General features: G+C 47.1%; 101 protein-coding genes and 1 other RNA gene (1 of these 102 only partly in view). 62 read left to right on the plus strand and 40 right to left on the minus strand.

Annotation, left to right across the window (positions count from 1 at the left end):
- The 3 genes from megL to ffs form a co-directional block, all read left to right on the plus strand.
- Positions 1-336, plus strand: partial view of a methionine gamma-lyase gene (gene megL / locus L2713_RS13655; protein ID WP_248968260.1) — the end only. It extends 858 nt beyond the left edge of the window; 336 of the gene's 1,194 nt are visible here — the last part of the coding sequence; its start codon lies beyond the left edge, outside the window; it ends in the stop codon at positions 334-336.
- 231 nt (positions 337-567) lie between these two features.
- Positions 568-933: a ComEA family DNA-binding protein gene (locus tag L2713_RS13660; protein ID WP_248968261.1), complete on the plus strand. Its 366-nt coding sequence runs from the start codon at positions 568-570 to the stop codon at positions 931-933.
- Positions 934-1,158: 225 nt separating this feature from the next.
- Positions 1,159-1,256, plus strand: an RNA gene (gene ffs, locus L2713_RS13665) — signal recognition particle sRNA small type.
- Between the two features lie 150 nt (positions 1,257-1,406).
- On the opposite strand, the gene L2713_RS13670 is transcribed toward ffs, so the two are convergent.
- From L2713_RS13670 to dinG, 6 genes are read right to left on the minus strand one after another with little or no spacing between them, the layout of a single operon-like run.
- On the minus strand, positions 1,407-1,694 hold the full coding sequence (locus L2713_RS13670) for a late competence development ComFB family protein (protein ID WP_011623229.1): 288 nt from the start codon (positions 1,692-1,694) through the stop codon (positions 1,407-1,409).
- Positions 1,695-1,727: 33 nt separating this feature from the next.
- Positions 1,728-2,630, minus strand: coding sequence for a histone deacetylase family protein (locus L2713_RS13675; RefSeq protein WP_248968262.1), 903 nt, complete (start codon positions 2,628-2,630; stop codon positions 1,728-1,730).
- Positions 2,631-2,635: 5 nt separating this feature from the next.
- A complete protein-coding gene (locus tag L2713_RS13680) occupies positions 2,636-3,328 on the minus strand; it encodes a DUF2057 domain-containing protein (RefSeq protein ID WP_089067509.1) in 693 nt (230 codons plus the stop codon).
- 9 nt (positions 3,329-3,337) lie between these two features.
- Positions 3,338-4,006, minus strand: a complete 669-nt coding sequence (locus tag L2713_RS13685; RefSeq protein ID WP_176370290.1) for a primosomal replication protein — start codon at positions 4,004-4,006, stop codon at positions 3,338-3,340.
- Complete coding sequence (locus L2713_RS13690; RefSeq protein WP_248968263.1) at positions 3,997-4,770, minus strand: sulfite exporter TauE/SafE family protein; 774 nt, start codon at positions 4,768-4,770, stop codon at positions 3,997-3,999. Before L2713_RS13690 ends, L2713_RS13685 begins: the two co-directional genes overlap by 10 nt.
- A gap of 9 nt (positions 4,771-4,779) precedes the next feature.
- Positions 4,780-6,852 (minus strand): ATP-dependent DNA helicase DinG, encoded by a 2,073-nt coding sequence (gene dinG, locus L2713_RS13695; RefSeq protein WP_248968264.1) that lies wholly within the window; start codon positions 6,850-6,852, stop codon positions 4,780-4,782.
- Positions 6,853-6,992: 140 nt separating this feature from the next.
- On the opposite strand from dinG, the gene L2713_RS13700 reads away from it, so the two are divergent.
- The 10 genes from L2713_RS13700 (at position 6,993) to L2713_RS13745 (ending at position 22,714) form a co-directional block, all read left to right on the plus strand.
- Positions 6,993-9,425: a DNA polymerase II gene (locus L2713_RS13700; RefSeq protein WP_248968322.1), complete on the plus strand. Its 2,433-nt coding sequence runs from the start codon at positions 6,993-6,995 to the stop codon at positions 9,423-9,425.
- Positions 9,426-9,645: 220 nt separating this feature from the next.
- Positions 9,646-10,854: a porin gene (locus tag L2713_RS13705; RefSeq protein WP_248968265.1), complete on the plus strand. Its 1,209-nt coding sequence runs from the start codon at positions 9,646-9,648 to the stop codon at positions 10,852-10,854.
- Between the two features lie 339 nt (positions 10,855-11,193).
- Positions 11,194-13,830, plus strand: coding sequence for a TonB-dependent receptor (locus L2713_RS13710; protein WP_248968266.1), 2,637 nt, complete (start codon positions 11,194-11,196; stop codon positions 13,828-13,830).
- 484 nt (positions 13,831-14,314) lie between these two features.
- Entirely contained in the window at positions 14,315-17,131 is a 2,817-nt protein-coding gene (locus L2713_RS13715; RefSeq protein WP_248968267.1) for a TonB-dependent receptor domain-containing protein, read from the plus strand.
- 625 nt (positions 17,132-17,756) lie between these two features.
- Positions 17,757-18,539: a DUF3450 domain-containing protein gene (locus L2713_RS13720; protein ID WP_011717519.1), complete on the plus strand. Its 783-nt coding sequence runs from the start codon at positions 17,757-17,759 to the stop codon at positions 18,537-18,539.
- Positions 18,539-19,894: a MotA/TolQ/ExbB proton channel family protein gene (locus L2713_RS13725; RefSeq protein WP_109285632.1), complete on the plus strand. Its 1,356-nt coding sequence runs from the start codon at positions 18,539-18,541 to the stop codon at positions 19,892-19,894. The genes L2713_RS13720 and L2713_RS13725 overlap by 1 nt, the downstream gene beginning before the upstream one ends.
- Complete coding sequence (locus L2713_RS13730; RefSeq protein ID WP_011623216.1) at positions 19,894-20,421, plus strand: MotA/TolQ/ExbB proton channel family protein; 528 nt, start codon at positions 19,894-19,896, stop codon at positions 20,419-20,421. Before L2713_RS13725 ends, L2713_RS13730 begins: the two co-directional genes overlap by 1 nt.
- A 13-nt stretch (positions 20,422-20,434) precedes the next feature.
- On the plus strand, positions 20,435-20,839 hold the full coding sequence (locus L2713_RS13735) for an ExbD/TolR family protein (RefSeq protein ID WP_011623215.1): 405 nt from the start codon (positions 20,435-20,437) through the stop codon (positions 20,837-20,839).
- Position 20,840: 1 nt separating this feature from the next.
- Positions 20,841-21,464 (plus strand): energy transducer TonB, encoded by a 624-nt coding sequence (locus tag L2713_RS13740; RefSeq protein ID WP_109285633.1) that lies wholly within the window; start codon positions 20,841-20,843, stop codon positions 21,462-21,464.
- A gap of 2 nt (positions 21,465-21,466) precedes the next feature.
- Positions 21,467-22,714 (plus strand): tetratricopeptide repeat protein, encoded by a 1,248-nt coding sequence (locus tag L2713_RS13745; RefSeq protein WP_086902580.1) that lies wholly within the window; start codon positions 21,467-21,469, stop codon positions 22,712-22,714.
- Between the two features lie 51 nt (positions 22,715-22,765).
- Here the strand turns inward: L2713_RS13745 and L2713_RS13750 are convergent, their stop codons facing one another.
- Positions 22,766-23,275, minus strand: a complete 510-nt coding sequence (locus L2713_RS13750) for a diguanylate cyclase domain-containing protein (protein ID WP_086902581.1) — start codon at positions 23,273-23,275, stop codon at positions 22,766-22,768.
- Between the two features lie 80 nt (positions 23,276-23,355).
- On the opposite strand from L2713_RS13750, the gene L2713_RS13755 reads away from it, so the two are divergent.
- From L2713_RS13755 to L2713_RS13775, 5 genes are all read left to right on the plus strand, one after another.
- A complete protein-coding gene (locus tag L2713_RS13755; protein WP_248968268.1) occupies positions 23,356-25,185 on the plus strand; it encodes a DUF885 domain-containing protein in 1,830 nt (609 codons plus the stop codon).
- Positions 25,186-25,365: 180 nt separating this feature from the next.
- The gene (locus tag L2713_RS13760; RefSeq protein ID WP_011623210.1) at positions 25,366-25,644 is read left to right on the plus strand and encodes a peptidylprolyl isomerase; all 279 of its coding nucleotides are present in this window, start codon (positions 25,366-25,368) and stop codon (positions 25,642-25,644) included.
- Positions 25,645-25,717: 73 nt separating this feature from the next.
- Positions 25,718-26,254: a GNAT family N-acetyltransferase gene (locus L2713_RS13765; RefSeq protein ID WP_248968269.1), complete on the plus strand. Its 537-nt coding sequence runs from the start codon at positions 25,718-25,720 to the stop codon at positions 26,252-26,254.
- Positions 26,255-26,324: 70 nt separating this feature from the next.
- On the plus strand, positions 26,325-26,555 hold the full coding sequence (locus L2713_RS13770; RefSeq protein ID WP_011623208.1) for an RNA-binding S4 domain-containing protein: 231 nt from the start codon (positions 26,325-26,327) through the stop codon (positions 26,553-26,555).
- Positions 26,556-26,577: 22 nt separating this feature from the next.
- The gene (locus L2713_RS13775; protein WP_011623207.1) at positions 26,578-26,964 is read left to right on the plus strand and encodes a ribonuclease E inhibitor RraB; all 387 of its coding nucleotides are present in this window, start codon (positions 26,578-26,580) and stop codon (positions 26,962-26,964) included.
- Between the two features lie 53 nt (positions 26,965-27,017).
- Here L2713_RS13775 and L2713_RS13780 read toward each other — a convergent pair whose 3' ends face one another.
- Complete coding sequence (locus L2713_RS13780) at positions 27,018-27,926, minus strand: LysR family transcriptional regulator (RefSeq protein ID WP_248968270.1); 909 nt, start codon at positions 27,924-27,926, stop codon at positions 27,018-27,020.
- Between the two features lie 141 nt (positions 27,927-28,067).
- On the opposite strand from L2713_RS13780, the gene L2713_RS13785 reads away from it, so the two are divergent.
- From L2713_RS13785 to L2713_RS13800, 4 genes are all read left to right on the plus strand, one after another.
- Entirely contained in the window at positions 28,068-28,838 is a 771-nt protein-coding gene (locus L2713_RS13785; protein WP_023267800.1) for a TSUP family transporter, read from the plus strand.
- A 278-nt stretch (positions 28,839-29,116) separates the two neighbouring features.
- The gene (locus L2713_RS13790) at positions 29,117-30,319 is read left to right on the plus strand and encodes an exonuclease SbcCD subunit D (protein ID WP_248968271.1); all 1,203 of its coding nucleotides are present in this window, start codon (positions 29,117-29,119) and stop codon (positions 30,317-30,319) included.
- The gene (locus tag L2713_RS13795) at positions 30,316-33,372 is read left to right on the plus strand and encodes an SbcC/MukB-like Walker B domain-containing protein (RefSeq protein ID WP_248968272.1); all 3,057 of its coding nucleotides are present in this window, start codon (positions 30,316-30,318) and stop codon (positions 33,370-33,372) included. Before L2713_RS13790 ends, L2713_RS13795 begins: the two co-directional genes overlap by 4 nt.
- 266 nt (positions 33,373-33,638) lie before the next feature.
- On the plus strand, positions 33,639-34,934 hold the full coding sequence (locus L2713_RS13800; RefSeq protein WP_086902587.1) for a peptidoglycan DD-metalloendopeptidase family protein: 1,296 nt from the start codon (positions 33,639-33,641) through the stop codon (positions 34,932-34,934).
- Between the two features lie 322 nt (positions 34,935-35,256).
- Here the strand turns inward: L2713_RS13800 and L2713_RS13805 are convergent, their stop codons facing one another.
- From L2713_RS13805 to L2713_RS13820, 4 genes are all read right to left on the minus strand, one after another.
- Positions 35,257-35,715, minus strand: a complete 459-nt coding sequence (locus L2713_RS13805; protein WP_248968273.1) for a hypothetical protein — start codon at positions 35,713-35,715, stop codon at positions 35,257-35,259.
- A gap of 126 nt (positions 35,716-35,841) precedes the next feature.
- Positions 35,842-36,351 carry a M48 metallopeptidase family protein gene (locus tag L2713_RS13810; RefSeq protein WP_248968274.1) on the minus strand — a complete coding sequence of 170 codons (510 nt, stop codon included), beginning with the start codon at positions 36,349-36,351 and terminating at the stop codon, positions 35,842-35,844.
- 57 nt (positions 36,352-36,408) lie between these two features.
- Complete coding sequence (locus tag L2713_RS13815) at positions 36,409-36,846, minus strand: DUF3010 family protein (protein WP_248968275.1); 438 nt, start codon at positions 36,844-36,846, stop codon at positions 36,409-36,411.
- 98 nt (positions 36,847-36,944) lie between these two features.
- Complete coding sequence (locus tag L2713_RS13820; protein ID WP_248968276.1) at positions 36,945-38,294, minus strand: DEAD/DEAH box helicase; 1,350 nt, start codon at positions 38,292-38,294, stop codon at positions 36,945-36,947.
- Between the two features lie 322 nt (positions 38,295-38,616).
- Here L2713_RS13820 and rssA point away from each other — a divergent pair, with 322 nt between their 5' ends.
- The 7 genes from rssA (at position 38,617) to L2713_RS13855 (ending at position 45,732) form a co-directional block, all read left to right on the plus strand.
- Positions 38,617-39,564, plus strand: coding sequence for a patatin-like phospholipase RssA (gene rssA, locus L2713_RS13825; RefSeq protein WP_248968277.1), 948 nt, complete (start codon positions 38,617-38,619; stop codon positions 39,562-39,564).
- A 109-nt stretch (positions 39,565-39,673) separates the two neighbouring features.
- The gene (locus L2713_RS13830; RefSeq protein WP_248968278.1) at positions 39,674-40,369 is read left to right on the plus strand and encodes a hypothetical protein; all 696 of its coding nucleotides are present in this window, start codon (positions 39,674-39,676) and stop codon (positions 40,367-40,369) included.
- A 337-nt stretch (positions 40,370-40,706) separates the two neighbouring features.
- Complete coding sequence (nrdD, locus tag L2713_RS13835) at positions 40,707-42,824, plus strand: anaerobic ribonucleoside-triphosphate reductase (protein ID WP_086902592.1); 2,118 nt, start codon at positions 40,707-40,709, stop codon at positions 42,822-42,824.
- 105 nt (positions 42,825-42,929) lie between these two features.
- The gene (nrdG, locus tag L2713_RS13840) at positions 42,930-43,391 is read left to right on the plus strand and encodes an anaerobic ribonucleoside-triphosphate reductase-activating protein (RefSeq protein WP_248968279.1); all 462 of its coding nucleotides are present in this window, start codon (positions 42,930-42,932) and stop codon (positions 43,389-43,391) included.
- Positions 43,392-43,516: 125 nt separating this feature from the next.
- On the plus strand, positions 43,517-43,873 hold the full coding sequence (locus L2713_RS13845) for a YibL family ribosome-associated protein (RefSeq protein WP_011623193.1): 357 nt from the start codon (positions 43,517-43,519) through the stop codon (positions 43,871-43,873).
- A gap of 263 nt (positions 43,874-44,136) precedes the next feature.
- A complete protein-coding gene (gene ribA, locus L2713_RS13850; RefSeq protein ID WP_023267813.1) occupies positions 44,137-44,748 on the plus strand; it encodes a GTP cyclohydrolase II in 612 nt (203 codons plus the stop codon).
- A gap of 207 nt (positions 44,749-44,955) precedes the next feature.
- The gene (locus L2713_RS13855; RefSeq protein WP_380823385.1) at positions 44,956-45,732 is read left to right on the plus strand and encodes a hypothetical protein; all 777 of its coding nucleotides are present in this window, start codon (positions 44,956-44,958) and stop codon (positions 45,730-45,732) included.
- A gap of 65 nt (positions 45,733-45,797) precedes the next feature.
- Here L2713_RS13855 and L2713_RS13860 read toward each other — a convergent pair whose 3' ends face one another.
- The gene (locus tag L2713_RS13860) at positions 45,798-46,256 is read right to left on the minus strand and encodes a hypothetical protein (protein ID WP_248968281.1); all 459 of its coding nucleotides are present in this window, start codon (positions 46,254-46,256) and stop codon (positions 45,798-45,800) included.
- A 485-nt stretch (positions 46,257-46,741) separates the two neighbouring features.
- Here L2713_RS13860 and L2713_RS13865 point away from each other — a divergent pair, with 485 nt between their 5' ends.
- On the plus strand, positions 46,742-47,785 hold the full coding sequence (locus L2713_RS13865) for a PQQ-dependent sugar dehydrogenase (RefSeq protein WP_380823387.1): 1,044 nt from the start codon (positions 46,742-46,744) through the stop codon (positions 47,783-47,785).
- Between the two features lie 131 nt (positions 47,786-47,916).
- Here the strand turns inward: L2713_RS13865 and L2713_RS13870 are convergent, their stop codons facing one another.
- The 4 genes from L2713_RS13870 to L2713_RS13885 form a co-directional block, all read right to left on the minus strand.
- Positions 47,917-48,267, minus strand: coding sequence for a VF530 family protein (locus L2713_RS13870; RefSeq protein WP_248968283.1), 351 nt, complete (start codon positions 48,265-48,267; stop codon positions 47,917-47,919).
- Positions 48,268-48,404: 137 nt separating this feature from the next.
- Positions 48,405-49,853: a carbon starvation CstA family protein gene (locus L2713_RS13875; protein ID WP_248968284.1), complete on the minus strand. Its 1,449-nt coding sequence runs from the start codon at positions 49,851-49,853 to the stop codon at positions 48,405-48,407.
- Positions 49,854-50,048: 195 nt separating this feature from the next.
- Positions 50,049-50,759: a two-component system response regulator BtsR gene (gene btsR / locus L2713_RS13880; protein WP_248968285.1), complete on the minus strand. Its 711-nt coding sequence runs from the start codon at positions 50,757-50,759 to the stop codon at positions 50,049-50,051.
- The gene (locus L2713_RS13885; protein ID WP_248968286.1) at positions 50,756-52,438 is read right to left on the minus strand and encodes a sensor histidine kinase; all 1,683 of its coding nucleotides are present in this window, start codon (positions 52,436-52,438) and stop codon (positions 50,756-50,758) included. Before L2713_RS13885 ends, btsR begins: the two co-directional genes overlap by 4 nt.
- A 128-nt stretch (positions 52,439-52,566) precedes the next feature.
- Between L2713_RS13885 and L2713_RS13890 the strand changes: the two genes are divergently transcribed.
- Complete coding sequence (locus L2713_RS13890; RefSeq protein ID WP_248968287.1) at positions 52,567-52,818, plus strand: YecH family metal-binding protein; 252 nt, start codon at positions 52,567-52,569, stop codon at positions 52,816-52,818.
- A 284-nt stretch (positions 52,819-53,102) separates the two neighbouring features.
- On the opposite strand, the gene L2713_RS13895 is transcribed toward L2713_RS13890, so the two are convergent.
- The 6 genes from L2713_RS13895 to L2713_RS13920 all read right to left on the minus strand — a co-directional run bounded on the left by L2713_RS13895 (position 53,103) and on the right by L2713_RS13920 (position 57,275).
- The gene (locus L2713_RS13895) at positions 53,103-53,444 is read right to left on the minus strand and encodes a replication protein RepA (protein WP_109285646.1); all 342 of its coding nucleotides are present in this window, start codon (positions 53,442-53,444) and stop codon (positions 53,103-53,105) included.
- Positions 53,431-54,099, minus strand: coding sequence for an AAA family ATPase (locus tag L2713_RS13900; protein WP_086902600.1), 669 nt, complete (start codon positions 54,097-54,099; stop codon positions 53,431-53,433). Before L2713_RS13900 ends, L2713_RS13895 begins: the two co-directional genes overlap by 14 nt.
- Positions 54,100-54,176: 77 nt before the next feature.
- A complete protein-coding gene (locus L2713_RS13905; protein ID WP_248968288.1) occupies positions 54,177-54,479 on the minus strand; it encodes a PilZ domain-containing protein in 303 nt (100 codons plus the stop codon).
- Between the two features lie 151 nt (positions 54,480-54,630).
- Positions 54,631-55,035, minus strand: coding sequence for a phosphate-starvation-inducible protein PsiE (locus L2713_RS13910; RefSeq protein WP_011623180.1), 405 nt, complete (start codon positions 55,033-55,035; stop codon positions 54,631-54,633).
- 148 nt (positions 55,036-55,183) lie between these two features.
- Positions 55,184-56,356, minus strand: coding sequence for an NnrS family protein (locus L2713_RS13915; RefSeq protein ID WP_248968289.1), 1,173 nt, complete (start codon positions 56,354-56,356; stop codon positions 55,184-55,186).
- Between the two features lie 409 nt (positions 56,357-56,765).
- A complete protein-coding gene (locus L2713_RS13920; protein ID WP_089067530.1) occupies positions 56,766-57,275 on the minus strand; it encodes a DUF2062 domain-containing protein in 510 nt (169 codons plus the stop codon).
- Positions 57,276-57,307: 32 nt separating this feature from the next.
- Between L2713_RS13920 and L2713_RS13925 the strand changes: the two genes are divergently transcribed.
- From L2713_RS13925 to L2713_RS13940, 4 genes are read left to right on the plus strand one after another with little or no spacing between them, the layout of a single operon-like run.
- Complete coding sequence (locus L2713_RS13925) at positions 57,308-59,629, plus strand: DNA internalization-related competence protein ComEC/Rec2 (RefSeq protein WP_248968290.1); 2,322 nt, start codon at positions 57,308-57,310, stop codon at positions 59,627-59,629.
- Positions 59,630-59,661: 32 nt separating this feature from the next.
- Complete coding sequence (msbA, locus tag L2713_RS13930) at positions 59,662-61,464, plus strand: lipid A export permease/ATP-binding protein MsbA (protein WP_248968291.1); 1,803 nt, start codon at positions 59,662-59,664, stop codon at positions 61,462-61,464.
- A complete protein-coding gene (gene lpxK / locus L2713_RS13935) occupies positions 61,465-62,472 on the plus strand; it encodes a tetraacyldisaccharide 4'-kinase (protein WP_248968292.1) in 1,008 nt (335 codons plus the stop codon).
- A complete protein-coding gene (locus L2713_RS13940) occupies positions 62,462-62,641 on the plus strand; it encodes a Trm112 family protein (RefSeq protein ID WP_011623174.1) in 180 nt (59 codons plus the stop codon). The genes lpxK and L2713_RS13940 overlap by 11 nt, the downstream gene beginning before the upstream one ends.
- A 105-nt stretch (positions 62,642-62,746) precedes the next feature.
- On the opposite strand, the gene L2713_RS13945 is transcribed toward L2713_RS13940, so the two are convergent.
- Positions 62,747-63,211: a single stranded DNA-binding domain-containing protein gene (locus tag L2713_RS13945; protein ID WP_089067534.1), complete on the minus strand. Its 465-nt coding sequence runs from the start codon at positions 63,209-63,211 to the stop codon at positions 62,747-62,749.
- 163 nt (positions 63,212-63,374) lie between these two features.
- Between L2713_RS13945 and L2713_RS13950 the strand changes: the two genes are divergently transcribed.
- Complete coding sequence (locus tag L2713_RS13950) at positions 63,375-64,064, plus strand: energy-coupling factor ABC transporter permease (RefSeq protein WP_248968293.1); 690 nt, start codon at positions 63,375-63,377, stop codon at positions 64,062-64,064.
- Positions 64,065-64,123: 59 nt separating this feature from the next.
- On the opposite strand, the gene L2713_RS13955 is transcribed toward L2713_RS13950, so the two are convergent.
- From L2713_RS13955 to L2713_RS13965, 3 genes are all read right to left on the minus strand, one after another.
- Entirely contained in the window at positions 64,124-64,480 is a 357-nt protein-coding gene (locus L2713_RS13955) for a glutaredoxin family protein (protein WP_248968294.1), read from the minus strand.
- A 233-nt stretch (positions 64,481-64,713) separates the two neighbouring features.
- Entirely contained in the window at positions 64,714-67,932 is a 3,219-nt protein-coding gene (locus tag L2713_RS13960) for a DUF748 domain-containing protein (protein WP_248968295.1), read from the minus strand.
- A gap of 267 nt (positions 67,933-68,199) precedes the next feature.
- Positions 68,200-68,580, minus strand: coding sequence for a VOC family protein (locus L2713_RS13965; protein WP_086902608.1), 381 nt, complete (start codon positions 68,578-68,580; stop codon positions 68,200-68,202).
- Positions 68,581-68,932: 352 nt separating this feature from the next.
- Between L2713_RS13965 and L2713_RS13970 the strand changes: the two genes are divergently transcribed.
- From L2713_RS13970 to L2713_RS13980, 3 genes are all read left to right on the plus strand, one after another.
- Positions 68,933-69,637, plus strand: coding sequence for a DUF445 domain-containing protein (locus L2713_RS13970; protein WP_248968296.1), 705 nt, complete (start codon positions 68,933-68,935; stop codon positions 69,635-69,637).
- Between the two features lie 75 nt (positions 69,638-69,712).
- Positions 69,713-70,060, plus strand: coding sequence for a VOC family protein (locus L2713_RS13975; RefSeq protein WP_248968297.1), 348 nt, complete (start codon positions 69,713-69,715; stop codon positions 70,058-70,060).
- Positions 70,041-70,247: a DUF1289 domain-containing protein gene (locus L2713_RS13980; RefSeq protein ID WP_089067539.1), complete on the plus strand. Its 207-nt coding sequence runs from the start codon at positions 70,041-70,043 to the stop codon at positions 70,245-70,247. The genes L2713_RS13975 and L2713_RS13980 overlap by 20 nt, the downstream gene beginning before the upstream one ends.
- A 98-nt stretch (positions 70,248-70,345) precedes the next feature.
- Here the strand turns inward: L2713_RS13980 and cdd are convergent, their stop codons facing one another.
- Both cdd and sbcB read right to left on the minus strand, forming a co-directional pair.
- Positions 70,346-71,236, minus strand: a complete 891-nt coding sequence (gene cdd, locus L2713_RS13985) for a cytidine deaminase (protein WP_086902612.1) — start codon at positions 71,234-71,236, stop codon at positions 70,346-70,348.
- Between the two features lie 212 nt (positions 71,237-71,448).
- Positions 71,449-72,861: an exodeoxyribonuclease I gene (sbcB, locus tag L2713_RS13990; protein ID WP_248968298.1), complete on the minus strand. Its 1,413-nt coding sequence runs from the start codon at positions 72,859-72,861 to the stop codon at positions 71,449-71,451.
- Positions 72,862-73,036: 175 nt separating this feature from the next.
- On the opposite strand from sbcB, the gene L2713_RS13995 reads away from it, so the two are divergent.
- The 3 genes from L2713_RS13995 to L2713_RS14005 all read left to right on the plus strand — a co-directional run bounded on the left by L2713_RS13995 (position 73,037) and on the right by L2713_RS14005 (position 75,208).
- The gene (locus L2713_RS13995; protein ID WP_248968299.1) at positions 73,037-73,843 is read left to right on the plus strand and encodes a hypothetical protein; all 807 of its coding nucleotides are present in this window, start codon (positions 73,037-73,039) and stop codon (positions 73,841-73,843) included.
- Between the two features lie 33 nt (positions 73,844-73,876).
- Positions 73,877-74,692, plus strand: coding sequence for a 23S rRNA (guanine(745)-N(1))-methyltransferase (gene rlmA, locus L2713_RS14000; protein ID WP_248968300.1), 816 nt, complete (start codon positions 73,877-73,879; stop codon positions 74,690-74,692).
- Between the two features lie 306 nt (positions 74,693-74,998).
- Entirely contained in the window at positions 74,999-75,208 is a 210-nt protein-coding gene (locus tag L2713_RS14005; protein WP_011072720.1) for a cold-shock protein, read from the plus strand.
- A 381-nt stretch (positions 75,209-75,589) separates the two neighbouring features.
- Here L2713_RS14005 and L2713_RS14010 read toward each other — a convergent pair whose 3' ends face one another.
- Together L2713_RS14010 and rne are read right to left on the minus strand one after the other, a co-directional pair.
- Positions 75,590-77,149 (minus strand): SulP family inorganic anion transporter, encoded by a 1,560-nt coding sequence (locus tag L2713_RS14010; protein WP_248968301.1) that lies wholly within the window; start codon positions 77,147-77,149, stop codon positions 75,590-75,592.
- Positions 77,150-77,294: 145 nt separating this feature from the next.
- Positions 77,295-80,576, minus strand: coding sequence for a ribonuclease E (gene rne, locus L2713_RS14015; protein ID WP_248968302.1), 3,282 nt, complete (start codon positions 80,574-80,576; stop codon positions 77,295-77,297).
- Positions 80,577-81,171: 595 nt separating this feature from the next.
- On the opposite strand from rne, the gene rluC reads away from it, so the two are divergent.
- Together rluC and L2713_RS14025 are read left to right on the plus strand one after the other, a co-directional pair.
- Positions 81,172-82,131 (plus strand): 23S rRNA pseudouridine(955/2504/2580) synthase RluC, encoded by a 960-nt coding sequence (gene rluC, locus L2713_RS14020; protein ID WP_086902634.1) that lies wholly within the window; start codon positions 81,172-81,174, stop codon positions 82,129-82,131.
- An 81-nt stretch (positions 82,132-82,212) separates the two neighbouring features.
- A complete protein-coding gene (locus tag L2713_RS14025; RefSeq protein ID WP_248968303.1) occupies positions 82,213-82,959 on the plus strand; it encodes an HAD-IA family hydrolase in 747 nt (248 codons plus the stop codon).
- Between the two features lie 162 nt (positions 82,960-83,121).
- On the opposite strand, the gene L2713_RS14030 is transcribed toward L2713_RS14025, so the two are convergent.
- Positions 83,122-83,709 (minus strand): Maf family protein, encoded by a 588-nt coding sequence (locus L2713_RS14030; RefSeq protein ID WP_248968304.1) that lies wholly within the window; start codon positions 83,707-83,709, stop codon positions 83,122-83,124.
- Between the two features lie 286 nt (positions 83,710-83,995).
- Here L2713_RS14030 and yceD point away from each other — a divergent pair, with 286 nt between their 5' ends.
- From yceD to L2713_RS14085, 11 genes are all read left to right on the plus strand, one after another.
- Positions 83,996-84,520: a 23S rRNA accumulation protein YceD gene (gene yceD / locus L2713_RS14035; protein WP_011623156.1), complete on the plus strand. Its 525-nt coding sequence runs from the start codon at positions 83,996-83,998 to the stop codon at positions 84,518-84,520.
- A gap of 17 nt (positions 84,521-84,537) precedes the next feature.
- The gene (gene rpmF / locus L2713_RS14040) at positions 84,538-84,708 is read left to right on the plus strand and encodes a 50S ribosomal protein L32 (RefSeq protein WP_011072715.1); all 171 of its coding nucleotides are present in this window, start codon (positions 84,538-84,540) and stop codon (positions 84,706-84,708) included.
- A 15-nt stretch (positions 84,709-84,723) separates the two neighbouring features.
- Positions 84,724-85,752 (plus strand): phosphate acyltransferase PlsX, encoded by a 1,029-nt coding sequence (gene plsX, locus L2713_RS14045; RefSeq protein ID WP_248968305.1) that lies wholly within the window; start codon positions 84,724-84,726, stop codon positions 85,750-85,752.
- A gap of 9 nt (positions 85,753-85,761) precedes the next feature.
- A complete protein-coding gene (locus L2713_RS14050) occupies positions 85,762-86,721 on the plus strand; it encodes a beta-ketoacyl-ACP synthase III (RefSeq protein ID WP_011626536.1) in 960 nt (319 codons plus the stop codon).
- Positions 86,722-86,825: 104 nt separating this feature from the next.
- Positions 86,826-87,752, plus strand: coding sequence for an ACP S-malonyltransferase (fabD, locus tag L2713_RS14055; RefSeq protein ID WP_248968306.1), 927 nt, complete (start codon positions 86,826-86,828; stop codon positions 87,750-87,752).
- A gap of 9 nt (positions 87,753-87,761) precedes the next feature.
- Positions 87,762-88,508 carry a 3-oxoacyl-ACP reductase FabG gene (gene fabG / locus L2713_RS14060; RefSeq protein ID WP_011623152.1) on the plus strand — a complete coding sequence of 249 codons (747 nt, stop codon included), beginning with the start codon at positions 87,762-87,764 and terminating at the stop codon, positions 88,506-88,508.
- A gap of 163 nt (positions 88,509-88,671) precedes the next feature.
- The gene (gene acpP, locus L2713_RS14065) at positions 88,672-88,905 is read left to right on the plus strand and encodes an acyl carrier protein (RefSeq protein WP_006081231.1); all 234 of its coding nucleotides are present in this window, start codon (positions 88,672-88,674) and stop codon (positions 88,903-88,905) included.
- 207 nt (positions 88,906-89,112) lie between these two features.
- A complete protein-coding gene (gene fabF, locus L2713_RS14070; RefSeq protein WP_248968307.1) occupies positions 89,113-90,351 on the plus strand; it encodes a beta-ketoacyl-ACP synthase II in 1,239 nt (412 codons plus the stop codon).
- Positions 90,352-90,528: 177 nt separating this feature from the next.
- A complete protein-coding gene (locus L2713_RS14075) occupies positions 90,529-90,897 on the plus strand; it encodes a hypothetical protein (RefSeq protein ID WP_248968308.1) in 369 nt (122 codons plus the stop codon).
- Between the two features lie 116 nt (positions 90,898-91,013).
- Positions 91,014-91,493 (plus strand): acyl-CoA thioesterase, encoded by a 480-nt coding sequence (locus L2713_RS14080; RefSeq protein ID WP_011623149.1) that lies wholly within the window; start codon positions 91,014-91,016, stop codon positions 91,491-91,493.
- A 343-nt stretch (positions 91,494-91,836) separates the two neighbouring features.
- On the plus strand, positions 91,837-92,712 hold the full coding sequence (locus L2713_RS14085; protein ID WP_248968309.1) for an NAD(P)-dependent oxidoreductase: 876 nt from the start codon (positions 91,837-91,839) through the stop codon (positions 92,710-92,712).
- Between the two features lie 93 nt (positions 92,713-92,805).
- On the opposite strand, the gene L2713_RS14090 is transcribed toward L2713_RS14085, so the two are convergent.
- Entirely contained in the window at positions 92,806-93,654 is an 849-nt protein-coding gene (locus L2713_RS14090) for a D-hexose-6-phosphate mutarotase (RefSeq protein WP_248968310.1), read from the minus strand.
- Between the two features lie 227 nt (positions 93,655-93,881).
- Between L2713_RS14090 and L2713_RS14095 the strand changes: the two genes are divergently transcribed.
- The 3 genes from L2713_RS14095 to L2713_RS14105 all read left to right on the plus strand — a co-directional run bounded on the left by L2713_RS14095 (position 93,882) and on the right by L2713_RS14105 (position 99,530).
- A complete protein-coding gene (locus L2713_RS14095; RefSeq protein ID WP_248968311.1) occupies positions 93,882-95,672 on the plus strand; it encodes an acyl-CoA dehydrogenase C-terminal domain-containing protein in 1,791 nt (596 codons plus the stop codon).
- A 260-nt stretch (positions 95,673-95,932) separates the two neighbouring features.
- Positions 95,933-98,161 (plus strand): TonB-dependent siderophore receptor, encoded by a 2,229-nt coding sequence (locus L2713_RS14100; protein WP_248968312.1) that lies wholly within the window; start codon positions 95,933-95,935, stop codon positions 98,159-98,161.
- Between the two features lie 361 nt (positions 98,162-98,522).
- Positions 98,523-99,530 carry a patatin-like phospholipase family protein gene (locus tag L2713_RS14105; RefSeq protein WP_248968313.1) on the plus strand — a complete coding sequence of 336 codons (1,008 nt, stop codon included), beginning with the start codon at positions 98,523-98,525 and terminating at the stop codon, positions 99,528-99,530.
- A gap of 155 nt (positions 99,531-99,685) precedes the next feature.
- On the opposite strand, the gene asnB is transcribed toward L2713_RS14105, so the two are convergent.
- The 5 genes from asnB to purM all read right to left on the minus strand — a co-directional run bounded on the left by asnB (position 99,686) and on the right by purM (position 106,258).
- Positions 99,686-101,350, minus strand: coding sequence for an asparagine synthase B (asnB, locus tag L2713_RS14110; RefSeq protein WP_248968314.1), 1,665 nt, complete (start codon positions 101,348-101,350; stop codon positions 99,686-99,688).
- Positions 101,351-101,818: 468 nt separating this feature from the next.
- Positions 101,819-103,492, minus strand: a complete 1,674-nt coding sequence (locus tag L2713_RS14115; RefSeq protein ID WP_248968315.1) for a M28 family metallopeptidase — start codon at positions 103,490-103,492, stop codon at positions 101,819-101,821.
- Positions 103,493-103,689: 197 nt separating this feature from the next.
- Positions 103,690-104,436 (minus strand): HAD-IIA family hydrolase, encoded by a 747-nt coding sequence (locus L2713_RS14120; RefSeq protein WP_011626525.1) that lies wholly within the window; start codon positions 104,434-104,436, stop codon positions 103,690-103,692.
- Between the two features lie 140 nt (positions 104,437-104,576).
- On the minus strand, positions 104,577-105,221 hold the full coding sequence (gene purN / locus L2713_RS14125; protein WP_011623140.1) for a phosphoribosylglycinamide formyltransferase: 645 nt from the start codon (positions 105,219-105,221) through the stop codon (positions 104,577-104,579).
- Positions 105,221-106,258 (minus strand): phosphoribosylformylglycinamidine cyclo-ligase, encoded by a 1,038-nt coding sequence (purM, locus tag L2713_RS14130; RefSeq protein WP_011623139.1) that lies wholly within the window; start codon positions 106,256-106,258, stop codon positions 105,221-105,223. Before purM ends, purN begins: the two co-directional genes overlap by 1 nt.
- Before the next feature lie 327 nt (positions 106,259-106,585).
- On the opposite strand from purM, the gene upp reads away from it, so the two are divergent.
- Positions 106,586-107,212 carry a uracil phosphoribosyltransferase gene (upp, locus tag L2713_RS14135; RefSeq protein ID WP_011072698.1) on the plus strand — a complete coding sequence of 209 codons (627 nt, stop codon included), beginning with the start codon at positions 106,586-106,588 and terminating at the stop codon, positions 107,210-107,212.
- 217 nt (positions 107,213-107,429) lie between these two features.
- Positions 107,430-108,095 carry an RDD family protein gene (locus L2713_RS14140; RefSeq protein WP_248968316.1) on the plus strand — a complete coding sequence of 222 codons (666 nt, stop codon included), beginning with the start codon at positions 107,430-107,432 and terminating at the stop codon, positions 108,093-108,095.
- Positions 108,096-108,168: 73 nt separating this feature from the next.
- On the opposite strand, the gene L2713_RS14145 is transcribed toward L2713_RS14140, so the two are convergent.
- Positions 108,169-109,488: a Na+/H+ antiporter family protein gene (locus L2713_RS14145; RefSeq protein WP_248968317.1), complete on the minus strand. Its 1,320-nt coding sequence runs from the start codon at positions 109,486-109,488 to the stop codon at positions 108,169-108,171.
- 370 nt (positions 109,489-109,858) lie between these two features.
- Between L2713_RS14145 and L2713_RS14150 the strand changes: the two genes are divergently transcribed.
- A complete protein-coding gene (locus L2713_RS14150) occupies positions 109,859-110,464 on the plus strand; it encodes a peroxiredoxin (protein WP_011623136.1) in 606 nt (201 codons plus the stop codon).
- An 83-nt stretch (positions 110,465-110,547) separates the two neighbouring features.
- On the opposite strand, the gene rnt is transcribed toward L2713_RS14150, so the two are convergent.
- On the minus strand, positions 110,548-111,216 hold the full coding sequence (gene rnt / locus L2713_RS14155) for a ribonuclease T (protein ID WP_248968318.1): 669 nt from the start codon (positions 111,214-111,216) through the stop codon (positions 110,548-110,550).
- 142 nt (positions 111,217-111,358) lie between these two features.
- Here rnt and motY point away from each other — a divergent pair, with 142 nt between their 5' ends.
- On the plus strand, positions 111,359-112,231 hold the full coding sequence (gene motY / locus L2713_RS14160) for a flagellar protein MotY (protein ID WP_248968319.1): 873 nt from the start codon (positions 111,359-111,361) through the stop codon (positions 112,229-112,231).
- Positions 112,232-112,511: the final 280 nt, after the last annotated feature.

Here is a 112,511-nt window from a genome sequence, read left to right on the forward strand (position 1 = left end):
CGGGTGTATTATCCCGGGCTTAAATCCCATTCAGGGCATCGATTTATCGGTGGACAGATGGCGCGGGCTGGTGGCGTGATTGCCTTTGAGTTAGCCGCCTCTCTTGAACAAGCCATGGCTTTTGTGGGTTACCTTAAGCTGTTTTCAATCGCCGTGAGTCTGGGGGATGCGGAATCCCTTATTCAGCACCCTGCTTCCATGACCCATTCGCCCTACACGCCAGAGGCGCGCCAGGCCGCGGGGATAAGTGATAATTTACTGCGGATCTCAATCGGTTTAGAGGATTGTGACGATATCATCGAGGATTTAAACCAAGCCTTGACCATGCTGGCATAAGGCTCTACGAGGTTTAGTAAAAGGATGCCCTTATGGCATCCTTTTTGTTTTATAGCACGACGTATTGTGTGCCACATCACCAACAATACTACCGGCAAAGATTGGGGTTATGTTAGCGATTCGCAATATTTGTATTGAGCCGTTTGGAAATTCATAAAAGCTTCGTCTATGTTTGATTGACGGCCACGGAAGTAGGACGAAAGGCCGAATTTCAAGGAGAGAGGAAGCATTATGAAAGTAACACACCGTTTACCCGCAATGATGAGCGCCATTGTCTTTTCAGCCCTGTTTGCACTACCTGCGATGGCGGCCGATCCCGTTAAAGAAGCCAGTAAAGTACAAACTCAAGCTAAGACCGATGCTAAAAGTATGGCAATGGATGCTAAGCAAGCCATGCCTGATTCGGCTCAGGTGAATATCAATACCGCCTCGTCTGAGCAGTTACAAATGCTCAAGGGCATTGGGGCGGCCAAGGCGCAGGCCATCATAGACTATCGAACGCAGAATGGTAAATTTAAGGCCATTGATGAGTTGGCCAATGTCTCAGGCATTGGTGCTAAGCTGATTGAGCAAAATCGCCATATGATTAAGCTCTAGGGATAAGGCGCATCCTGACTCTTGGTGCTGGAGCCCTTATAAGAAAAAGCCTGCATTAGCAGGCTTTTATCATTTTTACTTGGCTAGTTTGCCTATAGATTGTCCAGTTAAACCGGATATTTGCCAAACGGACGGATTAGCACTTGATCCCATAGGAGCCATGGGGGATAATCCGCGTCGTTCAGTGATCATCCACCAAGTGATACACTCGAAGTTATGGTGACCCTAGGGTCCCCCCGCAATGATAACTTGTGAACTCGGCCAGGCCCGGAAGGGAGCAACCGCAGCAAGCGACTCGTGTGCCGGGGTGTCGGCTCTAGGGGAACCTCCAATTATCACCATCATTTTCCAATCTTCTTTATCTTTAACTCAGCTATTAGCAATAACTGCTCTACTTAGCATTTAGCAACACAGCTAAATTTACTCGAAAAAGCCTATCGAAAATCGATGTAGCTATGCCAATTTCGCATGACTTAGCTGTCGGCTTCTTCCTGCTGCATTCTTTTTTGTAGATTCTGTTTAAGAAAGGCGCGTGATTTCTCTAATGCGGCTTGGATTTCTCGTTTGAGCTCTTGCAACTCGTTGTAATCTTCGAAGAAATAGGTGTCAACTAGGTGACGAATATAGCGCACGGGCAGTTGATTGAGGGTCACACAGCAGAGATCGGCTAAATAATCCTCCGGCAATTCATCCATCAGGCCTTCATCGGATAACATTTCCATTAAGAGAACTTCGTAATAGTTACGGATTTCGAGTTGCATCGCTGTGCTCCATGGTGATTTTTATTGAGTTTGCTACCACAAATGGTTGGCTGCAATAAAAAGTTGGCTATGTCTTTGGCTTAATTGTAGTTCGTCTCGGCTGTAGCCGCCGCCAATTACCGCCGCAACAGGAATATTTGCTGCTTTTGCCATAGATAACACGGTTAAATCACGTTGATACAATCCCTGCTTGCTGATCTTTAGGTGCCCTAAGTCATCATCTTGATGAATATCGACACCAGCGTCATACAGGATGAGATCTGGTTGATGGAGTCGAATCAACAACTCAAGAGTCTGTTCGATGGTTTCCTGATAAGCGCGGTCATCTGCACCTTTCGTCAGTTCAATATCATAGTGTGACTGCTGTTTACGGCTGGGGAAATTCTCTTTGCAGTGGATGGAGCAACTGATAATGCCTTGATGCCTGTGGCTGAGGGTAGCGGTGCCATCACCTTGATGCACGTCACAGTCAAAAATCAGTACCTTATGTAATTGCTGCTCGGCCATTAGTTTACGGGCGGCGATAATCAAGTCGTTGAAAATACAGTAGCCGCTGCCAAAGTCATAGTGTGCATGGTGATAACCGCCCGTTAAGTGAAGGGCGATACCCGTTTGCAAGGCTAAATGCGCGGTCAAACTCGTCCCCGATACCGAGTGCAAAGTGCGCTCGACTAAGGCTTCACTCCATGGAAAGCCGATGCGTCTTAAGGCCGTACTGGCTAAGCTGCCTTGGATAAATTGTTCGACATAATCTTGCTGATGCACCTGCATTACATCTTCTGCCGTCATCGGCGAGGGAGTATGGAATTGAGCCGGTACAGCCAGTTGATTATCGAGCAGATACTGATAAAGGCGTGCGTATTTGGTCGTGGGAAAGCGGTGGTGGGAGGGTAACGCCAGCTTGGAGTAGCTGGCGTGATAAACCAATGGGATCATCTTGATTAGAGCTGTGAAATAGCCCAGCTCATAAACTCTTTACGTGTTTTCTCATCGGCTTGTAACCACCAGTATTGCAACATCTGTTGTGGGTTCGCGCCCGCCGCTTTAGAAGTATCAACCGGAGCGGTTAATGAGGTGGCGTTCACAGCTGCCTGGGCCGAAGTAGGGGCTGGCGTGGCAACAACCGCCGCGGTGCCTGCTGCGCCCGTTGCAGCGGCGGCAGTACCTGACACATCTACCGCTTGGTTACCGCTAAAGAGACGAGAGACAAAGCTCTCTTCTTCAATGTCGGTGTTTGTCACTTTGTAATTCACCTGACCTTTGTCAGAGCGGGTTAATACGACCTGAGGATTTTGAGCGAAGGTTTTAGGCTTTTTAACGACCTTGCCCTCAGCGGCTTGCAAATAATATTGATGATCGCCGTCCACTTCTAAGGTCACGATAAAAGGGGATGACTTAACGAAGGTTTGGCTGTCACTGAAATCGTCTTCAACCATTTCATGGTAACGGATCGCGATTTTGTGAGTGCCGGGCGCCAACTCTAAGCTGCTTTTATGGTTGAATACGCTGGACTCGACTTTTTTGCCGTCGAGGGCAAGGTATTCGAAGGACATAGGGATATTCAGATCTGCGGCAAAGGCTGAGGCAGAGCCGAGTAGCACTAGCAGGCTGCTGATTGGCAAAAGTGATTTCATTGTTGCTCCTTAACGATTATGACTCTGATGCGGACGTTCGAATGCTTGAATGCGATCTTCGATATAACTGATGGCTTGCCTGCATTTACCCAAACGACGATGCATCAAAAGGATGTCATTTTGCAAACGGATTTTGTCAGCACTATGACAGTTTTCAAGTTTTGATTCCATTTCTGCAATTTTTTGTTCAAATTTCTTAGCCCAATTCAGATGCTTATTCAATTCGGCATAGATTTCGTGGCTATTTTGTAACACATTGCTGGCAATCCAAGCAAACCCACTGGCTTGGTGCGATTGGGTCTGTTGTTGGGCAAAACGCGCACGTTTACTGGCACGTTGTTGATTTTTAGACTTTATATCGATTGAGGTCGTCAGTAGCGCCCGTTTAACCGCGGTAAAACGGTCTTGAATACGTTCACAGCTTAAGGCGATGGTTTGCGGCGCGAGTTTTAGAGCGATTTGCTTTTCTAACTGACCGATACTATTACGAATTTGTTCAATGCAAGGCATCAGCTGGGCGCCATTTTGAATAAACAGCGACTGATTAAAGCGCTCAATATCCTGCAGAAGTTTACGCTGGCTCGGCGCAAGATGACTGTCGTGTTGCAGTACTTCTTGCTCAAGCGTTGTGAGCTGATTTTTCAACGTGCTGATTAGCTGCGAAGTGTTCAAAACCATGCGCTCCACGCCAGATTAGCGGCAATTGATAGGACAATTAATATAAACAAAGGTCGAATAAAAGGCATACCAAATTTTATCGCGCAGCGGGCGCCGATAAAGGAGCCGAGCATCATACATAGCCCCATCCATAGGCCGATTTGCCAATGGACTTGCCCAAGAAAGCCAAAGATCGCTAGCGCCGTCAAGTTACTGGTAAAGGTCATGGCTCTGGCAAGCGCGCAGCTATGCAACAGCGGTAATTTGTACAAAGCGCCTGAACTTACAGTCCAAAAAGCGCCAATGCCAGGGCCGGCAAAACCATCATAACCACCCAGCAGGAGCCCTTGCAGACTTTGTTTGAGTTTAGATTGAGCTTTTGTTGGTGCCTGACAATCGGTATCCGAGATGGCATTTGGGCTCAGCAAGCTGTATATCGCGATGCCAATAATGAGCAGTGGTAAGGCTTTTTCAAGCCACTGTGCATTTAACAAGTACACCAACACACTGCCGAGTACTGCACCAATAAAGGTGGCGATAAACGCCATATACCAAAAACTGGGTTTGAGCAGATGTTGGCGATAATAGGTCCAAGCCGCCATGGAGGAGCCAAAACTGGCGGCAAATTTATTGGTACCCAAGGCGGTGTGGGGCGGGATCCCGAGGGTGAGCAGGGCAGGAATGGAGAGCAGGCCTCCACCACCGACTACGGCATCGATAAAACCTGCAATTAAGCCAATGACAGCCAACAGGGCCCAGTTACTGGGTTCGAGTAACAACTCCAAATCTTAATCCTACTCAATGACTCGTCTAAAGGGGGGCAGAGCGTCTAGCAAGGATTTGCCGTAACGTTTGGTCACTAATCGTCTATCAAGGATAGTGACTCGGCCATAATCCTGCTCTTTACGCAGTAATCTACCACAACTTTGGATAAGCTTTCGCGATGCATCTGGAATGGTGAGTTGCAGAAACGGATTTCCGCCCTTTATTTTCACATACTCGGCATGGGCTTGCTCAACGGGTGACGTCGGCACCGCAAAGGGCAGCTTAGTGACGATGAGGTTGGTGAGGTAATCTCCGGGTAAGTCGAGACCTTCAGAAAAACTGCCTGTGCCGAACAAAATACTCGGCTCACCTTTGTCACACTTGGCTTTGTGGGTCTCAAGCAATTGCTGGCGCGGGGCATTACCTTGAATAAGGATTTCCTGCGTGAGTTTGCCCTCGAGCAATTCGGCCACTTTCTCCATTTGCCAGTAAGATGCAAACAACACTAAAGTGGCCATTTCGCCTTCAATCAGCTCCAAAATCTGTTCGGCAAGCTCTGCGGTATAGGCATCGTCCGTCGGCTCGGTTTTCATCTTAGGTAAGTAGAGCGTGGCGTTATTCGGATAATCGAAGGGGGATTGCAGGGCGAGATAACGACTGCCGTCCTTTACCGATAATCCCACTTGATGGGCGAAATGGTCGAAGTTATTCAGCGCCCTCAGGGTTGCGCTGCACAGTACGACGCCAGCCGCCTTTTGCCACAGCATAGATTCGAGCATAAAACCGACTTCAATCGGCGAGGCGCTAAACAAGTAATCGACCTGTTTGCCCGTGAGCAATTCAATCCAGCGGGCGAGGGGCGCGCCTTTAGTGGAATCTTCCTTTGCCATCATTTTCCAGAGCTTTTGCAGGTTTTCGAGTCGCTGCAACATAAAGCCCATTTCGGCCTGTAGCGCTTCCGCTTGGTGCTTAGGAATGTCGCCATCTTTGATCGCCTCGGCCAGCAATAACTGCATCTTGTTAAATTGCTTGAGGGCAAGATTGGAGGTGGCCGCGAGATTCTCGGCGGGGATTTTCAGTGCATCGGGCAATTTGCCGTGTTCGAACCGATAGCGGCTCTCAGGATTAGCAAACTGCTTGGTCTGGGTATCACAGAAGTGGGCGACTTGATTGAGCTGAGCGATTAAGTCTCCGATATGATCCTGCATCGCCTGCGCTGGGGCGATGATATTGTTGCTCTTTATCTGATTTTGTAATTTGGCGCTGGTCTTACCGACTTTTTCTAGCCAGTCGGCGGCGCCTCTAAGCGTTGCCTGTGCGCTAGAAAAGTCCCGTGCGACAATTGGTAAGTGGTGAGCTTCGTCAATGACGTAAAAAACGTCTTCGGGATCGGGCAAAATCACCCCGCCGCCCAGCTCTAAGTCGGCGAACAGCAAACTATGGTTGGCGATCAGTACATCCCAAGTATCCACATCCTCGCGGGCCTTGTGAAACGGGCAATTACGATGGCTGGCGAGTTGCCGATGACAACTGTGTTTATCGCAGGCGATTTGTTGCCAGAGATGGTCCGGTATCGGTGTCGATAGCGTATCGATTTCACCGTTCCAGCGGCCTTCATTAAAGTCGCTGAGCAGCTCCTGCAACATGGCAATTTGGCTGTTATCTGGCTTTGTTTGCCACATGGCCATTTGGGTACTGTTATCATCGCCGATCAGCATGGCAAGCTTGGACAAACAGACATAACGCTGGCGCCCTTTGACCAGACCAAAGCGAAAGTTTAGCCCTGATTGTTCGAGAAAAAACGGTAAGTCTTTGTGCAGCAACTGCTCCTGCAGCGCCACGGTTGCCGTAGCAATACAGACCTTTTTCTTACTCGCAAGTGCAAGCGGAATCGTGCCCAAAATATAAGACAATGATTTACCAATCCCCGTACCCGCTTCGACTACTATGATGCGTCTATCTTTGTCATAGTCGCCAGCAAGAGTCTTAGAGATTTCTGCTACCATAAAATTTTGCTCGCGGCGTGGCCTAAAATTAGGCAAAGCGGCGGCAATCTCTTTATAGATAGCGCGGATCTGGTTTTTTACGTTGTCAGGTAACATGCGGCACTACTTTATCGAATTAATGCTGTACATAATAACAGTGATTGCATAGCCTAAGAAACTTTTCTGCCATTTTATGGCAATTTTATTCTGTGTCCCGAGAATCAATAAGCAGCGAGAGCCTTAGAGTGAAACCGCAGTTGAATCCCCCCGAGAGTCTGACGCCTGAAACGGCTGCGCCTGTGAGTGTACAGGGACGCGTCCTCACGCGCCATGCTATTACGCGCGGTGCAACGCTTGTGCTGCAGTATTATCTCGCCACCGTTTCAGGCCCTGTGCTGGTGGAGTTACCTGGCTCTGAGTACATTTGTTTTTGTCATCAAAGCGATATGGCTGCATTGCAGTTACAAACACCGGGGCAGGCACTGCGCTGTGTACCGCTTGCACTTAAAAGCTTTAAAAGACAATCCGTGGCGGCGATTTATGCCAAGTCGAGCAGTGTGTTTCGTCATTTACAGCGGATAGCGACGGATGCTGGCATTCCCTTATTTGAGGCGGATATCCGTCCAGAGCAGCGTTTTTTAATCGAACGTTTTGTGGCGCTCGATGTGGCATTTTTAGGGCATTTTGTCAGCAACGCTGGCATAGATGAACAATTGCCCATTTTTAGCGCTATACGCGCGAAAGCTGTTGCACCGCAGCCGGAAATAAAATTGCGTTCAATTTCCCTCGATTTTGAATGCAGTTTTGAAGGATTACTCTATTCCGTGGCTCTTTATGGACACGATGCGCAATCTCAGCCCTATGAAAAAGTCATTATGGTGGGGGAGCCGCAGCCTGATGCTGCAATCTACATCGAATGGGTGAGCGATGAGGCGGCGCTTATCCATCGTCTCATCGCTTGGTTTACTGAGTTTGATCCCGATGTGATCATTGGTTGGTCTGTGGTGACCTTTGATTTGGCCTTGTTATATCGGCGTGCGTTGCTGCACCGGATCCCGCTGCGTATCGGCCGCGGTGGCGCGCTTCTCGAGTGGAAGGTGGAGAATAAATTTCGGCCTGAAACCTTAAGTTTGCCTGGGCGAGTGGTGCTCGATGGTATCGATTGGTTAAAGGCGGCCTTTTATCAATTCGAGCGCTTCTCTTTGGAGTTTGTCGCCCAAACGCTACTCGGTGAAGGCAAAGCGATTCATGATGTAGAAAATCGAGCGCAAGAGATTGATGCGCTATTTGCCGAAAATAAACAAGGGCTTGCACATTATAATCTGACCGATAGTCGCTTAGTGTGGGATATTTTTGAACATACTCAATTGTGGGATTTTGCCCTCGCTCGCGCCGAATTAACGGGGTTAGAACTGGGGCGTGTAGGTGCCTCGGTCGCCGCATTCAACCATTTGTATCTACCGCATTTACATAGGGCAGGCTTCGTCGCGCCCGCACAGCCTGCTAGCCAAGGGATAGAAAGCCCTGGTGGTTATGTAATGGATTCTGTCCCGGGTTTTTATCAACATATTTTAGTGTTTGACTTTAAAAGCCTTTACCCATCGATTATCCGGACTTTTTTAATTGATCCTAAGGGCTTGATTGAAGGCTTGGATGATGAGGAGGGATCGGCATTAGATGAGTCTGAAACCGTTGCCGGTTTTTTGGGCGCGCGGTTTAACCGACATCAACCGATCCTGCCAAAACTTATCCAAAATCTCTCAGAACAACGCGAAAAAGCCAAGCGGGAGGCGAATGCGCCTTTATCGCAAGCGATTAAAATCATTATGAATTCGCTCTATGGGGTTTTAGGCTCCCAAGGCTGCGTGTTCCATGATGCGAAACTGGCAAGCTCCATCACCATGCGCGGTCATCAAATCATGAAGCAAACTCGCGCGTGGATTGAGGACATGGGCTACCAAGTCATTTATGGAGATACCGACTCCACCTTCGTTTATTTAGGCCCAGAGCCAGATCTCAGTGATATTAATGCCTTAGGTAAGCAGATTGCCGCGCGAATGAATCAGCAATGGCAAAGTAAAATTGCGCAGGAGTTTCAGCTAGAAAGTTTTCTCGAACTACAGTTTGAGCGCCACTACGAGCAGTTTTTTATGCCGACTCTGCGGGGCTCGGAGGAGGGCAGTAAGAAGCGTTATGTCGGTGCTTGGCGCAATCGAAATGGCGCGCTGGAAATCACTTTTAAGGGGATGGAGCAGGTTCGCAGTGATTGGAGCCCCTTGGCGCGTAAGGTGCAGGCTGAACTCTATGAGCGCATGTTTAACCAAAGGGATATTAGTGGCTATTTAACGGATGTGATTGCTGAGCTGCTGGCAGGTAAACGCGATGATGAGCTGGTATTTAGCAAACGCATGCGCCGTAATTTAGATGAATACACGGCCAAATCTTCTCCCCATGTGAAAGTCGCGCGCCAGCTTTGTGAATTAACAGGAAAGGCATCCTTTGGCAAGCGAGGGGCACAGATTGATTATGTGATTACTGTAAACGGTCCTGAACCGGTTTCGCATAGATCGTCTACAATTGATTATCAATACTACATAGATAAGCAAATTGGCCCTATTGCAGAGCCTGTCTTTTCAATAATGAAATTAAATTACACGAACATTGCCTCTAAACAGTTGCTGTTAATTTAGTGTTGCCATTGTGTGTTTTGTGTTTTATTTGCGGGTCTTTGTAGTGTTTTAACCTGTTTTATAGAGGTTAAACACGCTGTTTTTGTGATGTTTCTCTACATAATCTTTAGGTTTCGCTTGGAGAGTGGAATGAAAATTTGCTACTCTCACCGGGAAATTGTAAGGAAATATAACAACGGAATGACGTTGATAAAACATAAACGAAAAGGTTAAGCACCAAATGAACAAAACGTTAGTAGCAACTGCGCTAGCAGCACTCTTTCTCGCGCCAACAGTATCAGCAATCGAAATCTACAAAGACGATAAAAATGCGGTAGAAATCGGTGGCTTTATTGATGTGCGCGTAATCAATACCCAAGGTGAAACTGAAGTTGTTAATGGTGCTTCTCGAATTAATTTTGGTTTCAGCCGTGAGTTAACCAATGGTTGGAACGCATTTGCCAAGTTGGAATGGGGCGTGAACCCTGTTGGCAGCAGCGACATTGTCTATAACAACCGTTTCGAATCGGTGCAGGACGAGTTCTTCTACAACCGTCTAGGCTACGCAGGCATCAGCCACGATGAATACGGCACTATCACTATTGGTAAACAATGGGGTGCTTGGTATGACGTGGTATACAACACAAACTACGGTTTTGTGTGGGATGGTAACTCTGCAGGTGTTTACACCTTCAACAAAGACGACGGCGCGGTAAACGGCGTTGGTCGGGGTGATAAAGTTGTTCAATACCGTAACAGTTTTGGTGATGTGAGCTTCGCGGTTCAGGCGCAATTAAAAAACAGCAGTTTCTATACCTGTGATATCGAAAACATTACTGAGAGTGCCTGTGAAGCGGAATGGAACGCTGGTAAGAAAGAAGCGCAGCAAGTTACCTACGATTACACCTATGGTGCGTCTTTGACTTACAAAGCCACCGATAAACTCAGCTTAATGGCAGGCATGAACCGTGGTGAGTTTGATGTGGCCTATGGTACAGGTGAACAAAAAACCGCTGTTGATTTAATCTACGGTGTGGGCGCGACCTGGGGCGACTTCGACAAGAATGGCTTATATGCTGCCGCCAACGTTCACAAAGAAGAGAACCATGATACCGACAACATCGGCCGTTTGATTAAAGATGCCTACGGTGTTGAAACCTTAGTTTCTTACAAGTTTGATAACGGTTTACGTCCATTTGTTTCTTATAACATTCTGGATGCCGGTAAAGACTATGTTATTCAACCAAACTTTAACGCCGATCCGAACGATGTGTTCAAACGTCAGTTTGTAGTTGTTGGTTTACACTTTGTTTGGGATCCAAACACGGTTCTGTATGTTGAAGCACGTAAAGACTACAGCGACTTCACCAGCGCCGACAAAGCACAAGAAGCAAGAATGTCATTATCAGAAGATGACGGCATCGCCATTGGTATCCGCTATACGCTTTAAGCTTCAGCTGTATATCTAAAAAATAGATAACGAAAAGTTAACAAAAACGCCAGTCAGCAATGACTGGCGTTTTTTGTTTTAATTATTCAAGTTTATCTCAGACTGTGAGTTCTCCAATAGCTTATGCATTCCACAAGAGTGTAGTTAAGGTAAATCTTAATTGTTTAATTATTGAGCTTAATGTTTTTTGTTGGTTTGTTTTGTGTTGATTTAATGTTAACCGTATGGTTCTATTGAGTCCGCTGAGTACTCCGTAATTGTTCGAAGTGCTCCTGTATGAAGCTGCTCATAAGACCAGCACATAAATAATAAGAAACAATATGTATCGGGAGATAGACAATGCATAAGAATAACTTACTGGCCAAATCAGTGCGCTTAGCACTAATTGGTGGGATGACTGCTACGGTATTAAATGCACCTTTCACTTTTGCCGCAGAGGAAGATGGAGCAAAAGTTGAACGTATTGCAGTAACTGGCTCGCGTATTAAACGTGCCGATATGGAAACTGCTAGCCCTGTGAGCGTAATTGATGCCTCGGCAATCATTTCATCTGGCGCAATTTCAGTGGATGAAGTTTTACAAAAAATGACATCAGCGGGTGGTGCAATGACCAACGCTGGTATCAATAACGGTTCGGGCGGTAATACTCGTATTAACTTAAGGGGTTTAGGTACTAACCGTACTTTAGTGCTTGTTAACGGTCGCCGTATGATTGCATCAGGTACGGGAGCAGCTTCAAGTGTGGACCTTAACACTATTCCTGTTTCGATGATTCAACGCGTTGAAGTCCTTAAAGATGGGGCTTCCGCTATCTATGGTACTGATGCTATCGCTGGCGTGGTAAACGTTATTCTTAAGAGAGACTTTGAGGGCTTTGAAGTCAACGTTCAAACAGGGATCTCTGCAGAAGGTGATGCGGACGAAACAACGATCGATATGACATTGGGAAATACCTTTGATAAAGGTAACCTTGTTTTCGGTGCTCAATATACCAAGCGTGGTGAAGCTAGCCAAGCTGACCGCGGATTCTCTGATTGTCCTGTAACTGAAACTAAACCGGATGCAAATGGAAAGATTAGCCTGTATTGCGGTGGTAGTGGTTATTCTCAAGGCGGTCATATTTGGGGCGATACGGCCAGTTTAAGTGGCCTTGGCGGTACTTACCATGAATATGTCACTGCAAATGATGCTTATAATTACGCAAAAGACAGTTATTTATTCACACCAATGGATCGCCTAAATTTAACTGTTGCTGGTACTTATGAGCTGACTGAAAACACTCGCTTCTTTACCGAAGCTATGTACTCCAAGCGTTGGTCTAACCAACAAATGGCACCTCAGCCAATTTGGAATAATGATGCTTGGGTTTACGACCCTATTTCAGCCGGTGGCTGGATGACCGATGACTTACTACCTTGGATTAAACCTGGTGAAGAGTTAGCTTATGGTCGCAGAATGGTAGAATCTGGTACCCGTGACTTTAATCAAGTTGTTGATACTGTTCGTATCGTTGTTGGTGTTGAAGGTGAGTTCGAAAACGGCTGGAGCTGGGATGCATCATACAACAAGGGTCGCAACGATTCTGTCGATACTCTAGCAAACTTACATAACTTAGGCTCAATAAACGCTGCTGTTTTGGAAGGTAAATTTGATCCATTCCTCCAATCTTCATGGCAGGGTGAGAGCATTGCTCCATATATCTACACTGAAGTTAACAGTGGTGGTAGTGAGTTGGATATCGTTGCAGCAACTTTGTCGGGCGATATTGTTGAATTGCCTGCAGGTATGATGGGATTTGCTGCTGGTTATGAAAATCGTAAAGAGGCTGCAAAGTTCACTCCTGACTCTTTGACGGCACAAGGACTCGCGAATGATCCTCGTGTAGAACCAACAAGTGGAGATTTCAGCGTAAATGAAGTTTATGCGGAATTAGCCATTCCATTACTGAGTAACATTCCTTTAGTGCAGCAATTAGATCTTAGTGCCGCAATGCGTTACTTTGATTACAGCACATTTGGTGATGATACCACATGGAAGCTGGGCTTAACTTGGCGTGTATACGATGACTTAATGTTACGTGGTGGTTTATCTACTGCATTCCGAGCACCAACTGTCGATGAATTATATGGCGGTAAGTCTCCGTCATTTGAACAAATTGTTCATCCTGCAACTGAGCAAGACCAAGCTGAAGTAACTGTGGGCGGTAACCCATTACTCACACCAGAAGAAGCTGATATTACTACAGTAGGTTTAGTTTACTCTCCAAGCTTCGTAGAAGGGCTGTCGATGACAGTTGACTACTACGATATTGAGATTTCAAACACTATTACTTCCGTTGATAACAACTACATTGCGAACCAATGTTTGGATGCAACGGGCAATCTTATCAATACAGGCACAGCACTGTGCCAATCTTCAAATATCCAAATCGATAACAGTGGTCGTATCAAGTTCGATAACGGATTACAGAACATTGGTGCTACCAACACTTCTGGTTACGATATCAACGTTGCCTACGCATTTGATGCTTTAGGACTTGATTGGAAAGTGGGTTGGGATACTTCAATTCTAACTAATTACGAAGAGTTCGATCCTGATGGTGTAGCTGTAGATTACCGTGGCTATATTACGGGTGGTGCTGGAGCATATGCGAAACTTAAGAGTAATATCAATCTCACCGCGACAGCCGATGACTGGAGCTTCACTTACGAAGCTCGTTATATTGATGGCATGGACTCATTCGCGTGTATTGGTAAAGAGTCTAAGTGTTATGCTCCATCAGTAGGTAGTGTTGTTTACCATGACCTATCAGGTTCATATGATTTAACGAATAATATTCGTTTATCAGGTGGTATTAACAACCTCTTTGATAAAGAACCTCCTTACTATACTGGTAACAATGATTCGAATACTGACCCTTACACTTATGATGTGTTAGGCCGTTACTTCTTTGTTCGTGCAAGTATGAAGTTCTAAGCGTTAGCCTGACGAAGACCCCAAGTTTACTTGGGGTCTTATTATTCATGATGTTGCAACAATTAGTACCATAATCCAGTTAGATGTCTTATTTTAGGTTGTTTTTTATACAGGCTTTTTATTCCATATCTTTCCGCAAAGGTATTACTTAGACTGTATGTGTAGATATTTTTACTTGCGTAACCTTATGATTTTTTTTTGCGTTTAAAGTCTTGCCTCTTCACTTCCTCCCCCTTGCTTTGAAATTTACTTAACTCAGTCTGGTTAATCAGAATTCTATTGTCCAAAGTGTTTCATTGTTGGTCTTGTTTGTTAATAAAGATGGCAAAATGATTTATTTGTGTTGATAAAGTGCTTTCGTTGTGATTTTATTGTGCATCATTCGATGTTGTATTTACCGACATCATCGATGTATTACACACTACCCGCGTCAAAAAGCAGAGGTAGAAAAATAAGAACACATCTGTGTCAAGGGAGATAGACAATGTATACGAATAGTAAAATAGCTAATTCAATACGTATCGCACTGGTCAGTGGTGCTGCTTTAACTGTACTAGCCGCACCAACAACATTTGCTGCTGATGAAGACGGCGCTAAAGTTGAACGTATTGAAGTAACAGGGTCTCGTATCAAACGGACAGATATGGAAACAACAGTGCCCATTACTGTCTTATCAAGAGAGGATATTGCGCAAACGGGTGCGATTAACGTAGCGGATATCTTAAACTCATCGCCTGTAACTATCGCGGGTTCTGACCAATCAAACAGTGCATTCTCAACCTCTACTGTAGGTTTGAACACAACGTCTTTACGTAATCTTGGTGACTCAAGAACGTTGGTTCTTGTAAATGGTCGTCGATTTGTATCTGGTGTTGATCCTTCAAGTGGTTATGCTGTCGACTTGAACGCAATTCCAACATCAATGATTGAACGAATTGAAATCTTGAAGAGCGCATCTTCAGCTGTATACGGTTCAGATGCTGTTGCAGGTGTTGTGAACATTATTACTCGTAAGGATTTTGAAGGCGTTGAATTAAACGCTCAAACAGGTATTTCTGGAGAAAGTGATCGTAAAACCAAAACGATCAGTTTAACGTCTGGTAAGACTTGGTCTGGTGGTAACGCTTGGATTTCGTTAGGTTATGACGACGACGAAGGTATTAAAGCTACCGATCGTGATTTTTCCAAGCAAGACTTAGCTGTATTTTTGGATGACGATGGTAACGAATATGCAGGACCATTAAACTCATCATATCCTCCACAAGGGCGTATTGGTAAGTACAATGGTGATGGTACACCTTATTCTGGCGCAACAGGAAGCTTTAACCGTGCATCATACCGTCAGTTGGTCACTCCGTTAGAGCGTAAGTATGCTGCCGCAGGCTTGAATATGGAGCTTGCTGACAACGTATCTATGTTCACTGAAGTGAACTGGAATACGACTAAAACAAAAGATTCAACGATTGAGCCAACTCCTTTGGATGTTGTTAACGATGTGTGGTTGAAGAATCGCAATGGTAAAGGAGGAATGGATATCAATTCTCCTTTAATTCCTGATGCACTTCGTAATGCTCTGATTGCCGATGGCATTACAAACTTAAATCAAACCTCATTTGTTCGTCGTCTCGTTGAATTTGGTCCACGTTCAACTGACTTAGAGCGTGATACTGTTCGTATCGCAACTGGTATCGACTGGGCTATCAATGATACGTGGGCATCACAAACGTACCTAACTTGGGGTCGTACAGACCAGCTGCAGGATAACGGTGGCCAAGTGAATAAAGAGCGTGCTGCTCTGGCATTAGATGTCATTAAAGATGCCAATGGCAACTTGGTTTGTGCTAATGAGTTAGCTCGCCTACAAGGTTGTGTTCCATTAGACTTATTTGGTGCCGGCACTGTTTCTGATGAAGCGGTAAAATATGTCGAGTCTCCAGCTAAAGCGACTGGTCAAGCAGAACAGTTTGTATTGGGTAGCAACATAACAGGTGCTTTACCTGTTGCCCTCCCTGGCGGTGACATCGGTGTAGCAATGGGAGTTGAATATCGCGAGGAGCGCGGTGTTTATAGCCCTGGTGACTTAGCTCAAACTGGTGCTTCAAGTACTAACCAGTCGGATCCAACTGATGGTAAGTTATACTCAAAAGACGTTTATGTTGAGGCCATTTTACCTGTATTGGAAGATTTAGAATTCGATCTGGCGGCTCGTTTTGCTGATCACTCTGTAACAGGTGGTGATTGGACATGGAACGCTGGTTTAGAGTATACGCCATTTGACTCATTCAAAGTGAGAGCTTCTGCGGCAACAGCAATTCGTACTCCTAACATCTCTGATTTGTATGGTGGCCGAGGCGAGACATTCTCAACCGTAGCAGATCCTTGTGACGGTATTGATGCAGCTACTACAGGAAACGCAGCAGCTAACTGCCGTTCTATTCAGTCTATTAGTGATAGGATTGCTGCAGATGGTGCATTTAACTTGACTCAAGCAGAACGCCAAGGCACTGGTGGTACCCAAGGTGGTAATCCAGACGTTAAAGCTGAAACAGCTGATACATGGAGTGCTGGTATCATTTGGCAAATCGTTGACGATCTAGCATTTACTCTAGATTATTATGATATTTCTGTGAAAGATGCTATTTCGACTACAAGCCGTACAACCGTGCTAAACCGTTGTTTTGACGTTGACCCTAGCAACTTCTCTCAAAACTGTAATGGGGCAGCAATACGTGACCAAAATGGTGCATTGATTGAAGTTCACTCTGGTACTTCGAACGAAAACAACATTGATACATCAGGTATTGATGCTGAGTTTAACTATACAACAGATATTGGCCCAGGTAGTTTCAAAGCGCAATTAGTTTGGAACTATACAAATGAGTACGTAGTAACAGGTATTCTTTCTGGCGAATCAATTGATTATGTTGGTGAAGTTCTTTACCCAGAGCACAGAGCTAACTTGAACTTATCATATGCACTGAATGAGATGAGTTTTGCATGGCGCATGCGTTACTGGGATTCAGTTGTTGACTCTATTGATGGAAGTAACGGCAACTTTACTGATGGTGCGGCTCTGACTACGTTCAATAAGATTGATGCGGTTCTTTATCATGATCTGAACGCAAGCTACACATTCTCTAATGGATGGGAGGCTATGGTTGGTGTTCGAAACCTATTTGATAAGCAACCTCCGTTGTTACCACAGGGTTCTAACTCTGGTGCAACAGGTATCAATACTGCTTCTGAAGCATATGATGTAACTGGACGTTATTTCTATGCAGGTTTAACTGCTAAGTTTTAATTAGATCCTAAGTAAAAACCGGAGCAATAGCTCCGGTTTTTTTATATCTGAAGTTATTAGGATATTTTGCGTATCCTTAAATCTGAGTTTACCTCAAGGTTCCAAGTTTGTTTTGACAGTCATAGGGGCGGTTGTCTCTGTTTTTTAAAGTATTTGACTACTTTTAGGGACTCTCTATAAAAAACAGTAAATTTACAGTTGCTCTAATTTCGCTGGGTTAATCTATGAAACAGATAGCAGTTTGATGTAATTAACTCTAGATAATTGTAATCATGGTTATTTTCTCATATTAGAACTGATGCTCAGAAGCTACTTTAAGGTTCTTAAATTCAGATGCCTGCCCCATTAGTTGCTTTTTTGTTTAAAAAAACACCTTTCGTAAAAAAATTCATAACTAAGACTTCTTTACACTAGTTTTTACGTGTCCCGAATGTTGACACAGGTCAACATTTTGTGAAATGATGCCAGCGGGTCTATGCCTGTAAAGGCATAGGAAAGGGAAGAAAAAACTAAGAATCACAAGAGAAAGATAGACTTACGGTAAGCATTTACTAAAGTAGATCTTACTTAAAGTGATGTTGCTGTTAAGTTAACTTTTTTATTCACTTCAAATTGGTTGGGAACTATGTCCAAGGTAAGCAATAGAACAAAAATCGCTACTGCACTTGTTGGCGTGCTGGCATTAGCGAGCAGCAACTTAGTAGTTGCAGATCCTCTTACCGACGTGCAAAAAGCGGATAGTATGATCCATGCTGATGCTGCTGCGTCGCAAAAGAATGTTGATAAGTATTTCGATCAAGCACAAGACATGCTTTTTGAGTATGGTTCTGTGGCTGATGAGCGTGAGTCACTGAAGTCCTATAACGATTACGTTGCCAGCTTAGTTGCTGACCAACAAAAAACGATGGACGCGATTCAAACTGACATTAACGGCGTAGATAAACTGCGTCAGGGCGTTGTGCCTTTAATGTTTAAAATGGTTGAGTCTTTAGAACAGTTCGTTCAATTAGATCTGCCATTTAACTCTGAAGTTCGCGCTAACCGCGTTAAAGAGTTAAAAACACTGTTAAACACTGCTGAAGTGACTTTAGCAGAAAAATACCGTTTGATTCTGGATGCGTACAGCATCGAGCGTGAATACGGTAGTGCTGTTGCAGTTAACCAAGGTAAATTGACCTTAGACGGTAAAGAAGTGTTAGTAGACTTCTTTAACTTAGGTCGCGTAGCTCTTTATGCTCAGAGCTTAGATCAAAAGACTGGCTGGATGTACAACCCAGAATCTAAGGGTTGGGATAAGTTAGATGACAGCTATTTGCGTGAACTGACAAAAGGTATCCGCATTGCCCGTAAACAAGGCGCTCTAGATCTATTCGCGTTACCAATTCCTGCTGCGGAGACTGCACAATAATGAAGAAGTTAATTACTACAGCTGTATTAGCTGCAAGTTTTTCTTTAACTGCTGGTATGGTTAGCGCTGCTGATGCGCCTAAGACCATCGATCAATTATTGCAGCAAGTTAAAGTTGATCGCGCTGCTGAAGGCAAAGTTAACAGCAAACGTGAACAAGAGTTCCAAGCTGAGCGTGGCGATAAAGCGGCTCTGTTAAAGCGTGAAAAAGATGCTTTAGCGGCTGAGAAGCAACGCGGTAAAGACTTAAACCAAGCTTTCTTAGATAACGAGCGTAAAATTGCTCAGTTAGAAGAAGACCTGAAAACTGCTCAAGGTGACTTGGGTGAGATGTTCGGTGTGGTTAAAGGTGAAGCGGGCGATTTCGCTGGTAAGTTAGCGAGCTCAAACGTAAGTGCTCAATACCCAAATCGCGATAAATTCATTGCTGATTTAGGTGCTCGTAAGCAATTACCAAAAATCGAAGAGTTAGAGCAATTCTGGCAAGAACAATTATTCGAAATGGCACAATCTGGTAAGGTTGTTAAATTCGAAGGTTCTGTAACGGGTATCGACGGTAGCGTTAAAAACACCACGATTCACCGTATCGGTACTTACAACTTAACTGCTGATGGTAAGTATGTTGTTTACAATCCAGAATTAGGTTTAATTCAAGAGTTATCACAACAGCCAGAAGGCTACCAAGTTAGTGCAGTAGGTAAGTGGGAACAAACCACTTCAGGTACTGCGCCATTCTACATCGACCCAGCTCGTGGCGTGCTGTTAAACATCTTCACTAACAAAGCAAGCTTTGAAGATCGTTTAGAAGCGGGTGGTACTATCGGTTACATCATTATCGCTCTGTTAGCATTAGGTCTGTTGATCTCTATCGAACGTTTAGTGACTATGACTATCATTGGCGCTCGTGTTAACAGCCAACGTAAGAACATTGATAAGCCAGGTAACAACGCATTAGGTCGTATCCTGAAAGTGTATCAAGAAAACAAAGACGTTGACGTTGAAACATTAGAGCTGAAACTTGACGAAGCGATTCTGAAAGAAACGCCAGCGTTAGAGTCTCGCATTTCAATCATCAAAGTTCTGGCCGCTATCGCACCTATGATGGGTCTGTTAGGTACAGTAACTGGTATGATTGCAACCTTCCAAAGTATCCAATTGTTCGGTACTGGCGATCCAAAACTGATGGCTGGCGGTATTTCTATGGCGCTGATCACTACAGTTCAAGGTCTGGTTGCGGCTCTGCCTCTGATGTTAATGCACGCAGTTGTTGTTGCTCGTAGCAAGTCAATCGTGCAAGTTCTTGAAGAGCAAAGTGCTGGTATCATCGCAGCGCACGCTGAGAAGAGGGCTGACTAATGATGATCTACCTGATGGACATATGGGATTCCGTCAGGGGCTTCATGGCCTCCGGAGGCGACGTCCTCTGGTTAGTAGCGTTTGTGCTGTTCTTAATGTGGGTATTGATGCTTGAGCGTTACTGGTATCTTAATTGGATATCACCAAAGCAACATAAAGCAATCATAGCTGCATGGGATGCAAGAGAGGAAACCACCTCTTGGTATGCACACCGTATCCGTGAAGCTTGGCTGTCCCAAGCGAAGCAAGATTTGAATGCACGTATGCTGGTCATTAAAACCTTAGTAGCGATTTGTCCTATGATAGGTTTGTTAGGTACTGTTACCGGTATGATTTCAGTGTTCGATGTGATGGCAGTTCAGGGGACGAGTAATGCTCGTTTAATGGCGGCTGGTATTTCAATGGCAACAATGCCCACTATGGCGGGGATGGTTGCAGCATTATCGGGAGTATTCTTCAGTACTCGCCTTGATGCCAAAATGAAAATCAGCTTAGAAAAGCTAAAAGACAGCATGCCGCACCACTAGAGAGAGATTGAACATGGCACGTAAAAAGCATTCCAGTGTAGACGAGGAAGCGCAAATTGATATGACACCGATGCTCGACATCGTGTTCATCATGCTGATCTTCTTCATTGTAACAACGTCATTCGTGAAACCATCTGGTTTGGACTATAACAAACCAAAAGCTTCACAAGCGACTTCTAAGCCTTCGGCGAACATCTTTATCGGCGTCAGCAAAACTGGCGTGATCATGATGGAAAACCGTCAGGTTGATATCGAGCGTGTAACTGCAAACGTTGAGCGTATGCTAGCTGAAGCGCCTGAAGCAGCTGTGCTGATCCAGGCCGACAAAGATACGCAACACGGCTTAGTTGTTAAAGTTCTAGACCAAGTCAAAGCGGCTGGTATAGATAAGATTTCGGTATCTGCGGGGAACGATTAATATGCTAAGAGCACTAGTATCAATCATTATTGGTGCTGCTGTGACTTTTGGTCTGTTCGCTTTTATGGCGTTCTTGGTCGGTGGTGGGGCGCAACGCGCTGAAACATCGGCCGAGACCCCTGTAATTGAAATCACCATGGATAGACAGGATGCAAAAGCACAGAATAAGCCAAGGGTAGTGCCTAAGCCGCCACCACCACCAGAGCAACCACAAAAGCCTGATACTACGCCACCAGACACTTCATCAAATATTGATACGTCTATGGCGTTCAATATGGGTGGTGTTGAAGCTGGTGGTCACAGTGCCGGTGGTTTCAAATTGGGTAACATGATGACACGTGACGGTGATGCAACACCTATCGTCCGTATCGAACCACAATATCCAATTGCAGCGGCGCGTGACGGTAAAGAAGGTTGGGTGCAGTTACGCTTTACGATTAACGAATTAGGTGGTGTAGATGACGTTGAAGTTATCCAAGCCGAACCTAAACGTTTATTCGACAAAGAAGCAATTCGTGCACTGAAGAAGTGGAAGTACAAGCCAAAGATTGTTGACGGCAAGCCACTAAAACAACCAGGCATGACAGTACAACTAGACTTCACTTTAGATAAAGGAGGCAAATAACAATGCGTAATGCTAATAAAATCGCAGTTGCGTTATTACTGTCTCTTTGTGGTGGCGCCTTATCTGTTTCTTCAGCCGTTGCGGCTGAGAAATGTGAAATCGATAAGCGCCAATCTAAAGCGGTAGGTGAAAGTGCTGCGAAGAAGGTTCAGAAATCCTTTGAAGCTTACACCAATGGCCAGCTTGATGAAGCGATTGCCGTATTGTTGGAAGCCAACCCAAAGAACGATTTCGATAAAGCGTATGTTGCGCGTATGCTCGGTAACTTCTATGCAGAAAAAGGCAAGATGGATACTGCGATCAAGTACCTAAAACAAGCCGTTGAGGCGGATATTTTAGGTGGAACAGATCACGCGGCGACACTGCGCCTCTATGCCGACTTATTGCTACAAGAGAAGAAGTTTAAGGAAGCGATTCCTTACTATTACAAGTGGATGGACTTCACTTGTAAGGCTGACTCTCAAATGTATCGTCGTATCGGTATTGCTTACACAGAACTGAAACAGTGGGACAAAGTGATTGAAGTGGCTGATAAAGGTCTTTCACTCGCCGAAGCTCCTGATAAAGGTCTGTATCAGATGAAACTGACGTCTTACTTCAACCAGAAGAAGTATAAAAAAGCCGTTGGTGTGTTAGAAGTCATGGTGCCGTTATTCCCGGATGATGGCAGATTATGGGTTCAGTTAGCACAGTTTTATCTGATGGTAGAAGACTATGATAAGTCGCTAGCGACTTATGATTTGGCTTACCGTAATGGTTTCTTGGATACTGGAGCAAACATCACTCGTTTAGCTCAGCTGATGGCACAGAAAGGTGCGCCATATCAAGCAGCTAAAGTATTCCAAAAGAACATGAAGTCGGGCCTCATCACTGAAGATGCTAAATCTTACGAGATTTTGGCTGGTTTCTACCAAAACGCGAAAGAGTTCAAAGAAGCTGCTGAGTTTTATGGAAAAGCGGCTGCTATCAATAACGATGGCAAGCTGTACCTGAAACAAGGCCGTTTACTGAGCTTGAATGAGAAATACTCTGAAGCGATTCCAGTGCTTGAGAAAGCCATCTCTTTAGGTATCGAACATCCAGGTGAAGCAAACTTCGAATTGGCGTTAGCCCATTTAAGTTTGAAACAGTACAAGTCAGCTTATAACCGCGCTGTATTAGCCGCGAAGGATAAGAAGACTGAGAAGAGTGCAAACAGCTATATCGCTTATATCAAAGAAAAAGCGCGTATGCACAACGTTGAACTGTAATTCACTGTATTCGCAATGCAGATCTAAAAAGCCCCGTAAGGGGCTTTTTCTTTATTGCAGCTTGATAAGCACTTGGGATTGTTGCTGATTCCGTTCAAGCTCAAGTGATAGCTTTGAGACATTATTAAATAAGGATTCGATACGCTTTTCTTGGGTAGGTAAGCACAGGCAAGCGGCAAGTTTATAATCGATTTTCAGTTTGTGATTTTTACCAAATTCTTGATTAAATTCTTGAATATGTTGTTCGATACGCTTTAACACCACCTCAGTACCTTCCTCATCAATATTGAAAAGTCCTAACGCAAAATGATTGTGATCTAACCTTGCAATCAAATCTGTCGCCCGTAGCAGTGCTTCTTGTACCTGTTTAGTAAAGAATTCGAGTAAATGGGGTTGTTTGACGGTTTCATGAATGTGAGGGCACAGATACAATAACGCCAAGCTTTGCTGCTCACGTATGTGCCTGTGCCACTCTCGGTTGAATACTTCCATGAAATAGGTTTGGTTATAGACCCCTGTTTCAGGATCCCTAAAACCTGAGTTACGAAATGAGTAGATCATAGATGAATCCCGTAAGCAGACTTTGAACTAAGTATAGGAAGAGTTTGGCTATCACGGACCCAAAAGGAGAAATATAAAAGATGAAATTAAGTTTATTGGCGGGAACGATAGCGTTAGTGTTTGCTTTGCAAGGTTGCTCAAAGCCGGAAACAACGGCAGCGGTACAAGAAGGCTCAACTCAAGCCGCTCCGGCGCAAACTGAAACTCAAACCGCTGAGTCTAAATACGTCGCCTTAGTCGATGCCTATTTTAAAGATTACTTAAAGTTAGAGCCGATTTACGCCACTTTTGTGGGTGTTAATGACTACAACGCGCAGTTCGGCGGCGACTTAACCGAGGAATATCTTAAGGCGCGTCATGATCTGAATACCCGTTATTTAGCGCAAGTGAGGGCGATTGACCTTGAGCAATTGCCTGCCGATTTACAACTCAGTTACGCGCTGTTTGTTTATGACCGCGAAATGGCCCTAGTGGACGAAACCTTCCCATCACGCTTTATGCCGATCAGCCAGTTCTACAGTACTGTGATCACTATGGTGCAATTGGGTAGTGGTGAGAGTGCACAGCCTTTTAATACAGTGCAGGATTATCGCAACTGGGAGCAGCGTGTTAACGGCTTTATTGATTGGATCCAATTGGCCGAGAATCGTATGAATGAAGGTATTGCGAGTAAGGTGGTGTTACCGCGCGTGTTAGTTGAGCGGATTATTCCACAGCTTGATGCCATGCTTACCACGGATGCCAGCCAAAGCATTTTCTATTCACCGATTAATCACTTCCCAGACGGGTTTTCGGATCAAGATAAAGCGGAGCTAACAGCAAGTTATCAAGCGATGATTAATGAGCGTTTAGTGCCTGCATTAACGGGACTGCGTGATTACTTCAAGCAGACTTACTTACCTAAGTCCCGCGCGACGGACGGTTGGTCTGGTCTACCAAACGGTAAAGCTTGGTATCAGCATTTAGCCAATTCTCATACCACCACAACCATGCCAGTGGATGAAATTCACCAAATTGGTCTCAATGAGGTCGCACGCATTCTTTCTGAGATGGACAAAGTCCGTGAGCAAGTGGGTTTTAAAGGTGACTTAAAAGCCTTTTTTGCCTCTTTATCGTCTGAGCCACAATACTTCTATGGCGATCGCCAAGGCTTAATCGATGGTTATATGGTGTTGAAAGATAAGATTAACCAAGTATTGCCACAGTATTTTAATGTAATGCCAAAGGCCGACTATGTGGTTAAACCGGTTGAAAGCTTTAGAGAGCAATCGGCTGCGGGCGCGTCCTATGAATCACCAGCTGTGGATGGGAGCCGTCCAGGGGTGTTTTATATCAACACCTATAACCTAAAAGCACAGCCGAAATGGGGTATGACGACGTTGTCATTACATGAGGCCGCGCCTGGCCACCATTTCCAAATCGCCATTAAGCAAGAGCTAACAGGCGTTCCTGAGTTCCAACGTTTCAGTGGCTATACCGCCTTCGAAGAGGGCTGGGCGTTGTATGCTGAATACTTAGGCATCGAAATGGGGCTCTTTAGCGACCCTTATCAATACTTTGGTAAGCTTTCAGACGAAATGCTGCGTGCGATGCGTTTGGTGGTAGATACGGGATTACATGCCAAAGGTTGGAGCCGCGAACAAGCGATTCAATATATGAAGGATAATTCGCCCATGGCCGAGTCGGATATTATTGCCGAGGTTGAACGTTACATGGCGATTCCGGGTCAAGCACTCTCCTACAAAGTGGGCCAGCTAAAAATCCTAGCCCTACGTGAGCGTGCTGAAAAAGCCCTGGGTGATAAGTTTGACCTTAAGGCTTTCCATGATCAGATCCTCACCTCTGGCTCGTTACCTATGGCGGTGATGGAGCAGAAAATTGATCGCTGGATAGCGGCGACTAAGGCTTAACACTGAGTCAATTCTGCTGCGCCGTTATCGATAACAAAATTAATGACGGCGCGGTTTAAGACTTTTTAATTAAACAGAATGTTTTTATACTCAACATTCACATCCCGTTTAGATGTCATAAAAACGGGAACCATATGATATTTGGGGCAAATGTCTCAGGATTATTCAGGGAGTTTTATCATGGTTCAGGCTACAGCAAGACATTTGTTAGTGAGCAGCGAAGAGCAGTGCCAAGCACTTAAACAACAGATCCTCGACGGTGCCGATTTTGCGCAAATCGCCCGCGCCCATTCTTCATGTCCATCGGGTGCACAAGGTGGTGAATTAGGTTCATTCGGCCCAGGCATGATGGTGCGTGAGTTTGATGAAGTGGTATTTAGTGCGCCATTAAACGTGGTTCAAGGTCCTGTTAAAACCCAGTTTGGATATCACTTACTCGAAGTCACTAGCCGCGGTTAATCGTCTTCTTGCCGAGACAATGGCAGCGTTTGGCTGCCATTTTTTTAGTTCGTCCATCCATTGGGGAGCCGCTATGCTTGAACTCTATACCGATAGACTAAGACTTCGCAGTTTACAAGAGCAGGATTTGCCACATTTCTTGGCATTACATCAAGATCCTAACATCAATCGCTATGTGCGCATTCCCGAAGCTCCCGAAGTGATCCGGCAAAAGTTTGAGCAGCGCTCAGTCACCTGGGACTATGCCTCTGGCGATTGGCTTACGCTGACGATCGAAACTCTGGATACCGGTGAGTTTATCGGGTTAACCGGCTTTCATTGCCAAAGTGTGGAGGAGCAACGTGCCGAGGTCGGATATTTACTGGCGCACGCAGGGCAAGGTAAAGGCTATGCCACTGAGAGTTTACAGGCGGTTGTCGATTGGGCTTGTTTAAGTCTGTCAGTCCATAAATTGGTTGGGTACTGCGCTAAAGATAATATCGGCTCAGCTCGGGTGATGGAGAAATGTGGCTTTCAACTGGAGGGCATATTTCGGCAGCATTTTAAGATAGGCGATGAGTGGCTAGATGAATCCGCCTATGGGCTGCTCGCCGATGAAAGGCAAAGATAAGTTAAATTATCTGCATCCCATGGGACATGCTGCTATAATGCCGCAGGTTTATTTTTTGAGGCGTGTTTAAGTGGCGCAAATTAATCAGTTAGCTTTGTATCCTGGCGAAGATTTTATTGAATTGTACAAAGTGTTAAAGGTACAAGGCATGTCTAATGCCGGCGGCGAAGCCAAGCATGTTATTGATGAAGGTTTAGTTACCGTCAATGGCGAAGTGGAAACTCGCAAACGTAAAAAAGTCGTTGCGGGTGACATAGTTAGCTTTAATGGTGAATCGGTTCAAATCATTGCGGCTGAATAAGCCTGAAACTGTGGAGTAGGATATGCAATTTCCAGACGACGATAATGGCAAAATGCTGGCTGCGATGGCCGAAGCCGGAATTGACCTCACTAAAGCCCTCGATGTTGATTTCTTTTTAGTTTTCGATGATCAGCGCGATGCTGAAACTGCACTCGAAGAGTTAGCTAACTCCGATTTAGAAGGCGAAGTTGAGCTGAACCTTAACGATGAGCTCGGTAAGTGGGAAATCATCGTATGCATCAACATGGTGCCAGACTACGATGACTTGGTTGAGCAAGAGACCATTCTCAATGATTTTGCGGCCGAGTTTGGCGGCATGACTGATGGATGGGGCGTAATGCAACATCAAGAAGGTGATGATGAGTTTATGGATGACGACCATGTTCACGATGAACATTGCCATCACTAAGCCTATCGCCGGATAAGCGTAAAAAAACCACCGCTCAGGTGGTTTTTTGCTATCTAGGCTTTGTCGATATCTGACGATTGCCGATAGGGGGCAAATAACTCGAGCATCCAATCGATAAAGGCTTGCACCTTTAGCGGTAAGCTAGGGGATTTGGGCGTGAGTAAGTAATAAGCGTATGGGCTGGTAAAAGGTGCTTGAAACGGGATCACTAAGCTGCCATTGGCCAATTGATCTTCGATAAAAAAACGTGGGATCAGTGCTGCGCCCATGCCACTGGCTGCGGCTTGACTCAACATATAAAAATGCTCGACGCCAAAGGTTTGTGCCTGCGTGAGTACCAGTCCCACTTTATCCGCCCAATATTCCCAAAGCTCTGGCCGTGTGGTGTGTTTCAGCAGCGTAACCTGATTGATGTCTTCGATGCTTTTGAGTTTAGGCGCGAGTGACGGCGCGCACACTAAGCACAAGTCTTCATCCATCAGTTTGATGTAGTTAACCCCTTTGGGGAGTTGAGTGCTGCTGCGGATGGCGATGTCGTAACGGCCTTGGCTGAAATCGACGGCAAAGTCACCAATCGAAAGATCCACATACAAATGCGGATGCCGAGATTTAAATTGCTCCATCCGGGGGATTAACCAGTTGATGGTTAAACTGGGTAACACATTGATCGCTAAAGTTTGTGGCCGCGAGCCTTGACTACGTAAATCGGCGGTGGCACTGGATAAGGTTTGAAGAGCCGCTTGCACATGGGGCAAGTAGCGCTTGGCTTCGTCCGTGAGTGCGACTTTTTTATGCAGGCGCACAAAGAGAGCAAAACCTAAGAATTCTTCTAATACACGGATTTGTTTACTGATGGCGCCGTGGGTGACATGCAGTTCTTTACTCGCAAGTGTCATGCTTTGCAAGCGGGCGGCAGACTCGAAAGCCCGTAATGCATTGAGGGGCGGCAAGGAAGTAAACATAGGCGTATCCGAATCGAGTAAATGAGAAGGGTATTTAGTGTGAGCTTTGCTCACGCTAGCGCGACAATAACTCCTTTGCGTTTATAAGGCAAACGCAGTCTAATGCGAAGCCTTAGCTCCTATTACTCAATTATAACAATCATGGAATTTGAACTGACTCTACAAATTGCGGCATTACTCTTTGGCGTGGCTATGGTGGCGGGGTTTATCGACTCTATCGCCGGCGGCGGGGGATTGCTGACTATCCCTGCGTTAATGTGGGCGGGTTTACCGCCGGCGGTAGCGCTCGGGACCAACAAATTACAGGCCTGCGGTGGCAGTTTTTTTGCGAGCTTGTACTTTGTGCGTAAGGGATTAGTTGATTTGAAGGCCGTTAAACTGTCCCTTATCTGTGCTTTTGCGGGCGCTGCCTTAGGCACTATTTTGGTACAGTTAGTCGATGCCAAAGTACTGGAGTTAGTCTTACCCTTTTTAATCCTCGCGATTGGTTGTTATTTCTTGTTTTCGAAAAAGATTTCGGAAGATGACCGCCATCAAGTGTTAACGCCTACCGCCTTTGCCTTTACCGCCGCGCTCGGTGTGGGTTTGTATGATGGCTTTTTTGGTCCTGGCACAGGGAGTTTCTTCGCGCTGGCCTTTGTGACCTTGGCCGGTTTTGGTCTGGCAAAGGCGACGGCACACGCCAAGGTGTTAAACTTCTCGACCAATATCGCTTCGCTTATCTTCTTTACCTTAGGTGGCAAAGTGATTTGGGTGCTTGGTTTAGTGATGCTTGCCGGGCAGGCAATCGGCGCCACCTTAGGTTCGCGCTTAGTCGTGACCAAGGGCACTAAGATCATTAAGCCTTTAGTGGTGACTATGTCCTTGGCCATGAGCGTGAAGCTGTTAGCCAGCCAATATCACCTGTTTTGATATAGCCTCTATTATATTTAACTCTCCCTAGTAAGGCCGATTGTCTATTTGTGCTGCATAGTCCATGAGCACAGTTTTCGGCCTTAATGCTGCAAATCTCTTCACTCCCTTGGTATTCGCTATACTCCGCGGTCATGTTTAGGATAACCTAGCATTTTTAAAGCGTTTTTAGGGGCATTTGGCTGTGTTATTGCCTAGCGGCACCTGAGACTTCACACGTTAAATGGTATGCGCCCACGCGATAGAATCGGCTTAGTATCCATTAAGGTTTAGCAACGATGAGATTTATCCATACCTCGGACTGGCACATTGGTCGCCAGTTACATAATCAATCACTCTTAGAAGACCAAGCCTATGTGCTTGATCAAATCGTGACATTGGCTGAGCAGCACACTGTCGATGCGGTGATTATTGCCGGGGATATTTACGATAGGTCGATTCCTCCGGCCAGCGCCGTGGCTTTGCTCGATGAGGTGCTTAATCGCCTCATCACCGAGTTAGGATTACAAGTGCTGATGATTGCCGGTAACCACGACGGGCACGAACGTTTAGGCTTTGCGGCTAAACAAATGGCGGCAAGTGGCTTACACATTATTGGGCCGCTTCAGGCTGATTTAACGCCGATCCGCTTAAGCAGCCCAAGTGGCGATGCTTACTTTTATCCGCTGCCTTACGCCGAACCAGCAACCGTGCGCCAAGTATTTGAGGCGGATGCTAAGGGGCTCAGCGTATCCAGCCATGAAGAGGCGATGTCGCTACTGCTAGAGCAAGTCCGCAGCCACGATAGCCAAGGGTTACCTAAAGTCGTTGTTAGTCATTGCTTTTTAGATGGTGGCAGTGAGTCCGAGTCCGAGCGGCCATTGAGTATTGGCGGCGCCGATAAAATTTCCCCACGGCTTTTTAGTGAGTTTGACTATGTCGCCCTCGGCCACTTACACGGTCCGCAATATAAAGGCCGTGAACATGTACGTTATTCTGGCTCGATTTTGAAATACTCCTTTAGCGAACAGCATCAACATAAGTCTGTCACCTTAGTCGACATCGCCGCGCACACTCCGGCGCAGATCCAACTCTTGCCATTAACCGCGCTGCGCGATGTGCGGATTATCGAAGGAGAATTGGCGCATTTATTAGATCTTGGGAAGACCGATGCCAAGCGTGAGGATTACCTGATGGTCAGACTCCTTGATAAACACGCCATTTTAGATGCCATGGGCAAATTGCGCAGTGTCTATCCCAATGTGCTGCATCTAGAACGTACTGGATTAATGGCGGGCGAACAGGCCGTCGCACTCAATCGCGACCATATCAAAAAAGGCGAAATGGCCATGTTCCGTGATTTTTTTAGTCAGGTTTCTGGCGAGGAGTTGAGTGATGCGCAGCAAGCGGTCATGGATGAGATTTTAACTAAGCTTCACGGGGATGAAGGCGATAGCGGTGGATCTACTCGCGTTGCAGCAAAAGGGGAGCAATCCGCATGAAGCCACTCTCGCTGTCAATGTCGGCCTTTGGCCCTTTCGCCTCGACTCAAACTATTGATTTTACCGAACTGGGGAATAACCCTTTATTCCTGATCAACGGGCCAACAGGCGCGGGCAAAACCACGCTGCTCGACGGAATTTGTTTTGCGCTTTACGGCAAAACCACGGGTAACGAACGCGAAGGTAGCCAGATGCGCTGCGATATGGCCGATGATAGCGTACTGACTGAGGTAACCTTTCATTTTCAATTAGGTAGTACGGGTTATCGTATTCGCCGCGTCCCCGAGCAGGAAAGATTAAAGAAAAGCGGTGATGGCTCAACGGTACAAAAGAGTGAGGCACAGCTGTATAAGATTGCCCAAGATGGCAGTGAAACCCTTATCGTCGCCAGTAAAGTGTCAGACGCCACGGCCGAAATTGAGGCATTAACCGGCTTAGATGTGGAGCAGTTCCGCCAAGTGATGGTGCTGCCGCAGGGGAAGTTTCGCGAATTGCTGATGGCCGACTCTAAGGCGCGTGAGCAGATTTTTAGCCAATTATTCCAAACCCATATCTATAAGCGCATCGAAGATACTCTAAAGGCTAAGGCGGCGGATATTCGCGCCTTAGTGAAAGAGCAGCGCGCTCGCCGTGACGGTATTTTGCAAACGGCAGCACTCACATCCGATGTTGAGCTTGTTGCTGAGTTTAGTCGCATTGAACCCGAATTCGCGGCGGCGACGGCAGCAAAGGAGCAAAGTGTTGCGGCGCATTTAGCGGTATTAAAACAGCGTGATAGTGCGCAGCAACTCTTTGCTGAATTTACTCGCTTACAGGAATTGCAGGCTGAGGCGCTTAGCCTTAATGAACAGCAAGCGCATATTGCAACCCAAACGACACGGCTTGAGGTGGCCAAGCAAGCGCTGCGGGTAAAACCCTTATTAGATAATGCCTTGTCGCGGGAGCAAGAAGCGAGTGTTGCAGCATTCCAGCGCGATAGTGCGCAGTCGACGCTCGATGCCGCCAAGCTCGCCCTCGCTCATGCTGAAACTGCGGCGCAGGAAATTATTCCCCTCGAACATAAGCTGCGCGACCTTGAGCAACAACACAGTCATCTCAGTGCGTTAGTGCCGCAGCTGGCAGAGTTTACCAGTCTTGAACAAGCTTTAGCGCAGGCAAAAGAGATACTGCAACACACTAAGTTGCAGGGACAGGAGAGTAAAAATGCGCTTGCAGCTTTAGTTGAGCAGCGCAGCCATTGTGAGAATCAACTGCCAGCCTTGCAACAACAAAGTGAGCAGCAACTTGCCACTGCGCAGGCGTTACAGCAGCACCGTCATATGCTCGAGCAGTTCAAGCAGTGGCAGCAGATCTGTGCCAAAGTTGCGCACACTCAAGGGATTCTTGAGCAGGTCGGCTCACAAGGAAAAGCACTAAATACCCAATATCAAACTGCCTCAACGGCTTACAAGTCTTTGCAACTGAAGTGGTTTCAAGGTCAGGCTGCTATTTTAGCTAGAGAGTTAAAACCCCATGAGCCATGCCCGGTTTGTGGCAGTTCGGCCCATCCGCATCCCGCGGTGAGTCATGAGGATTTACCAACGGATCTACAATTGCAGGCGGCGCAGGATGCCGAGGCCTTGGCGCTCGATAATCTCAATAAAGCGCGGGCAGAATATCGTGGGCTGCAAAAGCAATTAGAAACACAGCAACAGCAGGCGAATGAGCTGGCAACAGCTCTTGGCGATAAGGTTGAGTTGTCGCTCGAATCCCATAGCCAAACCTTAGAAAGACTCATGCAGCAAGCAAAGCAAGCGGATTCTGCGGCGCAGGCGCTGCAGCAGTTACAGCAACAGATCAAAACCTTGCAGCAGCAAGAGTCGACTTTGACGCAGCAACTGGAACTTGAGCGTGAGCGTTACCGTGAGCAAGAAGGCAAAGTCGAGCGGCTATCGGGTCAATTTGCGGAAAAAGCGCTGAGGATCCCAGAAGAATACCGAACACTGGAGGTATTGAATCAAGCGATTGCGAATAACCAGCAACAACTCGAACAGATAAAACGTCAGATTGATGCATTGAGAACCGCGCAGCAGCAGGCAACGCAGCAGAGTGTGGCGGCGCAAACGACATTATCGGCGGCAATAGAGCGTTGTCATGCTACGGCAGATCTGCAGGCGCAAGCACAGCAGACACTACTGACGGCGCTCGATAACGCAGGCTTTATTGATAGGGATGCATTGCGCGAAGCCTTGTTAACCGATGAGCAAATGCAGGTGCTGGCTGAGGGCATAGAAACCTATCACAGACAGTGCGCCTTAAATCAGTCGCAACTGACTCAGCTTACAACCAAGTTGAGCGAGTCGACATCACCCGATCTTGACGCCTTAGAGGCCTTGCTCACAGAGCGACTCGCGCAGCTTAAAGCGGCGGAAGAGGTATGGAGTCAACTCAATACTCGGCTCACCCTGCTTAACAATACCCAAACTCAGCTGGCAGTGGTCGATCAAAAGGCCAAATCCCTCGAGGATGAATATGCTGTGGTTGGCACCTTGGCCGATGTTGCCAACGGTAATACGGGCAACAAAATTTCCCTGCAACGCTTTGTGCTCAGTGTACTGCTCGACGATGTGTTGCTTGCGGCAACGCAGAGGCTGCATTTAATGAGCAAAGGTCGCTACCGATTATTGCGTAAAGAGGACAGGGCGAAGGGCAATAAGGCCTCAGGGCTAGAGCTTGAAGTCGAGGATGCCTACACCTCTAAAGTGCGTCCCGTGGCGACTTTAAGTGGTGGTGAGAGTTTTATGGCAGCTTTGTCGATGGCCTTGGGCTTATCGGATGTGGTTCAAGCTTACGCGGGCGGAATAAAACTCGATACCTTATTTATTGACGAAGGCTTTGGCAGCCTAGATCAGGACTCCCTCGAACTTGCCATTCGCACGCTGATGGATTTGCAGTCGGCGGGGAGGATGATTGGGGTGATTTCCCATGTATCCGAAATGAAAGAACAGATAGGCACTCGAATTGATATCTTGAAAACCTCCCATGGGAGTGAAATCAAGGTGATTTTGCCTTAGTCTAACTTAAGCGGAGAAATATTGGCTTAACACATTGTTTTTATTGAAATGACAAACGAGATTTTGCGCTATTTAACATCTATATACAGAACACACAATCGGTTTAAAGTGCTAACTGACGCATGTTTTTAGTAAATAGTGCTATAAAAGTGCAAAATAGCGTTTGTCATAATCGGTTTTTTGGGATAAGTTGACAAAATTCGGGCTTCCCCCTGAGGGACTGGTTCAAAAATATAACGCAATAACGATAACAAAAGGTGAAAGCGTTGCAGACAGGTAAACCCAATTTGGCTAATTTTCCGCAAATTCGTTTGCAGAATTTATCTTCAGCCCATAAAAATATTCTCCTAGTTGGTGGTTTATTAATCGGTGCGGCGATGTTAATGCCGAATGCCAACCATGTGGTTCCTACTGCTCAACGTATTCCAGTCGCGCTCGATCTCGAGACGATTTTGCCACAGGTTTCAGAGCCTGTTGAAACAGCTCCAATTGTCGATAATACCCCTCATTTTGAACGTGTCATTGCTTCCGGCGATACCTTAAGTGCTTTATTTTCTAAAGCCGGTGTTGATCAGCAAACCATGTATAAAGTGTTAGAAGCCGACTTAAACATTCTGGCGCTCGATACCTTATTACCCGGTAACCGTATTCAATTTTGGCTGGATAATGAAGGCCAACTGCAGAAGTTAGAGCTGTATTTTAACGCCGCACGCCAAGTGGTATTTACCCGTTATGAAGATGGCAGCTTTAACGTTGAAGAAATTAACGTTGAAGGTGTGTGGCAAAACCGTATTCTCACTGGTGATATTAAAGGCTCATTCTACGTTTCGGCGCAAAAAATGGGTTTAGCAGCGGCGGATATTCAGCGGATTGAAGATTTACTCAAAGAGAAAGTGAATTTTGCACGGGATTTACGTGCAGGTGATAAATTTTCTGTTTTGGTAAATGATCAATATGTTGAGGGCGAAGCAACGGGAAGCAGTCAAATATTAGGCGTGAGCATTAAAACGGGTCGCTCCGAAATTAGTGCATTCCAACATACCGATGGCAGTTATTACGATGCTAAAGGCCAAAGCTTAGTGCGTGCCTTCCAACGCATTCCATTAGCCAAACAACCACGCATGAGTTCTCGTTTTAACCCGACGCGTAAACATCCTATTACTGGCCGTATTTCACCCCATAACGGTACCGACTTTTCAGTGCCTATTGGTACTAAAGTTATTGCCCCTGGCGATGGTGTCGTAAGCTTAGTCACCGATCACCAATTCGCGGGTAAGTATATTGTGATTGAACACGGTGGTAAGTACCGTACACGTTATTTACACCTTTCTAAGGCATTAGTACGTAAAGGTCAACGCGTCACACGTGGCCAAGTGATTGCTTTATCAGGCAATACAGGACGTTCTACCGGTCCACATTTGCACTATGAATTCCATGTTAATGGCAAGCCAGTGGATCCTATGAGAGCCGATATCCCGATGGCAAGCCAATTAGCGAATCAAGAATTACGTACCTTCACCAATATCGTGAAGAGCCGCCAAGCGTTAATGAATTTAGGTTAATCTATTCATTTACCCGCGCGAACCGAATATAAAAACGCCGATGAATTTGATGTCATCGGCGTTTTTATTTGCGCGGTGTTTAGCGATAACGGCTGGAAAATGGGGTATTCATCAAAATACAAGTTTAATGAGATTGATGCTTGGCCGAATAAGCAATGAGTGTTACTGCTTTAATAAGCGTTGAATAGAGTGAAACTGGCACTACATAAAGGGTACAAGCAGATATCGCCTTATAGATGGGCCGAGTGCCGATATAAGCAAGTCACTTGGCGCTATATTAGCTTTGATTAAGTTACGCAGAATAACCGTCAATTCAAATGAATTAACTGGCCTGACGTTTCTGCATTACCTTTAAAGCACATTTACACAGACGACCTTTTAAAGCTGGGCAGCCTCCGCAGGGGGATTTTTTATAAGGACGAAGTGCAAAACTGCGTTCAGTGGCTAATGGACGGATACGCTTAATAACGGCGGATGATAAAAATTTTGCATCATTCGCGGCACTAAAATGGGCTTTAGCTAATTTAAGTTGTTTCTTGCGGGCGGTCTTATCGAGGGTTTGGATTTGCTGTTTCGCCACATATTCGGACAATAATTGGCTTAAGTGTTTACGCTGCTGTTTTTTATGTTGAGCGCGAGTCGCATGCATTATTGGGGTATTTGCCGAATAAAGGTTTTGCAATTCAACAGGGCTATTAGATTTTGCCTGCTGCTTTTGCAGTTTCTTGGCCTGTTTGTTACACCACTTTTCTAGCTTTTTACCAATCTTTTGCTTTTTCATACGACTTTTTACACGGCTTGAGTGCGGTAACGGATAAGACAGTTTCATTCTAAATGAAAATTATTATCAGTCAACTGCGCGTGATAAATCGACGAGTAAAATGCGAGCTTACTCGAAAAAGTTTGTTTAGTTTGAGTAGGGTGATTGGTTAGCGTCGATACAGGTTAGCAGTAAACGCAGATCGAATTCGAATTGATGGTAATCGGGCTCCATATAAGTACATAACTTATAGAAAGCTTTATTATGATCTTTCTCTTTTAAATGGGCGAGTTCGTGTACCACCACCATTCTAAGCAAGGGTTCGGGGACGCGCTTTAAACGTGAAGAGATACGGATTTCGTTCTTTGCCTTGATTTTATTCCCTTGCACTCTAGAGACGTAAGAATGTAAGCCAAGTGCATGATGACTCATACTAATTTTGTCATCGAAGATCACTTTTGACAGGGGAGAGGATTGGCGTAAAAACTGATTTTTTATCCCTTGGGTATAGTCATAGAGAGCTTTGTCGCTGCGGATCTCATGGATCGTGGGATGACGACGCAGCAGAACATCCGCAAGCTTTCCACCTTCGAGTAGTTGCTGAACTTGGCGTTGGATATCTGGACTATAACCGCTTAAATATTTTAAGGTTTGCATTGCTTCTAGCTGTGGAGAAACGAGCTTAGCGCTACAGTTGCGCTAAGCTCACAGGCCTTAAGCTTTACCGAAAATACGGCGATTTTGCTGAGCGTAGGCCGCTTCAAAGGCGGGTTGTTGGACGCGTTTAAGATCTAAGCTGTCAAAATCAACTTGCGGAGGATTACGCTTGTTTTGTTCCTTGATAGCAACAGGTGACAACAAGGTCACCGGCAGCTCGCCAAGTTGAATTGCGGCTTCGAGTTTAAAGCTGGTGGCAGAGCCAGCCAGTTTGCCCTTTTGCTCGCGCTCGATAACGACGATTTCATCGACCTTATAATCTTCCATTAACTTATGGAAAGCGAAGTGAAATTCACGGATAGTTTCCGCTGAGGCGGATTGAGCGACGCTAAAAGACACTTTACGGCAGCTTGGTACGTTGAAGGTCTCACCTTCGTAGCTCAGCAGACTGATAATGGCTTCGCCGCCTTTTAATTCAACACCACAAATTCGCATGTTACACCTTTAAATATCAACATTTCTTACATATGGCAGGAGCATATTCCCACCCGTAATGTCGAGAGTCTGCATTATGGACTCTCGCGAGTAAATCATTAACGCTCGTCGTCATGATCCTGCAGCAATGGCGCCGCAGGTTTTTTCCGCATGGGCGCATCACCCACATCAACCCCAGTGATAAAGCGTTTGTCACGGGAGGCGGCGGTTTTAACCGTTTTTGACTTGGTTTTCGCTTTGGCTTTTGTACCAGCCTTAGTGACCGCTTTAGTTGCGGCAGTTTTTGGCTTGTCTTTTAAGCCACTAAATTTAGCTTCGAGGCCCTGAATCACACTGGTCTCAAAGGTCTTTCTGAGGAAGAGTTGTACTTTCTTAAAGTTATCCCAATCCTTAGGGCCAACGAGGGAGATTGCATCACCTTTGGCGCCCGCGCGGCCGGTACGACCGATACGGTGAACATATTCTTCGGCAAATTTTGGCATGTCGAAGTTAATGACGAGGGAGACATTGAGTAAGTCTAAGCCACGGGATGCTACATCTGTGGTCACCAGAATCTGCTGCTGACCACGGGCAAATTGATCCATGATTTGATTACGGGCCGCCTGCTTCAGCTCGCCACTTAGGGCGGCTGTGGCAAAACCTTGCGCCGAGAGTTTGCTCGCTAAGCGCTCGGTGTCGGCGCGGGTGGCGGTAAAAATAATCACTTGCTTGTGGGTTTCGTCACTGAGCAAACGCGTGAGCAGGGCTTCTTTGTGATCTAAGTGATCACACAGATAAATCCGTTGGGTAATGTCTTGATGCTCAGTGTGGGCAGCGCCAATCGCCACATGCGACGGATTTTTAAGTAATGCCGCGGCAATCTCATTGATTTCACTGTGATCTAAGGTGGCCGAAAACATTAAGGTTTGACGACGCTTATGATCGGCAGCAGCGTTGATGGCTTTTAATTGCGGCGCAAAGCCTAGATCCAGCATACGGTCTGCTTCATCGAGGACAAGCAGTTCTAATCCATTGAGGAAGAGGTTTTTTTGCTCTAAATGATCGGCGATGCGTCCCGGCGTTGCCACGATAAAATGCGGCTCTTTTGCCAGTGCTTTTGCTTGATCGTTAAAGTTCTCACCACCCAAAACGCTAATGGCTTTGTATTGAGTGTTGGCAACCAGCAAACGTAGCTGGCTATACACTTGGTGGGCCAATTCGCGGGTTGGTAATAAAATCAGTACTCTAGGATCGCGCTTGGTCAAGGCGCGGGTGGAGATAACCCTTTGCATTGCTGGCAACAAAAATGCCAAGGTCTTACCCGACCCAGTCTTTGATGATGCCATTAAATCTTTACCTGCCAATGCGATAGGCAGTGCTTGTTCCTGGATGGCGGTTGGGGTTGCAATCCCCATATGCTTTAAGCTTTGTAACAGACGCTGGTCCAGAGAAAAATCAGTAAACTGCAAAGGTATATCCCCTAAATCTGAGTGAGGGCAGATTATAGCCTTAAATCACTATGCTCAGCTATCTTGATTGGTCATTATCTTACTGAATCCGCTAAATAGCCGCTGTTATGGCTGGCGATTTAACAAAGACGTGAGTAGTAATCCCCCAACATGCGTATAACGGGCTAGGCAGCTCCTTGGAGGAGTCGCATTCGATGGACCTTGGATTCATTTCCACTGCTGCCTTTTAACGCGCTAAGTGGAATAAATCCATAAATGATTGACAGTACTTAGGGCGGAATTTAGCTTATTCAAATCATTGAGTTGTTAAGGGAAACATATTATGGGCAAGGGGACAAAACCCACCATTGGAATCGCGCTTGGAAGCGGAGCCGCCAAAGGTTGGGCTCACATCGGTGTACTCAATGGCCTGGCCGCCATGGGAGTCAAACCCGATAAAGTGGCTGGATGTTCAATCGGCGCGCTTGTCGGGGCGGCCTATGCCCATAATCATTTGACTGAGCTTGAGGAATGGGTGCGAAGTTTCTCAAGTTGGGATGTCCTCGGGCTGATGGATATTCGTTGGCGCAAGGGCGGTTTGATTGGCGGTGAGAAAGTCTTCGATGTGCTGCAATCACGTATTGGGGATATCAACATTGAAGATTTAGATCGCCCCTTTGCAGCCATTGCGACGGACTTGTATTCGGGGCAAGAAATCTGGTTTCGTCATGGTGATTTACGCCAGGCCGTGCGCGCATCTTGCTCTATGCCAGGGATATTAGCCCCCGTGCGTCAAGGGGAGCGTTGGTTAGTCGATGGCGCCGTGGTGAACCCTGTGCCCGTGTCGGTGAGCCGTGCTATGGGCGTCGATATTGTGATTGCCGTGGATTTGCACGGGTTTCATTCAGGGCGGCTGCAGGTATTGCCCGTCAATATGACCAGCCATAAGGCGCCGAAGGAAGAAACCGAAATGCCCGCGCGCCAAGAAACCGGCTTTATGGATTTATTTGCTAGGGGGCGGGAGTATGTCAGCAGCTTAACCGACAAGTTTTCCCTCGGGACTAAATCCAATCCCGGTATGATTGCGGTGATGTCACAGTCGATGGGGATTTTAGAGCAGCGCCATAAGCGGGCACGGTTGATGGGAGATCCTCCCGATGTCCTCGTAGTGCCAGAAGTGGCCAATATCGGCACTATGGAATTTCACCGTGCCGATGAAGCGATTGCGGCGGGGGAGGCGGCTGTCGCGAAAGTGGCGCACTTGATTGAAGCCGCGATTTGGAAAGGCTAAGTTGTGAGGATACTTAGTCTTCGTATAATAATTTAGGCAAGTGACTGTTTGATTGGCTTATTTTTTGCTTTAACCCCATCACACAGTGTTAGATGCCGAATTATTGACGATGAATCCTCTTTTAAATGCCTTAAATCTGAACCGTAGCAGTGTTGCTGATGCCTATGGCCTGAACAGCAAGAAGACGGACACGAGTAAGACTGACACAAGTAAGACTGAGTCCAGTACGGATGCTAAGTCATCCACCAAGGATACGCCTAAGACTGAAGCGAAACCGAGTGATGAGATTGCCTTGTCACCCCGTGCACTTAGGGCGCAAAAAATTCAAGCCATGTCGAAGGATTTTTTTGCCGATGGCCAGTTTAGTGTGTCTGATATTCCGGCCCTAGTGTCTCGGCTGCAAAAGGACGGCATTTTGTCCGATGCACAGGTTGAGCGACTGTCACAAAACGGCATTAATTTGCCGAGTCAAAAGCCGAGCAAGCAATCCCTGCAGGACTTTATCGACGATGAGCTAAAGTCCTTAGCGGAAAAGTCACCAAACAGTCCTATGATCAACACCTTAGTTGATGCTAAAAACGTATTGTCGAATATGGATGATGCGCAATCCCCAGTGCTGGCACAAAAAGCCACCAAGGTATTTGGCCAGTTAACCGATTATCTAAATAGCAATCCAACACTGAGCGACAGCCAAAAACAGTTATGGCAGGGGCTTAAGTCGACTATGCAAGTGGCTTCCTCCATGGGGATGCAGCAATCGGCATCGGGGCAACTGAGTAGTTATCTTGCCTTAGCCAAGCGCTAACCCTGTTTGGGTGTAAACCTTAGCTAAGGGCAAACGCCGAGCTACGGACTGCTTTTATTCCAAGGACTTTGGCTTTCGGGCCAAGGTCCTTTGTCGTGATTAGCGGGCATTTTTAGCGTCCGCTATCCTGCTTTATGGCCAAGGTCAAGGCTTAAAACTGAGATCATTGGGTTTGGCTACAGTTCTACTTTGTTCTTTTTATCCATCCGATAAATCATGATCTGGATCATGGAATTTTAGGTGTTAATGCCGCTTAATTGCCTAGATATTGTGTTTATTGATTATCTAAACACTATATGTAGTGTTAATTTTAATCGGAATGGAGAGGAACTGAACAATGCCAGTCGTGATCAAGCGGGATGGTTGCCGCACACCTTTTGATGAAACAAGGATAAGAGATGCAGTGATAGCGGCTGCAAACTCGGTTGGGATAGAGGATGCAGACTATGCCGCGACGGTTGCCGCTTGTGTGAGGGAGCGAGTGGCCAATCTGGCAGAAGTCGAGATCCACCATTTACAGGATGCGGTTGAAAACCTACTGATGGAAGGACCTTACAAGTCTCTGGCGCGGGTGTATATCGAGTATCGCCATGACAGAGACATTTGCCGCGATGCGACCAGTAAACTCAATCTCGAAATCCGTGGTTTAGTCGAGCAGAGCAATGCGGCGCTGTTAAATGAAAACGCCAATAAAGACTCTAAAGTAATCCCAACCCAGCGGGATTTACTCGCGGGTATCGTCGCGAAACATTACGCCAAGAGCCATATTCTGCCTAAGGATGTAGTGGCCGCCCATGAACTTGGCGAAATCCATTATCACGATCTCGATTATTCGCCGTTTTTCCCGATGTTTAACTGCATGTTGATTGATTTGGCGGGTATGTTGACCCACGGTTTTAAGATGGGCAACGCCGAAATTGAGACCCCAAAATCCATCTCCACCGCTACAGCGGTCACGGCGCAGATCATTGCCCAAGTGGCCAGTCATATTTATGGCGGCACCACGATTAATCGTATTGATGAAGTGCTCGCGCCTTTTGTGGCGAAGAGCTACGACAAACACTATCAAGTGGCGCTCAACTGGCAGATTAAAGATGCCAAGGCCTATGCGACGGCGCTCACCGAAAAAGAATGTCATGACGCTTTCCAATCCCTTGAATATGAAGTGAATACCTTACATACCGCCAATGGGCAAACCCCCTTTGTGACCTTTGGTTTTGGTCTGGGTACTTCGTGGGAATCGCGTTTAATTCAGCAATCTATGTTGAAAGTCCGTATGACGGGCCTAGGTAAAAATCGTAAGACTGCCGTGTTCCCTAAACTGGTGTTTGCGATTCGTGATGGCATTAATCACAAGGCCGGTGATTGCAACTACGATGTCAAACAAATGGCCCTAAAATGCGCCAGCATGCGCATGTATCCGGATATTTTGAACTACGAGCAAGTGGAAAAGGTCACGGGGTCATTTAAAACCCCAATGGGCTGTCGCAGCTTTTTAGGCTCCTATAAAGAAAATGGCGAGCTGGTTCATGAAGGGCGCAATAATCTTGGGGTGGTGAGCTTAAACTTGCCCCGAGTTGCCCTCGAGGCCAATGGTGATGAGGCTGAATTTTATCGCATTTTAGATGAGCGTTTACTGCTTGCCCGCCGCGCATTAGACACCCGCATCGAACGTTTAAACGGCGTTAAAGCCAGAGTTGCACCGATTTTGTATATGGAAGGCGCCTGTGGTGTGCGCCTGCGCGCCGATGATGATATCGCCCAAATTTTTAAAAATGGTCGGGCATCGATTTCATTAGGCTATATCGGTTTGCATGAAACCATCAATGCGCTCTATGGCACTGAAACCCATGTCTTTGATGATGCCAAACTTCGTGAAAAAGCGGTGGCGATTGTCGCGCATCTTAAAGCGGCTACCGATGCATGGAAGGCCGAAACCGGTTATGGGTTTAGCCTTTATAGCACCCCGAGTGAGAGCCTCTGCAGCCGTTTCTGTAAACTCGATGCGCGCCAATTTGGCGTGGTTGCAGGGGTAACCGATAAGGGCTATTACACCAATAGCTTCCACTTGGATGTTGAAAAGCGGGTGAATCCCTACGATAAAATTGATTTTGAGCAGCCATATCCTGCGATCGCCAATGGCGGATTTATCTGCTACGGCGAATATCCGAATATGCAGCACAACATCGAAGCACTCGAAAATGTGTGGGATTACAGTTATAGCCGCGTGCCTTACTACGGTACTAACACACCGATTGATGAATGCTACGACTGCGGTTTTACTGGCGAGTTTAGTTGTACTAGCAAAGGCTTTACTTGCCCTAAATGCGGTAACCATGAGCCAAGCCGAGTGTCAGTCACCCGCCGAGTGTGTGGTTACTTAGGTAGTCCAGATGCCAGACCATTCAACCATGGCAAGCAAGAAGAAGTGAAACGCAGGATCAAACACTTGTAACATTTTTGCCTTGTTTGTTTTGTTACACTGGCACAGTCGCACTGGTGGCGACTGTGCTTTAATGTTTAGCCCCTAATCATATTGGGCTTTAGCGCGGACGCAGTAATGAACTATCACCAATATTATCCCGTTGACGTGGTGAACGGTCCCGGCACCCGGGTAACGCTATTTGTGTCAGGCTGTGAGCACCAATGCCGAGGTTGCTATAATCAAAGTACTTGGGATGTGCGCTCAGGCCATTTATTTGATAAGACGATGGAAGATATGCTTATCGCCGATCTACAGGATGAGCGCATTGTGCGCCGCGGCTTGTCACTCTCTGGCGGCGATCCGCTCTTGCCCGCCAACCTTGAGGGGATCCTCGCGTTAGTGAAGCGGGTGAAAACCGAATGTCCGGGTAAAGATATTTGGCTGTGGACGGGTTATACCTGGGATGCGCTAACGGATATGCAGCGGGCGGTACTGGAATATGTGGACGTGCTGGTGGATGGTAAATTCGAGCAGAGCCTTGCCGATCCGAGTTTGCCATATCGCGGCAGCAGCAATCAGGTGATCCGTTTCTTATAAAAGCGGTAACGAGGATCGCTAACTTGCTGTTATAATCCCACACCTTGACACAGTGACCCAGACATTCAGGCCCTAAATGGTGCACATATCGACTGGGATTCACTTAAGTAATTTAAGGTAACATGATGAATTTAAAGCAAGAACTGCAGCAGCTTAACGATAAGTTAGATAAGTTTCGTCGTAAACTGGCGGCAGCAGAGCAACGTGGCGATGCCGTTATTGTGGCGCAATTTAAACGCGATATTGCGGCGGTCACTAAGCAAATCAATAGTGTAAAAACGCAGCAGTCGCGTCTTTTACAAAAGCAAGGCACAGATATTCAACACTTGCCATTCCACCGCGCCCTCACCAAAGCTGAGCAAGCCGACATGGGTCAACTGAAAAAGTCAGTCAAAGGCCTAGTGGTTGTGCATCCTATGACTGCATTAGGACGCGAAATGGGCTTAACCGAAGTAACAGGTTTTGCGCCAGCAAAGTTTTAAGTTTTATTGGCAAGTTATTCATTGAGTTGCAAAATAAGGTACATGCCTATTTTGCAGCGCCTTGAATGGTTGTTCGACAGATTGAGTTATACCCGTGATAGCGCCGCAGGCTTAGATTTATAGTTGATTAAATTACTAAAGTATTTCGTGATCACGGAAAACGCTTTAGAATAGGCGCTCAGTAGGCGAAGAGCCCAATCATCGTTTTGTTTATGGATGTTCCTTCCGTCTCATGGAATGAGAGTAGTCGTTAAGGTTAAGTCATGTCGATAAAATATGTCGCGACGTCAAAATTACCCACTCCCTGGGGCGTTTTTGCCATGCACGGTTTTGAAGATACCGAAACTGGTAAAGAGCATGTTGCCCTCACGTTTGGCACCCTAAGTAGCGATGCCCCTGTTTTAGGCCGTATTCACTCTGAATGTCTTACGGGCGATGCCTTGTTCAGCTTACGCTGTGATTGTGGCTTCCAGCTGCAAACGGCGATGCAAAACATTGCCGAAACTGGCAGTGGATTTATCTTATATTTGCGCCAAGAAGGCCGTGGTATTGGTCTGCTGAATAAGATCCGTGCCTATGAATTGCAGGATAAAGGCGCCAATACGGTTGAGGCGAACGAGCAATTAGGTTTCCCAGCGGACATGCGTAAGTACGATATGATCCAACCTATGCTTGAACAAATTGGCGTGAAGCATGTACGCTTAATGACCAATAACCCTCGCAAAGTCAAAGCGATGAAAGAAATCGGCATCGAAGTGGTTGAGCGTGTTCCCCTGCAAGTCGGTAAAAACCGCTACAATGAAGCTTACTTAAAGACCAAATCCACCGAACTTGGCCATATGATGTCTGAGTATCATTTTACGGATGAAGAGTAATCTTTAACCCAAGCGATAACCGATTAGGCTTAGCAAATCAGGATCTGTTTGCATAAATTGAAGACCATCTTTAGCCGGTTACTCGTTAAATGCTTTTCCTGTTCGGCGCTATCAATGGGGTGTGTCTTCCCACTGTTGGCGTCGACCGCTCCCATTGTAAGCCACACCCCACTGCAGACCGCACAGCAATCTCAGTCGCTTGCTCAAATGAACCCCGAATCGCCGATTGATGGTCAAAATAATCCTAACTCTGTTTATGCCTTTGGCAGTTATCTAGGTACGGGTGTGTATCGTGCCGCCGATCAAAATGCCACAGTGGTGAGTATTCCCTTAAGCTTTGATTTCTTAAAGGATGAGAGCAGCCAAACCTGGCTGCGTTTACCCTTATCCTTCGGTTTTTTTGACTACTTAGCCAAAGATATTACCGATGGTGAATTGCCTTCCTCGGTCGGCACTATGACGATGACGCCAGGCATAGAGCATCATTGGCAGGCAACGGTAAACACGCGGATGGAAGCCTATCTGGATGTGGGATTTGGGACGAATTTCGATACTGATGCGAACGTGGCAATTTTAGCTTCGGGCGTGAGTAGCTTGTATGATTTCAGCCTTGCGGGCGAAGACAGCGTCTGGGTGTCGAGACTCAGGTTTGCAGGTTACAGTGAGCGGGTCGGGAAATTAACCGACCAATTTGCAGTGCTGCAAACTGGGGTGGATATTGGTCTTTCACCGCGCTGGCAATGGTTGAATATTCAGATGCAGCCGAGAGTCTTTGCGGTCGGTTATTGGTATTTCAACGAGCTGGATTTTAGTCAAGATGCTGAAAATGAAACCATAGTCTCCGGCAGCTATGAGATTGGTGCTACGCTAGCATTTTCTAAGCCCTTGGGCGGTGAGCTCCTCGGCATAGATAGAATCGGGATCAGTTATCGCACCGGCGATGGATTAAATATCTGGCGACTATTATTTAGTTTTCCGATTTAATTTACTATCCAAATCAAGTGTTAGACGCGACATCGATTGGTCGTTATTTGTGGTTCATCACGTAATTAACCAGCTGATTTTTTGGCTTCACGCACTTTTTGCTCCATCAAGGTAGTGATTTGACCGCTAAGTTGCATAATTTGATCCTGTAATAGCTTGCGCTGTTGAGCCGCAGCTTCAGAATTATCGCCCTTCAGTTTAGTGAGTTTTTCTTGCAAGTCTTTGATTTGCTCTTTGATACGTTTAATTTGCTCATCAATAATCGATGTGGGTTTCTCTTCCGTTTCCTTACTTTGTGACTGTTGCAGTTTGTCGGCGAACGCGCTCCTTAAGGTCGCACTAAGATCGTTGGCAAGTGCTTGCCTACCCGCATTTGAAATATTCACGCTGGATTGTGTGTCTGACTCAGGCTCAACGTTTGCCGTCGTATTAGTTGGGGAGGCGGGTGGGATTGAAACATAGGCCGTAGATAAGGACTTTAAGGCGCCGCTGCTTGCCGCAGTATTTAATCCATTAATGTTCACGATAGATTCCTTTAATACTTCAAGGTGGTCGCTCAGCTATGTTCAATAGAGTAACAGATGTGAGTGCCAAGTGTGCTTTAGCGAGTTATCGGCAGCTGGATAAAAAACTCAAGCTGATTTTCCTCCTTATTTTGCAAAGGGCGCGATATGTGGGATTGAAAACAGGGCAAACTGACAGTGAGTTATCGCTTAAGGGGACGCCCAGTCGGATTGACCTGCTAAATCAGAGGATTTGGTAATACGGTATATCTAAGGTAACGTAACTAAATTAAGCGTAGCTAAGTTAAACGTAGCTAAGTTAAACGTAGCTAAGTTAAACGTAGCTAAGTTAAACGAAGCTAAGTTAATTGTACGACAATAATTTTACCCTACTAGGATGCGAGTCAATGGATCATAAAAAACGCGCCGCACTATTCAATACAGCCATTTTTAAGGCGGTTTCTCTCTTATCCCTCAGTGTCTTGGGTGGCATTTCAGCTCCGGCGATGGCCAAGAATATCTTAGATAAACTGACGGTTGCCGAAGGTTTTAACGTAAGTTTATTCGCTGATGATGTTGAAAATGCGCGCGAAATTGCCGTATCCGACAAAGGCATTGTCTATGCTGGCTCGATGAAGGCAGGGAATGTTTATGCCCTAATCGACCGCAACCAAGACGGCGTTGCCGATGAGAAAATTCTGGTAGCCTCAGGACTTAAGCTACCTTCGGGCGTGGTCATCAAAGATGGCGATTTGTATGTCTCTGAAGTCGAGCGCATGATTCGATTCAAGGATATAGACAACAACTTAAACTCACCCAAATTTGAGGTGGTCTTCGATGGGTTTCCAAGTGAAACCCACCATGGCTGGAAAGTGTTAGGTGTTTCACCGACAGGTGAGTTAATCATTCCAGTGGGCGTGCCTTGTAATGTGTGCGCGGAGAATGAACGCTATGGGCGTATTTTCTCGCTGAATCTTGAGACCAAAAAATTAACCACTATCGCCCAAGGCGTTCGTAATTCCGTTGGATTTGATTTTCAGCCCGGCACTCAAACTCTTTGGTTTAGCGATAATGGCCGCGACATGATGGGCGATGATATTCCTCCCTGCGAAATCAATAAAGTCAGTTACTTGGGTGAACATTTTGGCTTTCCTTATGTACATGCAGGTACGATTCTTGACCCTGAGTTTGGCAATGGTAAAGATCCTGCAAAATACACTGCTCCAGCGCTTTCCTTAGGCGCGCATGTGGCGCCGCTGGGTATTCATTTTTATCTTGGTAAACAGTTCCCTAGCGATTATCAACAGCAGTTGTTTGTGGCCGAGCATGGTTCGTGGAATCGCACTAAGAAAGCGGGTTATAAAGTGGCTGTGGCGACGATAGAGCAAGGCAAGGTGGTCAAATACACTCCATTTTTAACAGGCTTTATGCAGGATGAACAAACCTTTGGTCGCCCTGTGGCGTTTGCTGAATTGGCCGACGGTAGTCTACTGGTGTCAGATGATTATGCGGGAGCGATTTACCGTGTGACTTATCCGCAGACAAAGTAGCCTAAAGGTAAAGTCTTAAACGCTAACCCAGCTGATAAACCGCTTAAAAAATGATGCGCGGAATAATCGAGTGAATTATCCCGCGCATTGTTGTCTGTTTCTGTGAATACGCTTTGAATGTGCTCGCGAAATTAGTCGCGCTTGCCCCAGATATGGCTATTGATCTGGCTATCCGTTGTCGATGCCGCTGCATTCGCCTTAGCAGGTTTCTGCGCTGGTTTTGCAGGCTTTTTGGCCGGTGCGTTGGATGATTTTGCGGCTGGCAGTGGCAGTTTATTAGTTTTTAAATACAAATATTCCACCTTTTCCCGCGCCCAGTCGGTTTTTCTTAAAAAGCGCAGGCTCGATTTGATACTCGGGTCTTCGGTAAAACAACGGATTTTGATACGAGCGCCGAGTTCTTCCCAGCCATAGTGTTCCACCAGTTGGGTGACTATGGCTTCGAGTGTGATGCCGTGTAATGGGTTATTTGATTGAGTCATCTTGAATAAACAGCCGTGAACAATGGCGGGATTATACCAGTATTATGGGCTGAGGCTTAAGACGATGGATAAAAAAACGGGCACTATCAGTGCCCGTCCCATTTGAATTGCGTTATTTCTACAAGGTTTGCTAGAAATTAGGCTTCATCGGGTAATTCGCTATCGCTATCGATTTCGCCTTTACCTTTGGTTTTCACAATCAGTAAGCCTGTGATAACTAAGGTTGAAATGGTTCCAGCAATGGTCGACAGGGTCATAGGTAAGCCCGCGCCTAAGGTTGCCGAGTTCAGCAGGAAGGTAATAACCACAGTAGTCATAAACATCGCTGGAATAGTGGTGATCCAGTGCAGTTTATTGTGACGCAGTAGGTAAGCAGAGGCTGTCCAGAGCATCAACACAGCAGTCGCTTGGTTAGCCACACCGAAATAGCGCCAGATCACGCCGAAGTCAACTTGAGTCAGCAAACCACCAATCACAAATAATGGGATGGCTAGGGCTAAACGTTTTGGTAACGCAACCTGTGGCATTTTAAAGAACTCAGCCAAGATCAAACGGGCAGAGCGGAAAGCGGTGTCGCCTGAAGTAATTGGCAGAATAATTACCCCAAGGATTGCCATAAAGCCACCTACAGCACCTAATAGACCAGTAGAGGCTTCGTATACTACGTTTGCAGGGTTGCCTGCCATGCCAGTGCTTAACCCTTCAACACCGTGGAAGTAAGACAGTGCAATCGCACACCAGAGTAGGGCGATGATACCTTCACCGATCATGGCGCCAAAGAACACGAAACGGCCGTTCTTTTCGTTTTCAACGCAACGTGCCATCAGAGGCGATTGTGTCGCGTGGAAGCCTGAAATTGCACCACAAGCAATGGTGATAAACAGTGCAGGCCACAGTGGCATGTCTTTAGGGTTTAAGTTTTGGAAGAAGTCACCCGCTTGCACATTGGGCAGCAGAGTATGTTCGCTCGATAATATGATCGCAAAGGCTAAACCAAAGGACATAAAGAACAGCAGCGCGCCAAAGAAGGGATACAGACGGCCGATAATTTTATCGACAGGTACCACAGTGGCAATTAGGTAGTAAACGAAGATAATTGCAACGAAAATGCTGACATCCCAACCAGTCAGCTTGCCTAACAGACCCGCTGGAGCAGAGATAAACACCACACCCACAAGCAACAGCAGGATGATGGCAAACACGTTCATAAAGTGTTTGGCGCTCTTACCTAAGTATTTACCCGCAAGGTTTGGCACAGATTGACCACCGTTACGGACGGATAGCATGCCCGAAAAGTAATCGTGCACCGCACCGGCAAAAATACAACCGATCACAATCCACAGCATGGCTGCTGGACCGTAAAGCGCACCTAGAATTGGGCCGAAGATTGGACCCACACCCGCGATATTTAATAATTGGATTAAGTACACTTTGCCTTTCGACATAGGCACATAGTCTACGCCGTCGGTTTGGCTAAAAGCAGGTGTTTGACGTTTTTCGTTGATACCAAATACCTTTTCAACAAAGGTACCGTAGATAAAGTAACCGCCGATCAATAGACCGACGCAGAGTAGGAACCACATCATTTTAGTTATCTCCCCATTTTGAGTTGTGCAGAGTGTAAACAAGTTGTTTACACAAAACAGGGCTAACTGGGTGAGAGGTCGATAATGCTGACTCAGCGGTAATAGAATGGGGCGAGCGGTTGCATACGTATGTCATTCATAAGTATTAACCGCTCTAAGTGGTTCTGATACGAGTATGAGTGGTTGGCTATGGGGTTACTGAAAACCAAACAATTGCTTAAGGCTTTTGAGATAGCGGCGGGATACGGGCACTTTGTCGCCAAGCAGAGTGGTGACTTCGGCGCCAGTATCGAGCAGTTCTATCTCGGCAATGGCTTTGGGCGAAATCAGATATTGGCGATGACAACGCACCAGCGGCGTTTTTTCCTCTAACACTTTCAGCGTGAGCTGGGTGTGGACCTTGCCTTTGGTGCAGGCGACATGGATACCGCTTAAATCGCTAAAGACATATTCGACATCTTGAATGGGGATGACTTTTAACTTACTGCCGCTGTAACAGGGCAAATGCTCCAGAGTCGATGGCGCGATCAGATTCACGGCTTGTGGCGTAAGATCCTTACGTACTCGTTTTAAGGTTTGGCTGAGACGTTCGGCATCAATAGGCTTGAGTAGATAATCAAAGGCGTGATTATCAAAGGCTTTTACTGCAAACTCATCGAAGGCGGTCACGAAGACGATTTTAGGCAAAGTGTCGGGATCGAGCATGGCAATCAACTCCATGCCGGAAATCCGCGGCATTTGGATGTCGAGGAAAATCAATTGAGGTTTTTCTTTGGCAATGGTTTGCAGCGCTTCAATCGCATTGGAGCATTGGCCAATAATGTCAATATCGGCTTCTTGACTGAGCAGATCGGCCAGTTCTTCACGGGCAAACAATTCATCGTCGACAATTAAACAAGTGATCACGTGCTAGTTTCCGTCTGTTCTATGGGTAAGCGGATGGTGACTTTGGTGTACTCATCCGGCTCGCATTCCACCTGAATGCCATACTGCTCGCCAAACAGGTTTTGGATCCTTTTATGGACTAAATTCATGCCTAGCCCTTCAGAACCAATAATGGGTTGGTAAAGCCCCGCATTATCAGTGACTTCTAAGACCAATACCTGTTCTTCCATCCGGCCTGTCACCTTGATTTGCCCTTGCTCAATCATATGGGAGGTGCCGTGTTTGACGGCATTCTCAATAATGGGCTGCAGGGTAAAGGCAGGCACTTTACAGTGATAGAGTGACTCAGGGATAGCGATATTGACCTGTAATTTATCAATAAATCTCGCTTTCTCAATGGTGAGATAGGAGGCGATGTGATCGAGCTCATCCCCGAGTGTCACTAAACCCGTGGTACGTTTTAAATTGATCCGCAAAAACTGCGACAACTGCTGTAACAGTTGCTTCGACATATCGGGATCGCGCTTGATAATCGCGCTGATGGTATTGAGTGCATTAAATAAAAAATGGGGATTCACTTGAGCTTGCAGCAATTTGAGCTCGGCTTGGGTCAGCAGATTTTGTTGCTGTTCAAAGCGGCCATAGAGGATCTGGTTCGACAATAGCCGCGCAATCCCTTCCCCTAAGGTGCGGTTAATGTTCAAGAACAGTTTATTTTTAGGCTCATATAACTTGATGGTGCCAATGACTTCGGTGTCGCTGCGAAGTGGGATCACCAGGCTAGAGCCGAGTTTACACTGGCTTGAAATCGAGCAGGAATAGGGCATCTCTACGCCATCGGCGAACATCACCTTGTTTTGGTTAATGGCCTCAAGGGTTATTTTTGAGGAAATCGGTGTGCCGGGGATATGATGGTCGGCGCCTATGCCGATAAAAGCCAAGAGTTTTTCGCGGTCGGTAATGGCTACAGCACCGACATTGGTCTCTTGGATCACAATTTGCGCGACCTTACCGCTGCTCTCTTCGTTAAACCCCTTGGAGAGCAAGCCCACGCTGCGCTCGGCAATCTTGAGCGCCTTAGTCGAGAAGCTAGAGGATAGTTTATCGAACATGGTTTTTTGGTCACGGATCATACTCATAAACAGCGCCGCACCGATGGAGTTAACCAAAAGCATCGGCGGCGCAATCTGCCGAACTAATTCCCAGGCATCATCAAATGGACGGGCGATCAGTAGAATAATGCTCATCTGCATCATTTCTGCGTAAAAGGTGACTAGGCAAACTAACAATGGATTGTAGATAAGCTCGCTCTTGCCCGCGCGGCGCAGGTAAAAACTGATCATGCCCGCCGACAGACCTTCGAGGGTCGTGGAGATGGCGCAGGCTAAATCGGTAAAACCACCCATGCTGTAGCGGTGCAAACCACCCGTGATACCGACGAAAAATCCCGTGACAGGACCGCCGAGTAAGCCACCTAATACTGCGCCCATCGCGCGAGTATTGGCAATGGCACCCGAGGTTTGCTCGCCAAAATAGGTTGCCATGATGCAAAAGCTTGAAAAAATGAGGTAAATAAATACCTTGTGCGGTAGGCGTGGCGCGGTTTCGGCGAACAGTTTAAAGAGTGGTGTTTTACTGACCAAATACACTATCACTAAGTAGAGTGACATCTGTTGAGTCAGGAGCAAGATCAAGGACATAGTGGCTCACTTTATCGTCAATGCAATCGGCACAGGCATAGAAATAGGCAGTATGTGCGCAAGATCAGGGTTAAAATTCAACAGTTCGGATATAAAGCTTAATCTTTTTTACATCTTTTGGAGAGACTATGTCCGATTCTGTTCACGGTCATGACGTTATGGCGCTGATGGTAGCGCAAGAAAAACCGCTTTTAAAGCTTGAGTTTATCGCCTTGATGGCACAAACCTTTGGTGACAATGCGCGTTATCATACCTGCAGCGCCGATAATCTAAAGGCAGAAGAGCTAATCAGTTTATTGATCCGCAAGGGGAAAATGCTGGAGTCTGCGCAAGGGCTCACACTGGTCGCGGGGCGGCAGTGTAATCATTCACACCACTAAGATGATTGAAGTACTCTTGTTAATTGAAGCCTTGCTAATCTAAGCCTTGCTAATCGAAGCCTAGCCTAATTGTTGTCTGGCTTCATATGAGCCTCGGCGAACTGACCTTAGTCTATATAGCGCCAGTCCAGTTTAGCGCCATTGGCCGCATTAGGTTGCGGCCAATGAAATCTCCCGAAAGCGCAATTTTATAGAAGGAGAAGGTTGCATCGTGGCAGTTGCTATTGTGGAATAATTTAATCGGTTATGGATAAATGATTAATATCAATGGATAAAGAGCAGGGTTAGCCTTCATCTTTCTTACCTTTATTGACTACTTTAAGCTGTTCATCGGCGGTCTTTCGGCTGAATTCATCAATCAAAATACGCAGCAGACGCGATTTGGCGATCTTGGTTTCTTTTGCTAGGCCATCGAGCTGGGAAATACTGGTTTCGGTTAAGGTAAAAGTCGCGTGACGGTAAATCTTGGCGGACTTTTTATCTAATCCCTTTGGCTCGGCAGTGGGGATACTAAGAAGACTCGCCTTACCAAGAGCATAGTTATTGGCATCTTCAATAAAATCATCAACAGAAACCGACTTGATGACTTGTTTGGGTTTCTTACGTTTAAGATCAGTTAAGCTCATAACTATTTTCTGGAGGTAAGGTGAACAGCTCATCCACAATTGCGCGGATTTCGTCGGCCGCTTTTCCATCGGGCTCAATTTCCATCACGGACGATCCTTTTTCCTCACTGTCATCGTAAATATTGCGGCAGAACGTGACCGAGTTGAGCACGCGTAGGCCAAAGGATTGGACAACTTCTTTCGCCTCAAGGATCCGTTTGACCTGTGTGGGTAGTGCGGGACATTGGGTGAGGACTATGGTGGCCACCATTTTGGGGTTAACCATCTTACAGGTGCTGAGCATGTCTTCCATATGGGGCAAGGTTTTTAGATCGCGACGCTTAGGCCTTAAGGGGATCACCACGTAAGTGGCTACCGACATCGCGGCACGCATAGCAAGGTTATCTTGGCCACCACAGTCGACAATCACATAGTCGAAACGCTCATTGAGACTGAGCAAATCGTTACGAATTTTGCCGTAGAGTTGAATACAGTTAATGGCAGGGAGGCTAGGGTCGTTGTTTCGGGCTTGGATCCAATCGGATGTGGTACGTTGTGGGTCACAGTCGACCATCAGCACATTGGCGTCAAATTTCTGTTTTATATAAACCGCCAGATTTTGCGCGAGGCAACTCTTGCCACTGCCACCTTTTTCACCACCCACCAGCAATATCATAGCTATGTCCCCTGTACGAATAGTTCAACTAATTCAGTGTAGAACAGCTCAATCGACCCTGCGTAGCTGGATTGAAATTAAAGCAATTGCATGGCGACATGATAACTTTGATCATGACGTTTAGAGCAGCGGCAGACCTGACCTTTAACACTATTCTCATGATCTGTGTCTGGATTAAAGGTCACGCTAACTAAATCACCCAATGTGAAGGGTTTTTTGTAATCAAACAGTATGCCTCGGCGGGCTAAATCGATGCACACACCTTGGTCGGTATGCTCTATACCGTCATTATCAGTCCAATGTAAAACTACACGCTCGGCTTCCATATCCACGCGAAGCGACCCACGTTTTTCTTCAAATCCTGTTGGATGGTCACCCATAACTCAATTGCCCCGTAAATAATTGATCTCAGTAAAACTAGCATAATTGCTTTTTGGCAGAATACCAATGTGAAAGCGAGGTCTTTGACGGGGATTTTACTGGCAGGAACAACGCGCCATTGCGTTTGGCTGGCAATGGCGCGCGGGAGAGTTAATTATCGTATTCTTGATTTTTAGGGTAAGGCATTTTTAATTGGCCCCAACGGATAACGATAACCGTAGCCGCTAAGATCAACGTAGAGAGTGAAATGGCGGCAATTCGCCAGTCATCCATGCTCTTCATATCTAAAATTAAATACCGCGCTAGAGCGACAATCGCAATGTACAGCGGCATACGCACGGGTAATTTGCCCGATTCGGCGTAGTTGGCCACCATGGCGAGCACTTCTAGGTAAATAAACAATAACAGCAGATCGGCAAGCGCTACGGCGCCGACATTAAAGACATGGACAATTTCTTGGCCGATGGCGACAACGGTCGCAATCGCAATGATGATTAATACTAGATGCTCAACGGCTTTTAAGCCCTTAGCACCGTATTGACGATAAAATGGCATAGGTACTCCCTACTGAATATTTTTATAAATAGTAACAGTAAAAATACCTTAGGTAGGGAAAAGAGGCGTGATTCTCTGTGACTCAATTCACAAGATAACAAATGCTCGTTGAGCCACAGAATCAAGCGTCACGATTTTAGACGCCGCTTTAGCCTGGGCGTCCATCGGCTCTTACGCGACAAAGCATGGGCCCATAGCAGTAACAGAAACAACCAAAGGCTATCATCCACAGCGCAACGGCGGCGAGCATGAGTTCGATAAACCAGGCACTTAACAAGCCCGCAAGGACGCGCAGCACTGTGGCGAAGAGGATCAAGGCAAAAGCCAACGTCATGGGTCGTGGCGGTGTTAGCGTGCGGCCAGTATGTCCGAGTGAGACCCGTGACATCATAGCGAGGATCATTCCGCCTAATCCCCCAACAGTAATAGCATGCATGCCAACGGAAAGTGGCAATCCCGCTGCAATCATCCCTAAGCCGATGGGGATGCATAAGTAACTTAAATGCAGCGACCATAATAGTGGCACGGGCCAACTCGCGCGCCATCCCCAACGTGACCAGCGAAATAACAGGACTACGCCTGCTACGCCCGCCAGAAGGCGAGTTAATAGGGTTTCAGTGAAAAAGAGGCTCAGCACGAGAGCAAAGAGGCTCGCAAAACTGACAAACTCAATGGCTGGGATCGGGGCATGCTTTTGCCATTGGGTTGCGCGCTCAGTGAAAAATGGGATCACCCGTCCACCGAGCAGCGCGACGATCACGGCGACCAATATCACTGCGGCATAGAGTCCGTTATTCATCCAATTCAATTGATTCGTCATTAAGCCGTAATAACTCACGCCGTTGAAGAGGGTGAGTAAACTCAGAATGGGAATAAACACAAAGTTGCGCCACTGGCGAACCTCAATCACCGAAATGGCTAACAAGATCGCCGTTAAGGGTAAAAACAGCAGATCGATGATCATAATCGCAACAAACGGAATGTTGAAGGGCAATATGAACAGCAACCGAGGCAGTAGCCAGACTAAAAATAGCCCAGCTAAAGGCAAGCCTTTAACGCCGGGGCGGCCCGTCCAGTTTTGAACGGCCGTCAGTAAAAAGCCTGCAACCACTGCGCAGACAAAGCCAAAAATCATCTCATGGCCATGCCACCAGAGTGAATTGAGTGTGCTTGGCAGTAACGACTTGCCTGAGAGCAAGCCGCCCCATATGCCCAAACTTAAGAGACTAAACAGGCTGGCAAACAGGAAAAAGGGTCTAAAACCTAAGCGAAACAAAGCTACTTTGGGTTGTAAGTGTGCGGGTTCATCAATATTCAGCATACAGAGCAGTGGTGAAGGTGAACATGGGAATATTTTAAGCTGCAAATAAAATGAATGTATATATCTCCTTTTGAGTAACAGTCAGTTTACTGCGGTGAAAGCTGTTTATTTTGCTGTTAGATGCAACAGATTGGCTCTTAGATGCGAGACGAGATAGCAGGCTGCTTTACGATTCAAGTTTAGCAAGCGGCAAGTGTTACAAGATTTGGGAGGAGAAAGCACGAGGAGTTAACTGGTTCTATATCTTGGGGATGAGTCGGAGAAACTCGATACTACAGATTAAGCTAATGTATCTAAGCTGAATTAATAACAAGGCATCTAAGCGCTAGTCAAAGTGCTTAGATGCTATTGGATGCGCTTAGATACAATCCGGGTGAGCTATGGGATAGTGCGGCAAAAATTCGACAAATTATTTTGTCTTACGCTTTTGCCATTTAAACATGATGGAATATTTCCACAGATTACTGATCGTCAGGTATCCCACGGCGGAAAATATTACCCCTAACACTAAGCAACCAAGCAAAAATGCGGGGCCAATGGTGGCTAGTGAGGATTCAATCCATTGCCAGCTGGCTTCAAAGGCAAACTCCTGCGGCGCATGGCCCAGAATTTTTGCGCCCAATAAATAAGCGCCATAAAACATCACGGGCATGGTGAGCGGATTGGTGATCCACACTAATGCAACAGAGACAGGAATATTGACATTAAACAGGATAGCGAAAGCGGCTGCGACGACCATTTGAAACGGCATTGGGATCCAAGCGACAAACAAACCTATGGCAAAGGCCCCCGGGGCTGAGCGGCGATTAAGCGCCCACAGATTGGGGTTATGTAATAAGCGACCGAAAATGCGTAGGTGTTTGTGCTCACGCAGGGTTTCAGGCTTAGGCATATATTTTTTGATTAATTTTTTTGGCATAGGCTGAAATTGCTGTCTTAACTTAATTCACTATGAATGGATTCATTTTTGGCTTTAGTGCCACCTTATTATCAGCGATGTTGTGGCCCTCGCTGCTGCCAATCAATTGCTTACCCTACCTTTGCCTTGGGGCACTCATCTTATTCAAAAAAGCGCCTAGTTTGTCTGGCGTGCTTTTCGCGATGTGTTGGCTCACGGGGTTTTGCTTAGTCTTATCTCGGCAGGATCTTCCTTTATCGCAACAGCCAATTCAAGTGAGGGCCGAAATCATATCACTAGTTAGTCAAAACAGCGACTGGGTTAGCTTCGATATTATTGTCGATAAACCAAATTTAATCTTTTGGCCAAGGGCTAAGTTGCGACTCACTTGGCAATCTCCCGAAGCGGTGCAAGTGGGGCAAGTTTGGTCATTTACGCTGATGCCTAAAAGTATCTCAAGCGTGTTAAATCAAGGCGGTTACAACGAACAAAAGCAATTGATTAGTCAGCATATTGTTGGCAAGGGACGAGTCATTCATGCCCAACTGCTCACGACTCATTTTTCATTAAGGAATCACCTGATTAGCCAATTATCCCCTAAGTTGTCGACATTCGCGCAGGGGGATATTTTGCTGGCGCTGATTTTGGGCGATAAGCAACTCATACCCGCCAGTAAGTGGCAGGCATTAAGGCAAACGGGAACCGGGCATTTAGTGGCGATATCTGGGCTGCATTTATCTGTGGTCACCGCCTGGGTGTATGTGTGTACGCTGTTTCTATTGAGCCGCTTCGCGGCGCATCCCAGTCGGCGCAATCTAGTGATTGCACTATTGCTCGCTGGAGGCTGTGCCTTATTTTATAGCTATTTAGCGGGATTTGCCGTTTCGACCCAACGTGCGTTAGTGATGATCCTATTGATCATGCTTCTGAGTTTATTAAGACGCTACTCAAGTGCGTGGGATCGTTTACTGTTTGCACTTTTTATTGTGCTTTTGCTCGATCCGCTTGCCTGTTTGAGTGCCGGTTTTTGGCTATCGTTTTGCGCCTTGGCGATTATTTTGTATACCTTGGAAAGCGTGCCGCGTATTCAGCCCGTTGAAGGTAACGCGAGCTTTATCACTAAAGCGAGAGGGAGACTAGCGCAGTTTTGGTCGATTCAATGGCGTTTAAGTCTGGTATTAGGGCTGGTGCAGGCGGTGTTTTTCGGCGGCCTTAGTGTACACAGTCTGTGGATGAATATGCTGGTGGTGCCGTGGTTTAGCTTAATCGTTATCCCCTTGTCTATGCTGGCGTTTATCCTCTGGTGGTTGGGTACACTTTTTGGTCAAGCATGGTTTGGGGTGTTCCATCTGGCTGATTTAACACTGTTACCCTATGGCTGGTTGCTCGAACTCAGCGGTGATTTACCCGCCCATTGGCATCCGGTTTCTGAGACCTTGCTCGGGGCCAGTTTGTGTGTACTGCTGGCCTTGATACTGTGGCGTTACCTTCCGCATCATAGTCGATATGGGCTATGGCATTTACCCCTAGTCTTGCTGTTTATTCCGTTCATATTAGTGATTTTTCCACGGGTGACTGAGTCATCTTCACCTCAGTGGACGCTGCATCTTCTCGATGTCGGACAGGGCTTAGCCGTGGTGATTGAACAGGATAAACGGGCACTTATTTATGATACGGGCGCCGCCTTTGGTGAGGATTTTAGCTATAGCGAACGGGTGATTATTCCGTTTCTTAACAGCAAAGGTTTAGCTCAGGTGGATTATATTGTTGTGAGTCATGGCGATAACGATCATGCCGGCGGTGCCGAGGTGTTGGCCAGAGCCTATCCAAGGGCAAACTGGATAACCGATATGGCTCATTTAGCTGGCATGCCCTGTTTGCCGCAGCAAATTCAGTGGCAGCAATTAACGTTTAACTTTATTTCCACGCAGACAGCGCTGGGTGGGAATAACGCCTCTTGCGTGCTGCGCATTGAGGATAGCGCGCACAGTGTGTTACTCAGTGGTGATATTGAGAAGGAAACCGAAGCGGTATTGATTGAGCAAGCACTCAAAGGCGCCGAGCTTAAAAGCCAAGTGCTTATTGCACCGCACCATGGCAGCCGCACCTCATCAACCCCCGCCTTTATCGATGCGGTCGCCCCTGAGTTAGTGTTGTTTCCGGCAGGTCTCAATAATCGTTATGGTTTCCCAAAGCCCGATGTGGTTGCGCGTTATCAGGCGCGGGGGATTGCTTATTTAACGACGGGGCGAGAAGGGCAGATCAGCGTTTCTTTTGGTGCTGAACGATTGGAGGTGAAGACCTATCGGCGTGATTTTGCGCCATTTTGGTATAACCGCTTGTTTAGATTTGGTGACTTGATTAATCCAGAGTAGAATGGCCACTTTGCCATAATTTAGTGTTTTCAATGACAGCATCTCCTAAAGACGAAATGTGGACAGTTTTCAAGCGACTACTGAGCTACCTCAAACCGATGAAGGGCATGTTTTTGCTTTCAGTTGCCGGCCTGATTGTATATGGGCTTGTCGACGCGGCCTTTATTTCTTTTATCGGTCCTTTTATCGATAAAGGCTTTTCCAGTGCTCCGGCGATCAGTAACGGTATCGCACTCCCCACTAGCCAAGGCTTTCATGCCGATAACCAAGTGTTATTAATGGCACCGATAGTGGTTATTTTGATGTTCTCCCTGCGCGGTTTTGCGAACTTTGTCTCCACCTACGGCATTTCTTACATGAGTGCGCGTTTGATCATGGATATGCGTCAGCAGGTGTTTGAGCACTATCTGAGCTTGCCCGTGAGCTACATGGACAAAGAAAACACCGGGAACTTGATTTCAAAAGTGACCTTCGATACCGAGCAAATTGCCCGAGCATCGGGAAGTGCCTTGATTTCCATCGTGCGTGATGGGGTGACGGTTATCGGTATGCTTGCGCTGATGTTTTATAACTCTTGGAAGCTTTCCCTGTGCATTTTAGTGATTGGCCCGATTATGGGGCTAGTGATCACTATTGTCAGTCGCCGCTTCCGTAAGGTATCGAAACAAATCCAAACGGCGATGGGCGATGTCAGTGCCGCGACCGAGCAGATGATCAAAGGCCATAAAAACGTCTTGGCCTTCGGTGGACAAGAAACCGAAACGGCGCGTTTCGCCAAAATTAATGACAGAAACCGTCATCAAAACATGAAACTCGCCGTGGCGCAGGCGATTAGCCAGCCGCTTATCATGGTAATTGGCTCCTTTGCCTTGGCCTTTGTGCTGTATGCTGCGAGCCTTGACAGCATGAAAGCCGATTTGACCGCAGGTACCTTCGCGACCATCCTCGGCGCTATGATGGCAATGCTACAACCGATCAAAAACCTCACCCGAGTAAATGCCGAATTTCAGCGCGGTATCGCGGCCTGTACCACGGTCTTTGAATTGTTAGACACTTTGCCTGAATCCGATACCGGGACTTATACCGTCAAGCGTGCTAAGGGCAACTTACGATTTGACCATGTTTCTTTCAGCTACGATGGGCAGGAGCGCCGCGCCTTAGATAAAATCGACTTCGAGGTCACCCAAGGGCAAACCTTGGCCTTAGTCGGACGTTCTGGCTCGGGTAAATCCACTATCGCCAGTCTGGTAACGCGTTTTTATACTGGCTTGGAATCTGGTGACATTCTGCTCGATGATGTGAGCATCTATGATTACTCATTGAAATCATTGCGTAATCAAGTGGCACTAGTGTCGCAGCAAGTGACACTATTTAACGATACCATTGCCAATAACATCGCCTATGCCTATCCCGGTGAAGCGACCCGCGAGCAGATTATTCAGGCGGCGACCTTGGCCCATGCGATGGAATTTATCGAGCAATTGCCCGAAGGTTTAGACACCCAAGTGGGTGAAAACGGCGTGTTATTATCGGGCGGCCAGAGACAACGTATCGCGATTGCCCGCGCTATGTTGCGTGATGCGCCAGTGCTGATCCTCGATGAAGCCACCTCGGCACTCGATACCGAATCTGAAAAGGCGATTCAACAGGGACTCGATAATCTACGTCAAAACCGTACCTCGGTTGTGATTGCCCACCGTTTATCGACCATTGAAAGTGCCGATCAAATTTTAGTGGTCGATCAAGGCCGTATCGTCGAGCGCGGTACCCACAAATCCCTGCTGGAACTTGGCGGCATGTATGCCAAGTTATACCAAATGCAGTTTGGTAGCTAAATGCAGGCGCTGGTGAATAAAATTTGGTACGAGGATCACCCATTGCGGTGGCTCTTACTGCCGTTTTCAGTGCTATTTGCCTTGATAACTGCCATTCGACGCAGCCTGTTTCGCTTGGGACTCAAATCCCAAACCCCATTCCCCGTGCCCGTTATTGTGGTGGGGAACATTACCGTTGGTGGCAGCGGTAAAACCCCTACAGTTATCTATTTGATTGAATTGCTACGGCAACAGGGGTTTAACCCTGGCGTTATCAGCCGGGGTTATGGCGCGGATATCCAAGGAGTCAAAGTTGTTACTGCGGCGGACAGCGCGGCGGCTGTGGGCGATGAGCCCGCCATGATAGTGGCACGCACCGGCGTGCCTATGGTGGTGGGTGCAAAACGTGTCGATACCGCCAAGGCGTTGCTGGCACAGTTTGCCGTGGATGTGATTATCTGTGACGATGGCTTGCAGCATTACGCCCTCGGCCGTGACATTGAGCTGGTGGTGATTGATGGAAAACGCGGTTTAGGGAATCGTCATTTGCTTCCCGCAGGGCCGCTACGGGAAGGTGCTTGGCGACTAAATCAAGTGGATTTTGTGGTGGTCAACGGTGGGCCCGCGCAGGCGAATCAATATGAGATGCAGCTCAGTCCTAGCGCTGTGCTGCCGGTAAATCCCAAGGCTGAGGCCGTGTTTGACCCGACGCAACCCGTGGTGGCGATGGCGGGCATTGGTCATCCGGCGCGTTTTTTTGAGACGTTAACGCAGCAAGGTATTCAACTCGCGTTATCCCATGGTTTTGATGATCACCAAGCCTACGATAAACACGTGTTATGCGAGCTTGCGGCATCTCGCCCGCTGATGATGACAGAAAAAGATGCGGTTAAATGTCGCGATTTTGCACAAGAAAACTGGTGGTATTTGGCTGTGGATGCCAAGCTATCGCCACAATTTGATCAACAGCTGCTGAGCCGTGTGCGCTCTGTGGCTGCAGCTAAACAAGGAAAATCCTATGGCGTTTGATAAAAAACTGTTAGACATAGTCGCTTGCCCAGTGTGTAAGGGAAAATTGGAATACGATAAAACAACGCAGCAGTTGATTTGTAAGGCAGACAAATTAGCCTATCCAATCACGGATGGGATCCCTGTGTTACTCGAAAACCGTGCCGTTCCTTTAAACGAAGCGGTTTAATCTGCTGGGCCATTGTGAATCATCGGTAGGCCATTTGGGGCTTAAGATGCATTCAGTCTATAAATGGCAAGCTTAAGAGGGCGATAATCTCGCCCTCTTAATGTTTTAAAAACGCACGAATTTTTGTTTGTCTTCCTCGGTGGCGCCTTCTTTACATTCTCCGCGAATTTCGCCACGTCCCGATTCAATATTTCGACTCAACTCGAAATAACCCTCGCGGCAATATCCTGTCATTTCTAAGGTTTTATCTAATCCCAGCTCGACTTGTTTGCCCCAAATCTCGAGTGAGTCGGCCTGCTCTTTGCGGCTACGACGTTGCTCTCTAGGATCTTGGGCGACTTGGCGCATGCGTTCTTCGTGGGGGAAGGGGCGCTCAGCATTATCCTTTTTCGATTTGTCTTCGGCTAAACCGGCTTGATAGGTAAAGAGTTTCAGGCCATCGGCGCGGATATCTGTGGTGAGCTTATCTTTAAACTTACCCGCAAATTCAGCGGGATCTATCGGGGCGCTGCTACAGGCGAGTAGGGTAAAGCAGCTCAGCAGTGTCAGACTTAACGATCTTAATGGCATATGAGGGATTACTCTCAGGTGATTCACTTATCGAAGAATACCTTAATATGCCGCGAAATATCATGCAATTATGGGTTTTATTCGCGATATACTCACTCTCGTATATCGCTTATCTTTACCGCTTTAGCACGCCGAATGGCGCTGTACCGAGGGAGCCTTACTCATGTTGGACTTTTGGGCGAATCGTTTTGCACAAATCGAATGGGATATCAGCCCATTGCAGTGCCTGAGTTTGTTGCTGCTGGGACTGTGGATTTATGCCATCTGGCCCAAGGAAGAGTTACAACAGGTACTGAAGGACAAAGGCCTACAATGGCGACTGTTACTGACCTTGATTGCGGTGAATACCCTATGGTTGCTCAATGCCAGTATTCAAGTGGGATTGCATTTACACTTTTTAGGCATAGTCACTTGCCTACTGATGTTTGGTTGGCGTTTAGCCACGGTTGCCTTGCTGCTACCGAGCGCTTTTTTCAGTGTCTTTGTGTTAAAGCAGCCTGCCGAGTTTGGTGCCTTTAGCCTGTTTGCGATTGCGATTCCGCTGTTCTGCGCCTTTATTCTCTACAGCCGTAGTTATCATTTGTTTCCTAAGCATATTTTTGTTTTTATTTTTGTCGGCGCTTTTATTAATGCTGGCTTGTCGACGGTTTTTCATCAATTCAGTTGGGCATTCTGGCTGTGGTGGTCAATGGATTATGACTGGGGCGTGTTGATTGATAACTATCTGATGTTAATCCCGCTATTAGCGTTCCCCGAAGCGCTGCTCAATGGCATGGCGGTGACGCTTTTGGTGGTATACCAACCCCAGTGGTTGTTTGACTATTCCGATCGCGAATATCTTTGGCGTAAATAAACGTGGTGCCTGTAAAGCAAGAGGAAAATAAAAAGCGCGCCATAAGGCGCGCATTTCACTTAGGCAAAGCGTTGATCTAAGTAATTAATAATTTCTTTCGATTCATACAGCCATTGCACTTGACCATTTTCTTCGATGCGTAAACAAGGAACCTGTTGTTTACCACCCTTTGCGATGAGCTCATCTTTGTGCGGGGATTGTTTTGCATCAACCGTTTGAATATTCAGTCCTTGACGACGCATGGCGCGGCGCACTTTTACGCAGAAAGGGCAGGCATTGTACTGATATAAGGCCAGTGCTTGGGTCTGGGCGTCAATCCGTTGTTGTTCTGCCTGTGGGCGCTTGCGCTTCTTTGGAGTGAACACAAAGTTCAGTAACAAAATGATCCGACCTAAAATCCAGCGAATAATAAACATAATTACCTCGAATAAAGTGTGTTAGCGCGCCGCAGTATGGGTGGTGCAAAAGGACATTTCGTTGTCGAAAAGACTTGGCGAAATGTGATTCCGCTCGCACAAAGCCGCAGAGTGTAACCTAAGGGATGCGTGAGGCCAAGCAATTGAGAGTGAGGCTGTTTGTCGACTTGCGGTATAAAAACGCCCAGTGGGCACTGGGCGTTTTATTATTCATGTTTTGATATTGGTGAGTATTAGTTCGCGTCGATGCTCATATTCACCTGCGCCGCATCTTGGTTCAAGGTCACGCGGCTCTCGAGTAGGAAAATCCGCTCTGGCGCGATCCCTTTACTGTCGACAAGATAGGCCTTCACCGACTTCGCCCTCTCTTGGGCTAAATCACCAAGCATACCTTGGCTGACGTTTTGCGCTTTTTCTGTGAGGTTATACAGGGCGATGTGCCAACGGGTGGTGAGTTCCTCTTTGCTGAGTGGTGCATCTTTGGTCTCGGCAATAATAGTGTCTTTCACATCATCCGGATTGGTTTTGACTTCCTGCTCGTACAGTTTGACCAGAGCATCGGCCAGTGGACCTTCGGTTGGGAATTGGCTCGGACTGAGATCCGCGGGTAATTCTGTCAGTGGCAGATTGGCTAGTGTGGCCAGCTTACGCTTCATCATACGCTCGGCAATCGCTTGGCTATCCTTGACGGCATCCACGCTACCCTCGAGGCTCAACTTGAGCATTGGGCGATCGTCTAAGCCTTTAGCGAGTTTATCTAAGCTTTCCTGCTCATGTGGACTGAGTACAAATTGCCCTGGATTGAAGGGGATTTTATCCAAGGTTTCATCGGAGCCCACCAGACCCGCAAGGAAAGAGAAGGGCGCAGTTACGGCCTTAGTGATCACATTGGTGATGGCCGTCATGATAATACCGCCGACACTAAAGCTGGGTGAGTCTAAGTCGCCGGAGACTTCCATACCAAGGTCAATCACGCCGTGGCGGTCCTGCAACAGGGCAATCGCTAATGTCACCGGTAAACTGGTGGCTAAGTCACTGTTGCTGCGTTTACCCAGTTTGAGCTGATCAATCACTAGGTGGTTGCTGCCCTTGAGTTGGTTTTGCTCCAGTTTGTAGTTAAGTGCTAAGGATAATTGCCCTTTATCGATGTAATAGCCTGCATAGGTGCCTGAATAAGGATTCACTGAGGTTAGCTCGACACTCTTAAACACTAGGTCTAAGTCAAGATAAGGCTTATCCAGCAGTGGGTTAATATCCCCTTTTAGGGTCACTGGCGCATAACGGTCAATTTTACCCTTAATATCGACCGATGCCTTAGTGCCGGGTTTAGAGGATAAGTGACTGATATTGCCTTCAAGCTGCTCAATGCCTGAGGCAAAGTTAGGCGTGAGGGAGTTATCGGCGAAAAACGCCGAGCCTTGGTTAAAGCTGATTTTCTGAATATCTAAGCTTAACTCGGGCTGCTTCGCCGTTGCATCGGGGCTGCTCTGCGGCTTAGCCACTGTCTTTGCCGTTGACGCAGTAGTCTTAGCTGCGTCGGTCGCAGGCGTTTCAACTATCAGATTACTGATATTGGTCGTGCGATCCTTAGCGATAACCACTTTAGCGTAGGGCTGATCAAAGCTTAAATGATCGATATTAATTTTATTCAGCTGTTGGTCAAAATCGAGCTGATTAATATGCATTTTTTGCCATTTAACCAAGGGCGCTTTGCGAATGTTGTCGAGGATACTCAGCTCATCCAGCTCAACACTGCCTTGATAAATCGCCTTACCTTTGCCATCGGCGTTTAGCTTACCCTCACTGCTGAATAGGCCGCTGCTGAGCTGCATATTCACATAGGGCGCAAGGTAGGGTTGGAATTGGGCTAAGGCGAGCTGCTCGACTTTCAGGTTTGCACTAATGGCTTCGCCTGGCACATCGACCTGCCCTTGGGAGAGGAAGCGCCCTTTGTCATTCAGACCAAAGGAAAGTTCGTAGTCGATGGGTGCCTTTAAATCACTCACAATGGCTTGTGTTGCAAAATTAAGGGGATAAACACGCCATTGCTGTGGGGTTTGGGTGAGTTTATGTTCCTCAAGGTGAATATCGTAGTTTTCGATACTCAGCCCGCCCAGAGTCACTAACCAAGCATCTTGCTGTTCAGTGGCGCTCTTTTCCGAGATCGTTTGGGAAGGCGATGCGGCTGACGTGTTCGTTTCTGCTGGCGCTTCTGCTGTTTGCGATTCAGCAGGCGAGTTCGGCGTTGCGGTATCTGGGCTGGCAGCCATAGATTTTGGCATTAACAGCTGCGCTAAATCGATGCCTTGTTCGTCCAGCTTGGCTTTAAGGCTTAAACCTTCACTGTGGATTTGCTTAATGTCGACGAGCTGCTTGGCAAGGTTGAGGTTAATTCCATCAATCGCCAGCAAGGGTAAGGCGATAACGGACTGGTCACCGTTGAGTAAATCAACTTTCTCTACAATCACTTGGCCGCGATCGGCCGTGAGTTGTACGTTTCCATCCGCTGGCAACTCAACTTGGTAATGACTGTTGATACTGAGTTCACCCGCTGCCAGTTTTACCTTGAATCGCTCAGCAACAAATGGCCAGAAGGGGGCGAGTTGCAGTTTTGCGAGCTGTACATCCCCGACAAGTTTAAAGGGGAAAAGCTGGAATTGTCCGGCAAGGCTGACTTCACCCGCATGGGCATCCTGTAGCTGGGCGACAAATTGGTTGTGCAGGATGCTCGGAGGATTTGATGCCGTGTTGGCCTGAGCCGTAGGCGCAGCCGTTGCAGGCTTATTCTGAGATTGAGTCGGTTGACTATTTGCAGGACTAGTGGGTTTGGCCGTCATCAAATACTCAGTATCTAACTGACTGAGTTTGAAATTGATATTGGGATAATCAACCAAAGCATGGGTGATGTTATCCTCAAATTTGACCTTACCCGCCGTTAAGCTGAATTCACCTAATATTACTCGCAGTGGGCGGGTATTTTCAGTGGTGGTTTCTGGCTCATTCGGGGTTTTCGCCTGATTAAGCCGAGTCAGGATGTCGTCAAAATTGAACTGAGTTGTCCCTTGAGATTGAAAACGGCTGACATTGGCGAAGGGACCTTGCAGCTGGATATGGTCAATCACCAAGGCTTGATTAAACACGGATTGCCAGAAGTTCACTTCAAATTGAAGTTGAGATAATCCCGCAAAGGCTTGATTGTCTTTCTCTTTAACTTCGAACTGTTCGATATTGACTCTATAGGTAAAAGGATTAATTCGCAGATCCTGTAATGTCACAGGACGGCCCAAGACTTCGGTAAGCTTCTCTGGGGCGAAAGACACTACGGCCTTGGGAAGTACCAGTCCAAGGATAATCAGGTAACTTAAGTAGGTTATCGCTAAATAGGCGAGAATTCGTTGGTATCGTGGGCGGCTAAAGAACGCGAGTTTTAACCGTGATAGCTGAGTCAACATAGTGAGATTAAGGCTCCAATACGCACGCTGGCGCGAAATCTATCAATTAATGCGGCTATTCTAGCGAATAATGCTTAAGTGTGCATGGTTTGTTTTGATTTTTCCCAATAAAATCTGAGCATTACCTTGCGATAACCCATTTATGTGATAAGCGATATTAAGTGATAACCCGAGATTCACAGGGGCAACATTTTTGTGCCGCTCAACTTTGGCTGACAAGTTTCGCCCCATATCAATAATCAGAAGACGTTCGAACCCAATACTCTGTTATACCGAGAGATAACTTATCGCCGCGATAATGGCACCCTGTGGATCTTTTATCCAACAAAAACGACCTACTTTGGGAATATCCTCTGGGCCAAAGAGAATGTCACCACCAAGCTTTTTGGCATTAATTGCCACTATATCGACATCGGCGACTGTGACATAACCGGTCCAATGGCAAGGCAATGCGGGGATAAGATTATCTGTGATCCCACCGATGCCTACACCTTGGTTTTCAATGAGATGATACTGACCATGGGGCATTTTGACCGTTCTAAACTGCCAACCAAACACTTCGCCATAAAAGCGCATGGCTTCTTCGGAATCGTGGGTACTGAGTTCATGCCAACCTAAGGCACCAGCGGTATTAAATGCAGAGTCCATAAGCGCATCCCTTATGTTTTGAGTAATTGAGCAAACGGGTGAAGTAATAGCCACCTTGAGTGTAGACGATGCTTTTCAATAATTCCTAAGCGCCTTGAGAAATGTGCAATTATTTTTGTCTAATAATCATTAAACTAAGTTAATGTTAATTAATGAAATAACCTCATTCGCTTCGCTCATCATTATCTAAGTAACGCCGGTTCGGTACCGCTTGAGTTAGCTGGTTTTTCGCGATGTTTTATTGGCCTTTGGCTACGCTTCGCAACTCTTTTCAGCATTAGACCTGCATCCCCTTCGCTTGCTAAACTAGCGCCATTTGCAATCGCATCGATAGCTTAAGAGGGGAGTAAGATTGAATAAGAGTTTAGTGACAAATGTGTTAGCGGCCATTTGTGTGATTTTGGGATACACATTGAGCTTACCCATTCTGTTTAATGTGGGTTTGTTTGCCCTATCTGGCGCCATAACTAACTGGCTTGCGGTGTATATGCTGTTTGAGAAGGTCCCAGGTTTATATGGTTCTGGCGTGGTGCCATCGCGTTTTGAAGAGTTCAAAGCGGGGATTGCACATCTTATGATGAAGCAGTTCTTCACCACAGAGAATATTGACCGTTTTCTGTCGGAAAAAGAGGGTATTAGCCAAATCGATTTGGCGCCAGTGATTGATAAAGTCGACTTAGCACCTTCTTTCGATGCCTTAGTTAACACTGTGGCACAATCTTCCTTCGGTGGCATGTTATCCATGTTTGGCGGCACAGAGGCGTTAATGCCGTTAAAGGAACCCTTTATCGAGAAAATGAAAGCCTCTTTGGTGGAAATGTCCGAGAGTGAACAGTTCCGCAACTTATTGAAACAAGAGATTGAACAGCCGAGTGTGATGGCCGATCTGCAAACGAAGATCGCCAATATCGTTGAACAACGCCTGAATGAATTAACGCCGCAAATGGTTAAACAAATCGTGCAGGAGATGATCCAGACACATTTAGGTTGGTTGGTCGTGTGGGGCGGGGTATTTGGTGGCGCCATCGGACTTGTCGCCGCCTTAGTACAAGGTTAATCTGGCAATAGCCAGCATACTAAAGGGAGCATTGGCTCCCTTTTTTAGTTTGATTAATCATGAGCAGGGAACGTTATGGACCATCACAGTATTAATTATTTAGAAATCCCCACCACAGATATTGGCGGCTCCAAGGCCTTTTTTAATACGGTATTTGGTTGGCGCTTTGAAGATTACGGCCCGCAGTACAGCTGTTTTATTGATGCGGGGATCACGGGAGGGTTTTATCAAGCAGAGGTGAATTTTAACCTCGAAAAAGGTTGCCCGCTCATCGTGTTGTACAGCAAGGACTTAGAACAGACTCAAGCGGCGGTGAAGGCGGCGGGCGGTGTAATCAGTACGGCGATTTTCAGCTTTCCCGGTGGACGGCGTTTCCACTTTATCGAGCCTGCGGGCAACGAATATGCGGTCTGGTCAGAGTAATCACCTCGAACATCCCTGCGTACGAAATTGCTGCCTCGATCAGCAGGATATCTGCATGGGCTGCTTTAGGCATTTGGATGAGATCTTAGCGTGGCGCACCATGACACAGGCGCAGCGCGATGATTGTTACTTGAGAATGGCTGAGCGAAAGGCGTTGTTCGAGGCCAAACGAAGCGCAAATCCTTAAGTTGTAGGCGGTAAATTAAGGGTATCTTATTGTAACAGCTAGAAAAACGGCGCCCAGCAAATACACGTGTATAAAGCTAAAGCGCCGCTAGACTCGCGTTAGACAGGGTCGACCACAATGTGCTCAAGTTCGATGGCCGCAACGGCATGTAAAGCATCCATGGTTGCGCCCACTAAACTGATTTTCCCCTGTGATGATTCGACCAACACCGCACGGCGGATCTCGCCAAAATCACGGTTATGTCGAGTCAGATTCGATAAGGCCATCTGCATTGGCAGCATAGAAGGGTTAAACGCCGCGTTTTCAGCGTAGCGACCACAATAGGTTGCACCATCTGCCGTTTCTAATACGACGGCCGCGTAACTTTGGGTATAAGGTGCATAGCTTAACCCCGCATGATCTAACGCCTCAATCACCATAGGATCGCTGCTATCGAGGGCAAATTCGGTTTCATGCTTGACCAGCAAGGGCGACTGTACATTTAAGTCCTTTGGCCCAAATGCGTAGGGTAAGTAATAGGACAGTAAATGGCTGTCTTGCGATGGCAGATGGATCTTAATTTGGCCACCCTCGACGAGTTCGTTCATAAACTGACGGCAATGACCACAGGGGCTGGCATTGACTATCATGTCGACAATTTGGCTCTCACCACTTAACCATGCGTGGCTGATGGCGCTTTGCTCCGCATGCACTGAGTGAAACAGGGCCTCGCCGGGCAGTTCTAGGTTGGCGCCCATATAGATGTCGCCACTTTTGCCTTTGGCAATCGCTCCCACATAAAACTCGCTGATCGGCGGTTTTGCTAAGGCGGCGGCAATAGGCAGCAGTGCCAGTAACACTTCGGCTTCGGTCATTTTGCTGCTTTGGACTAACTCTGCCAGTTGCTGTGCATCAATATGTCCCGCAAAGTTTTGATGTAATAGGGGAATTAATGCGTCAGCCAATGGTGTTGGCAGCTGGGTTATGCTTCTGATAAATCTATCTTGCATTTCCCGACTCCTTGTTTGTTAAGTTCATGGAAGAACATTCTAGTAATTTTGTTACGGTATAAATGCGAGTTAGTTCGCGTTTACACCTCAATTTAACGCCAGATAGGTTACATCTGAAAGTAGTTATCACTGTCTGGCGTTAAATAACTGTCTTATTTGATAGAACTCTCTGCTTAGCAATTCACTATCGGTGTTGTAGCGTTCGCGTCGCTTTAGAGCCCGCGTAAATAGTGACACAGGGCCGCGAGTAACTTCTGTTTATGTTCGTCACCTTCGGTATCTTGCAGCAGATTTTCAAGCTTCAGTAAATAATCCTGATCGCTCAAACGTTGCTGGCAGAAGGTGCGCCAACGCTGGGCTTCTTGATCATTTAGCAGCTCTGGGTAGTTACGTGCCCGATAGCGAAACAGCATCTCGGGGATACGTCCATCGTCAAACTGCAGATCCAGCGCCGCTAGATTTTGTGGCAAGGTATGGCGAATGATCTCCATCTTGGCTTTATCGGCGGGGCTGAAAAAACCACCGGAATACAGCATCAAATCGGGATCTGTGGTTGTCACTTCGCCTTCATGCTCAAAGAGTTGCGCGAGTTTTTCCCGCAATTCAGGGTGAGCCTTTAAACGCTTGTATTGCTCTCTGGCAAAGGCTTTATCGATATTGAGTCTTTCAGCCTGGGCATCATCCAAAATCTTGGCCGAGGTAATAAAAGGACATTTGTTAAGGTGAACTTGTTTGACTGGGATAGGTAACTCATCCGCGGCAAGTTCGGCTCTTGGTGTATACATGCGAGTTTTTATTTGCTCGACATCCAGCTCAAACAGCGGGCTTAAATCCATCGCTAAGTTAACGCAAATAATGGCGTTTTTGTTGCTTGGATGGTGTGCTACTGGGGCAATCAGCGTCGTACAACCCTGCAGCGCACTGATTTTGGAACTCACATGGGCAAGCGGTTGCATATTCAATACATCTATTTGTGCACTCACGGCCTGTTTACGGCGCAGCTCAAAATAGTATTGATATAACTTGGGTTGCTTTTCTTTAATTAGTTTGGCCATGGCGATGGTGGCGTACACATCGGACATGGCATCGTGGGCTTTTTCATGGCTTAAACCATTGGCTTGCGTCAAGTGCTCTAACTTAAAACTGGGTGAGCCATCTTCTTTTAATGGCCAATGGATCCCGTCTGGCCTAAACGCATAGCAAGCTCTGACTAAGTCGATGATATCCCAACGTGTATTGCCATTTTGCCATTCGCGAGCATAGGGATCGATAAAGTTACGGTAGAATCCATAACGGGTGACTTCATCGTCAAAGCGTAAGGAGTTATAGCCTGCGACACAGGTATTCGGTTGGCTAAAGAGTGCATGAATGCGCCCCATAAACTCGGTTTCAGGCAACCCCTTTAAGTTGGCTAATTGTGGTGTGATCCCTGTGATTAAAATGGCTTCGGGCGAGGGGAGATAATCCGTTGATTGTTTACAGTAAAAAGTCTCGGGTTCACTGATGATATTGAGATCTAAGTCTGTACGGATCCCGGCAAATTGGGTCGGTCTATCCTTAGCGGGATTGGCTCCGAAGGTTTCATAATCGTGCCAAAAAATACTTGGCTGAGATGCTGTATACATAATTTCAATCAAATGACGGTTTTGTCGAATGATAGCATCTTAACACTTAAACTCACCGCAATATTCATTAGCAAAAACCGAGATTGAGAAATTATATTGAAAAGATAAGCGCTTAAGAGGTGATCTTTACCTCGGTTGGCAGTTACAATTCCCCTTCGAACAGGGAATGAGTCTTATGCATCATCAATATCTTAATGAACCTATGGTACTCGACGTCGGGCAGAGCTCGACGCTGACCTTAACCTTGCCCGGCAATATCAGCGATTTTATTGTGCTTGAGGCGATGGGGGCACCATTGCTTGAGTTGATTGTGGTGTCTGAAACACCGCAGCCACAGATTGCTGTCCGTTTTCAACCCATCTTAGGACTTAAACTCAATGCCGCGATAGTGGAAGCGACAAGTTTTGCCGCATCGACGTCAAGATCTTTAGGGCAAGGAGTTCGGCTTTACCATCGTCTAGGCACTGCACCTAAATTTTGCGCGCAGGAACTGCGGGCAGGCATTGCCATTAAGATCGATGCACAGGCTGGGATCAGTGTGTCACTGCAAACAGCATCTAAATTTGAGCTCGTCGCACTCGAGTCAGATGGCCGAGGTTTGCATGAGCCCAAAGTGTTGATGATGGCAAAAGCGATATTAGCGCGGGAATATGACTATAATGCTACCGCTGAATCCTTGGCCGTATGCTTGACTGAAATAGAACAAGTGCGGCTCGAGCTACAAGCGTTTTTGCGCGGAGACTTGGGGCATTGTCATACGGGGTTAGCCGAAGAAGCGGTGCGACTTGACCCCTTGCTGCAACAAAAGCGTCAATGGTTATTTCGCACTTATACTCATATGTTCGAACGACCTAACTTCAGCCGTGCGGCCAATGACGGTGTGAATATCGATAAAGCCTTAAGGAAGCTCGAGTGTTTTGAGCTGCTCGCCTCCCCAGAATTACTGCAAATGGTGGAGCGACTCATGGAAGATGAGGCATAAGCCAGACATTCCAATCATTTATAGAGTTAACCAATGCAATATATATGTCCTTTGTGTGCCTTACCGCTCACCTTGACTGAACGAACTTGGGGATGCCCGCAGGCACACAAGTTCGACATGGCCAAAGAAGGCTATGTGAATCTGCTTCCCGTACAGAAGAAAAATTCCAAAGATCCCGGTGACAATCAACAGATGATGTTGGCTCGCAGGGAGTTTTTAAATGCGGGTTACTATCAAAGTTTAAGTGACAGAGTGAATGCGTTGGCACTTGAGTATGCCAACGAGGCGCAGCAGATCCTCGATATCGGTTGTGGTGAGGGGTATTACAGCCATCGTTTATACAATGCGCTTGTTGCCGAGCATCCGTGCCAGTTACAGGGCGTGGACATCTCCAAATCGGCGATAAAATATGCGGCTAAACGGTACCCGAATCTCAGCTTTTGTGTGGCGAGCGCCTACGAAATGCCGATCCCATCAAAGAGTATCGATTTAGCGATTCGTATTTATGCGCCATCGAAGCTGGAAGAGTTACAGCGGGTCATGGCGCCAAATGGCATTTTGATCACAGTATCGCCAGGACCTTTACATCATTTTGCGCTAAAACAGCAAATTTATGCCGAACCGAGATTGCATCCAACGTCCGATGCCAAGATTGAGGGGTTCGAATGTTTACACCAAGAGCGGCTTAGGTCACAACTTGAGCTAAATAACAGCCAAGATATTAGCCATTTTCTGGAAATGACGCCCTACGCTTGGAAGTTTACGGCCGAGCAAAAGCACCTATTTGCACAGAGCGGATTAAGCTGCGAATTAGACTTTCAGATTGAAGTACATCGCATTTCAGTCTAGAGGTTGATTTTAAGCTATTGAAATAAATTATTTAAAATGCTTAACTGTCGATGCTTACGCCGTAAGAACATGCTGTTCTGCGAGCCGGTAGCAAAACCTGAGATTGGCTTGGTTTAAATAAATTTTTCAAAGTGTCGCAGTATGTTGACTTATCTTTAGAATGGTTTATAGTTTTACTAGCTTGAAGGTTGGGCTTATATTTATGTGTTCAATACGACCAGTTCGTCCTGTAAACATAAGTAATACCGGCATTTTCCAGCTCCACCGCCGTTAAGGCTTTAATTTTTTATTTACAGGATTTATATCATGTCTCAAGTTACTGGTGTTGTTAAGTGGTTCAACTCTGACAAAGGTTTCGGCTTCATTGAGCAAGAATCTGGTCCAGACGTATTCGTACACTTCCGTGCGATCAACTCTGACGGTTTCAAAACTCTTGACGAAGGTCAGAAAGTGTCTTTCACTGTGACTCAAGGTCAAAAAGGTCCTCAAGCTGAAAACGTAACCGTAATCGGTTAATTTTCAGTGCTGTTAGCCTAGCGCTGATAGCAATGGATTTAAGAGCTGTGGTTTATACCATGGCTCTTTTTATTTGTGCCGCGTTTAAGTTTTCTGCGTTATTGCTTTACGTCCCCGCGTGTTGATTCGATAGTTTTCTTGCTCACAGCTCACAGCTCACAGCTCACAGCTCACAGCTCACAGCTCACAGCTCACAGCTCACAGCTCATAACTCGTTTTCTCAATTGTTTGCTCCTATTGAACAAACCTAAGTTTGGGTGTGATGTTAAGTCATCAGGTGTTTATACACATCAAGTCTTGTTTTCAATATAAAAATAAACCCACGATCTTTTGTGAAGTTATCCTTCAGACCGTGGGTTATGCAGCTTTATTAGGTGCTTTTTAAGAATCTAGCTTATCGTCCGCGACTTTATAGTGGGGATCGTCTAGCAAATTCACTTCAACCAGATCGCCCGCTTTGTGAAGTAAGGCCTTGCAGTCGGCACTTAAATGCACCAAATGCAGCTTTTTCCCCAGTGTGACATAACGTTCAGCAAGCGTATCTATGGCTTCTAGCGCCGAGTGATCGGCTACACGTGAATGTTTAAAGTCGATGATAACATCTTGGGGATCCTGCGAGGCATCGAAGAGTTCGAGGAAGCTGGCCACTGAGCCAAAAAAGAGTGGGCCGTTCAGCTCATAGACTTTCCAGCCAAGGCTATTTGAGGTTACTTTTACGCTGATGTGCTTGGCATGTTGCCATGCAAACACAAGCGCTGACACCACGACACCGACAAAGACGGCAAAGGCGAGATCGGTAAAGACGGTCACAGTGGTCACGAGCACAATGACAAAGGCATCATGTTTCGGCACTTTGCCCATAAACTTAAAGCTTGCCCATTCGAATGTGCCTAGCACCACGATAAACATCACGCCAACCAGAGCGGCAAGCGGAATGATCTCGATAAAAGAGGCGCCAAACAGGATAAAGGTCAGTAAACCTATAGCCGCGGTAATTCCGGATAATCTGCCACGTCCACCCGAGTTAATGTTAATCATCGATTGACCAATCATAGCGCAGCCGCCCATGGCTCCAAAAAAGCCGCTGGTGATGTTGCCCACGCCTTGGCCTATACATTCTTTATTGCTACGTCCGCGGGTATTGGTCATCTCATCGATAACCGTTAAGGTTAACAGGGATTCGATTAATCCGACGGCGGCTAAAATAAAGGAATAGGGCAGGATAATATAGAGTGTCTCAAGGTTAAACGGCACCTGTGGGATCGTAAAGCTTGGGAGTGAACCTGCGATGGTCGCTTGTTCATCGCCACTCATGGTTTTAAGAAAATCCAACACATTTCGGGTGTCTAAGTCAAAACCGACCACAATGGCAGTCACGCTTAAAATCGCAACTAACGATGAGGGGACCGCTGTAGTCAGTTTGGGAAGAAAGTAAATAATTGCCATGGTCAGTGCGACTAACCCTAACATCAGCACCAAAGGCTCTTGCGGTAGCCAGACTAATTCCCCAGCGGCATTTTTGACTTTAAATTGCCCGAGCTGAGCCAAGAAAATCACAATGGCGAGGCCGTTCACAAAACCTATCATCACAGGATAGGGGACAATCCGAATAAACTTACCCAGTTTAAATATCCCTGCGCTGATTTGGATTAACCCCGCCAGCACCACAGCAGCAAACAAGTATTGCACACCATGTTCAACCACGAGGGACACCATCACCACGGCCATTGCACCCGTCGCGCCAGAAATCATGCCTGGGCGTCCGCCAATTAATGCGGTAACTAATCCCATAATAAAGGCTGCATAGAGTCCGACCATAGGTTCGACGTTGGCGACGAAGGCGAAGGCTACGGCCTCAGGGATCAGCGCTAAGGCGACCGTCAGTCCCGAGAGAATATCGGCTTTGTGACTAGATGTTTTGTGGCGAAAGAGATCGAACATGAAACCTCTGTTAATTATTTGTGTTGGCAAAATAGCCGCGAATACTAACAAAAAAGCCGATTCAGCTAAACCTTAAATATGGCTTAATTTGCTGAAAATAAAAAAGCCATGCGAGTGCATGGCTTTTTTCACAACAGCTTGAGGATTATGGACGAGCCATATCCGATTCGGCGCTGTTGCTGTGTTTCAGTTTAGGCGCAGCGGCTTCGGCGGAGGCGACATTGTCATACTCGCGGCCTTTCGGCACTTCAACCTGAGCTCTAACTTCTACCGTTGGCTTGGTCATTTCAGATGACACCATTGAACCAAAACGGCTCGCCGCTTTGGGCTTGCTCACCACGGTTTCAGCTGCAGGAGCTGCGACAGCTTGAGCCACAACGGGTTTCGCCTGAGGTTTAACGATAGGTGCAGGTTTTGCCATTGGAGCCGAGGCCACAGACTTCACGGCATCTTTCACTTCGGCTTTTTCCACTTCGGGCGCGACAGCTTCAACTGCGACAGTTTCTGTTTTCGCTTGAGCAACTGGAGTTTCAGCTGGGGTCACAATGGCTTCTGTAACCGTTTCTACCGCTTTAGCTGGCTCAACAGCAACGTCTTCAGCCTTAACGCTCGTCTCTGGCTTGTTATTTACCGCAGTGTCAGCAGGCGCTTCTGTTACTGCAACTTCAGCTTTAAGCTTGGCCACTTGCTCGGTAGCTACTGACTCAACAACTTCAGTCTCAACAGCTTTATTGGTTTCAGCAACCACACTGACATCTGCCGTTTCTACTACAGCTGCAGGAGAAGTGACAGTCGGTTCAGCGGCAACTTCAGTTGCTTTTGCTTCTGTGGTCTCAGCTGCTTCTGCAGTTTGAGCGGTTGGCGCAGGGTAGTCTTGAGCATCACCGAGTGCATCGTTTGGTACGAATTGCGCAGGTGCAGAGACGCCTTGCTCATCTTCATCACGGCGACGACGTTGACCGGCCGCTCTTAAATGACGTGGGCTACGGCGACTACGACGTTGTCCATCGCGAGATTCGCGTTTCGCTTTATCATCCGCATCGGCACTGACTTCTGCGTTATCAGCATCGGTCTCGGCTTCGGTTTTCACTTCGATTACGTCAGCTGGGGCCTCAGCATGGTTTTCAACCACTGGCTTTTCAGCGCTAACTTCAGCGTTTGCTTCCATTTGGCTCACTGCGTCAGTCGCTTCTGCTGACTCATTGGCAACAGCGGCTTCTTTGCGTGGCTGGCGACGTGAGCGCGGTGCTTTCGTCTCAGCTTGTGGCTCAGTTGCAACGTCAGTATTGGTTGCATTAACGGCAGCCACTTCGGCTAATACCACTTCTTCTTGAATTGGCGCTTCGGTCGTTTCATTGGCGTTATCGATGCGTACTTTACGACGCATGTTACGGCGCTGACGACGCTCACGGGCCACTTCTTGCTTTGGTGTGTCGTCTTGAGACTCGGCTACCACTTCTTTTGGTGCTTGATTACGGCTCTTAGGCTCTGGCTTAGTACGCTTTGCATTCTCGTCTTTTTCACGAGCTGGACGCTCTTGAGCCTGAGGTGCATCAGCTGACTTCTTGGCATTGCGAGTGCGTGGCTCGCGGGTGCCTTCTTTCGCTTTGTCAGTATCTTGGTTATTGCGAGTGCGGCGAGTGTCATTACGACGATTACGACGGTTCGCATTGGCCGTTTGGCTGTCAGACTTTTTGGTTTCTGTGGTCTTTTCTGCCGCAGGCTTATCGCTTGAGCTGAAGAAGGCGCCAATGGCACTGAACAGTTTGCTGAAGAAACCTGGCTCAGCTGCTTCCACTTTGTTGGCAACAGGTGCAGCGGCTTGTTCGACTTTCTGCGGTGCGGTGAAGCCTTTTAGGGCTGGTGCTGGCGCCGCAGTGCGTTCCAGTTTACGGGGTTCGTATAACTTGGCTTCTGGCTGTTCGATGCGCTTGTAGCTGGATTCATCGATTTCATCGTCAGTGCGGTGACGAATAACGCGATAATCAGGAGTCATCATATGTGGATCTGGGATCACATAGACTTCTACATCATGGCGTTGCTCAGTGATACGAATCGCTTTGCGTTTTTCGTTCAGCAGGAAGGCCGCCACATCGACAGGCACGATGGCTTCGATTTGTGAGGTGTTTTCCTTGATGGCTTCTTCTTCCATCAAACGCAGAATCGACAGCGCTAAAGATTCGGTACTACGAATCGTGCCTTGGCCATGACAGCGAGGGCAGATATGTGCAGCTGATTCTTCTAAGGATGGACGCAGACGTTGACGCGACATTTCCATCAGACCGAAGCGAGAAATGCGGCCTAATTGTACGCGGGCACGGTCGTGATGTACGGCATCACGCAGGCGGTTTTCTACTTCACGTTGATGGCGCACTGGCGTCATATCGATAAAGTCGATCACGACCAGACCACCTAAGTCACGCAGACGTAATTGACGGGCAATCTCATCGGCGGCTTCAAGGTTGGTATTTAATGCGGTTTCTTCAATATCGCCGCCCTTAGTTGCACGGGCAGAGTTGATATCGATTGAGGTTAATGCTTCAGTTGGGTCGATAACAATCGAACCCCCCGATGGCAGGCGCACTTCACGTTGGAACGCCGACTCGATTTGCGACTCGATTTGGAAGTGAGTGAACAATGGCACTTCGGCTTCGTAGAGTTTTACGCGTTCGACGAAATCAGGGCGCACCAGTGCGATATGTTGTTTGGCTTCTTCAAAAATGCGAGGGTGGTCGATGAGGATCTCGCCCACATCACGGCGCAGATAATCACGAATTGCACGTACAATCACGTTACTTTCTTGATGAATTAAGAAAGGAGCGGCTTTGCTTTGTGCGGCTTCGGTAATGGCAGCCCAGTGGTGTTGTAGAACTTTTAAGTCCCACTTCAGTTCAGTCGATTCTTTGCCAACACCCGCAGTACGCACGATAAGTCCCATACCCGCTGGTACTTCTAAATCGGCCATGGCTTCTTTTAATTCGGTGCGCTCATCACCTTCGATACGGCGAGAAATACCGCCAGCACGAGGGTTGTTTGGCATCAGGACTAAGTAAGAACCCGCTAAGCTGATAAAGGTCGTCAGTGCAGCACCTTTGTTGCCGCGCTCTTCTTTGTCAATTTGAACAATAACTTCTTGTCCTTCACTGACCACTTCTTTGATGTTTGGGCGACCTTGGAAAGAATAACCTTTAGGGAAGTATTCTCTGGCGATTTCTTTTAGTGGTAAAAAGCCGTGGCGCTCGGCACCATAGTCAACGAAAGCGGCTTCTAAAGAGGGTTCTACGCGGGTGATTTTACCCTTGTAAATGTTGGATTTTTTTTGCTCGTGACCAGGACTTTCAATATCCAGATCGTACAGTTGTTGCCCGTCAACCAGGGCAACACGCAACTCTTCTGATTGAGTTGCATTGATTAACATACGTTTCATGATGACGTCATTCTTCTTTAAATGGAGGTCATCAAACAATCGCGTTTCGCTGCATTACGGGCCTAGCAGTAGGTCAACGAAGCCTCACGGCTGGTGGCTAGGCAAGGTGCGCATTACTGTTAGACGCAGTCGCTGCGTGTCGCATCCTATTTATGGCTTATTTTTTAATGATTACAAAAACAAGGAATTCGTTGTAAAACATCAACCAACCCCATAAATTCTTTAATTTCGTTCCGGTAATGCCCAAGTCGAATCGGTTTGTCTGACGACAAGTTAAAATATATTTCGAAATCGGTGAGAAAAACTTTAGATAAACCTAGTCAAAGTAAGGTTAGATTCTCGATTTAATCGTAAAAAACGCATTTGTGGTATTTTTACTCAGTATACGATTTGCAAATCAATGAGTTGCTATCAAGAAAATCTTTTTTAATCTATAAAGCTTTTCACTTGGGACTGGGACCTTGTGAACACTTTATTCACGGCTTATCCCTAATCGCTGGTGAAATATAGCAATAATCAAAAAATTCAGCAATGGAAAGGCACAATTCTTCTTAAGTGTTGTACAATGGCCGCCGTTTTAAGCAGATGGCACATCATGAATACAGAATCTCCACAGCTACAGGTGCAGTTGATCACGATTGACGAAGACCACCTCGACCAACGAATCGACAATTTTTTAATCACAGTGCTAAAGGGCGTCCCTAAGAGCATGATTTACCGTATCGTCCGCAAGGGTGAAGTACGGGTGAATAAAAAACGCATTAAGCCTGAGTACAAATTGCAAATAGGTGATGTGGTCCGTGTGCCGCCGGTCAGAATGGCTGAGCAGGATAATCGCACCGCGCCTTCTGCAAACTTGAGCAGAGTCTCGCAGCTTGAAGACCGTATTTTGCATGAAGACAATCATCTGATTGTATTGAATAAACCTGCTGGCATTGCGGTACATGGTGGCAGTGGTGTCGATTATGGTGTGATTGAGGCGCTACGCTCCTTACGTCCGCAACAAAAGTTTTTAGAGCTGGTTCATCGTCTCGATAAAGACACCTCGGGTGTGTTGTTGGTGGCCAAAAAACGCAGTGCCCTTAAACATATGCACGATCAGTTGCGTTATAAAAAGATGCAGAAGGATTACTTGGCCTTAGTCAAAGGTGAGTGGTCGGCGCAGGATAAAGTGGTTAAACAGCCGCTATTAAAATTAACGCTTAAGTCGGGCGAGCGTATCGTTCGAGTCAATGCCGAAGGCAAACCCTCGGAAACGCGCTTTAAAATTGTACAACGTTATCAAGGTTGTACTCTGGTGCAGGCGAGCCCTGTGACTGGACGTACTCATCAGATTCGTGTGCATTGCCAATATATGGGGCATCCTATCGCCTGTGATGAGAAATACAGCGAGCAGGCGTTTGATGACAGTATGCGTGCACTCGGTCTGACCCGGCTGTTTTTACATGCGGCAGAATTAATGTTTATTCATCCTGAAAACGATGAGGTGATGCGAGTCTCTGCGCCGCTCGATGATAATTTGCAGCAACTGCTAGGCAAGTTAAAGCGTGCTTAGTGGCTTAGTGGCTTAGTGGCTTAGTGGCTTAGTGGCTTAGTGTTTGTGTCTGCGCCTATTACCTACGGATAACCTGAGAGCATGAAAGTGTCAGTGAGTCATTCAAGCCAACGAAAATATGATTTAGTGATTTTTGATTGGGATGGCACGTTAATGGATTCCATCGGTAAAATCATTGTTTGTATTGAGAATATGGCTAGGGCGCTGGCGCTACCAGTGCCTGCTGAGGCGGATATTCGCAATGTGATTGGCTTGTCGATGACGCAGGCGTTACAGGTGTTATTTCCCGAAGGTTTGACTTCAGTGCCGCCGCGTAACGGATCTGCAAGCAGCGCAGCACAAGCGGGGGCGACTCAAGCGCTTGTTGGCACTGATGATTGCTATATTAAGATGCGCGCTGAGTTTAAGACGCAGTATTTGCACCTTGATACCACGCCGACGCCGATTTTTAACCAAGCCCCCCAACTACTCGAATCATTATCAACAGCAGGATATCAACTTGCTGTCGCAACGGGTAAGGCGAGAGCAGGCTTAGTGCGCGTGTGGGAGCAATCCGGCTTAGGTCACTACTTTATTGCTTCGCGCTGCGCCGATGAGGCGCAGAGTAAACCTCACCCAGAAATGATCTTAAGTTTGCTGCAGGAGTTAGGTGTTCCGCCTGAACGCGCCTTGATGGTCGGAGACTCTTTGTTGGATTTAACCATGGCGGCGAATGCGGGTATCGACGGTGTGGGTGTCACTTACGGCGCTCATAGAGAAGAAATGCTCAAGCAAGCTAATCCCATCGCCTTAATTGATTCCCCTGAAAAACTCTTGCTGCATTTATAGTGATTGACTCATCAGCGCCGATTAATGAAGAATGCTGAGCTGAATCGCTAATAACCTAAGTGCTTGTTGAGTTATCTAGGCAAGCGATTATGGATAACAGTGCCATCTCGCTTGCCCATCTCGAACCGCACTTACGTCAGCCACCTTAATAACCACTTCACACTAGTCGGCTAAGACATCGATTCCATGATTGAGCAGCATTTCAGTTAACAGTATTAAGGGCAGCCCAATCAGGGTGTTAGGATCTCGGCCCTCTAAGCGAGTAAACAAAGCAATCCCTAAACCTTCACTCTTAAAGCTACCCGCACAATAAAAAGGTTGCTCTTTATCGACATAAGCGGCGATTTGCGCGGCCGTCAGCTGACGAAAATGCACGGTGAAAGGTTCGACCTGAGCCGTCACTTCTCCAGTCTTAGCATGGTAGAGCGCAAGACCCGTATAAAAGGTAATAGCTTTGCCCGAGGCTTGGCTGAGTTGCTTAATCGCATTGTCTCGATTTAATGGCTTACCAATAATCTTGCCGTCAATCACAGCGACCTGATCTGAGCCTATAATTAATCCATGTGGAAAATGGCTTGCACCTGCCTTGGCCTTAGCTTTTGCGAGTCGTAAGACTAAGTCTTGGGCGGACTCATTTGCCATGGGGCTTTCATCGATATCCGGATTGCAAGTCTCAAAGGCTAAGCCTAACTTTTGCAATAGTGCTTGTCGGTAAACAGAGGTAGAAGCGAGGATTAACTGGGGCGTCATCGGTAAAAATCCATAAGAAAACCTGACTTATTGTCGCTAATCGTCACGCTTGAATGCAAGCGAGTGGTGGCAGATCGCATGACTTTAGGGCGGTAATCGGGGATTCTTACGATGAGTGCGGCTATTTTAGACGGCTTACGCTTGTGCGCCGCCCCGTGCTTGGGTAAAATTTCGCTTCCGTTAATTTCAATGTTGGGGCTAGAGAATCACTTAAGTCGCAAACTGGGACTTAAGTTAGAAATTTTTCTTTGACTCTAGCGTTTTCAAACTATAATATGCGCGCCTTATGCAAACAGTAAAGATACCGGTTTCAATTGATCCTATTCGCGCCGCCTCGAGCCGTTCTACCTATGAGGGGATAGTGCCAGGGCAGCAATTGAAAAGATTAAATGAGTTATGTGCCGGCGACTGTTCCGATGTGGCAGTGTCGATTGAATGTGGCGTAGATTTGCAGGGGATAGTCTACCTGAAAGGGAAGGCTGTGACGGAGCTCACTCTGGTTTGTCAACGTTGCATGACGCTATTTACCACTGAGGTTACGGTCGAGTTTTGCTTCGGTCCATGCCGGACTAAGGCAGAAATCGATGAGCTCCCGGATGCGTATGACCCAATTGAGTGCAATGAGATTGGCGAAGTACGTCTGCATCAATTGATCGAAGATGAATTGATAGTCGCTATGCCTATCATCCCGATGCATGAAGAAACTGATTGCAACATCGGGTCAATGGACATAGTTGTAGGCGAGATCGAACCCGCTCAAGAGGAGCGTCCAAATCCGTTTGCAGTGTTAGAAAAACTGAAGAGCAAGTAATCTAGGAGACAGGGCCAATGGCTGTACAACAGAATAAAAAATCTCGTTCTAAGCGCGGTATGCGCCGTTCACATGACGCACTGAGCACTGCTCAGCTGTCTGTTGACGCTACCAGCGGTGAAGTCCATATGCGTCACAACGTGACTGCTGATGGTTTCTATCGCGGTAAAAAGGTAATCAACAAGTAATTTGTTGGTTTCCTAATGACGAGTCTGACGCTCGCGTTAGATGCGATGGGTGGCGATCATGGCCCCCACGTCACGGTGCCTGCAGCCTTGCGGGCACTAAAATCTCACTCTTCTCTTAAAATTATTTTAGTCGGCGATAAGACTGAAATTGATGTCTATCTGCGTCAAGCAGAACAACTGTTACTCTCACGTATTGAAGTCATTCACACCGATGAAGTGGTGAGCATGTCCGATAGACCCGTGCACGCTTTGCGTACCCGCAAGAATAGTTCGATGCGCTTGTCGATTGAGCTGGTGCGTGACGGACGAGCGGCGGCGTGTGTGAGTGCGGGCAATACTGGTGCCTTAATGGCCATGGCCAAGGTGTTATTAAAAACCTTGCCCGGCGTAGACAGACCCGCGTTGGTCAGTTGCTTACCCTCGGTCACGCAAAAGCCAGTTTATTTATTGGACTTAGGTGCCAATATCTCCTGCGATTCAGAAACGCTTTTCCAATTTGCCGTGATGGGCTCTGTGCTGTGTGAGGCGGTGGATAAAAAATCCCGCCCTAAAGTTGCACTCCTTAATGTGGGCACAGAAGAAATCAAAGGCAACGATCAGGTTCAACAAGCGGCGCAAATACTGCAAAACACCGATCAGATTAATTACACCGGCTTTATCGAAGGTGATGAAATCTATTCTGGGAATGTTGATGTGATCGTTTGTGATGGTTTTGTGGGTAACATCACGCTCAAAACCTCTGAAGGCATTGCCAAGTTATTGGTCCATCAGTTAAAACGTGGCCTAACCCAAGGTTTCTTCGTGCGTTTTTTGGCAAAACTCATCGCCCCACGCATTCAGGCGGTCCTCAGCCAGATGAACCCCGACCACTATAATGGTGCAAGTCTGATAGGATTGCGCGGCATAGTTGTAAAGAGCCATGGAAATGCGGATGAAACTGCCTATTTACAAGCAATTAGTTTGGCAGTGACTGAAGCGCAACGTCGACTCCCCGAAATGATAAAAGATCGTTTGGAGTCGATTCTTTTAGATATAAATAACTGATTCCTCCTTATGCATACAAAAATTCTCGGAACTGGTAGTTATCTACCAGTGCAGGTGCGTAGCAATCAAGATTTGGAAAAAATGGTGGAAACCAGTGACCAATGGATTGTTGAACGTACAGGTATTTCAGAGCGTCGCATCGCGGCGCAAGACGAAACTGTCTCAACTATGGGCTATCAGGCGGCATTAAAGGCGCTCGAGATGGCCGGCATAGAAGCATCAGAGTTAGATATGATCATTTGTGGCACCACCAGTGCGGCAAATGCGTTCCCTGCGGCGGCCTGTGAAATCCAAGCCATGCTCGGCGTACATACCATTCCAGCCTTTGATATTGCGGCGGCTTGTTCAGGTTTTGTGTATGCCTTATCCGTGGCGGACCAATTCGTTAAAAATGGTACCGCGAAAAAAGTATTAGTGATTGGTGCTGACGTATTATCCCGTCTGTGTGAGCCAGAAGACCGTACTACTATCATTCTGTTTGGGGATGGTGCAGGTGCTGCGGTTATCGGCGCTTCCGATGAGCCAGGGATTATTTCAACCCATATTTATGCCGATGGTCGTCAAGGTGACTTACTCAAGTGTGCCTTCCCACCTCGTCAGGGGGAGACCTCTGAAGCGGTTGGCTTTATGACCATGAAAGGTAATGACGTCTTTAAAGTGGCGGTGACTCAGTTATCCCATGTCGTTACTGAAACATTGCGCCTGAATAATATCGATAAGTCGGAAATCGACTGGTTGGTTCCCCATCAGGCTAACTTCCGCATTATTAATGCCACGGCGAAAAAGCTAGATATGAGCTTAGATAAAGTGGTGTTAACCCTTGCTAAACACGGTAATACCTCGGCGGCGTCGGTACCGATTGCCTTAGACGAAGCTGTGCGTGATGGCCGGATCCAACGTGGCCAGCTATTGCTACTTGAAGCCTTTGGTGCCGGTTTTGCGTGGGGCAGTGCGCTCGTCCGTTTTTAACCGTATCTGGATACGACTAAATTCCTAATTATCGTTATCTTGGTTTGCTGTCCAAGATAACGGTTTAGTGTTCAATAAATTAAGTTCGCCATAGGTAATTTGATATGGAAAATGTTGCTTTTGTATTCCCAGGCCAAGGTTCACAGGCTCTAGGCATGTTAGCCGAGCTGGCTGGTGCACAGCCGATTGTGGGACAAACCTTTGCCGAAGCGAGTGAGTTGTTAGGGTATGATCTGTGGGCATTAGTGCAAGACGGCCCCGTTGAAACCTTAAATGAAACCGATAAAACCCAACCTGCTTTATTAGCGGCAAGTGTGGCCATTTGGCGCGCTTACGTTGCTTCAGGTAAAGCTATGCCTGCGATGTTAGCGGGTCACAGTCTAGGTGAATATTCTGCATTAGTTTGTGCTGGTGTCATCGACTTTAAAGATGCGATCAAACTGGTTGAGCTACGTGGTCAACTGATGCAGCAAGCCGTGCCAGCGGGTACTGGTGCTATGTACGCGATTATCGGTCTTGATAATGACGGTATTGCTAATGCGTGTATTGAAGCTGCCCAAGGCGAAGTGGTGAGCCCAGTTAACTTCAACAGCCCAGGTCAAGTGGTTATCGCCGGTCAAAAAGAAGCGGTTGAACGTGCTGCTGCGGCCTGCAAAGCGGCGGGCGCCAAAATGGCGGTTGCCCTGCCTGTCAGCGTGCCATCACACTGCGCATTAATGAAACCTGCTGCTGATAAACTAGCCCTTGCTTTAAACGATGTGCAGTTTAATGCGCCAAACATCACTGTTATCAATAACGTAGATGTGGCATCACCCACTGAGGTTGCCGACATTAAAGATGCGCTGGTTCGTCAACTGCATTGCCCAGTGCGCTGGAGCGAAACCGTTGAATTAATGGCCGAAAAAGGTATTACACAGTTAGTTGAGTGTGGTCCTGGTAAAGTATTGACAGGTCTTGCGAAACGCATTAATAAATCTCTTTCTGCCCAAGCAGTTAATGACGTTGCATCCCTTGCCGCGTTAACTGAATAAGGAGTTTGTATGAGTATCAATCTGAGTTTAGCGGGCAAAGTTGCCTTAGTGACAGGCGCGAGCCGTGGTATCGGCCGTGCGATTGCTGAAACCTTAGTCGAAGCCGGTGCGATTGTGGTAGGAACTGCCACAAGTGAGAAGGGCGCCGCAGCAATTCAAGAATATCTGGGTGACAAAGGTTTTGGTTTAGTGCTTAATGTTACCGATAGTCAATCCGTCACCGATTTATTCGATTCGATCAAAGAAAAAGCGGGTGATGTTGATATTCTAGTCAACAACGCGGGTATCACCCGTGATAACTTGCTGATGCGAATGAAAGATGATGAATGGAACGATATCATCGATACCAACCTGACATCATTGTTCAGACTATCAAAACCTGTGATGCGTACCATGATGAAAAAGCGCTTCGGCCGGATCATCAATATAGGTTCAGTGGTAGGCACTATGGGCAATGCAGGTCAAGTTAACTACTCGGCAGCAAAAGCTGGTTTGATCGGATTTACAAAATCTCTTGCAAGAGAGGTTGCATCTCGTCAAATTACAGTTAATGCTATCGCTCCTGGATTTATCCAGACCGATATGACTGATGAGCTGACCGAAGATCAGCAAAAAGCTATCATGTCTCAGGTTCCGATGGAACGATTAGGGCAGGCGCAAGAAATTGCCAATGCCGTACTCTTCTTGGCGTCGGATTCTGCCGCTTATATCACAGGCGAGACTTTGCATGTGAATGGCGGAATGTACATGGTTTAAGGGCGGATGGCAGGGATACTGTCGCAACTGAGTAGTGATCTGTATCAATTGGTCGCTAAATTTCGTGGTTAGACCACGAAAACTAAGCTTGCATTGTCAGCCAAATCTAATAAACTACTCGCAATCTTACGCAAGTGCGTAATTTGAATAGGAAAGAAAACTAATGAGCAACATCGAAGAACGTGTAAAGAAAATCATTGTAGAGCAACTGGGCGTTAAAGAAGAAGACGTTAAACCAGCGGCATCTTTCGTTGACGATCTGGGTGCAGATTCTCTGGACACTGTTGAGTTGGTTATGGCTCTGGAAGAAGAGTTTGATACCGAGATCCCTGATGAAGAAGCTGAAAAGATCACTACTGTTCAAGCAGCGATCGATTACGTTTCTAAGAATCAGTAATTCTGAATTCTAGAGAACAGGCGGCAAATATGCCGCCTGTTTTTGTTTTAGCCCCGCCTCATTCTGCAATAGTGCCATTCAATCGTCTCTGGAACCTGTGCTGCATTTGTCCATGAGATGCTCGCCGCAGATTGGCGAAGACTCTTTATGATAGAAACACCATTATCTGTCATAACCTTATCTATTTAGCATTAAAAGGTGACTGCCGTGTCTAAACGTCGTGTAGTGGTAACCGGTTTAGGGTTAGTAACTCCCGTGGGTAATACTGTCGATACTACTTGGAAGGCGCTGCTTTCGGGTAAGAGTGGTATTGCACCTATAACCAAATTTGATGCCAGCGAATTCACCACTCGTTTCAGTGGTTCTGTAAAAGATTTTGATGTTGAGCAGTACTTAACTAAAAAAGACGCCCGTAAAATGGACCTCTTTATTCAATATGGTATGGCTGCTGGCATCCAAGCTATCCAAGACTCGGGTCTGGATATGAGCAAAGAAAACCCAGGCCGCGTCGGTACCGCTATCGGTGCGGGCATGGGCGGTATGTGGCTGATTGAACAAAACCACAGCGCGCTATTAAGCGGTGGCCCTCGTAAAATTTCGCCTTTCTTCGTGCCAAGCACCATTATCAACATGATTGCCGGCCATTTATCGATTATGTACGGTATGACAGGTCCTAACTTTGCCGTCACGACCGCTTGTACTACTGGTGTGCACAACATCGGTTTTGCGGCGCGCACTATCGCCTATGGCGATGCTGACGTGATGGTTGCCGGTGGCGCTGAAGATGTGACTTGTCCATTAGGCGTTGGTGGTTTTGGCGCGGCCAAAGCCCTATCAACCCGTAATGATGACCCAACGGCGGCTAGCCGTCCGTGGGACAAAGACCGTGATGGTTTCGTCATCGGTGATGGCGCGGGTGTGATGGTGATGGAAGAATACGAACATGCTAAAGCGCGCGGTGCGACCATTTATGGCGAACTCGTTGGCTTTGGTATGAGCGGTGATGCGTTCCACATGACATCGCCTCCAAGCGATGGTGCGGGCGCTGCGGCGGCTATGGTTAATGCGGTGAATGATGCCAAGCTGCCATTTGAAAAAATTGGTTATATCAATGCGCACGGTACTTCAACACCTGCGGGCGATAAAGCCGAAGCGGCAGCGGTGAAATCTGTATTTGGCGACCACGCTTATAATCTGCTAGTTAGTTCGACTAAGTCTATGACGGGTCACTTGCTGGGCGCTGCGGGTGCGGTTGAAGCGATTTTCACTTTGCTTGCGCTGCGCGATCAAGCCGTACCGCCGACCATCAACCTCGATAATCCAGACGAAGGTTGTGATTTAGACTTCGTGGCACACACTGCCCGCGATGTGAAGTTAGATTACGCCCTGTGTAACTCCTTCGGTTTCGGTGGCACTAACGGTTCATTGCTGTTTAAGAAAGTCTAAATAGCGATAAGCTCGATAAAAAATGCGCCTATGGGCGCATTTTTTATGCTCGAATTGTGCCGAATATCACTTTCTAACATGCTGATATCCTAAGGGTTAACCTTTGTTCATCCTACTTGTTTAATCTTACTTGGCGCCGATAATGACAGGCATACTCCGTCTAAAAGGAAGCTTGTCATGCTAAACCCTCTGGTGATCCCGCTTGTGCCTATCGTTGGGGCGGTAACTGCTAATTTAACCGAATTAATTCGTGGTGAATCTAAAGCTTGGCATCCTAATATGGATATCGGCATGAAGACCTTCACCTTTGCGATTGCAGCATATGTGCTGGTGTGGTTCGCCTTATTGGTGACTGCCATCAGCGTCGGTGGTAACAACCATTTATCGTCTGGATTTGAAGTGATTGGGCTGTTTCTATTTGGACTAGGGCTTTATACCTTTGGTAAAGGGACTCGCTTTGTTAGCCGCCAATTACAGCTGTGGTTGTATCGCTTAGCGTTGCCGGGATTATTACTCTCCTGTGGGCTGATAAGCTACTTTGGCTAAATCGGTTATCTTCGCCAAGACAATCGCAATTATCTTTACGCTATTGACCATTTCTATCGTAAACTCAACTTATTGCAAAATCATTGAGCCACAGAGGCTGAATAAGTTGAGGTTATATGGCTGGTATCGATAGACAAATTACCCTGAGATTTTTGTCTGAGCCTGCGGATGTGAATTTTGGTGGTAAGGTTCACGGTGGCGCTGTGATGAAATGGATTGACCTTGCGGCCTATGCCTGCGCTGCGGGTTGGAGTGGTAAATATTGCATTACCGCCTATGCGGGGGGGATCCGCTTTGTTCAACCGATCCTCGTGGGCAATATTGTCGAAGTCAGCGCTAAGGTGATTTATACCGGCAAGACCTCGATGCATATCGGTATTGATGTGCGGGCAGGGGATCCTAAGGTCTCTGAGCGCCATCTCACGACTCATTGTATCGTTATCATGGTTGCCGTGGATGAAAACGGACAACCGACACCCGTGCCTGAATGGGTGCCACAGACTGAGCATGATATTCATCTGCGTGATTCTGCGCTGCGCTTAATGGAAATGCGCAAGAAAATTGGCGCCGAAATGGAAGCCCACGTGCAAAAGTGATTTTGGCTCGTGATAAAAAGCAAAGGCGCCAGTGTGCGCCTTTGTTGTTTCTGTCGAACACTGCGTTTGCTGCCGAGGGCATTTTTACTCTGACGCTTGCCTAAGCGAGTGCTACACTGCGCGCCAGCGTTTTTTGCTACGGATTGACCCTTTAAGTTGAAACACTTGCTCGCATTTTTTTAGTTTAGGTCGGGTCTTTCTCGGAGTAACATAAGCGCGCGTTCTGCGTGTCGTTAGTCCATTGTTATCAACTCAGTGTTGTCAATTGGGCGATGTTAATGAACGCAGTACAAATGTGTGGTGTAAAACGTTTCACCTTGTTTATCAATCAAAGGAATTCCTCATGGCAAAAGTCGCATTTATTGGTTTAGGCGTAATGGGTTACCCCATGGCAAGACACTTACTCAACAAGGGCCATGAGGTTACTGTGTATAACCGCACTTTTGCCAAGGCACAAACCTGGGTCGAGAACTACGGTGGTCGTTGCTGCCCAACGCCTAAAGAAGCGGCTATTGGCCAAGATATTGTTTTTACCTGCGTAGGCAACGATAACGACTTGCGTGAAGTGGTATTAGGCAATGATGGCGTGATCCATGGTATGGCGCCAGGCACAGTATTAGTTGACCATACGACGGCATCTGCCGATGTGGCCCGTGAATTACATAAAGTGCTGGCCGAAAAAGGCGTCGATTTTCTCGATGCGCCAGTATCGGGTGGCCAAGCTGGCGCCGAAAATGGCGTACTGACCGTGATGGTCGGTGGCGATCAAGCCGTATTCGAGCGTGTTAAGCCCCTTATCGAAGCGTTTGCGCGCTGCGCAGAGCGTTTAGGTGAGGTTGGTGCAGGCCAGCTCACTAAGATGGTCAACCAAATTTGTATCGCAGGTGTGGTTCAAGGCCTTGCCGAAGCACTGCAATTTGCCCGTAAGGCTGGTCTTGACGGTGAAAAAGTGGTTGAGGTGATCAGTAAAGGCGCGGCGCAAAGCTGGCAGATGGAAAATCGCTACAAAACCATGTGGGGCCAAAGCTATGATTTTGGTTTTGCCGTCGATTGGATGCGTAAGGATTTGGGCATTGCCCTAGAAGAAGCTCGCCGCAATGGTTCGCACTTACCCTTAACCGCGCTTGTGGATCAGTTTTATTCTGAAGTTCAAGCCATGGGCGGTAATCGTTGGGACACCTCAAGCTTGTTAGCGCGTTTTGAGAAAAACACTAAGTAGGTTGTTGCCTAATAGATGACCATCATAAATTTGATGGCATCAAAAAGCCCAGTCATGCACTGGGCTTTTGCATTGATGGGGGATAAAGACCGATTAGTCTACCCAGCGAATATGGGTGACTAAACTGTGACTCTCGCCGGGAGCCAGCGTTAATTTATCTTCAAGCACATTGGCGGCTTCAAGACACACCATGGTCAGATAATCATCGTCATTAAAGCGGGCAAGGCGAGTCGATTTTTCAATCCAAGGGTTCCACAGCACGGCCGAGTGGCTATTTTCGCGGCTCACTTCAATCACGCCTTGGGGCGTATGTAAGTGTTGAACTGGACCTAGCTTGGTATAAACGCGGTCGGTTTCGCGGTCAAATAGCACATCATCTGTCGTTTGCGGATAAGGCCCTTCGGCAAACTCAATATATTGAGCGCCACTAAAACCAGTGGCTTTAAGCTGGTGAATATCTTCAATCGGAAAATAGCTGTGTAGTGCTTGGGTAAGCGTTACGGGCACATCGCCAAGGTTAGTGTTAACTAAGCTGATACTTAGGGTTTCACCTAAGGTAAAGAGTACGTTGACTTGGGTATGGTGCGGCCAAAAGACCTTGTCTTCTTCGCTGATCGTTAAACTGAAACGCAAATCCACCAGTTGATTCCGCATCTCAACCGACTCGAGTGTCCAAATACGGGTGCGGGCAAACCCATGTTGTGGAAAATTAGCTTGATTGCTCATGCCAAACCAAGGCCAGCAGACGGGTACACCGCCACGGATCCCATTACCGGGTTGATAGTCATCCGCCGAAGACACCCATAACAAGGGCGGCTTACCTACGGGTTGAAAATGGTCGATTTGCGCGCCCTGTAAAAAAATCCTTGCTTGGCATAACGCAGTGTTTACTTCGACATAATCGAGTCCGTTTGCGTGTTTTTTGGTGGTAACAGAACCCATAGTAACAATATCCTCAACCTGATGACGTATCAGCAATACAGACACTTAGCTTACAAACTTTTGCACTTGAGCATAAGCCTTTGTTGCGATCAATTTACGGTTTCGCTGTTCGATTGTGTAAACAAAAGTCACTGCACAGAGTCTCAGATGCTTCCTTTTTCAACAGATTTAGCTAAAGTGGTCAGAGCACTTAGTCCATTGCCATAAAACAAGAAAGGGAAGCGATTATGCCAGTCTATCAAGCACCACTGCGTGACTATCAATTTATCCTCGATGAAATGTTGCATATTTATCAGCAAGATGCTCTTAAAGGCTTCGATGAAATCGACCCTGATCTGGTCGATGCCATCCTGCAAGGTATGGCGGATTTTAGTACTGAGGTGATGTTGCCGTTAAATAGCGTGGGGGATGTGCAGGGCTGCAAACTCGTGGATGGCAAAGTGGTTACCCCAGAAGGTTTTGCCGACGCCTATCAGCAGTTTGTCGACAATGGCTGGCCGACACTGACTTGCGATCCCGCCTATGGTGGTCAAGGACTGCCCGAAGTGGTCGGGATTTTTGCGACCGAGATGCAAACCTCGACCAACATGGCCTTTGCCATGTATCCCGGCCTTACCCATGGCGCCTATTCGGCCATTCATGCCCACGGCAGTGAGGCACTTAAACAGAAATATTTAGCCAAATTAGTGAGTGGTGAATGGACTGGCACCATGAACCTCACCGAATCCCATGCCGGAACCGATTTAGCGCTATTGCGCACTAAGGCCGTTCCCGCGGCGGACGGCTACTTTGCCATCACTGGGGAGAAAATTTTTATTTCCTCGGGCGACCATCAATTTACCGATAACATAGTGCATCTGGTACTCGCCCGCTTACCCGACGCGCCCGAAGGTGTGAAGGGGATTTCACTGTTTGCCGTGCCCAAAGTGTTAGTGAATAGTGATGGCAGTTTAGGTGAGGCGAACAGCCTCTATGCTAGCGGTCTTGAGCACAAAATGGGGATCCACGGCAACTCAACCTGCGTGATGGTATTTGAGGGGGCACTCGGTGAGTTAGTCGGCGAACCCCACCAAGGGCTGCGCGCTATGTTTACCATGATGAACCAAGCACGCTTAGGTGTTGGGATGCAGGGGTTAGGCGTGTCCGAAATCGCCTATCAAAATGCCTTAGCCTATGCCAAGGACAGATTGCAGAGCCGCGCCATTAGTGGGGCTAAGGCGCCCGAAAAAGCCGCCGATCCGATTTTGGTTCACGGTGATGTGCGCCGAATGTTGTTATCGCAAAAAGCCTTTAACGAAGGTGCCCGTGCACTCGTTGGCCAGCAGGCTCTGTGGCTCGATGAGGCTGAGCGCCATAGCGATCCTGCCAAGGCGAAAGTGGCTGCCCAGTTAGCGGCCTTATTTACCCCAGTGGTGAAAGGCTTTATCACTAATCGTGGCTTTAATGCCTGTGTGGATGCCCAGCAAGTGTTTGGCGGTCATGGCTATATCCACGAGTGGGGAATGGAGCAGTTTGTGCGTGATAGCCGCATCGCTTTGATTTATGAAGGCACGAATGGCATTCAGGCGCTCGATTTAGTTGGGCGTAAGCTGCTGAGCGATCGCGGCGCTGCCATGCAGCAATGGTCAGCGCTAGTGACTGAGTTTATTCAATCACAGGGCAAAGATCCGCAAATGCAGCCCTATGTGAGCGGGCTAATGGATTGCGCCACCGATTTACAAAAGGCGAGTGGTTATTTAGCGACCCATGCGGCGAGCAATCCCGACATTATCGGCGCGGCATCGATGGCGTATTTGGAGTTATTTGGCATTACCGCCCTCGCGTGGATGTGGGCGCGTATGGCTAAGATTGCCCTGACTGCGCTCGAAAATGGCACGCAAGAGACCGACTTTTACCAGGCTAAACTGAAAACGGCGGACTTTTATATGGCGTATTGGGCCGTGCAAAGCCGCAGCCTGCGTAAACAGTTGGAGCAGGCGAGTGAGATGTTAACAACGCTCGATGACGCTATTTTTTAAGTCTTTACATTCAAAGCGTTATAGCTAATAAAAACAGTAAAAAGCCAGCAGAGTGATGCTGGCTTTTTGATGCTGGCGTTGGCCTAGATAAGAATTGCGCTCTTGCATTTGAGTGACTCGCCCATCTTTACAATTGTTACAAAACCCCGCCGATGTAAATTTAAATGAGAATTATTGTCATCTATGATTCAAACTTTATAATGACGCCAACTTAAGATGACAGGAGTAGACCACTGGTCTACTCGAGGTTGGGGGACTTTGTGAAATCTCGTTTTGCCTATTCAATACTAACGCTTGCCCTGATGCCGCATTTGGGTTTTGCGGTAGAGCCTAACGCTCAAGAGAGCAAACCCGAGCAAGAAAATGCTTCAGCGGCACAATCCGCTACCCAAGCAAGCACTCAAGCTTTAGCGCAAACCAATGTGCAGACTGACACTAAAGCGCCCGAGCATATTGTGGTGCGTGGTCGCGCCATGCAAATGTACGTCGATAAAGAGACGGAAATCGGTACAAAAACGGCGGTTAATGTGATGGAGCTGCCGCAGTCGGTACAAGTGCTGACCGAGCAACTGATTGACGACCAAGCCGCTCGCAATATTACCGACTTATACCGCTCCATTGCTGGGGTGAGTGAATTTAGCTATTCCGGTGTGACCTTTCGTGGCTTTCGCGATGATGCCAACGTGTTTTACGATGGCGTGCGTGGCGATCCGTATTCGGGCTTTTCGGTGCCACAACTGTTCAACGTGCAGCGGGTTGAAGTGCTAAAAGGCCCCGCATCGGCACTCTATGGCGGCGGTGAACCCGGCGGCATGATCAACTATGTCACTAAAAAGCCGACATTTGTGGAGCGTAAAGAGCTCACCCTAAGCACGGGCAGTTACGACATGATGGGCGGCTCGCTGGATTTCACTGGCGGCTTAACTGAGGATTTAGCCTATCGTTTAGGGGGCTATTATCAGCAGGAAAATAGCTTTCGTAACAATGCCGATAGCATGAATGCCGAAGTGGCGGGTGGCTTACTGTATGAAATCAGTGAAGATACCAAGCTCACCACCACATTCGATCTGATCAAACAGGATTTGGGCGGTAATCGACTCCGTGGTGTACCCGTGGATGATGCGGGTAATTTTTTGGTTGACCCATCCTACAATGCCAACGAGAAGAGCGACTTCCAAAAGATGGATGCTTTGGTGCTGCAAGCGATTCTCGATCATCAATTTACGGATGATTTTTCGGTGAAAACGCAGCTCCGTTATCTCACGAATGACTCCGAACAGCAGTACCACGAGTCCCGAGGTTGGGTCGATGTCAACGGTGACGGCAAAGCTAACAGCGCGGATGGCACGATCAAACGTGAATATCGGGTGCAAGCCCGTGCTAATGATGAAATCAGTTTAACCAATGATTTCGTCTATCGCTTCGATGCCTTAGGTTTTGAGCATGAGTTCCTGTTCGGCGGCGATTATCACTATGTTGAAACCGAGTACCATTACAAACTGGCGACGGATAAAACCGGCGTCGGTAACCTGAATATTTATGAGCTTAACTACGGTGAGACTGACCCTAGCACTTATCAGTTAAAAGACATGGATACTGACGGTACCCGTGCCAACCGCTTTGGCCTGTATCTGCAAGAGCATCTGCATTTTAACGAACAGTGGTCATTGATTGCAGGCCTGCGTTTTAGTCAGTTTGAAGATTACAACAAGAAGACCGGATTCTCCTTTAGCGATAATGCCATTACCCCAAGGGCGGGCCTGAATTATCGTCCACTCGAGTCTATGTCTTTTTACTTGAACTATTCAGAGAGCTTTAGTCCCGCTTCATTGAGCGATCAGGAGCAGGAAGGGGGCGATGGCTATCTTGATCCAGAAACCGGTAATCAAATTGAGCTTGGGATGAAAAACGAGTGGTTGGATGGCCAGTTTATGACCACGCTTGCGCTCTATCGTATTGAAAAACAAAACGTGGCTCAGGCGAACCCACTCGATACTGGCAAGGATGATGGTATCCCTGACTTAGTGAATTTAGGCGAAGTGCGCAGTCAAGGCGTCGAATGGACGCTGGTGGGGGACTTAACCGATAACCTGACCATGACCGCCAACTATGCCTATAACGATACCGAAGTGATCAAAGGCGTGACCAACGACAGCCTGACCAACACCTTCGGCGACGGTAAACGTTTTGCCAATGCGCCGCGCCATCAAGCGGGGTTATGGACGCGCTATGATATTCAAGCGATTGATTCGGCCATCGCCTTTGGGATGGACTATGTGGGCGAGCAATTTAGCCTCAATGGTCAAACGGTAAAACCCCATACTGTGTTTGATATGAGCTGGACGACCCAGTGGGACCAAACCCAAGTGCGCGTAAATCTGAAGAATATTTTCGATAAGGAATATGCTGTCAGTGGATTTAGTGAGCGCAATGGCCATTTCCCTGGCGAGCCTCGCAATGTCACGCTTGAACTGAGCCATAAGTTCTAGTGGGATAGGCCCTTGTAGATAACGAGCTAACTCGGGTTAGCTCGTTATCTTTTACTCGATATTTATTTGATAACTCGCTCATCTCTTTCTCATGTTTTCTCATGCGAATGTGCTGCCAAGGATTTGTTTTATCCTGTGCGGCTGGCATGGTTAATCATTCTCTCTCACTAGCACCCTTAATCATCCCGTGATTGGCGAGTCGCCCACGCCAGATGATAACGCCTGCATCATGTATATCATTCGCAGCTTATTTTAATTTCCGATTACCACGATTGATTCTATCCGTTTTTTGCTATCGCAATCTTTGTTTAGACTGAGCTTATCTATTCTCCATTGCGTCTTTGTTGCGATAAGGTCTGTTATGCCGCCGATTAGCCATTTATCTTCTGCCTCTCAATCTGTTGCTGCGCCGAAAGTGGCGTTAATTGCAGAAGGTGGCGGCCAGCGTGGCATTTTTACCGCAGGCGTACTCGATGCTTGGCTTGAGGCGGAGTTTGACCCCTTCGACTTATTGATTGGCACCTCTGCAGGCTCGCAAAACTTGACTAGCTTTTTAGCCAGACAAAAGGGTTACGCCAAAAAACTAATCCGGGGGCTAACCCGCCATAAACGTTTCTATCAACTAGGGCGCGGTCTGATTGGTGCTAATGTTATCGATCTCGACTGGTATTTCGAGCAGACTCAGTGTGGCAGCTTTAAGCTGGATTTAGCCGCGGCGAGTCAATCCCTCAATGGGCGAGAACTCCTTATCACCACCACGCGAGTTAGCGATCGCCAAGGGTATTTCTTGAGTCCAACCAGTCATGAGCACTGGCGTGAGTTACTTAAAGCCTCTAGCGCATTGCCTTTTTTATATAAACAGGGAGTGAAGTTAACGCCTTGGCTAGGGATTGAATCTGCTAATCATAGCGATGCGACACTCGAACCCGAGCAAGACTTTTACCTCGATGGCGGTTTAGCGGCGCCACTGCCCGTGCGTGAGGCGTATAAACGGGGTGCTCGCAAAATTGTGGTAGTGAGGACGGTCAATGCAGACTTTCAAGCTCAATCGGCTTGGGTACATAAGCTTAAATCGTGGATCTGTGTTTCTGGTTTTTGCCCTAAGACCATTGATTACTTAGTGCAACATGAAGAGGCCTATCAAGCCGAGTTAGATTTTATTGCTAATCCTCCCGATGATGTGGAAATTGTACAGATTTTTGCGAAGGCACCATTACAGAGCAAGTTGTTAGGTAGCACAGATGCGGATTTACTGATTGATTACCAGCAAGGGATAAAGGCAGGGAAGGCGTATCTTGCAACGTCCTCTTGGCAAATTTCCAAGGTTAAAGATGTGACGCCCGTTTCACCACTGGCGATATCGGCCTAGGTCATGGAGTCACTGCCCAGAGCACTTAAGGCGATATTGCTTGGCCGTCTTTGCGTTTGCCTAGCGTGGCAGAGCTAGCTCCCATTCTTAAAGAAATGAGTTAAAGATAAAAGCCACCCAAGGGTGGCTTTTATCTTGATGACATGCGTTGGCGATTAATAGCTGGCGGCATGCACTGAGCGTACGGCACGGCCCGATGGGTCGATAATGCCACGTAAGCTTTCGTCCCATGCCAGTGCTTCTGGAGTAGAGCAGGCGACTGACTTGCCACCGGGCACAGTTTCGGCCGCGCTAGCTAAGGGATAATGCTCTTCAAAGAAACAACGGTAGAAATAGGCTTCCTTGGTTTCTGGCGTGTTGTACGGGAAGCGGAACTTCGCGTTGGCCAGTTGCAAGTCGTCTACTTGCTCAGCGGCATGGGCCTTCAAACCATCGATCCATGAGTAACCCACGCCATCGCTGAATTGCTCCTTTTGACGCCAGGCGACTTCTTTTGGCAATTTATGCTCAAAGGCTTGGCGCAGAATGTGTTTCTCAATCCGGCCATCCTTAGACATTTTTGCCTCAGGGTTGATACGCATTGCCACATCCATAAATTCCTTATCGAGGAAAGGTACTCGGGCTTCGAGTCCCCACGCCGCCATGGCTTTGTTGGCACGCAGACAATCGAACAGATGCAGTTTATCCAGTTTACGCACGAGTTCCTCGTGGAAGGCCTGCGCGTTTGGCGCCTTATGGAAATACAAGTAACCGCCAAAGAGTTCATCGGCACCTTCACCCGATAACACCATTTTGATCCCCATCGCCTTGATTTTACGGGCCATCAGGTACATAGGTGTCGCGGCACGAATGGTGGTCACATCATAGGTTTCTAAGTGGTAGATGACTTCCTTAATCGCATCTAAACCCTCTTGGAAGGTAAAGTTGATCTCATGGTGAATGGTACCAATCGCATCGGCAACCTTTTTAGCGGCGGCTAAATCGGGTGCGCCCTTTAAACCCACGGCAAAGGAGTGTAGCTGTGGCCACCAAGCGCCACTTTGATCGTCATCTTCGATACGGCGTTTGGCAAAGGTTTGGGTAATCGCCGAGATCACCGAGGAATCTAAACCGCCAGACAATAACACGCCGTAGGGCACGTCGGACATCAATTGGCGCTTAACTGCGGCTTCGAGGGCATCACGTAATTCTTCCTGACTGGCGCCGTTATCTTTCACCGCATCAAAGCTCTGCCAATCGCGAGTGTAGTATTGCACTGGCTCATCTGTGGTTGAGTACAGATATTGCCCTGGCTGGAATTCGGCCACGGTTTTACAGACGGGCATCAGCGCCTTCATTTCGGAGGCAACGTAGAAGTTACCCGCCGCATCACGCCCTGTGTAGAGCGGGATGATGCCCATATGATCGCGGCCAATAAGGTAGGCGTCTTTGGCTTTATCGTAGAGTACGAAGGCGAAAATACCGTTTAATTTATCAAGAAATTCAGTGCCGTATTCTTGGTATAGCGCCAAGATCACTTCGCAGTCAGAATTGGTTTGATAGCTGTATTTATCGCCGAGTTGGGCTTTGAGCTCTTTATGGTTGTAGATCTCACCGTTGACCGCGAGGATAAGGCTGCCGTCTTCAGTAAGCAGTGGCTGCGCACCGTGTTCAATATCGACAATCGCCAAGCGTTCATGGGCCAAAATCGCTTTATCGCTGGCGTAAATGCCTGACCAATCTGGGCCGCGATGGCGCATCAGTTTGGACATTTCCAGTGCTACTTGGCGCAGCTCTTTCGCATCGGATTGAATATCTAAAATTGAAAAAATCGAACACATAATGCAACTCCTAAACCGCTGTATTTCATTTGAGGATGTCTCAATTGAGTATCAATGTGCCAGCGATTCGGGATTTTGCCAAATATTATTTTTGATGATTCGTTCGTTTTTAGGTGTTTTAAGTGAGTTTGTCGTGTCTTTAAATTGCTTTTGATTGATGTTTATTTAAATAATTTGGTATTTTTGTGAATAAAGCGTTTTTACTTATTGGTTGCAAAGCGGGATATTGGTAAATACGTAATGTTGACTCAAGAAAATCCGTTTTTGGAAAAATCATCATAAATGTGAGCAAGATAGTGATCCAAGCGCAAATGTTGCTGATTTAATAACCAGCTTGTCGGCGGTCATTGCGCGTGTTGTGACATTCAAGGTCAAACTGTGAGCCTAAAGTGGGGCGGCTCATAAAATAATAAGGCACCTCTCAAGGTGCCTTATGGGATTTTTCAGCGATGAATCGTTTTCAAGTGCTTACTTTGCGGCCGTGGCAAGTTCCGTTTTGGCAGGACGCAGGCTGTTAAACTCGGTGCCTTGATAATAGCCAGGCCAATCTTGGCTGTTGCCTAAGCTGCGAGTCACTTGATAGTAAACTTCGAGATCTTGAATCGCACCGCTCAGATCCCAGTCTTCATGGTATTCGTCGCAGACATTGTGGTAGCAGCCTTTCATGGTCGCTTGCATTTGAGTCTTATAGCTTGCTGTTGCGGCATCTACGGGTTCGCTGCCGCCACCGGCAAAGACCGCTGGCACGCCAAGTTTGGCAAAGCTGAAGTGATCAGAGCGGAAGAAACCACCCGATGCAGGATTCTTTTCACCCAAAGCAATACGGTTTTGCTGTTTGGCGGCATCGACTAAGTAGTTTTCAAGCTCGGACTTACCTTTACCGACGATAGTGAAGTCCTTGGTTTTTCCATAGATATTGGTGCTATCTAAGTTGAGCACTGCCACTGTTTTATCAATGGGATAGATAGGGTTGGCAGCGTAATAGCGTGAGCCGAGTAAACCTTGCTCTTCACCCGTTGTCGCGATAAAGGTCACCGAGCGAGCTAAGCCGTGGCCCTGTTTGGCGTTATCGGCCAGTTGTCTGGCGATTTCTAAAATGCCCGCAATGCCCGATGCGTTGTCCATGGCACCGTTGTAAATTTTATCGCCTTCTTTACTGTCATCTTTGCCAATGTGGTCCCAGTGGCCCGTAAACAGGATTTGCTCATCGACTTGCTGAGTGCCGGGAAGGGTGGCGACAACGTTATAGCTGTTGGCGTATTCGGCTTTGTTTTTAAAGGCGATGTTGGCCGTTTGCTCAAGGGGTAAGTTAATCGGACTATCGGCGGCGCGCGCCATCAGCGTTGGTAGGGATAAACCCGCTTTTTCAAATAATTGTGTAGCAGCATCTAAGGTTAACCAGCCTTCGACTTGCACGCGACTGTCTTGCTCGGCTTTGCTGAGGACTAAATCTTGTTGCGCGCCAGTCCAGCTGTTTTCAACCACGGACCAAGGATAAGACGCAGGCTCAGTATCGTGAATGATCAATGCCCCGAGCGCGCCTTGGCGGCTCGCTTCTTCAAATTTGTAGCTCCAGCGACCATAGTAGGTCATGGCTTTACCGTTAAACTTACCAGAGTCAGGGCGGGCAAAACCGGGATCATTCACAAGGATCACCGCAATTTTCCCTTTCATATCCACATCTTGGTAATCGTTCCAGCCATATTCGGGCGCATTTACACCGTAGCCAACAAACACTAAGGGTGCGTTTTCGATATTGACGCCGCCATTATCGTGGCGACTATTTAAGACGATATCTTTGCGAAAGGTTAACGGCAATCCTGCCAAGCTGATTTGCTGCGCCTCGTCGGCGGTATAACTCACCATAGGTACAGGTTGTAAAAAGCTGCCTTGATAGGCGCCTTTGAGTCCCATTTCGGCAAAGGCGTTAGACAGATAGTCTAAGGTGAGCTTTTCACCGTGGGTGGTGGGGGCGCGGCCTTCAAACTCATCGGAGGAAAGGTTTTTAATATCGTCTCTAAAGCGTGCTTCATTCATTTGCACGGGTTTCAGGGCTGCACTGCTGTTGGCATCGGGCTGGGCCGAATTAGGGCTGCAGGCGCTGAGCATGGCTAGCGCGCAGACAGGATACAAACGTCGCATAGGTTAATCCTACTGTTGTTTTTAGGGCGTATTTCACGCATATATCAAAGGGGTATGTCGCGCCTTATCATGAAGCAAGCGCTTATGGGGGACAAGGGAGAGCCAGGGGGAAAAATGTTACTTAATGTTGCTTTACCGTATCGAGTCTGTTGTGGTTCTCAGCACGCTAAGGTGCTGAGAATCGGGCGATTTAAGGATTAAACTACATCAATATCGCCGGCACAGGCGAATACATGATTGGGGCGGAAAGGCTCTTTATCGATATCTTCAAGCTTACTCACGCCGCTGGTGACCAGAATGGTCTCAAGCCCCGCTTGAAACCCCGCCAGAATATCGGTGCGCATATTGTCGCCAATGATCACGGTATTTTCGGAATGACCGTCGATATGGTTGAGCGCCGAGCGGATAATCCACGAGCTGGGCTTGCCCACATAAAAGGGCTTTTTGCCAGTAATCCGCTCTATCGGAGAACACAGTGCGCCGCAGGCCGGACTGTAAGCGGGGCCGTGGGTGTCGGGATTGGTGGCAATAAAACGGGCGCCGCGGGCGACAAATCCGGCGGCCTTATGGATCATATCCCAGTTATAGGAGCGGGTTTCACCGACAATCACGAAGTCGGGATTGATGTCAGTAATGGTAAAGCCTGCCTTGTAGAGCTCATGGGTGAGCGCGCCTTCACCAATCACAAATGCTTTACTGCCTTCCTGATGCTTTAAAAAGTCGGCGGTGGCCATGGCAGAGGTGTAAAAACATTCTTCTGGTACGTCTATCCCGGCGGCGCTGAGGCGATTTTGCAGATCTTTGCCCGTTTGTACCGGGTAATTGGTCAGAATAACGAGGGGATTGCCTTGGTCGAGAACGCGGTGGATAAATTTATCACTGCCGGGGATCAGCTTATTGTCGTGCAGGAGTACACCATCGATATCGCAGATAATATTTTTCATCTAATAGTCTCTTGTATGCCGAACAAAATCACTTTTCGTTAGCTTATCTAATGCCACATTAGGCGAGAAAACAATGATTTTGTATGACAAGACGAAAAAAAAGAGACCCTTAGGGTCTCTTTTTTTTCGTGAGGCAGTGTTTAATCGGGGGCGTAGCCGTTAGGTCCGATTAACGTGCCATCGAGATAGGCTTGGCCGTCCTGCATCTTGAGGCGTTGATGGCTGAACCATTTCACCACTAAAGGATAAATCGCATGCTCTTGCTCATGGACACGAGCGGCGAGCATCTCAGCGGTATCATCTTCATAAACAGGGACTTTTGCCTGTAAAATCACTGGACCTGCATCCAGCTCTGGGGTGACAAAATGCACACTGGCGCCATGTTCAGTGTCTTTCGCATCGATGGCGCGCTGGTGGGTGTTTAATCCGGTATATTTAGGCAGCAATGAAGGGTGGATATTGATCATGCGTCCTAAGTAACGATTCACAAAATCGTTGGTCAGAATACGCATAAATCCGGCCAACACGATTAAATCGGGTTGGTACTTTTCAATCGTTGCCATTAACCGTGCATCGTAATCAGAGCGAGATTCACCTGAATGAGCAATCACGCAGCTGGTATCAATTTCACTATGATGGGCGCGAATTAAACCGTAGGCATCGGGTTTATTACTGATCACTCCGACAACTTCGGCCTGCAGATTATCGTCACAACCGTCGATAACGGCTTGCAGGTTACTGCCATTTCCGGAAATTAATACAACTACACGACAGCTTTGGGGCATTACAGGATCTCCACTTGCTCTTCATTGCCTTCGCGAGCAGCGATAGCACCGATTAGCCAAGCTTGTTCGCCTTCGGCGGCGAGCAGTGCCAGTGCGGCATCAACTTTATCGGCTGGCAGCGCAACGATCATGCCGACACCACAGTTAAAGGTGCGGTACATTTCATATTCTGCAATGTTACCGTTTTCCATTAACCAATTGAAAACAGCAGGCCATTGCCATGAATCACCTTGGATAACGGCTTTGCAGTTTTCAGGCAGTACGCGGGGGATGTTTTCCCAGAAACCGCCGCCAGTGATGTGCGCCATTGCGTGCACGTCCGATGCTTCGATCAGCTTGAGCAATGATTTAACGTAAATTTTGGTTGGTTCTAACAGATGTTGGATCAATGGCTTGCCATTGAGGTCCTGTTGAGGATCCGCTTGGCTGACTTCTAATACTTTACGAACTAATGAATAGCCATTTGAATGAGGACCGCTTGAGGCTAAGGCGATCAGCGCATCACCCGCAGCCACTTTACTCCCGTCAATGATGTCGGCCTTTTCAACCACGCCCACACAGAAACCTGCGAGGTCGTAATCTTCGCCTTCATACATGCCTGGCATTTCAGCGGTTTCGCCGCCGATTAACGCACAACCAGATTGGAAACAACCTTCGCCGATGCCGTTAACAACAGAGGTTGCTGTTTCTACATCGAGCTTGCCTGTTGCGTAGTAATCGAGGAAAAACAACGGCTCAGCGCCTTGAACGATCAAATCGTTCACACACATGGCCACTAAGTCGATACCGACTGTGTCGTGTTTTTTGTAATCGATAGCTAAACGCAATTTAGTACCAACACCGTCGGTGCCTGACACTAAAACAGGTTGCTTGTATTTAGTGGGTAATTCACACAATGCGCCAAAACCACCTAAGTTGCCCATTACCTCTGGACGACGGGTACGTTTAACAGCCGCTTTAATGTTACTTACCAGTGCATTACCAGCATCAATATCAACGCCAGCGTCTTTATAGCTCAGTGGGGTAGGAGTGCTCACGGAGGATCCTCTCGGGTACATCGTTATTGGATTTTTATGCGGCGGTATTCTACCAGCTTGTGCTAGGGGTCGAAAGCCATGATTTGGATTTATCGACTTGTCGGGAGTATTTTTAGCTTCACAGAGTGATATTTCACATTTTCTATCCTGCAATTGGTCATAAAATAGCGTCTTAATGGGTGTATCTTAAGCGATAGGCAATAATTCTTGGGATATTGCTCACGATTAGCTCGAATGGCAAAACTTTATGTTTTACCCAATAAACAAATCATCTAAAATCTGAAAAATTTGCCTAAGATATTTCGCGAACAACAGTAGGAGAGAAAAATGAAAGTTGTCGAGGTTAAACACCCGTTAGTGCGTCACAAAATCGGCCTGATGCGTGAAGGTGACATTAGCACTAAACGTTTCCGTGAGCTAGCCGCCGAAGTGGGCAGCTTGTTAACCTATGAAGCTACCGCAGATTTCGAAACCGAAACTGTTACGATTGAAGGCTGGAATGGTCCAGTGGATGTGGATCAGATCAAGGGCAAGAAAGTGACTGTTGTGCCTATCCTGCGTGCAGGTTTAGGCATGATGGATGGCGTACTTGAGCATATTCCAAGTGCGCGTATTTCGGTTGTGGGTATTTACCGCGACGAAGAAACCTTAGAGCCTGTGCCATATTTTGAGAAGCTGGCCAGCGACATGAACGAGCGTATCGCGCTGATCGTTGACCCTATGCTGGCAACCGGCGGCTCTATGATTGCGACTATCGACCTGCTGAAAAAACGCGGTTGTACGTCGATTAAAGCCCTAGTGTTAGTCGCTGCGCCTGAAGGGATTAAAGCCCTTGAAGCGGCTCACCCTGATGTAGAGCTGTATACTGCGGCTATCGACAGATGCTTAAACGAGAAGGGCTACATTCTGCCTGGTTTAGGCGATGCGGGTGATAAGATTTTTGGTACCAAATAATTTGTTGATTTAGTTTTTACCATTAAAAAAGGGAGCATTAGCTCCCTTTTTTAATGCGCTTTTTCCTAATGACTCTTGAGTTGTGATATTTCTGCGTGTTAATGAATTGTTGAGTTGGAGCGGTGGCAGTGCTATTTTTCTGCGTTTAATGATATGCCTAGCATTAATCATTGTTTTTGGTTGAGGCTAAGACGAATGTGCACGGAGAATGCATTTAATGGATTTTGTTCCAAATTATGATAATTACACCTTGGATGAACTGATTGATGTCCAAAGAAATATCAATCGGGACAAATATCCTGATAGAGCGGCAGTAGTTGATGCACTTATCTCGCTAAAACTTCAGGATCCTGAGATTAAATCGATCATGGATAAACAAGCGGAATCAGAAAAGTACGCTACGTTTGGTCTTCGATTTTGGTCCTCTATAATCGATAGCGTAATCATCAGTATTTGTTCTGTGATTATTGTATCTGCGATTACGCACGTAGCGCCCGTATTCCAAGTCGCATTAAATTATTTCGATACTTGGAAATTTGCATTGTATTCCGTGCTGCTCCACACCCTTTATGGTCAAACATTTGGGAAAATGATCTTTGATATCAAGGTAGTTGACTATAAAACTGAAGGATCCATTAGTCTTAATCAAGCGCTATTAAGGGATAGTGTTCCCATCATCATGTTAATTTTACTTGTGTTTTTCAGTGTATTTTTCCCGCTTGAGACTACAGAGGATTTGTCGAGTTGGAAGCTTTATACCATCATAGGTTTAAGTATTTCTTTTCTTATCTGGCATCTGCTCGAAATCATTACCATGTTATTTGATGAGAAAAACAGAGCCATTCATGACTATTTAGCCGGGACGGTCGTTATTCGTAGCTGACTTGTGTGCCTAGCAAATAAAAAAGCGTGGAATTATCCACGCTTTTTTATTTTAGCGCCTATGAGTCTAGGCCCTAGAGCACCATGGCGGCAATCCATCCAAAGACCAGCAGGGGAATATTGTAATGAATAAAGGTTGGGATCACGCTGTCGCGAATATGGTCGTGCTGACCATCGGCATTTAAACCCGATGTGGGGCCTAATGTTGAGTCAGACGCAGGTGAGCCCGCATCGCCCAATGCCGCAGCGGTACCCACGAGTGCGATAGTCGCAGGCACCGAAAAACCGAAGCTTAAGGCTAAGGGGACGTAAATCGTCGCGATAATCGGAATGGTCGAGAAAGACGAGCCAATGCCCATAGTGATCAAAAGGCCGACCAGTAACATCAAAAAGGCGGCGAGGGCTTTATTGTCGCCAATCAATGAACTTAATGACGAGACAAGCGTGCCGACTTCGCCGGTTTCTTTGACTACCGCAGCAAAGCCTGCGGCGGAGATCATGATAAAGCCTATATTGGCCATCATGCGCACGCCTTGAGTGAAAATATCTTGATCGGCAACGTGCTTTAGCGCGCCTGAAAAACTGAAGATCATAAAGCCGACTAAGGCGCCGAAGATCATCGAATCGGTTTCTAGTTGCACAAACAGGGTCGCCAGAATCGCAAATGCGGCGATAGCGATATTGCGTTTATTGAGGGTCTCTTCAGACTCTGCGGTCAGGACCTTAGCTTCATCGTAAACCCTAGGTTTGCGATAGCTGAAAAATACCGCGATCAGCAAGCCGACCACCATCCCAGCAGCGGGGATCAGCATGGCGGGGGGAATTTGATCGCGTACGGCGACCAATCCATTGCCCGTCAGATTAGAGAGCAAAATATCATTCAAGAAAATCCCGCCAAAGCCCACGGGTAAAATCATGTAGGTGGTCACAAGGCCAAAGGTCAGCACGCAGGCGACCAGACGGCGGTCGATATTCAGCTTAGTCATCACATGCAGCAGCGGCGGCACGAGTATCGGAATAAAGGCGATATGGATCGGCAGGATATTTTGCGATGCCATCGACATCAGGAGCAGGGATAACAACAATAACCAGCGCACCCAGTTGGTGTTGGTGGCATTGGGGTCTTTGCCAAGGCTTTTAATGATGGAGTTGGAGATCAGTGTCGTTAAGCCTGAATGGGATAGTGCTACGGCAAACGCACCGAGTAAGGCGTAGCTGAGGGCGATTTGTGCACCGCCACCTAATCCCGTATTGAAGGCATCAATCGTTTGATGCAGATCCATTCCCCCTACTAAACCGGCAACGAGGGCACTGATGGTGAGGGCAATAACCACGTTCACCCTCGCCAAACTGAGGGCTAACATTAAACACACAGCAATAACGACTGCATTCATAGACAATATCTTAATTCTGTAAACCAAAGGGACTATTTTTGACTGCAAAGGCCGTGTCTGTCCAGTTTACGGCGGCTTAATCTGAAAAATATCTGAAAATGTGAATTGGGTGGGTTTTTACTGTTAGACGAATGTGTTCTCGTACGCTTACCACGCGTCCAGATTGCTCTATCCTTAAGCAGTAGTGTCAAAATGCCCTTGAAAAATGTGATATTGGTCTTAAATAGGTTGTAAGGCAAAACGCACGACTTATAATGCCTAAAGATTTGATTGGTAAGCTCCCTCAAATACACTCGCGCAAATCGGTGCTAGCGTGTTTAAGGGATGTTTTACTTTAATAGTTAGTTCAACTCATAGATGGAGATATAAAATGAGCGTATTAGTAGGCCGTCCGGCTCCTGATTTTACTGCTGCAGCTGTATTAGGTTCTGGCGAAATCGTAGATAGCTTTAACTTAACTGCGGCCATCAAAGGTAAGCCAGCGGTTGTATTTTTCTATCCACTTGACTTCACTTTCGTTTGTCCATCAGAGTTGATCGCTTTCGATCACCGCATGGAAGAGTTCACTAAGCGTGGTGTTGAAGTGATCGGTGTGTCTATCGATTCTCAATTCACTCACAACGCATGGCGCAACACCCCAGTAGAAAAAGGTGGTATTGGCCAAGTGAAATACACTTTAGTTGCTGACGTTAAACACGACATCTGTAAAGCATACGATGTTGAGCACCCAGAAGCTGGTGTGGCTTTCCGTGGTTCATTCCTGATCGACAAAGAAGGTATGGTACGTCACCAAGTAGTTAATGATCTGCCATTAGGCCGTAACGTTGACGAAATGCTGCGTATGATCGACGCTCTGCAATTCCACGAAGAGCACGGTGATGTTTGCCCAGCAGGTTGGGAAAAAGGCGACAAAGGTATGAACGCAAGCACTGAAGGTGTTGCGGCTTACTTAGCAGAAAACGCAAGCTCTCTGTAATTTGCTGATTTTCTTGTAATAAAAAAGCTGCCTCAGGGCAGCTTTTTTATTGGGCGTGTGACAGCGGTTATAAGCATTAACGCTTATTCCTCACCATCTGTATCCTCTGACTCACCAGCGGTTAAGAGTGGCCAACCGCCTAAGTGCTTCCAGCGGTTGACTATATAGCAAAACAGCTCCGCGGTACGCTCGGTATCGTAAAGTGCTGAATGAGCTTCCTTATTATCGAAGGGGATCCCCGCCATGATGCAGGCTTTGGCCAGCACGGTATGGCCGATAGCTAGACCTGCGAGTGTTGCAGTATCAAAGGTAGCAAAAGGGTGGAAGGGTGAGCGTTTTAAGTCACAGCGCTCAATCGCTTTACTCACAAAACCATGATCGAAGGCGGCATTGTGCGCCACGATAATACTGCGGTGACAATCGGAGGCCTTCTGCGCTTTTTTTACTGCTTTAAAAATCTCTAAAAAGGCTTCTTTTTCGCTTACTGCGCCGCGCAATGGATTGGTGGGATCAATACCATTAAAGGCCAGTGCCTCGGGTTCTAAGTTGGCGCCTTCAAAGGGCTCAATATTGAAATGCAGGGTTTTATCAATGCCGAGCAAGCCTTCATCATCCATTTTTAGCAGCGTGACGGCTATTTCCAGCAACGCATCGGTTTGAGAGTTGAAGCCCGCGGTTTCGACATCTATCACTACCGGAAAGTAGCCTCGAAATCGGTGTTTCAATTTGTTTGCGTCGCTAATATCGCTCATTAAAGTACCCAAGAAAAATGATAGGGCGCTATTATGCTAAATGAACTAGGATGTGTCATGTTTGATTGGTGGTTTTATGAGCTAAAGGAACTAAAAAGTTTGCCGATAAAACTTCGTAACCGAATAAACACGAGTAAGGGCTATGTGGCGAAAACTGATATTAGTATCAATTTTATGCGTTCCAGCAACTGCAATGGCAGAGTTGCGCCACTATGTGGCCTCTTTGGGTGAATCCCAATGGCGAGTCAGTCAAAACAGCCCCATCGTGTGCCGTCTTGAGCATGATATTCCGTCCTACGGTAAGGCGATTTTCACCAGCGAAGCGGGTAAACAGTTAAATCTTAACTTTACCTTGGACATGTGGGTGAAACCGGACCAAGTCACACAGGCGACCTTGATGAGCCGTGCTCCCCAATGGCGTCCTGGCGTGGTGTCGAAAGAAATCACTTCATTACGTTACCAAAAGTACTTTAATGGTGAAGTGCCAAAACGTGCCGCTTGGTCGATGTTGAGTGAGTTGAGCCGTGGCATGGAACCAACGTTTTATTATGCCGATTGGTATAACCAGTCCAATAAAATTGCTGTAGGGCTGTCGGCGGCGAACTTTGGCCGTAAATATGCTGAGTTTAAGTCATGCCTATCACATTTATTGCCCTATAGCTTCGAAGATATTGCCTTTACCGTACTTAATTACGAAGAAGGTGGAACCGACTTAACGCGGTTTTCGCAGCAGCAACTTTCGCGTATCCAGGAATATTTGTCCTACGATCCGGATGTGGAGTTGGTGTTAGTCGATGCCTATACCGACAGTTACGGTGGCCGCTCCGTTAACCAAAAAGTCTCGGACAAGCGAGCTGAATCGGTAAAAGATTTCTTTGTCGCCAGTGGGATCCCACTGGATAGGATTGTCACCGTCGGCCATGGTGAGCGCCGTCATGTGGCGTCGAATGACGATATTGAGGAGCGAGCACTCAATCGCCGCGTGGTTATTCGGATCAGTAAGCCGCTAATGTGAGTTATTGTCTCTAAGTTAATGCCCATAGCTTATCGCTTACAGGATAGCGTTAGGGCTCGATGAAATAAGCCACAAACAACAATACCAAGTCTTCGGACTTGGTATTGTCATGTCTGAAGCGTGCATCTCGCGAATGCATGCGTGTTATTCCAATCTCAATCATTCAAGCTATACCAATCGTATTAAATATCTGTTCATTCAGCGGGAGTTAAACGGGCTTTAGACAAGGCGAAGGCTTGAAGGCATAGTGGCGCTCTGTCGAAAGCCTTAAACGCAGTAT

The organism is Shewanella seohaensis (genome assembly GCF_023283775.1).
In the GTDB taxonomy this organism is placed as follows: Bacteria; Pseudomonadota; Gammaproteobacteria; order Enterobacterales; family Shewanellaceae; genus Shewanella; species Shewanella seohaensis.

Bases quoted from the DNA above. Each gene is read 5' to 3' on its own strand.
- L2713_RS13660 (WP_248968261.1), top strand. From the start codon at position 568: ATGAAAGTAACACACCGTTTACCCGCAATGATGAGCGCCATTGTCTTT.
- L2713_RS13670 (WP_011623229.1), bottom strand. From the start codon at position 1,694: ATGCAACTCGAAATCCGTAACTATTACGAAGTTCTCTTAATGGAAATG.
- L2713_RS13675 (WP_248968262.1), bottom strand. From the start codon at position 2,630: ATGATCCCATTGGTTTATCACGCCAGCTACTCCAAGCTGGCGTTACCC.
- L2713_RS13680 (WP_089067509.1), bottom strand. From the start codon at position 3,328: ATGAAATCACTTTTGCCAATCAGCAGCCTGCTAGTGCTACTCGGCTCT.
- L2713_RS13685 (WP_176370290.1), bottom strand. From the start codon at position 4,006: ATGGTTTTGAACACTTCGCAGCTAATCAGCACGTTGAAAAATCAGCTC.
- dinG (WP_248968264.1), bottom strand. From the start codon at position 6,852: ATGTTACCTGACAACGTAAAAAACCAGATCCGCGCTATCTATAAAGAG.
- L2713_RS13705 (WP_248968265.1), top strand. From the start codon at position 9,646: ATGAACAAAACGTTAGTAGCAACTGCGCTAGCAGCACTCTTTCTCGCG.
- L2713_RS13710 (WP_248968266.1), top strand. From the start codon at position 11,194: ATGCATAAGAATAACTTACTGGCCAAATCAGTGCGCTTAGCACTAATT.
- L2713_RS13715 (WP_248968267.1), top strand. From the start codon at position 14,315: ATGTATACGAATAGTAAAATAGCTAATTCAATACGTATCGCACTGGTC.
- L2713_RS13720 (WP_011717519.1), top strand. From the start codon at position 17,757: ATGTCCAAGGTAAGCAATAGAACAAAAATCGCTACTGCACTTGTTGGC.
- L2713_RS13725 (WP_109285632.1), top strand. From the start codon at position 18,539: ATGAAGAAGTTAATTACTACAGCTGTATTAGCTGCAAGTTTTTCTTTA.
- L2713_RS13730 (WP_011623216.1), top strand. From the start codon at position 19,894: ATGATGATCTACCTGATGGACATATGGGATTCCGTCAGGGGCTTCATG.
- L2713_RS13735 (WP_011623215.1), top strand. From the start codon at position 20,435: ATGGCACGTAAAAAGCATTCCAGTGTAGACGAGGAAGCGCAAATTGAT.
- L2713_RS13740 (WP_109285633.1), top strand. From the start codon at position 20,841: ATGCTAAGAGCACTAGTATCAATCATTATTGGTGCTGCTGTGACTTTT.
- L2713_RS13745 (WP_086902580.1), top strand. From the start codon at position 21,467: ATGCGTAATGCTAATAAAATCGCAGTTGCGTTATTACTGTCTCTTTGT.
- L2713_RS13750 (WP_086902581.1), bottom strand. From the start codon at position 23,275: ATGATCTACTCATTTCGTAACTCAGGTTTTAGGGATCCTGAAACAGGG.
- L2713_RS13755 (WP_248968268.1), top strand. From the start codon at position 23,356: ATGAAATTAAGTTTATTGGCGGGAACGATAGCGTTAGTGTTTGCTTTG.
- L2713_RS13760 (WP_011623210.1), top strand. From the start codon at position 25,366: ATGGTTCAGGCTACAGCAAGACATTTGTTAGTGAGCAGCGAAGAGCAG.
- L2713_RS13765 (WP_248968269.1), top strand. From the start codon at position 25,718: ATGCTTGAACTCTATACCGATAGACTAAGACTTCGCAGTTTACAAGAG.
- L2713_RS13775 (WP_011623207.1), top strand. From the start codon at position 26,578: ATGCAATTTCCAGACGACGATAATGGCAAAATGCTGGCTGCGATGGCC.
- L2713_RS13780 (WP_248968270.1), bottom strand. From the start codon at position 27,926: ATGTTTACTTCCTTGCCGCCCCTCAATGCATTACGGGCTTTCGAGTCT.
- L2713_RS13785 (WP_023267800.1), top strand. From the start codon at position 28,068: ATGGAATTTGAACTGACTCTACAAATTGCGGCATTACTCTTTGGCGTG.
- L2713_RS13790 (WP_248968271.1), top strand. From the start codon at position 29,117: ATGAGATTTATCCATACCTCGGACTGGCACATTGGTCGCCAGTTACAT.
- L2713_RS13795 (WP_248968272.1), top strand. From the start codon at position 30,316: ATGAAGCCACTCTCGCTGTCAATGTCGGCCTTTGGCCCTTTCGCCTCG.
- L2713_RS13805 (WP_248968273.1), bottom strand. From the start codon at position 35,715: ATGAAAAAGCAAAAGATTGGTAAAAAGCTAGAAAAGTGGTGTAACAAA.
- L2713_RS13810 (WP_248968274.1), bottom strand. From the start codon at position 36,351: ATGCAAACCTTAAAATATTTAAGCGGTTATAGTCCAGATATCCAACGC.
- L2713_RS13815 (WP_248968275.1), bottom strand. From the start codon at position 36,846: ATGCGAATTTGTGGTGTTGAATTAAAAGGCGGCGAAGCCATTATCAGT.
- rssA (WP_248968277.1), top strand. From the start codon at position 38,617: ATGGGCAAGGGGACAAAACCCACCATTGGAATCGCGCTTGGAAGCGGA.
- L2713_RS13830 (WP_248968278.1), top strand. From the start codon at position 39,674: ATGAATCCTCTTTTAAATGCCTTAAATCTGAACCGTAGCAGTGTTGCT.
- nrdD (WP_086902592.1), top strand. From the start codon at position 40,707: ATGCCAGTCGTGATCAAGCGGGATGGTTGCCGCACACCTTTTGATGAA.
- nrdG (WP_248968279.1), top strand. From the start codon at position 42,930: ATGAACTATCACCAATATTATCCCGTTGACGTGGTGAACGGTCCCGGC.
- L2713_RS13845 (WP_011623193.1), top strand. From the start codon at position 43,517: ATGAATTTAAAGCAAGAACTGCAGCAGCTTAACGATAAGTTAGATAAG.
- ribA (WP_023267813.1), top strand. From the start codon at position 44,137: ATGTCGATAAAATATGTCGCGACGTCAAAATTACCCACTCCCTGGGGC.
- L2713_RS13855 (WP_380823385.1), top strand. From the start codon at position 44,956: ATGAACCCCGAATCGCCGATTGATGGTCAAAATAATCCTAACTCTGTT.
- L2713_RS13865 (WP_380823387.1), top strand. From the start codon at position 46,742: ATGGCCAAGAATATCTTAGATAAACTGACGGTTGCCGAAGGTTTTAAC.
- L2713_RS13870 (WP_248968283.1), bottom strand. From the start codon at position 48,267: ATGACTCAATCAAATAACCCATTACACGGCATCACACTCGAAGCCATA.
- L2713_RS13875 (WP_248968284.1), bottom strand. From the start codon at position 49,853: ATGATGTGGTTCCTACTCTGCGTCGGTCTATTGATCGGCGGTTACTTT.
- L2713_RS13885 (WP_248968286.1), bottom strand. From the start codon at position 52,438: ATGTCCTTGATCTTGCTCCTGACTCAACAGATGTCACTCTACTTAGTG.
- L2713_RS13890 (WP_248968287.1), top strand. From the start codon at position 52,567: ATGTCCGATTCTGTTCACGGTCATGACGTTATGGCGCTGATGGTAGCG.
- L2713_RS13895 (WP_109285646.1), bottom strand. From the start codon at position 53,444: ATGAGCTTAACTGATCTTAAACGTAAGAAACCCAAACAAGTCATCAAG.
- L2713_RS13900 (WP_086902600.1), bottom strand. From the start codon at position 54,099: ATGATATTGCTGGTGGGTGGTGAAAAAGGTGGCAGTGGCAAGAGTTGC.
- L2713_RS13905 (WP_248968288.1), bottom strand. From the start codon at position 54,479: ATGGGTGACCATCCAACAGGATTTGAAGAAAAACGTGGGTCGCTTCGC.
- L2713_RS13910 (WP_011623180.1), bottom strand. From the start codon at position 55,035: ATGCCATTTTATCGTCAATACGGTGCTAAGGGCTTAAAAGCCGTTGAG.
- L2713_RS13915 (WP_248968289.1), bottom strand. From the start codon at position 56,356: ATGCTGAATATTGATGAACCCGCACACTTACAACCCAAAGTAGCTTTG.
- L2713_RS13920 (WP_089067530.1), bottom strand. From the start codon at position 57,275: ATGCCAAAAAAATTAATCAAAAAATATATGCCTAAGCCTGAAACCCTG.
- L2713_RS13925 (WP_248968290.1), top strand. From the start codon at position 57,308: ATGAATGGATTCATTTTTGGCTTTAGTGCCACCTTATTATCAGCGATG.
- msbA (WP_248968291.1), top strand. From the start codon at position 59,662: ATGACAGCATCTCCTAAAGACGAAATGTGGACAGTTTTCAAGCGACTA.
- lpxK (WP_248968292.1), top strand. From the start codon at position 61,465: ATGCAGGCGCTGGTGAATAAAATTTGGTACGAGGATCACCCATTGCGG.
- L2713_RS13940 (WP_011623174.1), top strand. From the start codon at position 62,462: ATGGCGTTTGATAAAAAACTGTTAGACATAGTCGCTTGCCCAGTGTGT.
- L2713_RS13945 (WP_089067534.1), bottom strand. From the start codon at position 63,211: ATGCCATTAAGATCGTTAAGTCTGACACTGCTGAGCTGCTTTACCCTA.
- L2713_RS13950 (WP_248968293.1), top strand. From the start codon at position 63,375: ATGTTGGACTTTTGGGCGAATCGTTTTGCACAAATCGAATGGGATATC.
- L2713_RS13955 (WP_248968294.1), bottom strand. From the start codon at position 64,480: ATGTTTATTATTCGCTGGATTTTAGGTCGGATCATTTTGTTACTGAAC.
- L2713_RS13960 (WP_248968295.1), bottom strand. From the start codon at position 67,932: ATGTTGACTCAGCTATCACGGTTAAAACTCGCGTTCTTTAGCCGCCCA.
- L2713_RS13965 (WP_086902608.1), bottom strand. From the start codon at position 68,580: ATGGACTCTGCATTTAATACCGCTGGTGCCTTAGGTTGGCATGAACTC.
- L2713_RS13975 (WP_248968297.1), top strand. From the start codon at position 69,713: ATGGACCATCACAGTATTAATTATTTAGAAATCCCCACCACAGATATT.
- L2713_RS13980 (WP_089067539.1), top strand. From the start codon at position 70,041: ATGCGGTCTGGTCAGAGTAATCACCTCGAACATCCCTGCGTACGAAAT.
- cdd (WP_086902612.1), bottom strand. From the start codon at position 71,236: ATGCAAGATAGATTTATCAGAAGCATAACCCAGCTGCCAACACCATTG.
- sbcB (WP_248968298.1), bottom strand. From the start codon at position 72,861: ATGTATACAGCATCTCAGCCAAGTATTTTTTGGCACGATTATGAAACC.
- L2713_RS13995 (WP_248968299.1), top strand. From the start codon at position 73,037: ATGCATCATCAATATCTTAATGAACCTATGGTACTCGACGTCGGGCAG.
- rlmA (WP_248968300.1), top strand. From the start codon at position 73,877: ATGCAATATATATGTCCTTTGTGTGCCTTACCGCTCACCTTGACTGAA.
- L2713_RS14005 (WP_011072720.1), top strand. From the start codon at position 74,999: ATGTCTCAAGTTACTGGTGTTGTTAAGTGGTTCAACTCTGACAAAGGT.
- L2713_RS14010 (WP_248968301.1), bottom strand. From the start codon at position 77,149: ATGTTCGATCTCTTTCGCCACAAAACATCTAGTCACAAAGCCGATATT.
- rne (WP_248968302.1), bottom strand. From the start codon at position 80,576: ATGAAACGTATGTTAATCAATGCAACTCAATCAGAAGAGTTGCGTGTT.
- rluC (WP_086902634.1), top strand. From the start codon at position 81,172: ATGAATACAGAATCTCCACAGCTACAGGTGCAGTTGATCACGATTGAC.
- L2713_RS14025 (WP_248968303.1), top strand. From the start codon at position 82,213: ATGAAAGTGTCAGTGAGTCATTCAAGCCAACGAAAATATGATTTAGTG.
- L2713_RS14030 (WP_248968304.1), bottom strand. From the start codon at position 83,709: ATGACGCCCCAGTTAATCCTCGCTTCTACCTCTGTTTACCGACAAGCA.
- yceD (WP_011623156.1), top strand. From the start codon at position 83,996: ATGCAAACAGTAAAGATACCGGTTTCAATTGATCCTATTCGCGCCGCC.
- rpmF (WP_011072715.1), top strand. From the start codon at position 84,538: ATGGCTGTACAACAGAATAAAAAATCTCGTTCTAAGCGCGGTATGCGC.
- plsX (WP_248968305.1), top strand. From the start codon at position 84,724: ATGACGAGTCTGACGCTCGCGTTAGATGCGATGGGTGGCGATCATGGC.
- L2713_RS14050 (WP_011626536.1), top strand. From the start codon at position 85,762: ATGCATACAAAAATTCTCGGAACTGGTAGTTATCTACCAGTGCAGGTG.
- fabD (WP_248968306.1), top strand. From the start codon at position 86,826: ATGGAAAATGTTGCTTTTGTATTCCCAGGCCAAGGTTCACAGGCTCTA.
- fabG (WP_011623152.1), top strand. From the start codon at position 87,762: ATGAGTATCAATCTGAGTTTAGCGGGCAAAGTTGCCTTAGTGACAGGC.
- acpP (WP_006081231.1), top strand. From the start codon at position 88,672: ATGAGCAACATCGAAGAACGTGTAAAGAAAATCATTGTAGAGCAACTG.
- L2713_RS14075 (WP_248968308.1), top strand. From the start codon at position 90,529: ATGCTAAACCCTCTGGTGATCCCGCTTGTGCCTATCGTTGGGGCGGTA.
- L2713_RS14080 (WP_011623149.1), top strand. From the start codon at position 91,014: ATGGCTGGTATCGATAGACAAATTACCCTGAGATTTTTGTCTGAGCCT.
- L2713_RS14085 (WP_248968309.1), top strand. From the start codon at position 91,837: ATGGCAAAAGTCGCATTTATTGGTTTAGGCGTAATGGGTTACCCCATG.
- L2713_RS14090 (WP_248968310.1), bottom strand. From the start codon at position 93,654: ATGGGTTCTGTTACCACCAAAAAACACGCAAACGGACTCGATTATGTC.
- L2713_RS14095 (WP_248968311.1), top strand. From the start codon at position 93,882: ATGCCAGTCTATCAAGCACCACTGCGTGACTATCAATTTATCCTCGAT.
- L2713_RS14105 (WP_248968313.1), top strand. From the start codon at position 98,523: ATGCCGCCGATTAGCCATTTATCTTCTGCCTCTCAATCTGTTGCTGCG.
- asnB (WP_248968314.1), bottom strand. From the start codon at position 101,350: ATGTGTTCGATTTTTTCAATTTTAGATATTCAATCCGATGCGAAAGAG.
- L2713_RS14115 (WP_248968315.1), bottom strand. From the start codon at position 103,492: ATGCGACGTTTGTATCCTGTCTGCGCGCTAGCCATGCTCAGCGCCTGC.
- L2713_RS14120 (WP_011626525.1), bottom strand. From the start codon at position 104,436: ATGAAAAATATTATCTGCGATATCGATGGTGTACTCCTGCACGACAAT.
- purN (WP_011623140.1), bottom strand. From the start codon at position 105,221: ATGCCCCAAAGCTGTCGTGTAGTTGTATTAATTTCCGGAAATGGCAGT.
- upp (WP_011072698.1), top strand. From the start codon at position 106,586: ATGAAAGTTGTCGAGGTTAAACACCCGTTAGTGCGTCACAAAATCGGC.
- L2713_RS14140 (WP_248968316.1), top strand. From the start codon at position 107,430: ATGGATTTTGTTCCAAATTATGATAATTACACCTTGGATGAACTGATT.
- L2713_RS14145 (WP_248968317.1), bottom strand. From the start codon at position 109,488: ATGAATGCAGTCGTTATTGCTGTGTGTTTAATGTTAGCCCTCAGTTTG.
- L2713_RS14150 (WP_011623136.1), top strand. From the start codon at position 109,859: ATGAGCGTATTAGTAGGCCGTCCGGCTCCTGATTTTACTGCTGCAGCT.
- rnt (WP_248968318.1), bottom strand. From the start codon at position 111,216: ATGAGCGATATTAGCGACGCAAACAAATTGAAACACCGATTTCGAGGC.
- motY (WP_248968319.1), top strand. From the start codon at position 111,359: ATGTGGCGAAAACTGATATTAGTATCAATTTTATGCGTTCCAGCAACT.